107 protein-coding genes and 2 tRNA genes (1 of these 109 only partly in view) are annotated in these 112,911 nt (G+C 63.1%); 48 read left to right on the top strand and 61 right to left on the bottom strand.

Features of this window, described 5'->3' with window-relative positions; translation table 11 throughout:
* From AC1D0N_RS24610 to AC1D0N_RS24570, 9 genes are all read right to left on the bottom strand, one after another.
* Positions 1 to 293: the 5' portion of an MFS transporter gene (locus AC1D0N_RS24610; protein WP_477248561.1), read on the bottom strand. The gene continues 1,144 nt to the left of window position 1, outside the view; only the first 293 of its 1,437 coding nucleotides appear in the window; it begins with the start codon at positions 291 to 293; its stop codon lies off the left edge, out of view.
* A gap of 241 nt (positions 294 to 534) precedes the next feature.
* Positions 535 to 1,017, bottom strand: coding sequence for a DUF992 domain-containing protein (locus AC1D0N_RS24605; protein ID WP_477248559.1), 483 nt, complete (start codon positions 1,015 to 1,017; stop codon positions 535 to 537).
* Between the two features lie 73 nt (positions 1,018 to 1,090).
* Positions 1,091 to 1,564 (bottom strand): DUF992 domain-containing protein, encoded by a 474-nt coding sequence (locus tag AC1D0N_RS24600; RefSeq protein ID WP_477248557.1) that lies wholly within the window; start codon positions 1,562 to 1,564, stop codon positions 1,091 to 1,093.
* Between the two features lie 140 nt (positions 1,565 to 1,704).
* Positions 1,705 to 2,265, bottom strand: coding sequence for a DUF4274 domain-containing protein (locus tag AC1D0N_RS24595; protein WP_477248555.1), 561 nt, complete (start codon positions 2,263 to 2,265; stop codon positions 1,705 to 1,707).
* Between the two features lie 172 nt (positions 2,266 to 2,437).
* Entirely contained in the window at positions 2,438 to 3,292 is an 855-nt protein-coding gene (locus AC1D0N_RS24590) for a tetratricopeptide repeat protein (protein WP_477248553.1), read from the bottom strand.
* Positions 3,293 to 3,433: 141 nt separating this feature from the next.
* Positions 3,434 to 3,712: a 30S ribosomal protein S21 gene (gene rpsU, locus AC1D0N_RS24585; protein WP_023671138.1), complete on the bottom strand. Its 279-nt coding sequence runs from the start codon at positions 3,710 to 3,712 to the stop codon at positions 3,434 to 3,436.
* 175 nt (positions 3,713 to 3,887) lie between these two features.
* Positions 3,888 to 4,274, bottom strand: coding sequence for an SET domain-containing protein (locus AC1D0N_RS24580; RefSeq protein ID WP_477248551.1), 387 nt, complete (start codon positions 4,272 to 4,274; stop codon positions 3,888 to 3,890).
* Between the two features lie 124 nt (positions 4,275 to 4,398).
* On the bottom strand, positions 4,399 to 5,169 hold the full coding sequence (locus tag AC1D0N_RS24575; RefSeq protein WP_477248549.1) for an SDR family oxidoreductase: 771 nt from the start codon (positions 5,167 to 5,169) through the stop codon (positions 4,399 to 4,401).
* A gap of 107 nt (positions 5,170 to 5,276) precedes the next feature.
* Complete coding sequence (locus tag AC1D0N_RS24570; RefSeq protein ID WP_477248547.1) at positions 5,277 to 5,645, bottom strand: YrdB family protein; 369 nt, start codon at positions 5,643 to 5,645, stop codon at positions 5,277 to 5,279.
* A gap of 217 nt (positions 5,646 to 5,862) precedes the next feature.
* Between AC1D0N_RS24570 and AC1D0N_RS24565 the strand changes: the two genes are divergently transcribed.
* The 5 genes from AC1D0N_RS24565 (at position 5,863) to AC1D0N_RS24545 (ending at position 11,346) form a co-directional block, all read left to right on the top strand.
* Positions 5,863 to 7,116, top strand: a complete 1,254-nt coding sequence (locus tag AC1D0N_RS24565) for a sarcosine oxidase subunit beta (protein ID WP_477248545.1) — start codon at positions 5,863 to 5,865, stop codon at positions 7,114 to 7,116.
* A gap of 61 nt (positions 7,117 to 7,177) precedes the next feature.
* Entirely contained in the window at positions 7,178 to 7,474 is a 297-nt protein-coding gene (locus AC1D0N_RS24560; RefSeq protein WP_477248543.1) for a sarcosine oxidase subunit delta, read from the top strand.
* Positions 7,471 to 10,464, top strand: coding sequence for a sarcosine oxidase subunit alpha (locus AC1D0N_RS24555; RefSeq protein ID WP_477248541.1), 2,994 nt, complete (start codon positions 7,471 to 7,473; stop codon positions 10,462 to 10,464). The genes AC1D0N_RS24560 and AC1D0N_RS24555 overlap by 4 nt, the downstream gene beginning before the upstream one ends.
* Positions 10,457 to 11,038, top strand: a complete 582-nt coding sequence (locus AC1D0N_RS24550) for a sarcosine oxidase subunit gamma (protein ID WP_477248539.1) — start codon at positions 10,457 to 10,459, stop codon at positions 11,036 to 11,038. Before AC1D0N_RS24555 ends, AC1D0N_RS24550 begins: the two co-directional genes overlap by 8 nt.
* 77 nt (positions 11,039 to 11,115) lie before the next feature.
* Positions 11,116 to 11,346, top strand: coding sequence for a hypothetical protein (locus AC1D0N_RS24545; RefSeq protein WP_477248537.1), 231 nt, complete (start codon positions 11,116 to 11,118; stop codon positions 11,344 to 11,346).
* Positions 11,347 to 11,455: 109 nt separating this feature from the next.
* On the opposite strand, the gene AC1D0N_RS24540 is transcribed toward AC1D0N_RS24545, so the two are convergent.
* The 6 genes from AC1D0N_RS24540 to AC1D0N_RS24515 all read right to left on the bottom strand — a co-directional run bounded on the left by AC1D0N_RS24540 (position 11,456) and on the right by AC1D0N_RS24515 (position 15,766).
* Complete coding sequence (locus tag AC1D0N_RS24540; RefSeq protein ID WP_477248535.1) at positions 11,456 to 11,692, bottom strand: DUF680 domain-containing protein; 237 nt, start codon at positions 11,690 to 11,692, stop codon at positions 11,456 to 11,458.
* 185 nt (positions 11,693 to 11,877) lie between these two features.
* Positions 11,878 to 12,522, bottom strand: coding sequence for a TetR/AcrR family transcriptional regulator (locus tag AC1D0N_RS24535; RefSeq protein ID WP_477248533.1), 645 nt, complete (start codon positions 12,520 to 12,522; stop codon positions 11,878 to 11,880).
* 91 nt (positions 12,523 to 12,613) lie between these two features.
* Positions 12,614 to 13,390, bottom strand: coding sequence for an SDR family NAD(P)-dependent oxidoreductase (locus tag AC1D0N_RS24530; RefSeq protein ID WP_477248531.1), 777 nt, complete (start codon positions 13,388 to 13,390; stop codon positions 12,614 to 12,616).
* Positions 13,390 to 14,430 carry a phosphotransferase family protein gene (locus AC1D0N_RS24525; protein WP_477248529.1) on the bottom strand — a complete coding sequence of 347 codons (1,041 nt, stop codon included), beginning with the start codon at positions 14,428 to 14,430 and terminating at the stop codon, positions 13,390 to 13,392. The genes AC1D0N_RS24530 and AC1D0N_RS24525 overlap by 1 nt, the downstream gene beginning before the upstream one ends.
* Positions 14,427 to 14,954, bottom strand: a complete 528-nt coding sequence (locus AC1D0N_RS24520; protein ID WP_477248527.1) for a MaoC family dehydratase — start codon at positions 14,952 to 14,954, stop codon at positions 14,427 to 14,429. The genes AC1D0N_RS24525 and AC1D0N_RS24520 overlap by 4 nt, the downstream gene beginning before the upstream one ends.
* Positions 14,951 to 15,766 (bottom strand): SDR family oxidoreductase, encoded by an 816-nt coding sequence (locus AC1D0N_RS24515; protein WP_477248525.1) that lies wholly within the window; start codon positions 15,764 to 15,766, stop codon positions 14,951 to 14,953. Before AC1D0N_RS24515 ends, AC1D0N_RS24520 begins: the two co-directional genes overlap by 4 nt.
* 119 nt (positions 15,767 to 15,885) lie before the next feature.
* Between AC1D0N_RS24515 and AC1D0N_RS24510 the strand changes: the two genes are divergently transcribed.
* A complete protein-coding gene (locus AC1D0N_RS24510) occupies positions 15,886 to 17,127 on the top strand; it encodes an acyl-CoA dehydrogenase family protein (protein ID WP_477248523.1) in 1,242 nt (413 codons plus the stop codon).
* A 56-nt stretch (positions 17,128 to 17,183) separates the two neighbouring features.
* Positions 17,184 to 18,221, top strand: a complete 1,038-nt coding sequence (locus AC1D0N_RS24505; RefSeq protein ID WP_477248521.1) for a zinc-binding dehydrogenase — start codon at positions 17,184 to 17,186, stop codon at positions 18,219 to 18,221.
* Between the two features lie 16 nt (positions 18,222 to 18,237).
* On the opposite strand, the gene AC1D0N_RS24500 is transcribed toward AC1D0N_RS24505, so the two are convergent.
* Positions 18,238 to 19,065, bottom strand: coding sequence for a MurR/RpiR family transcriptional regulator (locus AC1D0N_RS24500; RefSeq protein WP_477248593.1), 828 nt, complete (start codon positions 19,063 to 19,065; stop codon positions 18,238 to 18,240).
* A gap of 146 nt (positions 19,066 to 19,211) precedes the next feature.
* Between AC1D0N_RS24500 and AC1D0N_RS24495 the strand changes: the two genes are divergently transcribed.
* From AC1D0N_RS24495 to AC1D0N_RS24435, 13 genes are all read left to right on the top strand, one after another.
* Entirely contained in the window at positions 19,212 to 20,030 is an 819-nt protein-coding gene (locus AC1D0N_RS24495; protein ID WP_477248519.1) for an N-formylglutamate amidohydrolase, read from the top strand.
* Positions 20,031 to 20,048: 18 nt separating this feature from the next.
* On the top strand, positions 20,049 to 21,590 hold the full coding sequence (locus AC1D0N_RS24490) for an amino acid permease (protein ID WP_477248518.1): 1,542 nt from the start codon (positions 20,049 to 20,051) through the stop codon (positions 21,588 to 21,590).
* Positions 21,591 to 21,655: 65 nt separating this feature from the next.
* Positions 21,656 to 23,212 carry an amino acid permease gene (locus AC1D0N_RS24485; RefSeq protein WP_477248516.1) on the top strand — a complete coding sequence of 519 codons (1,557 nt, stop codon included), beginning with the start codon at positions 21,656 to 21,658 and terminating at the stop codon, positions 23,210 to 23,212.
* A gap of 88 nt (positions 23,213 to 23,300) precedes the next feature.
* The gene (locus AC1D0N_RS24480) at positions 23,301 to 24,671 is read left to right on the top strand and encodes a glutamine synthetase family protein (protein ID WP_477248514.1); all 1,371 of its coding nucleotides are present in this window, start codon (positions 23,301 to 23,303) and stop codon (positions 24,669 to 24,671) included.
* 167 nt (positions 24,672 to 24,838) lie between these two features.
* Positions 24,839 to 26,227, top strand: a complete 1,389-nt coding sequence (locus AC1D0N_RS24475) for an aldehyde dehydrogenase family protein (protein ID WP_477248512.1) — start codon at positions 24,839 to 24,841, stop codon at positions 26,225 to 26,227.
* Between the two features lie 17 nt (positions 26,228 to 26,244).
* On the top strand, positions 26,245 to 27,417 hold the full coding sequence (locus AC1D0N_RS24470) for an iron-containing alcohol dehydrogenase (RefSeq protein ID WP_477248510.1): 1,173 nt from the start codon (positions 26,245 to 26,247) through the stop codon (positions 27,415 to 27,417).
* Between the two features lie 240 nt (positions 27,418 to 27,657).
* The gene (locus AC1D0N_RS24465) at positions 27,658 to 28,764 is read left to right on the top strand and encodes an ABC transporter substrate-binding protein (protein ID WP_477248508.1); all 1,107 of its coding nucleotides are present in this window, start codon (positions 27,658 to 27,660) and stop codon (positions 28,762 to 28,764) included.
* 63 nt (positions 28,765 to 28,827) lie between these two features.
* Entirely contained in the window at positions 28,828 to 29,742 is a 915-nt protein-coding gene (locus tag AC1D0N_RS24460) for an ABC transporter permease (protein ID WP_112559240.1), read from the top strand.
* Complete coding sequence (locus tag AC1D0N_RS24455) at positions 29,739 to 30,530, top strand: ABC transporter permease (protein WP_477248506.1); 792 nt, start codon at positions 29,739 to 29,741, stop codon at positions 30,528 to 30,530. Before AC1D0N_RS24460 ends, AC1D0N_RS24455 begins: the two co-directional genes overlap by 4 nt.
* A 30-nt stretch (positions 30,531 to 30,560) precedes the next feature.
* Entirely contained in the window at positions 30,561 to 31,625 is a 1,065-nt protein-coding gene (locus AC1D0N_RS24450; protein WP_477248504.1) for an ABC transporter ATP-binding protein, read from the top strand.
* A gap of 215 nt (positions 31,626 to 31,840) precedes the next feature.
* A complete protein-coding gene (locus AC1D0N_RS24445) occupies positions 31,841 to 33,394 on the top strand; it encodes a cation:proton antiporter (RefSeq protein WP_477248502.1) in 1,554 nt (517 codons plus the stop codon).
* 87 nt (positions 33,395 to 33,481) lie between these two features.
* Positions 33,482 to 34,393 (top strand): endonuclease/exonuclease/phosphatase family protein, encoded by a 912-nt coding sequence (locus AC1D0N_RS24440; protein ID WP_477248500.1) that lies wholly within the window; start codon positions 33,482 to 33,484, stop codon positions 34,391 to 34,393.
* 7 nt (positions 34,394 to 34,400) lie between these two features.
* Positions 34,401 to 35,246, top strand: coding sequence for an EamA family transporter (locus AC1D0N_RS24435; RefSeq protein WP_477248498.1), 846 nt, complete (start codon positions 34,401 to 34,403; stop codon positions 35,244 to 35,246).
* Here the strand turns inward: AC1D0N_RS24435 and AC1D0N_RS24430 are convergent.
* The 13 genes from AC1D0N_RS24430 to AC1D0N_RS24370 form a co-directional block, all read right to left on the bottom strand.
* Positions 35,233 to 35,550 (bottom strand): Dabb family protein, encoded by a 318-nt coding sequence (locus tag AC1D0N_RS24430; protein ID WP_477248496.1) that lies wholly within the window; start codon positions 35,548 to 35,550, stop codon positions 35,233 to 35,235. The two genes, AC1D0N_RS24435 and AC1D0N_RS24430, sit on opposite strands and share 14 nt — an antisense overlap.
* A gap of 17 nt (positions 35,551 to 35,567) precedes the next feature.
* Positions 35,568 to 37,196: a GMC family oxidoreductase gene (locus AC1D0N_RS24425; protein WP_477248494.1), complete on the bottom strand. Its 1,629-nt coding sequence runs from the start codon at positions 37,194 to 37,196 to the stop codon at positions 35,568 to 35,570.
* A gap of 12 nt (positions 37,197 to 37,208) precedes the next feature.
* Entirely contained in the window at positions 37,209 to 37,970 is a 762-nt protein-coding gene (locus tag AC1D0N_RS24420) for a 3-ketoacyl-ACP reductase (protein WP_477248492.1), read from the bottom strand.
* Positions 37,967 to 39,484, bottom strand: a complete 1,518-nt coding sequence (locus AC1D0N_RS24415; RefSeq protein WP_477248490.1) for an FAD-dependent oxidoreductase — start codon at positions 39,482 to 39,484, stop codon at positions 37,967 to 37,969. Before AC1D0N_RS24415 ends, AC1D0N_RS24420 begins: the two co-directional genes overlap by 4 nt.
* A gap of 5 nt (positions 39,485 to 39,489) precedes the next feature.
* Positions 39,490 to 40,605: an ABC transporter ATP-binding protein gene (locus tag AC1D0N_RS24410; protein WP_477248488.1), complete on the bottom strand. Its 1,116-nt coding sequence runs from the start codon at positions 40,603 to 40,605 to the stop codon at positions 39,490 to 39,492.
* Positions 40,606 to 40,609: 4 nt separating this feature from the next.
* Complete coding sequence (locus AC1D0N_RS24405) at positions 40,610 to 41,554, bottom strand: carbohydrate ABC transporter permease (protein ID WP_477248486.1); 945 nt, start codon at positions 41,552 to 41,554, stop codon at positions 40,610 to 40,612.
* Positions 41,551 to 42,501, bottom strand: a complete 951-nt coding sequence (locus tag AC1D0N_RS24400) for a carbohydrate ABC transporter permease (protein WP_477248484.1) — start codon at positions 42,499 to 42,501, stop codon at positions 41,551 to 41,553. Before AC1D0N_RS24400 ends, AC1D0N_RS24405 begins: the two co-directional genes overlap by 4 nt.
* Before the next feature lie 154 nt (positions 42,502 to 42,655).
* The gene (locus tag AC1D0N_RS24395; RefSeq protein ID WP_477248482.1) at positions 42,656 to 43,909 is read right to left on the bottom strand and encodes an ABC transporter substrate-binding protein; all 1,254 of its coding nucleotides are present in this window, start codon (positions 43,907 to 43,909) and stop codon (positions 42,656 to 42,658) included.
* 59 nt (positions 43,910 to 43,968) lie between these two features.
* The gene (locus AC1D0N_RS24390) at positions 43,969 to 45,480 is read right to left on the bottom strand and encodes an aldehyde dehydrogenase family protein (RefSeq protein ID WP_477248480.1); all 1,512 of its coding nucleotides are present in this window, start codon (positions 45,478 to 45,480) and stop codon (positions 43,969 to 43,971) included.
* A gap of 16 nt (positions 45,481 to 45,496) precedes the next feature.
* Entirely contained in the window at positions 45,497 to 46,273 is a 777-nt protein-coding gene (locus tag AC1D0N_RS24385) for an enoyl-CoA hydratase/isomerase family protein (RefSeq protein WP_477248478.1), read from the bottom strand.
* On the bottom strand, positions 46,266 to 47,867 hold the full coding sequence (locus AC1D0N_RS24380; protein WP_477248476.1) for an acyl CoA:acetate/3-ketoacid CoA transferase: 1,602 nt from the start codon (positions 47,865 to 47,867) through the stop codon (positions 46,266 to 46,268). The genes AC1D0N_RS24385 and AC1D0N_RS24380 overlap by 8 nt, the downstream gene beginning before the upstream one ends.
* Positions 47,864 to 48,880, bottom strand: coding sequence for a Gfo/Idh/MocA family protein (locus tag AC1D0N_RS24375; protein WP_477248474.1), 1,017 nt, complete (start codon positions 48,878 to 48,880; stop codon positions 47,864 to 47,866). The genes AC1D0N_RS24380 and AC1D0N_RS24375 overlap by 4 nt, the downstream gene beginning before the upstream one ends.
* Positions 48,877 to 49,935 (bottom strand): LacI family DNA-binding transcriptional regulator, encoded by a 1,059-nt coding sequence (locus tag AC1D0N_RS24370; RefSeq protein ID WP_477248473.1) that lies wholly within the window; start codon positions 49,933 to 49,935, stop codon positions 48,877 to 48,879. The genes AC1D0N_RS24375 and AC1D0N_RS24370 overlap by 4 nt, the downstream gene beginning before the upstream one ends.
* Before the next feature lie 240 nt (positions 49,936 to 50,175).
* Here AC1D0N_RS24370 and AC1D0N_RS24365 point away from each other — a divergent pair, with 240 nt between their 5' ends.
* Positions 50,176 to 51,330, top strand: a complete 1,155-nt coding sequence (locus AC1D0N_RS24365; protein WP_477248471.1) for a dihydrodipicolinate synthase family protein — start codon at positions 50,176 to 50,178, stop codon at positions 51,328 to 51,330.
* Between the two features lie 186 nt (positions 51,331 to 51,516).
* The gene (locus AC1D0N_RS24360; RefSeq protein ID WP_477248469.1) at positions 51,517 to 51,723 is read left to right on the top strand and encodes a hypothetical protein; all 207 of its coding nucleotides are present in this window, start codon (positions 51,517 to 51,519) and stop codon (positions 51,721 to 51,723) included.
* Positions 51,724 to 51,915: 192 nt separating this feature from the next.
* Here AC1D0N_RS24360 and AC1D0N_RS24355 read toward each other — a convergent pair.
* Both AC1D0N_RS24355 and cpdR read right to left on the bottom strand, forming a co-directional pair.
* Positions 51,916 to 51,990: transfer RNA gene (locus AC1D0N_RS24355), tRNA-Val, on the bottom strand.
* A gap of 103 nt (positions 51,991 to 52,093) precedes the next feature.
* Positions 52,094 to 52,456: a cell cycle two-component system response regulator CpdR gene (cpdR, locus tag AC1D0N_RS24350; RefSeq protein WP_010911372.1), complete on the bottom strand. Its 363-nt coding sequence runs from the start codon at positions 52,454 to 52,456 to the stop codon at positions 52,094 to 52,096.
* A 163-nt stretch (positions 52,457 to 52,619) separates the two neighbouring features.
* Between cpdR and AC1D0N_RS24345 the strand changes: the two genes are divergently transcribed.
* From AC1D0N_RS24345 to AC1D0N_RS24335, 3 genes are all read left to right on the top strand, one after another.
* Positions 52,620 to 53,561, top strand: coding sequence for an N-formylglutamate amidohydrolase (locus AC1D0N_RS24345; RefSeq protein ID WP_477248466.1), 942 nt, complete (start codon positions 52,620 to 52,622; stop codon positions 53,559 to 53,561).
* A gap of 330 nt (positions 53,562 to 53,891) precedes the next feature.
* Positions 53,892 to 54,665, top strand: a complete 774-nt coding sequence (gene hisN, locus AC1D0N_RS24340) for a histidinol-phosphatase (RefSeq protein WP_477248464.1) — start codon at positions 53,892 to 53,894, stop codon at positions 54,663 to 54,665.
* 105 nt (positions 54,666 to 54,770) lie between these two features.
* A complete protein-coding gene (locus tag AC1D0N_RS24335) occupies positions 54,771 to 55,283 on the top strand; it encodes a DUF1579 domain-containing protein (RefSeq protein WP_477248462.1) in 513 nt (170 codons plus the stop codon).
* 21 nt (positions 55,284 to 55,304) lie between these two features.
* On the opposite strand, the gene AC1D0N_RS24330 is transcribed toward AC1D0N_RS24335, so the two are convergent.
* Positions 55,305 to 56,261 (bottom strand): alpha/beta fold hydrolase, encoded by a 957-nt coding sequence (locus tag AC1D0N_RS24330; RefSeq protein WP_477248460.1) that lies wholly within the window; start codon positions 56,259 to 56,261, stop codon positions 55,305 to 55,307.
* A 464-nt stretch (positions 56,262 to 56,725) separates the two neighbouring features.
* Between AC1D0N_RS24330 and AC1D0N_RS24325 the strand changes: the two genes are divergently transcribed.
* Positions 56,726 to 57,193 carry an Hsp20 family protein gene (locus AC1D0N_RS24325; protein WP_477248458.1) on the top strand — a complete coding sequence of 156 codons (468 nt, stop codon included), beginning with the start codon at positions 56,726 to 56,728 and terminating at the stop codon, positions 57,191 to 57,193.
* A gap of 143 nt (positions 57,194 to 57,336) precedes the next feature.
* Entirely contained in the window at positions 57,337 to 58,101 is a 765-nt protein-coding gene (locus AC1D0N_RS24320; RefSeq protein ID WP_477248456.1) for a sulfite exporter TauE/SafE family protein, read from the top strand.
* Positions 58,102 to 58,113: 12 nt separating this feature from the next.
* Here the strand turns inward: AC1D0N_RS24320 and AC1D0N_RS24315 are convergent, their stop codons facing one another.
* On the bottom strand, positions 58,114 to 59,166 hold the full coding sequence (locus tag AC1D0N_RS24315; protein WP_477248454.1) for a threonine aldolase family protein: 1,053 nt from the start codon (positions 59,164 to 59,166) through the stop codon (positions 58,114 to 58,116).
* A gap of 477 nt (positions 59,167 to 59,643) precedes the next feature.
* Here AC1D0N_RS24315 and gltB point away from each other — a divergent pair, with 477 nt between their 5' ends.
* Entirely contained in the window at positions 59,644 to 64,392 is a 4,749-nt protein-coding gene (gene gltB / locus AC1D0N_RS24310) for a glutamate synthase large subunit (protein ID WP_477248452.1), read from the top strand.
* Between the two features lie 145 nt (positions 64,393 to 64,537).
* Positions 64,538 to 65,992, top strand: a complete 1,455-nt coding sequence (locus tag AC1D0N_RS24305) for a glutamate synthase subunit beta (RefSeq protein ID WP_477248451.1) — start codon at positions 64,538 to 64,540, stop codon at positions 65,990 to 65,992.
* Here the strand turns inward: AC1D0N_RS24305 and AC1D0N_RS24300 are convergent.
* On the bottom strand, positions 65,989 to 67,206 hold the full coding sequence (locus AC1D0N_RS24300) for an SGNH/GDSL hydrolase family protein (protein ID WP_477248449.1): 1,218 nt from the start codon (positions 67,204 to 67,206) through the stop codon (positions 65,989 to 65,991). The two genes, AC1D0N_RS24305 and AC1D0N_RS24300, sit on opposite strands and share 4 nt — an antisense overlap.
* Before the next feature lie 53 nt (positions 67,207 to 67,259).
* Positions 67,260 to 68,483, bottom strand: coding sequence for a lytic murein transglycosylase (locus AC1D0N_RS24295; protein ID WP_477248447.1), 1,224 nt, complete (start codon positions 68,481 to 68,483; stop codon positions 67,260 to 67,262).
* Between the two features lie 210 nt (positions 68,484 to 68,693).
* Here AC1D0N_RS24295 and galU point away from each other — a divergent pair, with 210 nt between their 5' ends.
* Positions 68,694 to 69,596, top strand: a complete 903-nt coding sequence (galU, locus tag AC1D0N_RS24290) for a UTP--glucose-1-phosphate uridylyltransferase GalU (RefSeq protein ID WP_477248445.1) — start codon at positions 68,694 to 68,696, stop codon at positions 69,594 to 69,596.
* Between the two features lie 6 nt (positions 69,597 to 69,602).
* Here galU and AC1D0N_RS24285 read toward each other — a convergent pair whose 3' ends face one another.
* The gene (locus tag AC1D0N_RS24285; protein WP_477248443.1) at positions 69,603 to 71,378 is read right to left on the bottom strand and encodes an outer membrane beta-barrel protein; all 1,776 of its coding nucleotides are present in this window, start codon (positions 71,376 to 71,378) and stop codon (positions 69,603 to 69,605) included.
* Between the two features lie 87 nt (positions 71,379 to 71,465).
* Here AC1D0N_RS24285 and AC1D0N_RS24280 point away from each other — a divergent pair, with 87 nt between their 5' ends.
* Both AC1D0N_RS24280 and AC1D0N_RS24275 read left to right on the top strand, forming a co-directional pair.
* Positions 71,466 to 71,603 carry a hypothetical protein gene (locus AC1D0N_RS24280; protein ID WP_477248441.1) on the top strand — a complete coding sequence of 46 codons (138 nt, stop codon included), beginning with the start codon at positions 71,466 to 71,468 and terminating at the stop codon, positions 71,601 to 71,603.
* A gap of 51 nt (positions 71,604 to 71,654) precedes the next feature.
* Entirely contained in the window at positions 71,655 to 72,656 is a 1,002-nt protein-coding gene (locus AC1D0N_RS24275) for a KpsF/GutQ family sugar-phosphate isomerase (RefSeq protein WP_477248439.1), read from the top strand.
* Between the two features lie 3 nt (positions 72,657 to 72,659).
* On the opposite strand, the gene AC1D0N_RS24270 is transcribed toward AC1D0N_RS24275, so the two are convergent.
* The 13 genes from AC1D0N_RS24270 to AC1D0N_RS24210 all read right to left on the bottom strand — a co-directional run bounded on the left by AC1D0N_RS24270 (position 72,660) and on the right by AC1D0N_RS24210 (position 87,198).
* Entirely contained in the window at positions 72,660 to 73,124 is a 465-nt protein-coding gene (locus tag AC1D0N_RS24270; protein WP_477248437.1) for an NfeD family protein, read from the bottom strand.
* A 37-nt stretch (positions 73,125 to 73,161) separates the two neighbouring features.
* On the bottom strand, positions 73,162 to 74,112 hold the full coding sequence (locus AC1D0N_RS24265) for an SPFH domain-containing protein (RefSeq protein WP_477248435.1): 951 nt from the start codon (positions 74,110 to 74,112) through the stop codon (positions 73,162 to 73,164).
* Between the two features lie 138 nt (positions 74,113 to 74,250).
* Positions 74,251 to 75,315: a ferrochelatase gene (hemH, locus tag AC1D0N_RS24260; protein ID WP_477248434.1), complete on the bottom strand. Its 1,065-nt coding sequence runs from the start codon at positions 75,313 to 75,315 to the stop codon at positions 74,251 to 74,253.
* A gap of 158 nt (positions 75,316 to 75,473) precedes the next feature.
* Positions 75,474 to 77,543, bottom strand: coding sequence for a 5'-nucleotidase C-terminal domain-containing protein (locus AC1D0N_RS24255; protein ID WP_477248432.1), 2,070 nt, complete (start codon positions 77,541 to 77,543; stop codon positions 75,474 to 75,476).
* Between the two features lie 204 nt (positions 77,544 to 77,747).
* Positions 77,748 to 78,125, bottom strand: coding sequence for an outer membrane lipoprotein Omp10 (omp10, locus tag AC1D0N_RS24250; protein ID WP_477248430.1), 378 nt, complete (start codon positions 78,123 to 78,125; stop codon positions 77,748 to 77,750).
* Between the two features lie 85 nt (positions 78,126 to 78,210).
* Entirely contained in the window at positions 78,211 to 79,656 is a 1,446-nt protein-coding gene (locus tag AC1D0N_RS24245) for a homospermidine synthase (protein WP_477248428.1), read from the bottom strand.
* A 125-nt stretch (positions 79,657 to 79,781) separates the two neighbouring features.
* A complete protein-coding gene (locus AC1D0N_RS24240; protein ID WP_477248426.1) occupies positions 79,782 to 81,047 on the bottom strand; it encodes a hypothetical protein in 1,266 nt (421 codons plus the stop codon).
* On the bottom strand, positions 81,031 to 81,984 hold the full coding sequence (locus tag AC1D0N_RS24235; protein ID WP_477248425.1) for a heme-dependent oxidative N-demethylase family protein: 954 nt from the start codon (positions 81,982 to 81,984) through the stop codon (positions 81,031 to 81,033). The genes AC1D0N_RS24240 and AC1D0N_RS24235 overlap by 17 nt, the downstream gene beginning before the upstream one ends.
* Positions 81,981 to 82,268: a YciI family protein gene (locus tag AC1D0N_RS24230; protein ID WP_477248423.1), complete on the bottom strand. Its 288-nt coding sequence runs from the start codon at positions 82,266 to 82,268 to the stop codon at positions 81,981 to 81,983. The genes AC1D0N_RS24235 and AC1D0N_RS24230 overlap by 4 nt, the downstream gene beginning before the upstream one ends.
* Before the next feature lie 22 nt (positions 82,269 to 82,290).
* Positions 82,291 to 82,953 carry an aminotransferase class IV family protein gene (locus AC1D0N_RS24225; RefSeq protein WP_477248421.1) on the bottom strand — a complete coding sequence of 221 codons (663 nt, stop codon included), beginning with the start codon at positions 82,951 to 82,953 and terminating at the stop codon, positions 82,291 to 82,293.
* The gene (locus AC1D0N_RS24220) at positions 82,902 to 84,047 is read right to left on the bottom strand and encodes an aminodeoxychorismate synthase component I (protein ID WP_477248419.1); all 1,146 of its coding nucleotides are present in this window, start codon (positions 84,045 to 84,047) and stop codon (positions 82,902 to 82,904) included. The genes AC1D0N_RS24225 and AC1D0N_RS24220 overlap by 52 nt, the downstream gene beginning before the upstream one ends.
* A gap of 167 nt (positions 84,048 to 84,214) precedes the next feature.
* Complete coding sequence (locus AC1D0N_RS24215) at positions 84,215 to 84,982, bottom strand: proton-conducting membrane transporter (protein ID WP_477248417.1); 768 nt, start codon at positions 84,980 to 84,982, stop codon at positions 84,215 to 84,217.
* A gap of 377 nt (positions 84,983 to 85,359) precedes the next feature.
* Positions 85,360 to 87,198: a M3 family oligoendopeptidase gene (locus AC1D0N_RS24210; RefSeq protein ID WP_477248415.1), complete on the bottom strand. Its 1,839-nt coding sequence runs from the start codon at positions 87,196 to 87,198 to the stop codon at positions 85,360 to 85,362.
* Between the two features lie 149 nt (positions 87,199 to 87,347).
* Here AC1D0N_RS24210 and AC1D0N_RS24205 point away from each other — a divergent pair, with 149 nt between their 5' ends.
* The 3 genes from AC1D0N_RS24205 (at position 87,348) to AC1D0N_RS24195 (ending at position 91,253) form a co-directional block, all read left to right on the top strand.
* Positions 87,348 to 88,874, top strand: coding sequence for a sigma-54-dependent transcriptional regulator (locus tag AC1D0N_RS24205; protein ID WP_477248413.1), 1,527 nt, complete (start codon positions 87,348 to 87,350; stop codon positions 88,872 to 88,874).
* 381 nt (positions 88,875 to 89,255) lie between these two features.
* Complete coding sequence (gene mepK, locus AC1D0N_RS24200) at positions 89,256 to 91,043, top strand: peptidoglycan L,D-endopeptidase MepK (protein WP_477248411.1); 1,788 nt, start codon at positions 89,256 to 89,258, stop codon at positions 91,041 to 91,043.
* A gap of 136 nt (positions 91,044 to 91,179) precedes the next feature.
* A tRNA-Gln gene (locus AC1D0N_RS24195) sits at positions 91,180 to 91,253 on the top strand.
* A 358-nt stretch (positions 91,254 to 91,611) separates the two neighbouring features.
* Here AC1D0N_RS24195 and AC1D0N_RS24190 read toward each other — a convergent pair.
* Positions 91,612 to 92,250, bottom strand: a complete 639-nt coding sequence (locus AC1D0N_RS24190) for a 2-dehydro-3-deoxy-phosphogluconate aldolase (RefSeq protein ID WP_477248409.1) — start codon at positions 92,248 to 92,250, stop codon at positions 91,612 to 91,614.
* A gap of 191 nt (positions 92,251 to 92,441) precedes the next feature.
* Here AC1D0N_RS24190 and trhO point away from each other — a divergent pair, with 191 nt between their 5' ends.
* On the top strand, positions 92,442 to 93,365 hold the full coding sequence (trhO, locus tag AC1D0N_RS24185) for an oxygen-dependent tRNA uridine(34) hydroxylase TrhO (RefSeq protein ID WP_477248407.1): 924 nt from the start codon (positions 92,442 to 92,444) through the stop codon (positions 93,363 to 93,365).
* 34 nt (positions 93,366 to 93,399) lie between these two features.
* Here trhO and AC1D0N_RS24180 read toward each other — a convergent pair whose 3' ends face one another.
* Entirely contained in the window at positions 93,400 to 93,762 is a 363-nt protein-coding gene (locus AC1D0N_RS24180) for a YybH family protein (protein WP_477248405.1), read from the bottom strand.
* 183 nt (positions 93,763 to 93,945) lie between these two features.
* On the opposite strand from AC1D0N_RS24180, the gene AC1D0N_RS24175 reads away from it, so the two are divergent.
* Positions 93,946 to 94,695 (top strand): tellurite resistance TerB family protein, encoded by a 750-nt coding sequence (locus tag AC1D0N_RS24175; RefSeq protein ID WP_477248404.1) that lies wholly within the window; start codon positions 93,946 to 93,948, stop codon positions 94,693 to 94,695.
* Positions 94,696 to 94,931: 236 nt separating this feature from the next.
* The gene (locus AC1D0N_RS24170) at positions 94,932 to 95,693 is read left to right on the top strand and encodes an SDR family oxidoreductase (protein ID WP_477248402.1); all 762 of its coding nucleotides are present in this window, start codon (positions 94,932 to 94,934) and stop codon (positions 95,691 to 95,693) included.
* 26 nt (positions 95,694 to 95,719) lie between these two features.
* Here the strand turns inward: AC1D0N_RS24170 and AC1D0N_RS24165 are convergent, their stop codons facing one another.
* The gene (locus AC1D0N_RS24165; RefSeq protein ID WP_477248400.1) at positions 95,720 to 96,616 is read right to left on the bottom strand and encodes a LysR substrate-binding domain-containing protein; all 897 of its coding nucleotides are present in this window, start codon (positions 96,614 to 96,616) and stop codon (positions 95,720 to 95,722) included.
* On the opposite strand from AC1D0N_RS24165, the gene AC1D0N_RS24160 reads away from it, so the two are divergent.
* The 3 genes from AC1D0N_RS24160 to AC1D0N_RS24150 are packed head-to-tail and all read left to right on the top strand — an operon-like array spanning position 96,596 to position 99,016.
* The gene (locus AC1D0N_RS24160) at positions 96,596 to 97,585 is read left to right on the top strand and encodes a transporter substrate-binding domain-containing protein (RefSeq protein ID WP_477248398.1); all 990 of its coding nucleotides are present in this window, start codon (positions 96,596 to 96,598) and stop codon (positions 97,583 to 97,585) included. The two genes, AC1D0N_RS24165 and AC1D0N_RS24160, sit on opposite strands and share 21 nt — an antisense overlap.
* A 13-nt stretch (positions 97,586 to 97,598) precedes the next feature.
* Complete coding sequence (locus AC1D0N_RS24155; RefSeq protein ID WP_477248396.1) at positions 97,599 to 98,276, top strand: amino acid ABC transporter permease; 678 nt, start codon at positions 97,599 to 97,601, stop codon at positions 98,274 to 98,276.
* Positions 98,276 to 99,016 carry an MBL fold metallo-hydrolase gene (locus AC1D0N_RS24150; RefSeq protein ID WP_477248394.1) on the top strand — a complete coding sequence of 247 codons (741 nt, stop codon included), beginning with the start codon at positions 98,276 to 98,278 and terminating at the stop codon, positions 99,014 to 99,016. Before AC1D0N_RS24155 ends, AC1D0N_RS24150 begins: the two co-directional genes overlap by 1 nt.
* A gap of 3 nt (positions 99,017 to 99,019) precedes the next feature.
* On the opposite strand, the gene AC1D0N_RS24145 is transcribed toward AC1D0N_RS24150, so the two are convergent.
* A complete protein-coding gene (locus AC1D0N_RS24145; RefSeq protein WP_477248392.1) occupies positions 99,020 to 100,204 on the bottom strand; it encodes a pyridoxal phosphate-dependent aminotransferase in 1,185 nt (394 codons plus the stop codon).
* 83 nt (positions 100,205 to 100,287) lie between these two features.
* Here AC1D0N_RS24145 and AC1D0N_RS24140 point away from each other — a divergent pair, with 83 nt between their 5' ends.
* From AC1D0N_RS24140 to denD, 4 genes are all read left to right on the top strand, one after another.
* Entirely contained in the window at positions 100,288 to 100,974 is a 687-nt protein-coding gene (locus tag AC1D0N_RS24140; protein ID WP_477248390.1) for a GNAT family N-acetyltransferase, read from the top strand.
* Positions 100,975 to 101,088: 114 nt separating this feature from the next.
* Positions 101,089 to 102,069, top strand: coding sequence for a cation diffusion facilitator family transporter (locus AC1D0N_RS24135; RefSeq protein ID WP_477248389.1), 981 nt, complete (start codon positions 101,089 to 101,091; stop codon positions 102,067 to 102,069).
* Between the two features lie 60 nt (positions 102,070 to 102,129).
* Positions 102,130 to 102,336 (top strand): hypothetical protein, encoded by a 207-nt coding sequence (locus AC1D0N_RS24130; RefSeq protein WP_477248387.1) that lies wholly within the window; start codon positions 102,130 to 102,132, stop codon positions 102,334 to 102,336.
* A gap of 2 nt (positions 102,337 to 102,338) precedes the next feature.
* A complete protein-coding gene (gene denD / locus AC1D0N_RS24125) occupies positions 102,339 to 103,313 on the top strand; it encodes a D-erythronate dehydrogenase (protein ID WP_477248385.1) in 975 nt (324 codons plus the stop codon).
* On the opposite strand, the gene AC1D0N_RS24120 is transcribed toward denD, so the two are convergent.
* From AC1D0N_RS24120 to AC1D0N_RS24105, 4 genes are all read right to left on the bottom strand, one after another.
* Positions 103,310 to 104,446: a nickel/cobalt transporter gene (locus tag AC1D0N_RS24120; protein WP_477248592.1), complete on the bottom strand. Its 1,137-nt coding sequence runs from the start codon at positions 104,444 to 104,446 to the stop codon at positions 103,310 to 103,312. The two genes, denD and AC1D0N_RS24120, sit on opposite strands and share 4 nt — an antisense overlap.
* A 58-nt stretch (positions 104,447 to 104,504) precedes the next feature.
* Positions 104,505 to 105,173 (bottom strand): DUF1007 family protein, encoded by a 669-nt coding sequence (locus tag AC1D0N_RS24115; protein ID WP_477248383.1) that lies wholly within the window; start codon positions 105,171 to 105,173, stop codon positions 104,505 to 104,507.
* An 86-nt stretch (positions 105,174 to 105,259) separates the two neighbouring features.
* Positions 105,260 to 106,159: a LysR family transcriptional regulator gene (locus AC1D0N_RS24110; protein ID WP_477248381.1), complete on the bottom strand. Its 900-nt coding sequence runs from the start codon at positions 106,157 to 106,159 to the stop codon at positions 105,260 to 105,262.
* A gap of 2 nt (positions 106,160 to 106,161) precedes the next feature.
* Positions 106,162 to 107,361 carry an amidase gene (locus AC1D0N_RS24105; RefSeq protein WP_477248379.1) on the bottom strand — a complete coding sequence of 400 codons (1,200 nt, stop codon included), beginning with the start codon at positions 107,359 to 107,361 and terminating at the stop codon, positions 106,162 to 106,164.
* 540 nt (positions 107,362 to 107,901) lie between these two features.
* Between AC1D0N_RS24105 and odc2 the strand changes: the two genes are divergently transcribed.
* Together odc2 and AC1D0N_RS24095 are read left to right on the top strand one after the other, a co-directional pair.
* A complete protein-coding gene (gene odc2 / locus AC1D0N_RS24100) occupies positions 107,902 to 109,035 on the top strand; it encodes an ornithine/lysine decarboxylase (RefSeq protein ID WP_477248377.1) in 1,134 nt (377 codons plus the stop codon).
* A gap of 159 nt (positions 109,036 to 109,194) precedes the next feature.
* Positions 109,195 to 109,863, top strand: coding sequence for a GNAT family N-acetyltransferase (locus AC1D0N_RS24095; RefSeq protein WP_477248375.1), 669 nt, complete (start codon positions 109,195 to 109,197; stop codon positions 109,861 to 109,863).
* Positions 109,864 to 109,934: 71 nt separating this feature from the next.
* Here the strand turns inward: AC1D0N_RS24095 and AC1D0N_RS24090 are convergent, their stop codons facing one another.
* From AC1D0N_RS24090 to AC1D0N_RS24075, 4 genes are all read right to left on the bottom strand, one after another.
* A complete protein-coding gene (locus tag AC1D0N_RS24090) occupies positions 109,935 to 110,219 on the bottom strand; it encodes an SCP2 sterol-binding domain-containing protein (RefSeq protein WP_477248373.1) in 285 nt (94 codons plus the stop codon).
* A gap of 204 nt (positions 110,220 to 110,423) precedes the next feature.
* On the bottom strand, positions 110,424 to 110,945 hold the full coding sequence (locus AC1D0N_RS24085) for a hypothetical protein (protein ID WP_477248371.1): 522 nt from the start codon (positions 110,943 to 110,945) through the stop codon (positions 110,424 to 110,426).
* Positions 110,946 to 110,979: 34 nt separating this feature from the next.
* On the bottom strand, positions 110,980 to 111,399 hold the full coding sequence (locus AC1D0N_RS24080) for a hypothetical protein (protein ID WP_477248370.1): 420 nt from the start codon (positions 111,397 to 111,399) through the stop codon (positions 110,980 to 110,982).
* A 12-nt stretch (positions 111,400 to 111,411) separates the two neighbouring features.
* Positions 111,412 to 112,023, bottom strand: coding sequence for a rod-binding protein (locus tag AC1D0N_RS24075; protein ID WP_477248368.1), 612 nt, complete (start codon positions 112,021 to 112,023; stop codon positions 111,412 to 111,414).
* Between the two features lie 143 nt (positions 112,024 to 112,166).
* Between AC1D0N_RS24075 and AC1D0N_RS24070 the strand changes: the two genes are divergently transcribed.
* The gene (locus AC1D0N_RS24070; protein WP_477248366.1) at positions 112,167 to 112,589 is read left to right on the top strand and encodes a DOPA 4,5-dioxygenase family protein; all 423 of its coding nucleotides are present in this window, start codon (positions 112,167 to 112,169) and stop codon (positions 112,587 to 112,589) included.
* Positions 112,590 to 112,911 lie beyond the last annotated feature (322 nt).

Genomic DNA, 112,911 nt, shown 5'->3' with positions numbered 1-112,911 from the left:
CCGACGGCATAGAGCAAGGCGGCGACGACCATGTTGGTGCGCAGCGGGACATAGCTCACCAGTCGTCCGGCGGCCGCACCGGCGACGATGGCGCCAAGCTCGTAGATAGCCAGCGACCAGCCGACCAGTTGCACGCCGGCGAGGTCGCCAACCATCGCCGGCATGATTGTCGCCACCATCGTCTCGTTGGTGGCGTGCAGCAGGATGCCGAGGCTGATGAAGCAGAAGCGGGCGAGGTCGCCGCTCGCCCACAGCGCGCGCCAGTCCACTCTGTTTTTGCTGATCTCGGTCATCATTCTTACCCTGCCTTGCATATCTCTATGTCGTCGCATGGCACCAGAAGCCAGTGAGGATTTCCGGCGGGGCCATACGCGCTGCTTCAGTCAGGGCAGGCTTCTAAAACCTCAACCGTGGTTGAGTTCAAGCGACTTTTTTTGTGAGACGTTCGCGATTGGTAGAGAGCATCTCAACTTCGTCATCCTCGCGTCTCCGCGACGCCGCTTCGCGGCTGCTTCGCCCGTGGATGACGAGGCGTCAATTCGCCGTACTGCGCAGCTGGAACTGGCTGACGCCGATGGCGATGTTCATGCCGGTCTGCGTCTGCAGGCTGAGCGGCTGCAGCGTGAAGGCCTGCGAGGAGCCGCCGACCAAGAGATTGGCGCCGGCGCCGACCGCTGCCGTCACTTCGGCGCTGGCGCCGACATAGTCGCCGGCCAGCGCGCCCGGTGCATAGATGTTCTTCAGCGGCGTCAGCACCAGCCACTGCATCACCGTCTGCTTGGTCGTGCCGATATCGAGGCCGTATTTGTTGACGACGCCGAAATAGGCTTCCGGCGCGAAGCTCTTGTCGGCAGGGGTGAAGGTGCAGCTCAGATCCTTGGTCGAGCCGAAGATGAAACCGGTGCCGCCGCCGATGGCGCAATCGAGCGTGCCGAGCTCGATGCCCTGATCCTGCGCATGAGCCTGTCCGGCAAGTGCGGCGGCAATGATTGTGGCGGCGATAATAGTCTTGAGCACGGCGGTTCCCCCAAAAGCATGCGGCGCGAAACAGTATCCTGTTCCGCGCCGCGCGTAGAGAGGCGAAATCTGCTTACTTGAACGAGTGGATCAGTTCCAGCGAGGTCACGGCGACCGCCAGGTTGACGCCGGTCTGCGCCTGCACGCTGAGCGGCTCCAGCATGAAGGCACTGTCCAGGCCGCCGACGAGAAGGTTGGCACCGCCGCCGGTCACCACGCTGGCCTCGGCATTGACGCCGTAATAGTGGCCGGCAAGGTCGCCCTCGTCATGGCTGCGGGTGGCGGCCAGAACCGCCCACGCCAGCTGGCCCTGATGTGTCTGGCCGACATCGACGCCGAGCTTGGAGATCATCCCCGTATACTGTTCGGCCGGTCCATGATGATAGGGGCGGAAGGTGCAGGCGACGCCCTTGTTCGACGTGACAATGTAGCCGACGCCGCCATCTATGGTGCAATCGAGCGTGCCCAGCCGGAGCGTGCCGGCGTTGACGGGAGTGGCAAGAGCGGTGGCGGCGAGCGCTGCAGCACAGCAGAGTTTCTTGATCATGGGACAGGTCCTTTCGTAAATTGCTTTCAACAACGGTTGAATGGCCCGGAGCGTTCCGCCGAAAACTTGGCGCGATCAAGGCAAGGGTTAACGCTTTGCCTTCGGTGGTTAAGATGGGGTGACGGTGGTGGTCGGAGCGCTCAGTGGCGCCACAGACGCCCAAGCGCCGACCAGGCCTTGTCCAGGGGGCCTTGGTCCGGCAGGTCGATCAGCACCGTGCCATGGAAATCCTGGGGATAGCGCCGGTAGAAGTCGATATCGTTGACGATCCGCCGCCCACGAATGGCGCGATGCATATCCGAATGCGGCTTCAGCGGCGGATGGGCCAGCTGATTTGCTTGCTCAACCAGCTCGTCAAAGTCCTGGCGCGTGAGATCATCGACGTCGTAGGCGATTTTCGAACGGACATAGCCATTGGCGTTGATGCGACGGGCAATGAACTTCAGCATCTCCCAGATCGGGTCCTGGTTATTGTCCGATCCGCCGTTCTCCACGGTCAGGATGAGGTAAAAGGCTGGCTGCCCCAGCCAGAACATGGTCAGCGCCGTGGCCTTGTCGCATTCCGGCTGGCGCGCGATCCAGAACAGCGGGTCGATGTCCCAGTCCCAGTTGAAGTCCAGCACGGCCCGGTGCCAATCATCGGGCGAGGCATTTTCAAGCCAGGCGATCTGTTGCTTGATGTCGTTCTCATCCATCGCCATGCCACTCGCGTCCCGCAGGTGCTGATGCCGACCTTCGCCGATTTGCCTTCTACCTTGGCACGCAAAGGTTGCGATTTTGCTGCGCGGCGCGCTTTGCGGCGAGCCGGATCAGGAATGGAACACTGTTGAAAAAAGCCGTCGCTGGTGACGGCAGGCATCGCGCCGGCTGGTATCAGCCGGCGGCGGCGCTGGCAGTGCGCGACAGGCCGTCCTTGGCCGGCTGATAGGTCGGGTCGAGATGGACCGCCTCGCGATAGGCCTTCGACGCCTTGACCTTGTCGCCGCGCCGCTCATAGACCAGCGCCTGGTTGGCCCAGGCCTCGGCATTCTTGCCGTCGAGCTTGATGGCCATATTGAAGTCGGCGAAGGCGTTGTCCTCGTCGTTCATGGCGAGGTAGGAAAGGCCGCGGCCGTTGTAGGGTTCGGCGGCGTCCGGCGCCAGCGAGATGGCGGTCGAGAAATCCTCGATGGCGAAGGCATGCTGGCCCTGGCTCTGATAGATCAGGCCGCGATTGTGGTAGGCGCGCGCATCGGTGGTGTCGAGCTGGATCGCCTTCTGGAAATCGTTGAAGGCGTCCTGAGTCTTGCCTGCCTTGCGATAGAGATTGCCGCGGCCGATATAGGCGGCGTCATAATTCGAATTGATCTGGATCGAGCGGTTGTAGTCGGCAAGGGCCGCCGCCTGATTGCCGAGGAAGCGCTGGATGAGGGCGCGGTTCGAATAGGCCTGGTAGAAATTCGGATTGAGCTGAATGGCGGTGTCGAAGTCGTTCAGCGCCGCTTGATACTGGCCGCCGCGGCCATAAGCCGAGCCGCGCACATTGTAGCCTTCCGGATCCTGGGGGCTGCGCTGGATCACGGCCGACAGCGAGGAGATGTTCTCGGTCGAGCCCTGCGCCTTGTCGATGTTGTTGAATTCGCCGGTCGGGGCCGTCTGGCAGCCGGCGAGCGCCAACCCGGAAATCAGGGCTGCCGTCAGGGCGAAACCGCGCAATGCAGTCCTGCGCTCTACGCTGATTGCGTTCATGTCTGCCCTGTCCTCACTTCACTCGCGTCGCTCGGTCCGGGTCCCCCCCTCCGGGCCGGGTCACACGTCAAAACAAAAAGGTGGCGGCGATTCCGCATCGCGCCACCTTGGATATCCTTCAAAAAGGACGAAAAATTGGCGTCAGAACCGCGGCGGACGCGGCGCGCCACCAGGACCGCCGGCAGCACCAGCCGCCACGGGGCGCGGCGTCATCGGCAGCAGACCTTCGCGCTGGGCACGCTTGCGGGCCAGCTTGCGGGCGCGGCGGACGGCCTCGGCCTTTTCACGGGCGCGCTTCTCGGAAGGCTTCTCGTAATGTCCGCGCATCTTCATTTCGCGGAAAATGCCTTCGCGCTGCATCTTTTTCTTGAGCGCGCGAAGCGCCTGATCAACATTGTTGTCGCGGACGAGTACCTGCACGGGCAATCCTGTCTTTCGGGTTTGATATCAACAGGCAAGCGGCCATAGCCACTAGCCTCCGCGGCGGTTTACACCACGAATTGTGGCGGCTGATAGCAGAATCAGGCTGCGCTGTCCACAGTCGAAATGCAGGTCAGCGGCCAAAGCGGCGCTGGTGCCATGATAGGCGGTCAACTTAAGCCGTAGCTAGGTGAAGCTCTTCGAAACCCTCGAAGAATTCGCCGTAGTCGCAGGTAATTTCCTCACCCGCCGCGATGTCGCGGGTCGCGATGGCTCCGCCATACTGCGAAAAATCCGTGTTCGGCCTGTCGGCATGGTTCATGAAGCGCCCATTGTCGACCTCATAGACCATGAAGCCAGGCCGGTCGGGGCTTGGATAGGCATATCTGTCGAGCAATTCCCTGAGATGCGCGGGTGCTGCTTCATATCTTTCCATCGGGATCAGCCGGTCGAAGTCCGGATCGAGCCGCCAGATCGACGCCCCCTTGCTGATCGGGTCGGCGGCGAACACGCCGACGCCTTCGATTGCACTCGCAGCAACATAGGTTCTGATCAGCAGCATGGTTCCCGCCCGTCTTCGAACAGAAGTCTTCGAAGACAGACGGAATCGCCAAATCGCATCGAAAAAGCAAGGCCGGTTTTGAGACATTGTGGCCTGCGCGCGGGTGCGTTGGCCGCAAAACCCTTCACGTCCGGTTGATCGAGACGCCGCCGTCGGCAAACAGTGCCGTTCCGGTGGTGAAGCTCGACGCGTCAGAAGCGAGATAGAGCGCCGAGCGGGCGATCTCTTCGGGCCGCGCAATGCGCTTCAGCGCATGCAGGCCCTCGACGAAAGCCAGCACCTCGGGACCGGCATCCGGAGCGTTGGTGATGCTTGCCGGCGTGTCGGTGCCGCCCGGCATCAGGGCGTTGACCCGCACGCCCTTGGGGCCATATTCGGCGGCGAGCACCTGCGTCAATCCGATCAGTCCGGCCTTGCTGGCGGCATAGCTGGTCATGCCCGGCATGCCGACCGTGTGGCCGACAAAGGTCGAGGTGAAGATCAGCGAGCCGCCGCCACGTTCGACCATTGCCGGCACCTGATACTTCGCGCCGAGGAAGGCGCTGGTCAAATTGGTGTCGAGCGTTTCTTGCCAGCCTTTGAGCGACAATTCCGAAATGGGACCCATCGCGCCGACCGAGCCGACATTGTTGAAGGCGATATCGAGCCCGCCGAACCGGCCGACGGCCAGCTCGACGAGAGCTTTTGCATAGGCTTCGTCGGTGACATCGCCGGCAAGGGCGATTGCGGTGCCGTCGGCATCCTCGATTTCGGCGACGAGGGCGCCAAGCTCCGCCTGGCGGCGGGCAGCGACGATGATCCTGGCGCCTTCCTCGGCAAAGAGCTTTGCCGTGGCGCGGCCGATGCCGGAACTGGCGCCGGTGACGATGGCGACCTTGTTGGCGAGTGCGAGCATTTTTCTGCATCCTTTTGTTCGCGCCAGCTTCGCCGGCGATTGGATGCTTGGTCGCAAATAGGGGCCGCGCGAGCCACCCGTTACCTGCAAAGTCGGTCCCGACACGACTATTGCTTCAGCAGCCAGCCGAGCCGATCGAGCGAAAACGCGTAGCTGATGGCAATCAGCAGAGCCATGATGATGCCCGTGGTCGTGTGGCCGGTCAGATAGAAACTGGCCGCGCCGCCGAACAGGATGACGAGTTCCAGTACCAGCCGCACCGCGCCCGGAACCGGGACGGGAGCCTGGCCGGATCGGCTTGGATCGTTGAGCACGGCAAAGGTTCCCCAGAGCGCGGCCGCGACAAGCGGCACGGCCAAGGCGAGGAACCAGCGCCACCATCCGCCTGAAAGGCTCCAGCCCGCCATGCCGAGGCCGAGCAAAGCGGCAAGCTCCATCAAAAAGCGCAACGTCAGATTCCACCAGGCGTTACCCAACTCGTCCTCCGAATCCTTGAACCGGAGGGATAGTGGCGAAAGGCAGTCACATCGGCCAGCCCTAGATGCGTCATTTTGGTCGCGGCGCAAAACGGCAAGCGCCGTCGCAAACAGCGCAAGGGTGGCAGCGCTGTTTCGCTAGTGATACACCTCGCGCGCCGGAGCCTGAACGAATGCCCGGCGGCAATCCGCGAGACCTTTGGCGCGAGGCTGGAACGTGAAAAAATATTCGGTATTCGCCATCGCCCGCGAGGCCATGCGCGGCCATAAAGGCTGGGAGGAACAGTGGTCCTCGCCGGAGCCGAAGAAGGAATACGACGTCATCATCGTCGGCGCCGGCGGCCATGGGCTGGCGACAGCCTATTATCTCGCCACGGTGCACGGCATCACCAATGTCGCGGTGCTGGAAAAGGGCTGGCTCGGCGGCGGCAACACCGGCCGCAACACCACCATCATCCGCTCCAACTACCTCTATGACGAGAGCGCCGGCATCTACGATCACGCGCTGAAGCTGTGGGACGGGCTCAGCCAGGAGCTCAACTACAACGTCATGTATTCGCCGCGCGGCGTCATGATGTTGGCCCACAACGTCCACGACATCCAGGTGCTGAAGCGCCACGTCCATGCCAACCGGCTGAACGGCATCGACAATGAGTGGTTATCGCCGGAAGCGGCGAAGGAATTCTGCCCGCCGCTCAACATCTCCAAGGACGCGCGCTATCCGGTGGTGGGTGCTGCCCTGCAGCGCCGCGGCGGCACCGCCCGCCACGATGCGGTCGCCTGGGGCTATGCGCGCGGCGCTTCGGCGCGCGGCGTCCACATCATCCAGAATTGCGAGGTCACAGGGGTCAAGCGGGCGCCGAACGGCGCGGTCATGGGCGTCGACACGACGCGCGGCTTCATCGGCGCCAAGAAGGTCGGCGTGGTTGCCGCAGGCCACTCCTCTGTCATCATGAACATGGCCGGCGTGCGCATGCCGCTGGAAAGCTATCCGCTGCAGGCGCTGGTGTCGGAGCCGGTCAAGCCGGTATTCCCGTGCGTGGTGATGTCGAACACGGTGCACGCCTATATCTCGCAGTCCGACAAGGGCGAACTGGTGATCGGCGCCGGCACCGACCAGTATGTCTCCTATTCGCAGACCGGCGGCCTGCACATTCTCCAGCACACGCTCGATGCCATCTGCGAGATGTTCCCGATGTTCACGCGCATGAAGATGCTGCGCTCGTGGGGCGGCATCGTCGACGTGACGCCCGACCGCTCGCCGATCCTGGCCAAGACCCCGGTATCAGGCCTCTACGTCAACTGCGGCTGGGGGACGGGCGGCTTCAAGGCGACGCCGGGCTCGGGCCACGTCTTTGCCCACACCATCGCCAAGGACGATCCGCACCCGATCAACGCGCCCTTCACCATCGAGCGCTTCCGCACCGGCCGTCTCATCGACGAGGCGGCGGCGGCGGCGGTGGCGCACTGAGCACCGCAGGCTTTGCAATCAACCGGCCATCGGCCACGGCGAATTGTAGGAACGAAATAGAATGCTTCTCATCCGCTGCCCCTACTGCGAGGAAGAGCGTCCGGAGCTCGAGTTCCGCAACGCCGGCGAAGCGCATATTGCGCGCTCGGCCAACATGGCCGGCGAGAGCGATGACGATTTCGAGAAGTTCTTCTTCATCCGCTCCAATCCCAAAGGCATCATCTATGAGCGCTGGCGGCACATGCATGGCTGCGCCCGGTTCTTCAACGCCGTGCGCGACACCGTCACCGACAAGTTCCTTTTGACCTACAAGGCCGGCGAACCGAAGCCGTCAAAGCTGCCGGGAGTTGCCAAATGAGCGGCGCGTTCCGCATTCCCGGCGCCGGCCGCTTCCAGCAGGCCAAGACCGCCCGCTTCAGCTTCGACGGCCAGGCCTACACCGGCATCGAAGGCGACACGCTGGCCTCGGCGTTGCTCGCCAATGGCGTCCATCTCGTGGGACGTTCGTTCAAATACCACCGGCCGCGCGGCTTCCTGTCCGCCGGTGCCGAAGAGCCGAACGCGCTGGTCGAGATCAAGCGCGATGCGGCGCGCAAGGCGCCGAACATCCGCGCCACCGTGCAGGAACTGTATGAGGGGCTCGACGCGAGCTCGCAGAACCGCTGGCCGTCGCTGGCCTTTGACGTTGGCGCGGTCAACGACATTGCCTCGCCGCTGTTTTCGGCCGGCTTCTACTACAAGACCTTCATGTGGCCGAAGGCGGCCTGGAAGAACCTCTACGAACCCAAGATCCGGGCCGCGGCCGGTCTCGGCGTCGCGCCCGACAAGCCGGATCCCGACCACTACTCCGCCCGCTTTGCGCATTGCGATGTGCTGGTGGTGGGCGGCGGCGCTGCAGGCATTGCCGCGGCGCTCGCCGCAGCCGAGACCGGCGCGCGCGTCATTCTTGCCGACGAACAGGCGGATTTCGGTGGCAGCCTGCGTTTCGAGTCCGGCGCCAAGATCGACGGCCAGGATGGCTATGCCTGGTCGCAAGCCACGGTGGCCAAACTCAGGGCGATGGACAATGTCCGCGTGCTGTCGCGCACGACCGCCTTTGGCTACTACGCGCAGAATTTCGTCGGTCTGGTCGAGCGCGTCAGCGACCATCTGCAAAACCCTGGCCGCGACCTGCCGCGCGAGCGGCTTTGGCAGGTTCGCGCCAGGCGCGTCGTGCTGGCGACCGGTGCCATCGAGCGCCACATGGTGTTTGCCGACAATGACCGGCCGGGCATCATGCTGGCGTCCGCCGCACGCACCTATCTCAACCACTACGGCGTCGCGGTCGGCAGAAATGTCGGCGTCTACACGGCCAATGACTCGGCTTACGCGGCGGCGATCGACCTGAAGAAGGCCGGCGTCAATGTGGCGGCCATTGTCGACCTGCGTGACAATCCGACAGGACCGGTGATCGACGCAGCAAGGGCGCTCGGCATCGAGGTCAATTTCGGCCGCGCGGTGATCCGTGCCGGCGGCAAATTGCGGGTGTCGTCGATGACCGTGCAGCCGAAGAATGGCGGCGGCGAGCGCACCATTGCGGTCGACGCGATCCTGATGTCGGCCGGCTGGACGCCGTCGGTGCATCTGTTCTCGCAGTCACGCGGCAAGGTCGCCTTCAACGACGAGACCAAGCGCTTCGTGCCTGGAATTTATGCGCAGGATTGCGTCTCGGTCGGCGCCTGCAACGGCACGGACGGGCTGTCGGCGACGATCGACGAGGCTTATGCGGCCGGCGCCAAGGCGGCGAAGGATGCCGGTGCGAAAACCGCAAAGGGTACGAAGCCGAAGGTCGACGCCTCGGAGAGCTGGTCGCGCGGCATGCTGGGCGCTGCACCCGGCGCCGGGCCGGATACGACTGTGAAAGCCTTTGTCGATTTCCAGAACGACGTCACCGCCAAGGACATCCGCCAGGCGGTGCATGAAGGCATGCGCTCGATCGAGCACGTCAAGCGCTTCACCACCAACGGCATGGCGACCGACCAGGGCAAGACCTCCAACATGCACGGGCTGGCGATTGCCGCCGAGACGCTGGGCAAGGCGATCCCTGAGGTCGGCCTGACGACGTTCCGGGCGCCCTACACGCCGGTGACCTTCGGGGCCATCATCGGCCACGCGCGGGGTCCGCTGTTCGATCCAACCCGCAAGACGGCGATCCATCCCTGGGCGGCAGCCCAGGGCGCCGTGTTCGAGGATGTCGGCCAATGGAAGCGCGCCTGGTATTTCCCAAAGGGCGGCGAGGACATGCATGCCGCCGTCGACCGTGAATGCGTCACCGTGCGCAAGACGGCCGGCCTGTTCGATGCCTCGACGCTGGGCAAGATCGAGGTGGTCGGGCCGGATGCGGCCAAATTCATGGAACTGCTCTACACCAATCCGTGGGAGAAGCTCGAGCCCGGCCGCTGCCGCTACGGCATCATGCTGCGCGAGGACGGTTTCATCTATGATGACGGCGTCGTCGGCCGACTGGCGCCGGATCGTTTCCATGTGACGACGACGACTGGCGGGGCGCCGCGCGTGATGAACCACATGGAGGATTATCTCCAGACCGAATTCCCGCATCTCAACGTCTGGCTGACCTCGATCACCGAGCAGTGGGCGGTCATCGCGGTGCAGGGGCCGAAGTCGCGCGACATCATCGCGCCGCTGGTCGAAGGCATCGACATGTCGGACGAGGCGCTGCCGCATATGTCGGTGCGCGAGGGCAAGATCTGCGGCGTGCCGACAAGGCTGTTCCGCATGTCGTTCACCGGCGAGCGCGGTTTTGAGGTCAACGTCCCGGCCGACTACGGCCAGGCGGTCTGGGAAGCGCTGTGGGCCGAAGGCCAGAAGCATGGTGCGGCCGCCTACGGCACCGAATCCATGCACGTGCTGCGCGCCGAAAAGGGCTACATCATCGTCGGCCAGGACACCGACGGCACGGTGACGCCGAACGATGCCGGGCTCGACTGGGCGGTCGGCAAGAAGAAGACCGACTTCGTCGGCATCCGTGGCATGGCGCGGCCGGATCTGGTCGCCAAGGGCCGTAAGCAGCTTGTCGGCCTGAAGACTAAGGATCCGAAAGTGGTGCTGGAAGAGGGCGCCCAGATCGTCGAGGATCCGAAGCAGGCGATCCCGATGAAGATGATCGGCCACGTCACCTCCAGCTACTGGTCGGAAAATTGCGGCCGCTCGATCGCGCTGGCGCTGGTCGCCGGCGGCCGCGACCGGATGGGCGACACGCTCTATGTGCCGATGCCGAACGGCGTCATCGAGGTGGAGGTCACCGGCATGGTGTTCTTCGACGAGACGGGAGGGCGCCTCAATGGCTAAGGCTGCTGCGAAGACCACATCCACTGCCACGGCTTCGGTTGAACGCCGCGCCGCGCTCGCCGGTCAGGAGCTTTCCGCCACCGGCGTCAAGCTGGCTATCCTGCCGCCGGCGGAGCGGATTTCGCTGCGCGCGCCGGAGGCTTCGCTTGCAGCCCTGTCGAAGGCGCTCGGCGTGACCGTGCCACAGAAGCCAAAGACCTCGGCGACAAAGGCCGGGCGTACGGCTTTGTGGCTCGGTCCTGACGAATGGCTGGTCATCGACGAGGCCGGAAAAGACCCGCTCGCCGATTGCGCCAAGGTTGGCGCGCTGCATTCGGCGGTCGGAATCTCGCACCGCAATATCGCCATATCGGTCACCGGCCCGGCCGCCGCTACGACCGTCAATGCCGGCTGTCCGCAGGATCTGTCGCTCGAAGCGTTTCCGGTGGGCGCGTGCTCGCGCACCATTCTGGGCAAGGTCGAGATCGTGCTGTTGCGCACCGCAACCGACGCCTTCCGGGTCGAATGCTGGCGTTCTTTCTCCGATTATGTCTTTACTTTCCTGTCGGAGGCGGCAGTCGACGCGGCGGCGTAGCGCAATCCCTTCGGATTGCTCCGGGAACGTCTGCCGCGCAGGATCGTTCTGCGTCAGCAAGTCGAGGGAGAAGGCCGATGCCGTCGAAATCCGCGCCGAAATCACCGGCCAAGAAGACGCCGGCCGTCCGCTCGCTCGAACATGAGCAGCATCACGAAGTGAGTGCCGAGGAGGAACTCGAGGAAGGTCTCGAGGATACGTTTCCGGCCAGCGATCCGGTGTCGATCACCGCAACGTCCATTTCCGGTGCGCCAGCAAGACCCGGCAAGGCCAAGGTCGTGGCGGGAATGAAGAAACCCAAGAAATAGATCCCAGCGGGCTGCAGCGGAGCGGGCCGAAACGGTTAGGAAAACGGCGGCCAGGATATCCTGCCGCCCTTTGTCGTTGTGCCGTTCGTGGTCGGGCTACCGGGTCGGCTCAGAACGAGCTGGGCACGATCCACGGATTGATCTCGATGCCGAGCCGCGGGCCCTTGCTGTCGGCCTTGGCGTCGGACTTTTCGACCGAGCCGGTCGCGCTGCAATCGAGCTTCACATTGGTCTTGGTGTCGACGCAGACAGCAGCGGGTACGTGCTTGCTTGGCTGGCTCGTGCCGGCGAAAGCGGCGCCCGAGAATGCCAGTACTGCGGCGAGGGTGAGGATTGTCGTTTTCATCGTCAGTCTCCGTTTTCGACCGTTGAATTCTCTTCCGTACATGTACGGTGTGACGTACAGATACGCCTGCAGATCGCGAAGTTCAAGCCGAAATCGTACGCGTACGATAAATTTTTTGTTAACCAAGAAACTCGCCCTTGGTTTGGCTGGGAGGTTGGCGAGGAAATAGGGAGACGAAAGGCCGTTCAGCAGTTGACGGGCGTCTCGGTCAGTGGCGTCACGTTTTGCGTGCTGAGCGTGGCCAGCGTGAAATCGCACATCCGCTTCACGAAAGCCTGCGGATCGCCGAAGGGGTAAAACGGAAAGGTGATCAGCAGCGAGATCGTACCGTGGCCGACTGCCCACAACATGGTGGCGATGGCACGCGGGTCGCCTTGCAATTTGCCGGCGGCGACACAGGCCTCGACCCTTGAGATCAGCACCTTCATCGCCGGGTTGCCTTCTTCCATGTCCTCGTAGCTCCTGCCTTCCGGCAGCTTGGTCTTCTCGGTCATGAACACGGTGCGGTATTCGTTGGGATTGCCGAGCCCAAAGGCGGCATACTCGGTCATCACCGCTTGCAACGCCTCGATCGGATCGTCGGACGGGTGCGCCTCGATGCGTTTGGCGAGGGTCTCGAAAGCATCCTCGGCCAGCGCGAAAAGAATGTCCTGCTTGTCGGCGAAGTAGGAATAGACCGACATCGGTGCATAGCCAACGCGCTTTGCCAGCTTGCGGATGGTCAGGCCTTCATAGCCTTCTTCCTGCACCAGCTTGTGGGCCGCCTCGACAAGCTCCGAGCGCAGTTCGGCCTTTTGTTTCTCGCGGCGTTTCTGGACACTCAGCGGCAATGTCTGTGCCTTTGGTTGGTTGGTGCCTGGCCAAATTATATACGCTGTACGAAAACGGACAAGGGCGCGGGAAGTTCCCATGCGGCATGCGTCAGATCGCGCCGACGCCGCCGTCCACCGCCAGCGCATGGCCGGTCATGAAGGAATTGGCGGGGTCCGCGGCAAACAGGATGGCGGTGACGATCTCGTCGACTTCGCCGACCCGCTTCATCGGCACGCCGCGCGTCAACTCGGCCAGCGCCTCGGCTTCCGGCGCGCCGGACATGCGCACGAAGCCGTCGACCATTGCCGTTCTTGTGTGCGCCGGGCAGATGGCGTTGATGCGCACGCCCTTGGTGGCGTATTCGGCCGCCGCCGATTTGGTCAGGCCGACGACGCCATGCTTGGCGGCGGCATAGACCGAGAGTTTCGGGGCGCCGACCAGCCCGGCGACCGAAGCGATGTTGACGATGGCGCCGCCCTTGCCGGTCGCCCTGAACTGCCGCTCCATTTGCGGGATCTGGTGCTTCATGGCGTAGAAGACGCCAAGCAGGTCGATCTCCAGGACGCGGCGCGCCTCATCCGAGGCCAGTTGCGGCAGGCGCACCAAGCTCTGGACGATGCCGGCATTGTTGACGGCGACATCCAGTCTGCCGAACTTTTCGACCGCCAGTGCCACCAGCGCTTCCGACACCGCTTCGTCGGCGATGTTGCCGGGCAGGATCGCCGTCTCCGTACTGAGCGTGGCAGCGAGGCTTTCCAGCGTAGCGTGATCCACGTCGGAAAGGATCAGCCGCGCGCCTTCAGCAGCAAAACCTTTTGCCGCGCCGCGACCGAGGCCGCCGGCGGCGCCGGTGATCAGCACCGTTGCTCCGTCAAAACGGCCCATCACGTCTCCTTGTCGATCAGTTTCACCGCGAGACCGGCGAGCAGCTTGACCGCCTCGCCATAGGTTTTGGCCTTGTCCGGATTGGAGGCGTTGCCATCCAAAGCGCGCTTGTAGACACCCTGGCAGATGGCAGCCAGCCGGAAGAAGGAGAAGGCGAGGAAGAAGGTCCAGTTGCCGATGCCGGCCAGCCCGCGGCGTTGGCAATAGGCGGCGACGTAGGCTTCCTCGGAGGGCAGGCCGAGGGCGGCACGGTTGATGCCGTCAAGGCCGCGAAAGCCTGACGCATGCGGCAGGCGCCACTGCATGCACTGATAGGCGATGTCGGCGAAGGGGTGGCCCGATGTCGACAGTTCCCAGTCGAGCACCGCCAATACTTTCGGCTCAGTGGGGGCGAACATCATATTGTCCAGCCGGTAGTCACCATGCACCAGCGAGACCAGACCGTCATCTGCCGGCATGTGCGTCTCCAGCCAGGCAATCAGCCGATCCATGTCGGCAACGTCCCCGGTTTCGGCGGCGCGGTACTGGCTGGTCCAGCGCGTCAGCTGGCGTTCGAAATAATTCCCCGGGCGGCCGAAATCGCCGAGCCCGGCTGCTTCGACGTCGACATCGTGCAAGGCGGCAAGCGTCGCGTTCATGGCATCGTAGATGGCGGCGCGTTCATCATTGCCGGAGGCCTCCGGCAGCGCCGGGTCCCAGAAGATGCGGCCATCGACGAAGGCCATGACATAGAACATGCGGCCGATCGGCGAGTCTTCGTTCGAGAGATGCAGCATGTCGGGCACGGGCACCGCTGTGCCGGCAAGCGCCTTCATTACCCGGAATTCGCGATCGACCTGATGGGCGGACTTCAGCAACTGGCCCGGTGGTTTGGCGCGTAGCACATAGCGGCCACTTGCCGCCGTCAGCAGATAGGTCGGGTTCGACTGTCCGGATTTGAACTTTTCGATCGAACGAAGTCCGGCAAAACCGGGGATTTCCGCCTCGAGGTAAGGCGCAAGCGCTGCCTGGTCGAGCGCGTTCGGGTCGCTGCCGCTCATGCGGTCTCAGGCTGGCGCTCGATCAGCGTCAGCGTCAGCCAGCGCGCCGTCAGCGCCGGCTTCTTCGAACCCTCGATCTCGATGGTCACGTCATGCGCTGTCTGCACCCAGCCCGACGGCCGGACCTTGACGTCGGCGAGCACGAAGCGGGTGCGGATGCGCGCGCCGGTCTTTACCGGCGCCAGGAAGCGCAGCGAATCGAAGCCGTGGTTGACGCCCATCTTGCCGTTTTCGAGCGGCGGCATGGTCTCGAAGGTCATCGCCGACAACAGCGACAGCGACAGGAAGCCGTGGGCGATGGTGCCGCCGAACGGCGTCTCCAGCCTGGCGCGCTCGGGATCGCAATGGATGAACTGGTGATCGTCGGTGGCGTCGGCGAACTGGTCGATCATGCGCTGCGAGACCACCCGCCACGGCGACACGCCGACTTCCTTGCCGACACTGGCCAGAAGCACATCGAGACTGATCGGTTCCACTGCGATGTCCTCCACTTCAGCCGCCGGCGTTCCGGTCGGTTGTATCATTCCTTGAACAGCGTCAGCCCATGCTGCACCGACTGCCCGCCATCGATCGGCAGGATGGCGCCGGTGACATAGCTGCCAGCACGGCTGCACAAATAGAGCGTTGCGCCGGCAATGTCATCCGGCGCGCCGATACGGCCGATCGGAACATGGCCGCCGACATGTCTGGCCTGTTCCTCGCTGCCGGTGGCAAAAGCGGTCATCCGGCTCTGGAAAGGCCCCGGGGCGAAAGCGTTGACGGTGATGCGGCGGGCGGCGAACTCGATTGCCAGCGTGCGCGTCAGATGGTGCACCGCCGCCTTGGAGGCGGTGTAGGAATAGGCGTCTTCGGCGAGCGGCTGGGTGCCCATCACCGAACCCAGATTGATCACCCGTGCCGGATCGGCATCGCTGGCGGCGGCGTCGAGCAGCGGCAGCAATTCGCGCGTGAGATGGAAGACGGCGGTGACGTTGACGCCGAACACTTTTGCCCAGGCAGGGTAGGGGAAGGTTTCCAGCGGCGCGCCCCAGGAAACGCCGGCATTGTTGATCAGGATGTGCAGTTTTTCGGTGCGTGCCTTGACCTCGGCGACGAGGGCCGCGATCCCAGCCTCGCTGGAGACGTCGCCGGCAAAGCCTTCCGCCCGGCCGGGGCTGCCAAGCCTATTCAATTCTTCGGCGACCTTGATGCAATCCTCGCCCTTGCGCGAGGCGATCATCACCGTGGCGCCGGCTTTGACCAGCGCAGTTGCCGCCATGCGGCCGATGCCGGTTGCGGCCCCGGTGACCAGCGCGGTCTTGCCGGCAACCGAAAAAAGCTCGTCCAGATAGCTCATCGCAGTTCCTCCGCGCCTCTCCCCTCGGGGCGAAAGGGCTCGCGTTGACAAGGCTACCCGAAGTACGGTCATCCTTGCCACGGGTAAAGTGCCCAGATGCGTGAAAGGGTTAGAGACCGATGGCGGAGATGAATCTCGGCATGACCGAGCGGCTAAAGCCGATCCACGCGCGCGTCACGGCGATGGTTCGCGACGAAATCATGCCGCTGGGCGAGGAATTCCTGGCCGAAATCGGCAAGGATGGCGACCGCTGGGTCTACACTGCGCGCCAGACCGAAATCCTCGAAGGGCTGAAGAAGACCGCGAAAGAGCGCGGCCTGTGGAATTTCTGGCTGACCGGCTCGGAGCGCGGCTACGGCCTCTCCACCGTCGAATACGCCTACCTCGCCGAAGAGATGGGCAAGGCGCATCTTGGCGCCGAGACCTTCAATTGCTCGGCGCCCGACACCGGCAATATGGAGGTGCTGGAACGCTACGGTTCAGTGGACCACAAGAAGGCGTGGCTGGAGCCGCTGCTTGAGGGACAGATCCGCTCGGCCTATCTGATGACCGAGCCGGATGTCGCCTCCTCCGACGCCACCAACATCGCCATGCGCTGCGAGCGGCAGGGCGACGACTATGTGCTGAACGGCGAGAAATGGTGGGCGTCAGGCGCCGGCGATCCGCGCTGCGCCATCTACATCGTCATGGTCCGGACTGGCGGCGACGGCGAGCCGCAGCACCGCCGGCATTCGATGGTCCTGGTGCCTTCCGACGCAAAGGGCGTGACCAAGGTTCGGGCGATGCAGGTCTATGGCGACGACGACGCGCCGCACGGCCATATGCATCTGAGGTTCGACAATGTGCGGGTGCCGGCCGCGAACCTGATCCTCGGCGAGGGCAGGGGTTTCGAGATCGCGCAAGGGCGGCTTGGGCCCGGCCGCATCCACCACTGCATGCGCGCCATCGGCCAGGCCGAGATGGCACTGGAGATGCTGTGCCAGCGCTCCGTTCGCCGCGAAGCGTTCGGCCAGCCTCTGGCCAAGCTCGGCGCCAATTTCGACATCATCGCCGAATGCCGCATGGAGATCGAGATGGCGCGGCTGCTCTGCCTCAAGGCGGCGTGGATGATCGATCAGGGCGATGCGCGGGCTGCCGCGCCGTGGATCAGCCAGATCAAGGTGATCGCGCCGCGCGTCGCGCTGAGGGTTACCGACGAGGCGGTGCAGATGTTCGGCGCGCAAGGCATCAGCCAGGACACGCCACTGGCGCGCTCTTGGACGCATTTGCGCACGCTGCGCCTAGCCGATGGGCCGGACGCCGTGCATCGCCGGCAGGTGGCGCGGACCGAGCTGAAGAAATACACGCAGGAAAAGGTCTGAGCGACGGCTCAGCTGGCCGCGTTGCGGTGTTCTGGCGGTAACCAAGGAGTATCCCGATGGCCATCCCCTCCGAGATGAAAGCGTTGCTGTTGGTCGGCGACGGCTACACCAAGACGCCGAGCGGCAGCGTGCTGGAGGCAATGGAGCCTTATCTCGAACAAGGCACGGTCGCGGTGCCGACGCCGGGGCCTAGCCAGGTGCTGATCAAGGTCAGCCTCGCCGCGATCAATCCGTCCGATGTCGCCTTCATCAAGGGTCAGTACGGTCAGCCGCGCGTCAAGGGCCGGCCAGCCGGTTTCGAGGGTGTTGGAACCGTCGCGGCGACCGGAGACGAGCCTTACTCCAAGAGCCTTGCAGGCAAGCGCATCGCTTTCGCCACCGGCCTGTCGAACTGGGGCGCGTGGGCCGACTACGCGGTTGCGGAAGCCGCAGCCTGCATCCCGCTTCTCGACACGGTGAAAGACGAGGACGGCGCGGCGATGATCGTCAACCCGATCACCGCCATCGCCATGTTCGACATCGTCAAGCAGGAGGGCGAGAAGGCCTTCATCATGACCGCCGGCGCCAGCCAGCTGTGCAAGCTGATCGCAGGCCTTGCCAAGGAGGAGGGATACAGGCCGATCGTCACCGTGCGGCGCGACGAGCAGATCCCGCCGCTGAAGGAGATCGGCGCGGCGCATGTGCTGAACGAGAAGGCGCCGGATTTCGAGGCGACGCTACGCGAGGTGATCAAAGCCGAGCAACCGCGCATCTTCCTCGACGCGGTGACCGGGCCGCTGGCCTCGAACATCTTCAATGCCATGCCGAAGCGCTCGCGCTGGATCATCTATGGCAAGCTCGATGCAGACACGACGGTCATCCGCGAGCCCGGCCAGCTGATTTTCCAGCACAAGCATATTGAGGGCTTCTGGCTGAGCGAATGGATGCGCCAGTTCCGCGACCGCCGCGGTCCGGCGATCCTGGAGGCGCAGAAGCGGTTTTCCGACGGCCGCTGGTCGACCGACGTGACGGCCGTGGTGCCGCTGACTGATGCGATGGCGAAAGTGCCGGCAGAACTGGCCAAGCCCAATGGCAAGGTGTTCATCAAGCCATAGTCAGCGGGTTGCCTCGTTATCGCAGGCTTTCCAGTTCGCGGATGCGTTTGGCGCCATCGGCCTCGAGCTGTCTGGTGACGGCGCCGATCAGCGTTTCGACAACGACGAAAAGCGCTGCTGAGGAGTCCCAGGCTGACGGCACGGCGGTGCGCCCTGCGATGACATGGCGAGCGAAGCGGGCGATCGGCGACAGCCATTGGTCGGTGAACAGCACGATCTGCACACCGCGCTGGTGCGCCGTTTCGGCAAGACGGACCAGGCTGTCCTGGTAGCGCCGGATGTCGAAGATCACCAGCACGTCGCGCTTGCCCATGTCGATCAGCCGGTCGCGCCAGACGCTTTCCTGTCCGGCGAGGTGGAAGACATTGGGCTGGACGATGGCGAGATGAGCGGCCATGTAGCGCGCCAGCGGATCGGTGAAGCGGCCGCCGATCAGGAAGGTCTTGCCGCGCCGGTCGGCAAGCTTGGCGACGATGTCGGCCAGTTGCTTGTCGGACAGGTGCCTGAACGTCTCGCGCATATTGTCGAGTGTTGCTTCCAGCATCGGCGATACCGGGCCGCCGCCCTGCGACTGTGGATTGAGCGTCCGAATAGCCGGCGATTGCAATTGCGCCGCCAGTTCGTCCTGCAGGGCCGACTGGAACTCCGGGTAGTTCTGGAAGCCGAGCCGGGCGACGAAACGCAGGATGGTCGGCGAGGATACGCCGGCCGCAGCCGAGAATTCGGCGACCGTCTTCAGGCCGATCAGCGGATAGTTGGCAATCAGCGTTTGCGCGGCGCGCCGTTCGCTTGCCGGCATCGTGCCGATGCGGTCCGAGATCAGTTCGGCAATGCTGGAAATCATGTTTTCCCCACCCTTGGCCTGGCCGACACTGCTTTCCCGAATTCGCATTTGACAAAGCCGGTCAAACTGTATGAAATCATCCACAGGGACGCAATGAGGCAAAATACGTAACATACGATACAGCGCTCCCCAGGGGACGACAGACAATGGAGACAGCACGGCCCGCCAGCCTTGCATCGTCAAACTCCGTCAGGGTGACGAACCCGGGTGGATCGAGCCCATTCGTGCTGACCTGCGACCATGCCTCCAATTTCCTGCCGCCGGAATTCGGAACGCTCGGCCTTCCTGCTGAAGACCTTACCCGTCACATCGCCTGGGATCCTGGCGCGCTGCCGGTTGCCCACCGCATGGCCGAGGCGCTCGATGCGACGCTGGTCGAAACGCGTATTTCGCGCCTGGTCATCGACTGCAACCGCCCGCTCGACGCGCCCGACCTGGTGCCGCCGGTCAGCGAAACCACCGCAATACCCGGCAATACTGGTCTCTCGGAAAAGCAGCGCGCCCAGCGCATCGCCTTGTCGTGGCAGCCCTTCCATGACGCGGTCGCAAATATCGTCGACGCTAGACTGGCGCGCGGTCGGGAAACCCGGCTGGTTTCGGTCCATTCCTTTACCCCGATCTACAAGGGCAAAAACCGGCCCTGGCACATCGGTATCATCCATGACGAGGATCGCCGATTGGCGTCGCCGCTGATCGCCGCGCTCAAGCGGCTCGCCGGCGTCACCGTCGGCGTCAACGAGCCTTATTCGCCGGCCGACCGGGTCTATTTCACACTGGAGCGCCATGCGCGCTCGCGCGGCCTTGCCTGCGCGATGATCGAAATCCGCAATGACGAAATCTCCGGCGAGACCGGGCAGCGGAAATGGGCGGATCTGCTCACAGGCATTTTTCTGGATCTGGAGCCCGAGGAGGCCAAGGGCTCTCGAACAAGCGCAGTCGGAAAGTCAGTTCAATCGGCCAGCTAGAAACAACAGGGGACGAAAATGGCAGGACCGGATACATCAGACCATGAGAGGTCGGAGGACGTAAAAACCCTCCATAGCATGGGCTATGCCCAGGAGCTGGCTCGCCGCATGAGCGGCTTCTCAAACTTCGCAATTTCCTTTTCGATCATTTGCATTCTGGCGGGCGGCATCACGTCCTTCCCGCTGGCCATGGCGACCGGAAGCGGCTTCGAGGCGACTGTAGGCTGGGTAATCGGTGGCGTCTTTGCACTTATCGTCGCTGCGTCCCTTGGCCAGATCGGCTCGGCCTACCCAACGGCCGGCGGCCTCTACCACTGGTCGTCAATTCTTGGCGGGCGCGGCTGGGGCTGGGCCACGGCCTGGATCAACCTGCTCGGGCTGGTCTTCGTCGTCGCCTCGGTCAATGTCGGTGTCTATGCACTCTTCAAGGACCTTGTCTGGGCCGGCGTGTTCGGTCACGACGTATCCCCCTGGGGGTATCAGGAGCAGGTGATCGGCGTTGTGATCATTACGGTCGCGCAGGCACTGATCAACCACTTCGGCATCAAGCTCACCACCATACTGACGGACTTCTCGGGCTACCTCATTCTGGTCGTCGCCGTCGTGTTGACCGCGATGTTCCTGATCTGGGGCGCAAGCTGGGATTTCTCGCGGCTCACAACCTTCGTCAACAACACCGGTGATGCAGGCGCCGGTTATGTTCCCACCGCACGGACGGCACTCGTCGCCTTCCTGATCGGCCTGCTCTACCCGCTCTATACGATCACCGGCTTCGATGCTTCGGCCCACACGTCCGAAGAGACCCACAATGCCCGCGTGGCGGTGCCTCGCGGCATGATCCATTCGGTTCTGTGGTCGCTGGTTTTCGGCTTGGTCATGGCGGTCTCGTTCGTGCTGGCCAGCCCCGATCTGGCGGCAACGGCCAAGGATGGCGCCAATGCCTGGTTCAACCTCTTCAACAACCTGCCGGCACCATTCTGGCTGAAGAGCATCATTGCCATCGCGATCGTACTGGCGAACTTCATCTGCGCGCTGGCTGGGCTCACGTCGACCTCGCGCATGATCTTTGCCTTTGCACGTGATGGCGGGCTGCCCGGTTCGTCGGTGTGGAAGACTGTCAGCCCGACATGGCGTACGCCGGTGGCGGCGATCTGGCTCGGAGCGGTACTCGCAGTCGCAGCGACATTGTACTCGCCGGCGTTTGCCGCACTGGCTGCCGGCTGTGCATTGTTCCTCTATGTGTCCTACGCCATGCCAGTAGCTGCCGGCCTGCTTGCGGAGGGCAAGAGCTGGACCGAATTCGGTCCATTCCGTCTTGGCATCTGGTCCAAGCCGTTCGCCGTCATCACGGTACTTGGTGTTCTGGTCCTGATGTATGCTGGCATCCAGCCGCCTTTCGACATCCTGATCAACTATGCCGTCGGCCTGATTATTCTGCTTGTGGTTCTGTGGTTCGGCATCGAATCGCGCCGCTTCAAGGGCCCGCCGATCGGCGCCGACATTGCTCGCCGCGCGGTGGAGATCGCGGCCGCAGAAAAGGCCGTCGGCCAGACGGTGTAATGCAAACACAATCGCCCGATCGGCTGAGGTCGATCGGGCGTCTAACAACAATCAGGGGACTTCAAATGGCAGCACCGGGTTATACAGACGTTGACAAGGCGGAGGACGTAAAGCACCTCCACAGCATGGGCTATGCCCAGGAACTGGAGCGGCGGCTTAGCCGCTTTTCGAATTTCGCCGTTTCCTTCTCGATCATCTGCATCCTGTCCGGCGGCATCAATTCGCTGGCCCAGGCAACCTCCGGCGCCGGTGGCATCGGCATCGGCATCGGCTGGCTGGTCGGCTGCTTCGTTTCGCTGACTTTCGCGGTCGCCATGTCGCAGATCAGCTCGGCCTATCCGACGGCCGGCGGCCTCTATCACTGGGGTTCGATCCTCGGCAATCGCGGCACAGGCTGGGTTACGGCCTGGCTGAACCTGCTCGGCCTGATCACCGTGCTCGGCGCCATCAATGTTGGCACCTGGACGTTCTTCGTCGGCGCCTTTGGCCCGGCGCTCGGAATTGAAGGCACGCTGCTCAATCAGATGATCTTCCTGGTCATCATCACCGGCGCCCAGGCACTGATCAACCATCTCGGCATCAAGCTGACGGCAAAGCTGACCGACTTTTCGGGCTACCTGATCTTCTTCGGCTCGATCCTGATCGCTGTCGTCTGCCTGGCCTCTGCCGAGACCTGGGATTTCAGCCGTCTCTTCACATTCCACAACTACTCCGGCGAGGCTGGCGCCAGCGTCTGGCCGTCCGTCTCGAACGCTTGGGTATTCGCGCTCGGCCTGCTGCTGCCGATCTACACCATCACCGGCTACGACGCTTCGGCGCACACCTCCGAGGAAACCATCAAGGCGGCCTCTTCGGTGCCGCGCGCGATGGTGATGTCGGTCGTCTGGTCGGCAATCTTCGGTTACCTGTTCCTAGCTGCCTTCGTGTTGATGATCCCAAACATGGACGATGCAGCCAAGCAGGGCTGGAACGTGTTCTTCTGGGCTTTCGACCAGCGCGTCAGCCCCGGTCTCAAGGAGTTCGTATATCTCGTCGTGTTCATCGCGCAGCTGCTGTGCGGCCTCGCCACCGTAACCTCGGCTTCGCGCATGATCTTCGCGTTCTCGCGTGACGGCGGCCTGCCGGGCTCTTCGGCACTCGCCAAGGTCAGCCCGACCTATCGCACGCCGGTGGCGGCGATCTGGACGGCATCCATCCTGTCAGTGCTGTTCGTCTGGGGTTCGACGCTGGTTTCGGTCGCCGGTACCTCGGCCTACACCATCGTGGTGTCGTGTACGGTCATCTTCCTGTTCCTCTCTTTCACCGTGCCGATCGTGCTTGGCATGCTGGCCTGGGGAACGCCGAAGTGGGACAAGATGGGTCCGTGGAACATGGGTCGCGGCATCTTCATGCTGTTTGCCGTGTTGTCGATCCTGTCGATGATCCTGATCTTCATCATCGGCATCCAGCCGCCGAACGATTGGGCGCTCTACATCACTGTCGGCTTCTTCATCCTGACGGCAATCATCTGGTTCGCTTTCGAGCGCAATCGCTTCCAGGGCCCGCCGCTCGGCGACATCATCGCGGCGCGTCAGGCAGCCATCAAGGCCGCTGAACAGGCGGTCGGCGAAACCGGCCACTGAGATCACTCATCATGGCCATGGCCGGCATCGTGCCGGCCATGGTTTCATTCAACTCGTTCAAAAGACCAAGCGCTGGAGTGCCAAAAGAATGGCCGGAAATTTCTCGTTCGATCAGTTGAAGAAAGCGGTCTCCAGCGGTGAGATCGACACGGTGCTGGCCTGTATAGTCGACCTGCAGGGCCGGCTGGCGGGAAAGCGTTTCCTGGCCCAGTATTTCGTCGATTCCGCCCATGACGAGACGCATGGCTGCAACTATCTGCTGGCAGCCGACATCGATATGGAGCCGGTCCCGGGCTACAAGGCGGCGAGCTGGTCGAAGGGTTATGGCGATTTCGTCATGAAGCCGGACCTGGCGACGCTGCGGCGCATTCCGTGGTTGGAAAAGACCGCGCTGGTGATCTGCGACGTGCTCGACCATCACACCCATGACGACCTGCCACATTCGCCGCGCGCGATCCTCAGGAAGCAGGTCAAGCGGCTGACGGAGCGCGGCTATATCGGCTATTTCGCCTCCGAGCTCGAATTCTATCTGTTTAACGAGACCTACGATTCCGCCCGCAAGAAGCATTGGCAGGGCCTCGACACGGCCTCGCCCTATATTGGCGACTACCAGATCGGCATCACCACCAAGGAAGAAGGCGTCATGCGCCGGCTTCGCAATGAGATGGATGCGGCCGGCATCCCGATCGAGAACTCCAAGGGCGAATGGGGTCCGGGCCAGGAAGAGATCAATGTGCGCTATGCCGAGGCGCTCGAGATGGCCGACCGCCACGTCATCCTGAAGAACGGCGCCAAGGAAATCGCCGAGTCTGAAGGCAAGGCGATCTCCTTCATGTCGAAGTACAATTACGGGTTGGCCGGCAATTCCAGCCACATCCACAATTCGCTGTGGAGCGCCGACGGCAAGACGGCGCTTTTCTTCGACAAGAAGGCGGACTGGACGCTGTCGACGCTTGGCCAGCAATGGGGAGCAGGTCAGCTCAAATACGCCAAGGAGTTCACCTGGTTCCTGGCGCCCTACATCAACTCCTACAAGCGCTTCCAGGCCGGCACATTCGCGCCGACCAAGATCATGTGGAGCGAGGACAACCGCACCGCCGGCTTTCGCCTGTGCGGCGAGGGCACCAAGGGCATCCGCATGGAATGCCGCATCGGCGGCGCCGACCTCAACCCCTATCTCGCTTTCGCAGCATTGATAGCCGCCGGCCTGGCCGGCATCGATGAAAAGCTCGAACTGCAAAAGCCCTTCGTCGGCGATGCCTATCAGGCGTCGCGGCTGCCGGAGATCCCGAAGACGCTGCGCGACGCCACCGAGACGCTGGCGAAATCGAAGATGCTGAAGCAGGCGCTCGGCGAGGACGTGCTCGAACACTATGTCCACACCGCAAAGTGGGAGCAGTTCGAATACGACCGCCGGATTACGGATTGGGAACTGCACCGGGGGTTTGAGCGGTACTAAGCTTGCCCTGAACGCCCTTGCCCTCTCGCCGTGGACAACAGGGGCGCCGATGCCGGAGCTCCATTCTTCCCCCCGTCACCATACGGGGAGAAGGTGCCGGCAGGCGGATGAGGGGCAGCGCCAAGTCATATGATTTTCGATTGTTACAAAGTGCGAGGACTTAAAGAATGACCGAAACGGTCAAGATAAAATCCCCCATCGATGGCTCGATCTATGCCGAACGGCCTGTCGCCACCGACCAGGCCATCAACGCCGCCGTCGAGCGGGCCAAGGCGGCGCAGGAGAAGTGGGCGCTGACACCGGTCGTCGAGCGCGGCAAGTATATGCTGGCTATGCTGGAAGCACTGGTCGCGATGACCGACGAAATCGTGCCGGAGATCGCCTGGCAGATGGGCCGCCCGGTGCGCTATGGCGGCGAGTTCGGCGGGGTCAAGGAACGCACCAACTACATGGTCGAGATCGCGGAAGCCGCTCTCAAGCCGGTTCTGGCCTCGAATCCGAAGGACGGGTTCCGCCGCTATGTGAAGAAGGTGCCGCTCGGCGTGGTCATGGTGATCGCGCCGTGGAACTATCCGTATCTCACCGCCGTCAACACCATCGTGCCGGCATTGATGGCCGGCAGCGCCGTCATCCTCAAGCATGCGGCGCAGACGCTTTTGGTCGGCGAACGTTTTCAGCAGGCTTTCGACAAGGCCGGCCTGCCCAAGGGGCTGTTCCAGAACATCGTCCTGGACCACAGCCAGACCGAGAAGCTGCTCGGTTCGGGCAAGATCGACCATGTCAATTTCACCGGCTCGGTCGGCGGCGGCCGCGCCATCGAAAGGGCGGCGGCCGGCACCTTCATGACGCTCGGCCTCGAGCTTGGCGGCAAGGACCCGGCCTATGTGCTGCCCGATGCCAAGATGGACCATGCCGTTGCCAATCTGGTCGACGGCGCCTTCTTCAATTCCGGCCAGTGCTGCTGCGGCATCGAGCGCGTCTATGTCCACGAGAGGGTCTATGACGAGTTCGTCGAAGGCTTCATCGCCGAGACCAAGAACTATGTCGTCGGCAACCCGCTTGATCAGGCAACCACAATGGGGCCGATGGCGCAGGCACGCTTCGCCGATCTGATCCGCGAGCAGAAAGCCGAGGCGCTGCGCAAGGGCGCCAAGGCGCACATCAACATGAAGGTGGCCAACGACCAGGCAGGCTCGCCCTATCTGGCGCCGGAGGTGCTGACGCAAGTCGACCACCAGATGAGCGTCATGCGCGAAGAAAGCTTCGGACCCATCGTCGGCATCATGAAGGTGCGCAACGACGAGGAGGCGATCGCGCTGATGAACGACAGCCCCTATGGGCTGACGGCCTCGATCTGGACGCGCGACACCGACCATGCCGCGGCGATCGGCGACCGCGTCGAGACCGGCACCGTGTTCATGAACCGTTGCGACTATCTCGATCCGGCGCTGGTGTGGACCGGCGTCAAGGACACCGGCAAGGGCGCGGCCCTGTCGGCCATCGGTTACGACAATCTGACCCGGCCGAAGTCGTTCCACCTGCGTGAAACCATCTGATTTTCTGAAAGACAAAAATGTCCAAGCTCATCTCGAAATGGAATTTTCCCACCACCGTCCGCTTCGGCGCCGGGCGCATCAAGGAACTGCCGGATGTGCTGGCGGCCACCGGCATCAAGCGGCCGCTGTTCGTCACCGATCCGGGATTGGCCAAGCTGCCGGTCGTTGCTTCGACACTGAAGATCCTCGACGATGCCAAGGTGCCCTACGGAGTGTTTTCCGAAGTGAAGCCGAACCCGGTCGATTCCAATCTCACGGCTGGCATCGCCGTGTTCAAGAAGGGTAAGCATGACGGCGTCATCGCTTTTGGCGGCGGCTCGGCGCTCGACCTCGGCAAACTGATCGCCTTCCAGGCCGGGCAGACGCGGCCGGTGTGGGACTTCGAGGATGTCGGCGACTGGTGGACGCGCGCCGATGCCGATGCGATCGCACCGATCATCGCCGTCCCGACCACCGCCGGCACCGGTTCGGAGGTCGGCCGCGCCGGCGTCATCACCAATGAGGCGACGCATACCAAGAAGGTCATCTTCCATCCGAAACTGTTGCCGGCCATCGTGATTGCCGATCCGGAACTGTCGGTCGGCATGCCGGGCTTCATCACCGCCGGCACCGGCATGGACGCACTCGCCCATTGCCTCGAAGCCTATTGTGCACCTGGCTATCACCCGATGGCTGACGGCATTGCCGTCGAAGGCGTCCGCTTGGTGTTCGAGAACCTGCCGAAGGCCTATGCCAACGGCAAGGATCTCGTTGCACGCGCCCACATGATGAGTGCGGCGGCCATGGGCGCGGCTGCTTTCCAGAAGGGGCTGGGTGCCATCCATTCGCTGTCGCATCCGATCGGCGCGCTCTACGACACCCATCACGGCATGACTAATGCCGTGTTCATGCCCTATGTGTTGGCCTTCAACCGCGATGCAATCGACGAGCGCATCGCCCGGCTGGCCGCCTATTGCGGCATCAAGGGCGGGTTCGACGGTTTCTCCAAGGCGGTCATCAAATTGCGCAAGGAACTGAAGGTGCCGCATGCGTTGCCGGGCCTGATCAAGGGGCTCGACATGGACAAGAAGCGCAAGGGCCTGATCGCCGACATGGCGGTGGTCGATCCTACCGCCGGCGGCAACCCGGTCAAGCTGACCAAGAAGGCGGCGCTGACGCTGCTGGAAAATGCTATCGCCGGCACCGTCTGAGGCGGATTTGGTGCCGGAATATGATTTGGAAAACGAGGGGAAAGGAAGGGGAAGGGGCGAAAGGCATGCAGAAACTAGTTAGCCGGAAAAATAATCGCGAGGCGATTGCTACGACCGGTTAAAAAGAGTTTACTTTTTCGTACTGCGGGCGCCGGTTTCACAAAGCTTTCATCTGGCTGTCACATGAAAACGATACCGCATCGCAGGCGTCCAACGGCGTCAGTTCAATGGAGAGAACACATGTTCAAATTCACGGGGAAAGTGCTTTCCCTCTCGGCCGCGACCCTTTTTGCGTCGTCGGCGATTTCGTCCGCAGCGTCGCTGGACGATCTCGTCAAGGCCGCAAAGGCGGAAGGCCAGCTCACCACCATCGCCCTGCCGCATGACTGGTGCGGCTATGGCGCCGTCATCGACGGCTTCAAGGCGAAATATCCTGAAATCACCATCAACGAACTCAACCCCGATGCCGGCTCCGGCGACGAGGTCGAGGCGATCAAGGCCAACAAGGACAACAAGGGCCCGCAGGCGCCTGACGTCATCGACGTCGGCCTGTCCTTCGGTCCAACCGCCAAGGCCGACGGCTTGATCCAGCCCTACAAAGTGTCGACCTGGGACTCGATCCCCGACAGCGCCAAGGATGCCGACGGTTTCTGGACCGGCGACTACTACGGCGTGCTGTCCTTCCTGGTGAACAAGGACCTCGTCAAGGAAGCGCCGGCCGACTGGGCTGACCTGCTGAAGCCGGAATTCGCCAACACCGTGGCGCTTGCCGGCGACCCGCGCGCCTCGAACCAGGCCATCCAGGCTGTCTATGCCGCCGGCCTTTCCGGCGGCGCGGCTGCGGGCGAAGCTGCCGGCACCGCTGGCCTCGACTTCTTCAAGAAGCTCAATGCCGCCGGCAATTTCGTGCCGGTCATCGGTAAGCCGGCGACCCTGGCTCAAGGCCAGACGCCGATCCTGGTGACCTGGGATTACAATGCACTTGCCGGCCGCGACACGCTGAAGGGCAATCCGCCCGTCGACGTCGTCGTGCCGAAGACGGGTGTCGTTGCCGGCGTTTACGTGCAGGCGATCAGCGCTTTCGCACCGCATCCGAACGCTGCCAAGCTCTGGCTGGAGTATCTCTACTCCGACGAAGGCCAGATCGGCTGGCTGAAGGGCTATTGCCACCCGATCCGCTTCAACGATCTTGCCAAGAACGGCAAGCTCCCGGCCGACGTGATGGCCAAACTGCCGCCTGCCGAGGCCTATGCCTCGGCAGTGTTCCCGACGCTCGACGAGCAGGGCAAGGCCAAGGAAGCCGTCACCAAGAACTGGGATGCCGTCGTCGGCGCCAACGTCAAGTAAGGCTTGAAACCAACCGGGCGGCCCAGCGGCCGCCCGGTGTTCCTCGGAGACGGTAGCCGGCGCATGACAGATCTCTCGCTTTCCGATCACGCAGTTGCCGGGAAGACCGCGCCGCCCAGCGAGGCGCGCGCATTGCGACTGCCGACGCAATGGCTCGGCGTTGCGCCATTCTTCATCTTCGCCATCATGTTCCTGATCCTGCCCACGCTCTACCTGATGCTGGGCGCCTTCCAGAACGATGCCGGCGAATTCACGTTCGAAAACATAGCGGCATTGGCGCAGCCATCGATTGTCGCCGCCTACTGGATCTCGCTCAAAGTCAGCCTTTCCTCGGCATTGATCGGCGCCTTCGCAGGTCTTGCCATCGCCATCGCCATCGTGCGCGGCGGCCTGCCGGAGTGGATACGCTCGGCAACGCTAACTTTCTCCGGCGTTGCTTCCAATTTCGCCGGCGTACCGCTGGCCTTCGCCTTCCTCGCGACACTCGGACGGCTCGGTCTCGCGACGGTGCTCCTCAACACCGTATTCGGCCTCAACATCTACGCGCACGGCTTTAACATCCTGTCGTTCTGGGGCCTGACGCTGACCTATGTCTATTTCCAGATCCCGCTGATGGTGGTCATCATCACGCCGGCGATCGACGGCTTGAAGAAGGAATGGGGCGAGGCCGCCGCGACGCTCGGCGCCACCCAGGCGCAATACTGGCGCATGGTGGTGATCCCGGTGATCTGGCCGAGCTTTCTCGGCACTGTTATCCTGCTCTTTGCCAATGCATTCGGCGCCATCGCCACGGCCTATGCCCTGACCGGCTCCTCGCTCAACATCGTGCCGATCCTGCTCTATGCGCAGATCCGCGGCGACGTGCTGCACAACGCTCATCTCGGCTATGCAATCGCCTTCGGCATGATTGTCATCACCGGACTGGCCAATGTGTTCTACATCTGGTTCCGGACGCGTTCGGAGAGGTGGCTGAAATGAAGTCCGGCAAATTCTGGGCCTGGGTCGTCTTCGCGCTGGGCGCGGCCTATTTCTTCATCCCGCTGATCGCGACGGTGGAATTTTCCATGCGCATGCGGCGTGGCGAGTATTCTTTTGACGCCTACAAAATCGTGCTGGGCGACGCCCATTTCCAGGCGACGTTCGGCTATTCCGTGGTTGCCGCCATCTTCACCATCATCCTCGGTGTGCTGATCGTGGTTCCCGCCGCCTACTGGATTCGACTGCGCCTGCCGCAACTGCGGCCGATCGTCGAGTTCATCACGCTGCTGCCGCTGGTCATTCCGGCCATCGTCATCGTCTTCGGCTATATCAGGATGTACGGTTCGAATTCGCCGCTGCCGTTCCTGGCGACCGACATGGGTACCAATGCCTTGCTGGTCATCGGCTATGCGATGCTGGCACTGCCCTACATGTACCGCGCCGTCGATACCGGCCTTCGCACCATTGACGTCAGGACGCTGACGGAAGCGGCCCAGATCCTGGGCGCCGGTTGGGGCACGATCATTGGTCGAGTGATCCTGCCCAATGTGCTGATCGCGGTGTTATCGGGCGCCTTCCTCACCTTCGCCATCGTCATTGGCGAATTCACCATGGCCAGCCTGCTCAACCGGCCCGCCTTCGGCCCCTATCTGCAAAACGTTGGCGCCAACCGCGCTTATGAGCCGGCGGCGCTTGCCATCATCGCCTTCGCCATCACCTGGGGCTGCATGTCGCTGATCCAGATACTGTCCCGCTTTGCGCCGAGATCGGCGAACCGCCCAAACTGATCGACAAAGTACTGATCGAAAGAAAAAGCCATGGCCGACCCATTCCTCTCCATCCAGCATGTGCGAAAATCCTTCGGCGCCACCACAGTGGTCGAGGATTTCAATCTTGATGTCGAGCCGGGCGAGTTCGTTTCCTTCCTCGGGCCGTCCGGGTGCGGCAAGACCACCGTTCTGCGCATGGTCGCCGGTTTCGAAGAGCCGAGCGCCGGCAAGATTGTCGTTGCAGGCAAGGACATCACGAGGCTGAAGCCAAACCAGCGCAATGTCGGCATGGTGTTCCAGGCCTATGCGCTGTTCCCCAACCTGACGGTGGCGCAGAACATCGGTTTCGGCCTGAAGGTCGCCGGCATGCCCAAGGCGGACATCGATAGACGCGTGGCCGAGATGCTGGACATCATCAAGCTGCCGCAGATGGCCGACCGCTATCCCTACCAGCTCTCCGGCGGCCAGCAGCAGCGCATCGCGCTGGCGCGGGCGATTGCGCCGAAGCCGAAACTGTTGCTGCTCGACGAACCGCTGTCGGCACTCGACGCCAAGGTGCGCGTATCACTGCGTGAGGAAATCCGCTCGATCCAGAAGAAGCTCGGCATCACCACCATCTTCGTCACGCATGACCAGGAAGAAGCGCTATCGATCTCCGACCGCATCGCCGTCATGTATGGCGGCAAGGCCGAGCAGGTCGGCACGCCGTTCGAGATTTACAACCGGCCGGCGACCAAGTTCGTCGCCAACTTCGTCGGCACGCTGAACGTGCTGGAAGGCACTGTCACCGACGCAGCGGCGGGCACGGTGCGCGTCAACAGCGAGGAGGTTCTGCTCAAGGGCAAGCTCAACGGGTCCAAGTCAGGCGACACGCTGTCGCTGGCTTTGCGGCCGGAAGCGATTTCGCTTGGCCGCCAGCCCGGCCGCGATTCCAGCCTGTCCGGTGAAATTTCCGAGGTGCATTTCCTCGGCTCGGTCATCCGGGTTCGTGTCGGCATCGGTGGCAGCACGGTGTCACTCGACACCTTCAACAGCCCAGCCGCTCCGCCGCCGGCTGTCGGCGAGAAGGCTGAGATATCGTTCTCGTCCAGCGACATGCTGGTGCTGCACTAGTAAGCATCCTCAGGGAACTGAGACGGTCGATTCCAGCAGGTGCAATGAACGGCTACAATACAGCCTGAAAGACCGGCAGCGCCTCCATGACCGAGGCTCATATCCTGGCAACCGAGGCCGGGCATACTGCCGGCTGGCAGGGGCTTGCTGGACAATCAACAGCATCTTGCCAACTCACCCCTGCCAACAATGCCGCTTCGCGGCTACGATAGGTCATGGCGCTTTTCGAACTGACACTCGTCCTCCTCCTGATCGCTGTCGCGCTGACCGGACTGTCGCGGCGTCTGGAGATTCCCTACCCTTCGCTGCTGGCTCTCGCAGGGGCTGGCCTCGCCTTCGTGCCTGGCGCACCGACGATCGAGATCGACCCGGAGCTGGCACTGGCGCTGTTCATCGCGCCGGTGCTTCTGGATGCCGCCTACGACACGTCGTTGCGCGATCTCAACCGCTACCGGCTGCCGCTCGTGGCTCTGGCGCTCGGCGCCGTCATCTTCACCACTGCCATCGTTGCTTTCGTCGGCTGGAAAATGGCCGGGCTGCCGATCGCGGCGGCCATTGCACTCGGCGCCATCGTCGCGCCGCCCGACGCGGTGGCGGCAAGCGCCGTGCTCGGGCAGTTCAAGGTGCCGCACCGCATCACCGCCATTCTGCAGGGTGAGAGCCTGCTCAACGATGCCACCGCGCTCCTGATCTACCGGTTGGCGGTTTCGGCAGCGCTCGGCGCGATCATGCTGAGCAGCGCCATTCCGACGATCCTGTTGTCAACGATCGGCAGCCTGGTCGCGGGATATCTGCTGGGCCGCTTCTCATTGCTGACGCTCACCCGGATCGAGGATGCGGCGAGCAGCACGGTGATACAGTTCGCCGGGACGTTCGGCGTCTGGATTCTGGCCGACAGGCTGGGACTTTCGGCCATCATCACCATCGTCGTCTATGCCATGACCCTGGCCCGCAGGGCGCCGCGCCGCATGTCGGCAAGGCGGCGCGTCAGCACCTATTCGGTGTGGGAGTCGGCGGTCTTCGTGCTCAATGTGTTGGCCTTCGTGCTGATGGGCCTGCAGGCACGGTCGATCGTCGGCCGGCTTGCCGGGGACGGACAGGGCGAAGCCTTCGTCTTCGCCGCAACGGTGCTGGGCGTCGTCGTCGTGTCACGCCTCGTCTGGGTGTTGGGTTTTGGCGTCATCATGCGATGGTTTGCCCGCTTCGGCAGTGAGGAACAAAGGCGAGATGCGCCAACGGTTCGCGGCGGCGTGCTTGTCGGCTGGTGCGGCATGCGCGGGCTGGTGACGCTGGTGGCCGCCATTGCCTTGCCGGCCAACTTCCCGGGACGCGATCCGATCGTGCTGGCCGCCTTCGCGGTCGTTCTCGGTACGCTGGTGCTGCAAGGCATGACGCTGAAGCCGCTGCTGCGCTGGCTCGCCTTCGATCCGGACACGACGATCGACCGCGAAGTGGCGCAGGCACGTGTCGCCATCATGCAAGCCGCGCTCAACGTGTTGAGCGGCAAGACGTCGAATGCCGCTGCTGCGGTGCGCGAGCAATATACGGCCCAGCGCACGATCGCCGAAAACCCTGAAAACGCGCAGGCGGCGACGGAGTATGACAGGCTGCGCCTCTATGCCATCAACAGCCAGCGCGATGCGCTGGAGGAACTGCGGCGAAACGGGACCATCGGCGACGAAGCCTATCACCGCCTGGAGGAAGAAATCGACTGGACGGAACTGGCGGCCTCGCCGGCAGGACGGTTCCAGCCGCTGACGACGAATTAGGCTGGCCCAAGCTCCGTCCATCCCGCTGCACATTGCAAGCAAATCGGCGAACCGCTACTTCAATCCGAAAATTGAGCCGGATAAGCAATGAAGCTGGTCAGCTACAACATCCAGTACGGGTTCGGCAGCGACGGCCGCTATGACCTTGCGCGCGCGGCACGCATCGTTGACGGCGCCGACATTATCGCGCTGCAGGAAGTGGAGCGGCACTGGCAGCGGAGCAACGAGGACGATCAGCCGGAGCTGCTTTCCCGCCTGCTACCGGACTACCACTGGGTCTATGGCCCGGCCTTCGACATGGACGCCAGCGAGCAGCGCGACGGCCGCCTCTTCAACCGGCGTCGGCAATTCGGCACCATGGTGCTGTCGAAGCTGCCGATCGTCTGGTCACGCCTGCACACGCTGCCGCTGCGCCGCACGCTGCGTCCGCTCAACACCCGCAACGCGGCGCTCGAATGCATGATCCGCACGCCGGCCGGTCCGGTGCGTTTTCTGTCCCTGCATCTCGCGCATATCGCCGCCGAGGAGCGGCTGGAGCAGATCGACTATCTGCTCGCCGAGCATCGCCGGGCGCCGTCCGACGGCGGCCCATGGAGCGGCGTCGACGACGAACCGGCGCGCAACTGGAGTAATGGCGAAGCGGAGCCGGAAAACCCACTGGCGGCGATCTGGATGGGCGATTTCAACATGGAGCCGGACAGCGCCGAGTATAGGCGCATCGTCGGCAGCACGCCCTATCATCGCGGTGCCGCCTATCTCGACGGGTTCGTCGATGCCGCGGCGGTTGCCAGCGAAGCTCCGGCGGATTTCCACACTCATGTGAAGACCATTGACGGCAGGCTGACAAAGCGCCGGCTCGATCATTGCTTTGTCGGCGGCATGCTTGCCGGGCGCGTGCGCTCGGTCGGCGCCGACATCGGCGAAATCGCCTCGGACCATTTTCCGCTGCGCGTCGACATCGACCTGGAAACGCCACTCGCCATGCAGGGCGGCGGATGAGCCGCCAATGAGCTTGTTCGTCTTCTTCGCCGTGCTTGCCGCCGCCGCCATGCATGCGACCTGGAACGCGCTGGTCAAGGTGCATCTCGACCGCTTCCTGTCGATTACGCTGATGACACTAGGCATGGGATTTGCCGCGCTTTTCGTGCTGCCTTTTGTCGAGTTCCCGAAGGCCGAGGTCTGGCCATTCATTCTCGCTTCGGTGGTGTTCCATATGGGCTACCGGACCTTCCTGATCGGCGCCTACAAGGCCGGCGATTTCGCCCAGACCTATCCGCTGGCGCGCGGCACCGCGCCGCTGCTGGCAGCCTTTGGCGGCATGTTCGTCGTTGCCGAGATTCCCGGCCCATTCGCCATAGCCGGCATCGTTCTGCTGTCGGCCGGCACGCTGGTGATGTCGTTTCGCGGCGGCGTGCATCTGGAAAAGTTCAACCTGCGCGCAGTCGGCTTTGCGCTCGGCACCTCGATCTTCATTGCCAGCTATACGCTGTCTGACGGCAGCGGCGCGCGGCTGGCCGCCACGGCGCAGAGCTATGCCGCCTGGCTGTTCATCTGCGACGCCACATGGGCGCTTGTTCTGTGCGTCGTCTTCCGCGGACCGCAGTCGCTGCCGGTGCTGGCGCGCGACTGGAAGGCGGGGCTTTTCACCGGCGTGCTCAGCGGTGCCGCCTACTGGATCGTGATGTGGGCGATGACCAAGGCGCCGATCGCCTCGGTGGCGTCGCTGCGCGAAACCTCGATCCTGTTCGCCATGATGATCTCGGTGTTCGCGCTCGGCGAGAAGATGACGAGATGGCGCGCTGCCGCCGCGCTCAGCATCGTCGCCGGCGTCGTCGCGCTCAGGATGGGTTGATTTCGAGGTCGAACACCATCAGCCCGTCGGTGCCGCCTTCGAGCGCCGCCACCAGTCTTGCGCCGGCGCGCTGATGCGCTTCATGCACCAGATAGGCGTCGCGCGCGGCGGCATCGCGAAAGTCGATGGTGAAGCCATGGGTGAAGCCGCGCGCGAAAGGCTCGGGGCTGGCATTGGCGCTGAACTCAACCTTGTCCATGCCGTCGATCGCCCAGCGCAATGCCTCGAGATCGGCGTGGATCGCAGTGCGCTCGGCGGCGTCGACATCGTTGCGGAATCGAGCGAAGACACAGTGCCTGATCATTTTTCTGCCCCTCAGGTTTACGCAGCACGATTGCCGGAAAACACCGCCGGCGGCAACGGCTCGCGGCCAAGGATGAGATCGGCGCCCTTTTCACCGACCATGATGGTCGGTGCATTGGTGTTGGAAGACGGCACGCGCGGCATCACCGAGGCATCGCAGACACGCAAGCCCGCGATGCCGCGCAGCCTGAGATCCGGCGTCACCACCGCCATATCGTCATGGCCCATGCGGCAGGTGCCGACGGGATGGTGGTCGGTCTTCGAGCTGCGGCAGGCATAGTCGAACAATTCGTCGTCGCTCAGCAAGGCAGGCCCCGGCAGCACTTCGCGCAGCACGTAGGGCTGAAGTGCCTTCTGGCGCATGATCTCGCGCGCCAGTCTGAGACCCTTGATCGACATGGCGCGGTCGTAGGGGTCGGACCAATAGTTCGGATCGATCAGCGGGTGATCGGCCGGATCGCCGCTCTTCAGCCGCACCGTGCCGCGCGAGCGCGGGCGCAGGAAGGCCGAGTTGAGGGTCACGCCGGGGTTTTTCAACTTCTCGACGCCGGCCTCGATGCCGGAACCGAGACCGAGATGGAACTGAATATCGGGCGAGGCGGCGGTCGGGTCGGCATACCAGAAGCCGCCGGTCTCGAACAGGCTGGAGGCCACCGGCCCTTTCTTCAGCAGCAGATATTGCAGGCCGGCCCAGGCCGTGCGGTGCAGCTTTGCGTAGTTGTCGTAGGTGTGGTCGCCGGTGCATTCGGCGATGACGAACAGGTCGAGATGGTCCTGCATGTTGGAGCCGACGCCGGGCAAATCGTGGACCGGCGTGACGCCGACCGATTTCAGATGATCGGCGGGGCCGATGCCCGACTGCATCAACAGTTTCGGCGAGCCGATGGCGCCGGAGGAGACGATTACCTCGCGTTCGGCGCGCAGAATCGTCTTCTCGCCGCCTGGCCTGTCGACGATCTCGACGCCGATGGCGCGGCCCTTTTCGACAACGATGCGGGTGACCAGCACATCGGTCCTGACGGTGAGGTTCTTGCGGGCGCGGATCGGCTTCAGATAGGCCACCGAAGCGGAGGAGCGCCGGGCGTCCTTCTGGGTGAGCTGGTAGTAGCCTACGCCTTCCTGGGTGGCGCCGTTGAAGTCCGGGTTGAAGGGAATGCCCATCTCCTGGCCGGCGCGGAAATAGGCCTCGCAGATCGGCAGCGGCGAGATCGGGTTCGACACGCCGAGCGGGCCTTGATCGCCGTGGAAATCGTTGGCATAGCGCTGGTTGTTCTCGGCGCGTTTGAAATAGGGCAGCACATCGCGATAGCCCCAGCCGGCGAGGCCCTCTTCCTTCTCCCAGGAATCGTAGTCGCGGGCATTGCCGCGCGTGTAGATCTGGGCGTTGATGGAGGAGCCGCCGCCGACGACCTTGGCCTGCGTGTACCAGAAGATGCGGTCCTTCATGTGCTTCTGCGGCACGGTCGACCAGCCCCAGGAGGCGATGCCCTTGGTCATCTTGGCAAAGCCCGCCGGCATGTGGATGTACGGATGCCAGTCCTTGCCGCCGGCCTCAAGCAGCAGCACCGAATTGGACGGATCTTCGCTCAGCCGGTTGGCCAGAACGCAGCCGGCCGGGCCGGCGCCCACGATGATATAGTCGGTCATGACACCATCCACTTACAGTCTCGGCACAGAGAGCGCGCCGTCGACATTGATGATTGAACCGGTTGAGAAGCCAAGCTTGCCGCTGGCGAGCGTCGCCACCACGGCGCCAATGTCTGATGCTTCGCCCCAGCGTTTTGCCGGCACCAGCCCGCTGTCGATGAGCGCATCGTATTTGGCGGTGACGCCCGCCGTCATGTCGGTGCGGATGATGCCCGGCCTCAGCTCGAACACACCGATGTTTTCAGGGGCGAGCCGCAGGGCGAGGTTTTTCACCCACATCGAAAGCCCGGCTTTGGAGATGCAGTAGTCGGATCGTTCCGGCGACGCCATTTCGGCGCTGACCGAGGTGATGGTGATGATCGATTTCGGATGATCGCCCGGTGTGGCCAGCATCGCCTTGGCGACGGCCTGGCTGAGGAACACGGTGCCACGCAGATTGATGCCGAGGGCGAGGTCGAAATTCTCCGGCTTCAGTTCCAGCAGGTCGCCGCGCACGACGGCGCCGACGCCGGCATTGTTGACCAGGCAGTCGACGTGGCCGAAGGCGTTCAACGCGGCGTCGACCAACGCGGCGTGGCCGTCGAGATCGGCGATGTCGCAACGATGGTAGGCGAATTTTGCGCCGCGTTTGGTGATATTGGCGGCGAGCCCGTGATCAGCGCTCTCGGCAAGGTCGGCCACAAGAATATCGAAGCCAGCATCGGCCAGCGCCTCGGCGCAGGCAAGGCCGATGCCGCGCGCGCCGCCGGTGACGATGGCCGCCGGGCGGGTCATGCCGCAAGCTCCGTCTTGCGGATGTGGTCGGCGACGCGCAGCGCTTGTGCTGCAATCGACAGTGCCGGATTAACCGCCGCCGAATTCGGCAAAAAGCTCCCATCGACGACAAACAGGTTCTCGTGGTCGAAGGCGCGGCAGAACGGATCGAGCGGCGAGGTCGCCGGATCATCGCCCATCTTGACCGTACCGCACTGGTGCGAGGGCGTGCGCTTGTCGAAGGGGCGCGACAGCACTAGGGGATAACCGCAGGCGCGGAAGTTTTCGCGCATCACCTTGGTCAGGCCGTCCAGTGACTGCATGTTCGAGCGCCGCCACTGCATGACGATGTCCTTGCCGTCGATCATGATGCGGCTTTCCGGATCGGGCAGGTCCTCGCACATCAAATACCAGTCGACGGCATGGCCGGCCATGTAATCCAGCGCGAATTTCGGCGCGTATTTCACATTGGCCGTCAGCATGTTGCCGTCGATCTTGCCGAGCAGCTGGACGTTGCCGAGCGGTTTGCCGCCCTTGCCGTCTGTGAGATAGTAGTCGTTCAGCATCAGCGTCTTTTGATAGACGGCATCGTTCCTTCGACGCGGATCGATCGCCAGCATGGCGCTCGAATTGTGGTTCATGAAATTACGGCCGACCTGGTCGGAACGGTTGGCGAGACCTTTGCCGCCCCCCTTGCCATTGATGGGCGAGGGTGAGCGCAGCAGGATGACGGCGGAATTGACCGCGCCAGCGGAGAGGATCACCAATTTTGGCGACACCTTCTTCAACGTGCCATTCTGCCGGTAGTGGATAGCGGCAATCGTCTTGCCGTCGGCCGAGGCTTCGAGAGATTCGACGTAGGCGCCGGTCTCGAGCTTGATGTTCTGGTCGGTAAGGGCCGCCGTCAGCGGTCCAGTTTGCGCGTCGACCTTACCCTGGCCGGTGTTCGGGAACGCGTCCCAGCCGGTCTTGCCTTCCTTCAGCCAGGTGTCGATGTCGACGCCAAGCGGCAGCGAGGCCGGATGCAGGCCGAGGCCTTTGAGTTCGGCGCGGGCGCGCGCAATGGGCGCCTCGTCGGGCACCGGCTTGAAGGCATAGGGGACCGAGTGGAACGGCTCGGTCGGGTCTTCGCCCAGAGTGCCGCGCACGCGGAACAATTGCTCGGCCTTCGAATACCAGGGCTCGAATTCCTCGTAGGAAAACGGCCAGGCCGGTGAGACCCCGCCAAAGTGCTCCATGGCGGCGAAATCTTCCTTGCGGTAGCGGATCAGCACCGCGCCGTAGAATTTCGAGTTGCCGCCGACATAGTAGTAGTTGCCTGGGTTGAAGGCGCCACCGCCGGCCTCGCGCCACATCTCCTTGGGCCGGTAATGGCCGTCGACGAAGATCGAGCGCGTGTCGCGCGCATGCGCCGTTGCCGGCAATGGCTCGCCGCGCTCCAGGATCAGGATCGACGCGCCGCTGCCGGCAAGGCCGGAGGCGATCGTGGCGCCGCCAATGCCGGAGCCGATGATGACGATGTCCGGATTTGCCATCGTCGTCAGCGAATGCGGTTCTCGGTCGCCGGATCGAAGAACACTGCCTTGGTCAGGTTGAAGGCGAGCGGCGTGCTGGTGCCGGGCTGGATGTTGGCGTCGGCGCGCAGCCGCGCTACAACGGGCTTGCCGCCGAGATTGGTGACCGCGAAAGTGTCGGAGCCTGCCGGCTCGACCACTTCGATGTGCAGGTCGGCGGTGGCGATGTTGGAGGCGTTGCGTTCAGCGCCCTCCGGATCGGTCAGCGCTTCCGGGCGGACGCCGAAAATGATCGGCTTGCCCTGGAATGCCGAGAGACCCGCCGGCGCATTGGCCATCGGCAGCGAGATTGGCTCGCGCGCCTCGCGCTGCAACACGACGGACAGCGCATTGCCCGAGGTGGCGATGGTCGCCGGGATCAGGTTCATCGCCGGTGAGCCCATGAAGTCGGCGACGAACAGATTGCTGGGGTTGTTGTAGATCTCGGCCGGCGTGCCGAATTGCTGCACCTCGCCGTCGCGCATGACAGCGATCTTGGTCGCCAGCGTCATCGCCTCGATCTGGTCGTGGGTGACGTAGACGATGGTGGTGCCGGTGGTGGCATGCAGGCGCTTGATCTCGATGCGCATGTCGACGCGCAATTTGGCGTCGAGGTTGGACAAAGGCTCGTCGAACAGGAACAGTTTGGGGTCGCGCACCAGCGCCCGGCCCATGGCGACGCGCTGGCGCTGGCCGCCGGAAAGCTGGCTTGGCTTGCGCTGCAACAGGTGGCCGATCTGCAGCACCTTGGCCACCTTGTCGATCGCCTTCTGGCGTTCGTCCGCCGGCACGCCACGCATCTCCATGCCGAAGGAGATGTTCCCGGCCACCGTCATGTTCGGGTAGAGCGCGTAGCTCTGGAACACCATGGCGATGTCGCGCTTCGAAGGATGCAGATCGTTGATCTGGCGGCCGTCGACACGGATTTCGCCCGACGTGATCGTCTCCAGCCCCGCAATGGTGTTGAGCAGCGTGGACTTGCCGCAGCCGGACGGGCCGACCAGCACCAGGAAGCCGCCTTTTTCCAGTTCGACGTCGATCCCTTTCAGGATCTCGACCTGGCCGAAGCGCTTCCTCAAACCATCAATTTCCAGAAAAGCCATCGGATTATCCTTTGACGGCGCCAGCCATGAGACCGCGTACGAAGTAGCGGCCGGCGAGCACATAGACGAGAAGGGTGGGCAGTGCCGCGATCATCGCGGCCGCCATGTTGACGTTGTATTCGACGACGCCGGTCGAGGTGTTGACGACGTTGTTGAGCGCCACCGTCATCGGCATCGCGTCGCCGGTGCCGGCATAGGCCGAGGCGAACAGGAAGTCGTTCCAGATGTTGGTGAACTGGTAGATCACGGTGACGACGAAGATCGGCATCGAGTTTGGCAGCATGATGCGACGGAATATCTGGAAGAAGGAGGCGCCGTCGACCTGGGCGGCCTTGATCAACTCTGTCGGGAAGGCCTCGTAATAGTTGCGGAAGAACAAAGTGGTGAAGCCGATGCCGTAGACGACATGGACGAAGATGAGATTGACCGTCGAGTTGCCGAGACCGAAGCTTGTTCCGACCGAGTTCTGCAGCGTCACGCCGAAGCGGCCGACGCTGCCGAGGATCGTCGCCATCGGCAACAGCACCGACTGGAACGGGATGAAGCAGGCAAACAGCATCAGCCCGAACACCAGCGTTGCGCCGCGAAAACGCCATTTGGTCAGCACGTAGCCGTTGAGCGCGCCGAGCATGGTCGAGATCAGCACCGCGGGAACCACCATCTTGATGGAGTTCCAGAAATAGCCCTTGATGCCGGCGCAGGTGAGGCCGACGCAGGTCTCGCCCCAGGCCTTCAGCCAGGGATCGAAGGTTGGTGCCTTGGGCAGGGCCAGCATGTTGCCGTTCTGGATCTCGTCCATGGTCTTGAACGAGGTCACCAGCATCACGAACAGCGGCATCAGGTAGAACAGCGCAAACAGCGCCAGCAGCCCGTAAATGACGACGCGGTTGAGAGTCTTGGTGCTCATGCCGCCAGAGGCCTGGCGGGCAGGGGTGGCGACAGCGCTCATCGCGGTTTCTCCCTGAGTTCGGAATAGAGATAGGGCACGATGATGGCGACGATGGTCATCAGCATGATCACAGCACTGGCCGAGCCGACGGCCATCTCGTTGCGCTTGAACGTGTACTCATACATGAAGTTGGACGGCAGCCATGCCGAGCCGCCCGGCCCGCCGCTGGTCAGCGCGACGACCAAGTCATAAGACTTGATGGCGAGGTGGGCGAGCACGATGAAGGCCGACAGGAAGATCGGCCGCAGCATCGGAATGACGATGCGGCGATAAAGCTGGAAGGTGGTGGCGCCATCGATCTGCGCCGCCTTCATGATCTCGCCGTCGATGCCGCGCAGGCCGGCCAGGAACATCGCCATGATGAAGCCGGAGGCCTGCCAGACACCGGCGATGACCACGGTGTAGATGACGAAATCCTTGTTCTTGATCCAGTCGAAATGGAAGCTTGTCCAACCCCACTGATGCAGCGTCTGCTCAAGGCCGAGACCGGGATCGAGGAACCATTTCCAGGCGACGCCGGTGACGATGAAGGACAGCGCCATCGGGTAGAGATAGATGGGGCGCAGCACACCTTCGCCGCGGATCTTCTGGTCAAGCAGGATGGCCAGGAACAGGCCGAGCGCCAGGCAGATGAAGATGTAGAGAAAGCCGAAAACGCCCATATTGGTGATCGACGTGTACCAACTCGATGGCGGGTCGGTGTCGAAGGTCCAGCCCCACAGCCGCTGATAGGCGCGCGAGCCGGTGATGACGTAGGACGGGAAGGTCTTGGAGTTGGTGAAGGACAGATAGACCGTCCACAGGATGAAGCCGTAGACGAAGACGATGGTGATGGCGAAGCTCGGCGCCAGCACGATCTTGGGCAGGGCGTCCTGCAGGCGCGAACGCACCGAGGCGCGCGACCGCTCCGGCGTCAGCTTGATCTGGCTTGTTGCTACCGTGCTCATGAGCTCCTCCCGTTTCGGGCCATCCGTCTTCGACCGCATGGCGGCAAGGCGGCCCCGTGCATACGGGTTTCCGGTCGGCACATTGTCGAGGCCGGCCAATTGCGAGATGGAACCTCCCCCGCCGAAGCGGGGAAGGTGTTTTCAGGCGTAGCGCTTACTTGGCGTCGTCGATCGCCTTGACCAGTTCGGTCACGGCTTCGTCCGAGGTCTTGATCTGACCGTGGACGAACTTCGACACGACGTCCTTGTAGGCATTGGCGACCGCCGGAGGCGCGCCATAGCCCTGGGCCAACGAGCCGAACAGCGTGCCGCCATCATTGGCAGCCTTCAGGTCGGCGATGCCCTTCTTGCCGCAAGCGTCGAAGTCGGTGTCCGGAACGTCGGTACGGGCCGGAACCGAACCCTTGACGACGTTGAAGGCCGACTGGAAGCTCTTCGACAGGGTGGCGGTGGCCAACGCGACCTGGGCGGCCTTGCGGTCGTCCGGAACGTTGAACATGCCGAACATGTCGGAGTTATAAACCACCGAGCCGTCGGTGCCCGGGAAGCGATAGCACAGGAAGTCCGTGCCCGGGGTCTTGTTGGCGGCGTGGAACTCGCCCTTGGCCCAGTCGCCCATGACCTGCACCAGGGCATCGCCCTTGATGACCATGGCGGTGGCCAGGTTCCAGTCGCGGCCCGAGAAGTTCGGGTCGACATAGGTGACGAGCTTGGCGAGGTTGTCGAACGACTTCTTCATCGTGTCGGACTTGAGCGACGCGTCGTCGAGGTCGTTGAAGGCCTTCTTGTAGAACTCAGGTCCGCCGGTCGACAGCACGACCGAGTCGAACATGGTGGCTTCCTGCCAGTTCTGACCGCCGAGCGCGAGCGGGATCACGCCTGCCGCCTTGGCCTTGTCGAGCAGGGCAACGAAGTCATCGAAGGTCTTCGGCTCGGTGCCGCCGATCTTGTCCATCACCGCCTTGTTGATCCACACCCAGTTGACCGAATGGACGTTGACCGGAGCCGCGACCCACTTGCCGTCATAGACCGAGAACTTCTGCAGGGCTGCCGGAACAGACTTATCCCAGCCTTCCTTCTTCGCCGTCTCGGTCAGGTCACCCATGACGCCGGCAGCGGCATAGTCGAGCACGGTGTAGCCGAGCATCTGCGACGCGGTCGGGTAGTTGCCCGCCGCGACCATCGCCTTCAGCGCGGTCATGGCAGCGTCGCCGCCACCGCCGGCCACCGGCACGTCTTTCCAGGCATAGCCTTCCTTGGCCAGATCTCCCTTGAGGACGTTGAGAGCAGCCGCTTCGCCGCCCGACGTCCACCAATGCAGCATCTGCACTTCCTTGACGTCCTCGGCATGGGCCGCGAAAGCTAGGCCCGATGCGAGAGCCGTTCCGATAAGCAGTTTGCGCAACATGTACTACCTCCCTTGTTGCAGTCACACGACCGGTGGAAGCCCACCGGTTTCTTCCAAACTCAGCCGACCCACCAACCGGTGCGCTGGCCGCGATGAAACTGGATAGTCTTTTCTTCGGTAAAGTCCTCGACAGCGCGTTTGCCGAGTTCGCGTCCGAGACCGGATTGCTTGTAGCCTCCGAAAGGCAACTCGGGATAACCTTCCATGAACGTATTCACCCAGACGGTCCCCGAACGCACTCCACGCGCCACCGACATACAAGTGTCGATGCTGGCGCTCCACACACCCGCCGACAAACCATAGGGCGTGTTGTTGGCGATGTGCAACGCCTTTTCAATCGATCCAAAAGTCAGCACGGAGAGCACCGGCCCGAACACCTCTTCGCGCGCGATGGCCATGTCCTCGGTGACGCAACGGATGATGGTCGGATCGAGATACTGGCCGGCATTCGAGGCCAGCTGCTTGCCGCCGCTGTAGACGCTGCTGCCGTTGCTTGCTGCTGCCGCAACGTAACCGGCGACCTTGGTCAGATGGTCCGACGAGATCATCGCACCAACCTTGGTTCGGTCGTCCAGCGGGTCGCCAACAATCACCTTGGCGGTGAGTGCCTTAACGGCTGCGAGGAAGTCGTCGGCGATCGCCTCGTGCACGATCAGCCGGCTGCCGGCATTGCAGCATTCGCCGGCGTTGAAGAAGCCGCCGAACACCGCCGCATCGGCAGCGGCCTCGAGATCGGCATCCGGGAAGACGATCTGGCCGTTCTTGCCGCCGAGTTCCATCGAGACTTTCTTCAGCGACTGCGCGGCGGAAGCCATGGTCATCTTGCCGACGCGGGTGGAGCCGGTGAACGACACCATTTCGACCAGGGGGTGACTGACCATCGGCGCGCCGACATCGGCGCCGAGACCGGCAAGGATGTTGACGACGCCGGCGGGCACGCCGGCCTGCATCAGGATATCGCCGAGCACGAAGGTCGAGGCTGAGGTCATCTCGCTCGGCTTGACCACTGCCGTGCAGCCTGCGGCCAACGCGAAAGGCAGTTTCTGGCTGACGATGAGGAAGGGGAAATTCCATGGCGTGATGATCGAAACGACGCCGATCGGCTCGCGCAGCACGACGCCCAGCATGGCGTCGCCGAGATTGGCGTAGGTCTCGCCATGTAGTGTGCGGGCAAGTGCTGCCGCATAGCGCCAGATGTCGACGGCGCCACCGATCTCGCCGCGCGCCTGGGCGATCGGCTTGCCGGATTCCAACGCATCCAGCCGGGCGATCTCCTCCAGCCGCGCCTCGATCAGGTCGGCTGCCCTGAGCAGGATCGCGGCGCGCTCGCCCGCCTTCATGCGCGGCCACGGGCCGGTCTCGAAGGCTTTGTGCGCGGCGAGCACAGCCTGCTCGACTTCCGCCTCGCCAGCTTGCGCATAATGCGAAACGGTGAAGCCATGGCCGGGGCTCTTGCGTTCCAGCGTGCGGCCGTCGCGGGCATCGACATGCTTGCCGTCGATCAGCAGCCGGTAGGTTCTTGGCGCTGCGGATGCCTCGGCGGGCATGGCGATCTTGAGGGGTGCGTTCATCACGTTTTGTTCTTCTCTAGGATCTTGAAAATGCGGGCTTCTGCTTGGTCTTGAAAGCGTCGACGCCGGCCTTGAGATCGCCGGTCAGGGCGATGAAGCCACTGGCCAATGCCTCGACTGCGGCAGCGTTTTCTTCGCCTTCGGCCACAGCGATCATCAGCTTGGCGGCTTCCGTCGCCAGGGGGCCGCGCTCGGCGATTTTTTCGGCCCAGGCCTTGGCTTCCGCATGGCCTTTGCCGGTTTCAACCACCCGGTCGACGATGCCCAGCGCCAGCGCTTCAGCCGCCAGAAAAACCTCGCCGCCGAGCGCCATGCGGCGCACGGTCTGGGCGCCGAAGCGGCGCACGGCGCGCTGCGTGCCGGACCAGCCGGGGACGACGCCGATCGATGTCTCAGGGAAACCCAATTTCACCTGCGCCTCGGCGACACGAAAATCGCAGGCGACGGCCAGTTCCAGCCCGCCGCCCAGAGCGTGGCCGGACAGCACGGCGATGGTCGGCTGCCTGAGCCGCGCCAGCCGGTCGAAGACGCGGTGGCCGTAGCGCACCCACTGCATCTGGAAATCGGCGGCGCTCATCTGCGCCCAGGCCTCGACATCGCCGCCGGCGCAAAAGCCCTTGCCTTCGCCGCAGAGCAGCACGACGCGGACGCCATCGGCGGCCTCCGCCTCGTCGAGCGCCGCTTCCAGCGCCCGCAGCATCGGGATGTCCAGCGCATTGAATTTTTCCGGCCGCCGCAGCGTGACGATGCCGATGGCGCCGTCGATTTCAAAGGTGACGAGACGCTCAGCCATGTGCGCCTCCAAGCGAGGCGCCGCCATTCAGCGACAGGCCGATAGGCTGGTCCCGATAGAGGGCGGCCGGAGTCACTTTCAGGTCCTTGGCGACACCGAGCGGAATCTCTGCCTGCGCAAGTACGTCGCGCTGCAGGTCGATGCCGGGCGCGAGCTCGGTCACCATCAGACCGTCGGGCGTCAGCTTCATCACGCAGCGTTCGGTGACGTAGGTGATGTCCTGTCCCTGCGCGACCGCGCGTTTGCCCGAGAACGAAATGTGCTCGACCTCGTTGACCACCTTCTTGACCTTGCCTTCCGCGTCGATGCGGATGCCGCCATCGGCCAGCGAGAGTTTGGCGCCGGCGTTGAAGAAACCCGAGAAAACGATCTTTTTCGCCCGAGCGGTGATGTCGACAAAGCCGCCGGCGCCGGCGGTGACATGCGGCCGTGCCGAGAGCTTCGAGACGTTGACCGAGCCATGGCGGTCGATCTGCAGGAAGGACAAAAGCGAGGCGTCGAAGCCGCCGGCCTGGAAGTAGATGAACTGGTGCGGCGACGGCATGAAGGCATCGGCATTGGACGAGCAGCCGAACTTGAAGTCGAGCAGCGGCACGCCGCCGACGGCGCCCTGCTCGATCACCCAGGTGACCTTGCCGTGCTGACCTTCCTCGAGAAGGATGCGCGGCACGTTGGCGGAGATGCCGAAGCCGATGTTGACGGCCATGCCGTCGCGCAACTCCAGGGCGACGCGGCGCGCAATCATCTTCTGGACGTTCATTTCCGCGTTGCGGAAGCTCGACAGCGGCCGGAAGATTTCCCCTGATATGGCCGGGTCGTAGGGCGTCAGCGTCGTCTGCAACTGGTCGGGCGCGACGACGATATGGTCGACCAGCACGCCGGGCACGCGCACGTCATGCGGCTTCAGCGTGCCGTTCTCGACGACGCGCTTGACCTGCGCGATGACGACGCCGCCATTGTTGCGGGCGGCCAGCGCCTGCTCAAGGCCACCGAGATAGGCGCCCTCGTGCTCGTAGGTGAGGTTGCCGCGCTCGTCGGCGGTGGTGGCGCGGATGATCGAGACATGCGGCACGATCGAACGGAAATAGAGCCATTCCTCGCCGTCGAACTGCTGCACCGAAACGATCGGCTCGCTGGCGGCTGCATTCATGGCGCAGCCCTGGTGGCGTGGGTCGGCAAAAGTATCGAGGCCAACCTTGGTCAGCACGCCGGGCCGCTTGGCTGCGGCCTCGCGGTGCATGTCGAACAAGATGCCGGACGGCACATTGTAGGCGGCGACCGAATTGTCGCCGATCATCTTCCAGATCTGCGGCGGCTCGGACGAGGAGGGGCCGGACGGATAGGAGCCGCACAAAGTACGCTTCAACAGGCCGGGCTTGGCCAGATGGTCGATGCCTTTGATGCCGTACATGTCGCCGGCGGCGATCGGGTGCAGCGTGGTGATGTTCTTCGGATGGCCTTCCGCGTCGAAGCGCTCGCCAATGGCGGCAAGCACGGCGTCTGGGCAGCCAAGGCCGCTCGACGACGACACGGAAACGACCATGCCGTCCTTGATCAGGCTGGCTGCCTGCGCTGCTGAGACGAGCTTGCTCAAGCGGCACTCCCGAGTTTCGGATCGATCGCGACCGCCTTGCCGGATTTGGCCGACTGCAATGCCGCTTCGGCCGATGTCAGTGACCAGACGCCGTCTTCACCGGTGGCGGATGGCTGGCCTTCGCCACGGATCGCGGCATGGAACTGGCGCAGCGAACGGGCATAAAGATCTTCGCGGTCGAAGCTCAATTCTTCCTCGCCCTTTGCGGTGCGCAGCAGCACCGAGCCGATCGGCTTCTGCGTCATCACATTGCTGGCGATCAACGAGCCTTCAGAGCCATGCACCTCAAAACCGGTGCCGGCGAACTTGGTGGTGAAGCCTTCGTGAGACTGGGCAATGACGCCCGACTTGAAACGCCAGATGCACATGGCGCCGTCTTCGAGCCCGCCGCCGGCCATGCCCGCGGTCTGCGTGAAGGCCGAAATCTCCGAGGGGTCGTCGCCGAGCACGAAGCGCAGCGTGTCGGCATCGTGCACGGTGATGTCGAGCACCACGCCGCCGCCGGCCTCCGGCCGGGTGATGCGCCAACCCTGCAGGTTTTCCGGCAGGTAGACGGAATGGAACACGCGCGCGGCGATCGGCTTGCCGATGCGGCCGGCTGCAATCGCTTCGCGCATCGCACGGTGCGAGCCGGCATTGCGCAGGTGGTGGTTGGTGCCGAGCACGATGCCGGCGGTTTTGGCGGCGGCGAGCATCTTGCGCGCATCGGCGCTGGTCAGCGCCAGCGGCTTTTCGCACAGCACATGTTTTCCCGCCTTGATGGCGGCCAGCGCCTGCTCGAGATGCAATTCATTGGTGGTCGAGATGTAAACGGCGTCCACATCGGATCTGAGCAAGGCATCCAGCGTCGAGACGCCGAGCGGAATGCTGTTTTCGCTGGCATAGGAATTGGCGCGCTCCGGGCTGGAGCTCATCACCGCGGTGATTTCGCCGTCGGCCTGCGCGCGGATGGCGCCGATCATGAATTGCTTCGCGATCGTGCTGGCGCCGATCAGTCCCCATCTGACGCTCATGCCGCGTCTCCCAATCCCGCACGATGATGTCCTGCATTGCGATCGGGGCCGCAGCTGTCCCTGACCACGAGGTTGACGGCGCCGATATGGTCCTCGGCGCGCGTGGTGCGCGACTGGATCATCTTCAGCATGACATGGGCGGCGCGCTCGCCGAGGCCCGCGGAGTCCACGGCGACGCTGGTCAGCGCCGGCATGTAATGCTCGGCCTCGGCCACGTCGTCAAAGCCAACGACGGCAAAATCCGCGCCGGGCTCCAGCCCGCGCTTGCGCAGCGCCAGCATGGCGCCGAAGGCAACGGCGTCGTTGAAGCACAGCGCAGCAGTCGGCGGCTCGGCCATTGCGAAGGCCGTCTCGAGGCAAGCAATGCCGCCCCTGCGGTTGGTCTCGCCTTCGACGACCAGCGTGTCTGCAGCGGCGATGCCAAGCGTCGCGCAGGCCTCGCGAAATCCGCCCCGCCGCTCGTGATAGACAACCAGGTCGGACGAGCCGCCGAAGAAGGCCAGCCGGCGATGCCCCTTGCCGATCAGATGGGCGGTGGCGAGATAGGCACCGCGATGATTGTCCGGCGCGATCACTGGGATCCGGCTTTCAGGCAAGCGGCGCATAGCGAAGACCACCGGAAGGCCCGCCGCCTCGATGCGCCGGAACGCTCCCGGCGTCGTGCCACGGGCCGGCGACACGATCAGACCGGCGACACCTTGCTCCATCAGCGACTTCAGAACTTCTTCCTGGCGCACGGGATTTTCAGCCGTGTTGGCGATGAACGGCACGATGCCGGCCGACTGGAAGACGCGCTCCATGCCGACCGCCAGTTCGGCGAAAAAGGGGTTGGTGAGATCGTTGATGACCATGCCGATAACGTTGGAATGAGACTTGCGCAGATTGGCGGCGCCGCGATTGTAGACATAGCCGACATCCTCGATCGCCTTGCGGACCTTGCTGGCCGTTTCAGGCCGGATCAGCCCGCTGCCCTGCAACACGAGCGACACCGTCGACTTGGACACGCCCGCCTCGCGAGCGATGTCGAGTATCGTCGACTTGGCCCGGCTGGCCATCCAGATGCATCCTCCCGACTTTTGATCGAATTTATTGGAACGTTCTAATACCGGTCATGGATTTGAGTCAATCGGGAATTTTCAAAATCTGAAAATTTGATCAGAGAACGCCTGAACATGGCCGCGATCAAGGGTTTTCGTGTTGCGTTGCAGCATTTGCGGCGCATCGAACCACGAGCCACAAAGGCTCTTGATTTATTGGAACGTTCCATTTATAGGGCGCAACCAAGGGAGAGATCGATGGACATTTCCTTGCCTGGAGAGGACGGCCGCAGCAGCCGCTATCGCCTTGTCGGCCAGCCGGTGCAGCCGGCGGTCGGCGCGCGGTTCTCGCGCATCGCCTATGCCGCCGCTCATGTTGTTGCCGATCCGTTCGCCATGGCAGATCCGTGGTCCAAGCCGGCGGTCGACTGGGAGCGCACGATGGCGTTTCGCCATCATCTGTGGCGGCTCGGCTTCCGCATCGCCGAGGCGATGGACACCTCGCAGCGCGGCATGGGTTTCGACTGGTCGAATGCACAAGAGTTGATCCGCCGCTCGATCGCCGAGGCGCGAACCGTCGAGGGCGCCGATCTCGCCTCGGGCGCCGGCACCGACCACCTGGCGCCGGGCGCTGTGAGGACGCTCGACGATGTCATCGTGGCCTATGAAGAACAGTTCGGTTTCATCGAAGGCCTGGGCGGCAAGGCGATCATGATGGCCAGCCGCGCGCTCGCGGCCGTTGCCAGGAGCCCGGACGACTATGTGCGTGTGTACGATCGAATCTTGAGCCAGGCCTCCGGCAAGGTCATCCTGCACTGGCTGGGCGACATGTTCGACCCGGCACTGAAAGGTTACTGGGGCAGCCATGATTTCGATGCCGCGCTCGATACGGTCGTCGCCATCATCGAACGCCATGCCGACAAGGTGGAGGGGATAAAAATCTCGCTGCTCGATGCCGGCAAGGAGATCGCGCTGCGCAATCGGCTGCCTGACGGCGTCATCATGTTCACTGGCGACGACTTCAACTACCCCGAACTGATTGCCGGCGACGGCGAAAGACACTCGCACGCGCTGCTCGGCATTTTCGACGCCATTGCGCCGGTCGCCAATGCGGCCTTGGCGAAACTGGCTGCCGGCGACCACGCCGGCTACGACGCGCTGATGGCGCCGACCGTGCCGCTGTCGCGGAAAATCTTCGAGGCGCCGACCGAATACTACAAGGCCGGCATCGTCTTCATGGCGTGGCTGAATGGCCATCAGCAGCATTTTTCAATGGTCGGCGGCATGCAGTCGGCGCGCGGCATATGCCACTATGCCGACGTGTTCCGGCTTGCCGATCAGGCTGGGTTGCTGGCCGATCCGGAGCTTGCGGTCGCCCGGATGAGAAGCTTCTGCACCGTGGCAGGTATCTGATCGCCGCAGCCCCATAAGTCCGTGCGTTACGGCTGTGAAGTTTCAGCGGCGGTGGCATTGCTGTGCCCGCCTGCCTACGCCCCGGGGAAAGACTCCGCCGACAAATTTGGGGTTCCTTTGAACCAATCCGTTTCGGGACGCGACATAGCGCTGCGAAGAAACGCAATCCCTCAAGGAGAACGTCCCATGTTTATGGTTTCAAGAAACGTCTTTCTTGCCGCCATCGCTGTTTCGGTGCTGGCAGGCTGCAAGACGACCACCCCACCGGAATGCGACAACCTGAAGCCGAAAGTCACCTACAACGGCAAATGCTGCGGCCTTGGCGATGCGACCTGCAAGGAAGGCAAGAATAGCCCGCCGCAGAGTCACACGCCCAACCCTACACCGCAGTGATCTGATCGCTGCGGACCGTCCCGGCCTTGGCTGGGACGGTCTGCATCCAAATGGCGGGTTCACGGGCGCCGGCCAGCGTTGCCAACCAGAGTTGGCACTGGACCGGAGCCCGAAAAGTCGAGGCCGCGATCGACGTCTCCGAGGTCGATCAACCTACGGCCACATGCGGTAGAGACAAAAGCTGGTTTTGGATGGTGGGCGTGACAGGGATTGAACCTGTGACCCCTGCAATGTCAATGCAGTGCTCTCCCGCTGAGCTACACGCCCATCCGAAGCCGCGCATACACCATTTTTGATCCAGCGCGTCAATAGCAGGAAAAGGGAAAGAGAGGCTCGCTTTGTCGCGCCGGCAAAGGCCGCGAAAAACGCTTCAGGCTGCGTGCAGCATCTTTTCGACCTCGTTGACGAGGTCGCGCAGATGGAACGGCTTCGACAGCACCTTGGCGTCTTTCGGCGCCTTGGAATCCGGATTCAGCGCAACGGCGGCGAAGCCGGTGATGAACATGACCTTGAGGTCGGGGTCGATCTCGGTGGCGCGGCGGGCCAGTTCGATGCCGTCCATCTCGGGCATGACGATGTCGGTCAGCAGCAAGGAGAAAGGCTCCTCGCGCAGCCGCTCATAGGCGCTGGCGCCATTGTCGAAATCGCTGACCTGGTAGCCGGCGCGCTCCAGTGCCTTGACGAGGAACCGGCGCATATCGTCATCGTCTTCCGCCAGAAGAATGCGTGCCATCTTATCCCGTCCGAATCACCCGCCAGACATTGCCGTTGGGCAAGCCTGTTAACCATCCTGTATATGAGGAGGTGACGGTAAAGATCAAGTGAACGAGGAGAAGCCAAATCCGCATTCTACAAAGTGTTTTGGCCGCCGAAATGCTGGACATAGGGCGAGCGAGATGGCACTTTCCCATCATGATGCACTGGTGTTTCCGGGTTCGATCAAATTGAAGACGGCAGCCGAGGATTTTTCGGTCGTTCCACCCTTCGAAATCCGATCGGGCGCCGAGCAGCGCGTTCCCTTCCTCTTCAATTCGCCGCATAGCGGCCGCTATTACCCCGACCGCTTCCTGGCCATGGCACGGCTGGATCGAAACGCCATCCGCCGATCCGAGGATTGCTATGTCGATGAATTGTTCGGCGGCGCCGTCGCGCTTGGCGCGCCGATGCTGGCGGCGAATTTTCCGCGCGCCTATCTCGACGTCAACCGCGAGCCGTGGGAACTCGATCCGCGCATGTTCGCCGAACCGGTGCCGTCCTTCTGCAACATCCGCTCGGCGCGGGTGGCCGGCGGGCTTGGCACCGTGCCCAAGCTGGTGGGGGAGGGGCTCGACATCTATTCCGGCCGCTTGCCGCTGGCGGAGGCGGTGGCGCGCATCGAAACCGTCTACAAACCCTATCACGAGACGCTGAAGCGGCTGTTGACCAGAACCCATGCGCGGTTCGGCTATGCCGTGCTGATCGACTGCCACTCGATGCCTGCCAGCATAAGGGTTGGCGACAACGGGGTGCGACCGGATTTCATCGTCGGCGACCGGTTCGGCATTTCCGCCTCGCCGGCGCTGACCGAGATGGCGATCGGCCTGCTCGTCGGCATGGGCTATACCGTTGCCCACAACAAACCCTATGCCGGAGGTTTCATCACCGAGCATTATGGCCGGCCGGCGCGCCATCTCCACGCGCTGCAGATCGAGGTCAATCGCGGTCTTTACATGAACGAGCGGACGTTCCAGAAAACCGCCGGCTTCGATGCGCTTGCCGACGATCTGGCGCGGTTCTCGGCTGACCTGATGGCGATGCCCGATCACCACTTTATCGACCTGCCGCTTGCCGCCGAATAGCGCTGCGAGCCCGCTGCGGTCCGCCAGCCATGCCGGGGCGCAAAAAAAGACCGCATCGTTTGCACGACACGGTCGAAGTCTAGGGAGGAAACGCCCAAGGAGGGCATGGACAGGAAAACCTGTCCGAGGTCGAGGGTATTGTGCGCTGCACAAATGTCAAGCGACCTTCAGGCTTTTTTAATTCAGAGTGATGTGGAAATTGCGTTTCGATGACGATGATGTGACATTCTGGCAACAGTTGTCGCGACGGATAAATCGATAAATGGGCTTGTTTTGTCAGGAAAGTGCCGGCAGAGCCCGCTCGGGCGTGCCGCAAAGCGGGAGAATCAGTTGGACATCAGCATCGACTTCATGCGGCGCATTGCTCATGCCGCCGCCGCCGAGACGTTGCCGCGCTTTCGCCGGCAAGGCGCGGTCGCCAACAAGGAGGCGGGGAGCTTCGACCCGGTCACCGAGGCTGACCGTGAAGCCGAGCGCGTCATCCGGGCGCTGATATCAGCGGAGTATCCCGACCATGGCATTCTTGGCGAAGAGCATGGCAGCGAGAACATCTCCAGCAGGCATGTCTGGGTGATCGATCCGATCGACGGCACGCGCGCTTTCATCTCCGGCCTGCCGGTGTGGGGAACTTTGGTCGGACTGACGGTCGACGGCGATGCCGTCGCCGGCATGATGTCGCAGCCCTTCACCGGTGAGCTTTTCTACGCCAACGCTTCCGGTTCCTACTATGAGGGTCCCGGAGGACCGCGAAAGCTGGCGACACGCAAGACGACGGATATTTCCCAAGCGACGCTGTTCACAACCACGCCGGCGCTGTTCAAGGGCGAGGCGCGCAAGCGCTTTGACGCATTCGAAAAGCAGGTCCAACTCGTCCGCTACGGCGCCGATTGCTATGCCTTTTCGATGATCGCGTCCGGCAGCGTCGATATCGTCGCCGATCCCGGCTTGAAGCCCTATGACATCGTGGCGCTGATCCCGATCATCGAGAAGGCAGGCGGCGTCGTCACCACTTTGGAGGGCGGACCGGCGGAAAAGGGTGGCGACATCCTGGCTGCGGCGACACCGGAGCTTCACACTGCTGCGATGGCGGCGCTGCGCGGATAGCGCGCCGCCACAGTGGCTAAATCCTCAGGCGATTAGCCAACCCTCCTGACAGGAAGGTGTCAGGAGGGTTCCGCTATGGAGGTATCGCCAGAGGGAGGACTACACATGCCGACGCCGTCAACAGCCAGCCGCTCCGACAATGCTCCGGCCGACGGCCGGGCCGATTTCGATTTTTTCTTCGGTCGCTGGGCTGTCAGTCATCGACGGTTGCGCAAGCGGCTTGCCGGCGACACCAACTGGGATGCATTTGGCGGGACGTGCGACACGCGGCCGATCCTCGGCGGCCTCGGCAATTTCGACGACAACGTCATCGACTTGCTCGGTGGCAGCTATCGCGCCGCCACGCTCCGGACCTTCGATCCGGAGACGAGGCAATGGTCGATCTGGTGGATCGACGGCCGCAACCCGTTGACCATCGATGTGCCGATGCGCGGCACCTTTGCCGACGGCGTCGGCACGTTTCTGTGCGAGGACGTCTTCGAAGGCCGTCCGATCCAGGTTCGCTTTCTCTGGTCGCGGATCACGGGAGACTCGCCCCGCTGGGAGCAGGCCTTTTCACCGGATGGCGGCAAGACGTGGGAAACCAACTGGATCATGGACTTCGCCGGCCAGACATGAACGCCGGGGCGCTTCTTGCGGTCACGCGTTGTCGTCGGTTCCGGGGATGAACGCATCGAACGCGGCGAGCAGCGGCTCGCGGTAGATATCCCGTTCCTGCAGGATTTCATGGCGGGCGCCGTCGATCATCAGCAGGGAGCCGAGACGCAAATGTCTGGCGTAGGCTTCCACCGCCTTGGTCGAGACGACCTGATCGCCGCCGGCGGCGATCATCAGCAGGGGCACCTGGATCCTGGCCATGAAATCCGGGTCGCTGACGATTTCGGTCGCCTCGGCGGCGGCTTTCAGCCAACGGATCGTCGGGCCGCCAAGCGCGAGTTGAGGATAGGTCTCGTAGATCCCAGTGTTGCGTCGATACCGCTCCGGGTCCGATGTCACCTTGTTGGTGGCGAACGGTGCTGTTTCCCTTGGCCGCGGACCCCATGCCGCGTAAAGCCGGCCGAGGCCGAGAAGACACAAAACGGAGCAGACGCGGCGCACCGTTTTTATCGATACCGGCAGGTCTGGCACGGTGAAGAAGGGCGCGATCATCACCATGCGCCGCACGCGGTTCACCATCGAGGGCGCGGCGAGCAGCGCGATCACCGCCCCGGTCGAATGGGCCAGGATGTAGTACGGCCCACGGCAATCGGGCAGCACGATCTCCTCGAAGAACTGCTCCAGATCGCCGGTGTAGTCATAGAAGCTGCGGACATAGCCGCGCTGGCGGTCGCGGATCAGCCGGTCGGAATCGCCCTGGCCGCGCCAGTCGAGGGTGGCAATGCCGAAGCCCCGGTCGGCGAGGTTGCGGATGGTCTCGAAATATTTCTCGATGCACTCGTTGCGGCCGGTGAGCAGGACCACGGTGCCTTTCAACGGGCGGGCAACGGCCGGAAAGAGGCCGTAGCGGATCCTCTTGCGGTCGCGGGTGGTGAAAAAGCCGCCGGCCGCGTTTTCCGGTGACGGATTGTCTGGAGTCTGGTGGAAGAGGTCCGTCATTCGGCGCTTTGTCTTTTGGTGTCTCGCCTGGCCAAGCGAGGCGTCGCATGGTGATAGACGGCCATGCGGCAAAAGCAAAGGATTTCCGGGAGATGGGGAGAGCCGGGCCCGGCAACGAGCAAGGCCGGAAGCCGCCTGCGGCATGCTTCCGGCCTCTGTCGATCCGGGAGGAAGGGACGTTACACCCGGTTCGGCCCCGTTGCGGCGCCTTGTCGGGCGCCGCTTGTTCCTAGTCTTGAACACACTCTAGCGCCGGGTAGCTGAACGCGTGCCGAAGCCGCGGTTCATCTGCCGTTCATCGAGGGGCAAAACCCATCAGCAGGCGAAATCTTGAAATGCTTTCGACCGCTCCCCAAATGTTGGATGCGGTCGCCAATGTCGGGGCCGCTGGTCCAGCCGAAACGCCGCTCAAGGGTTTCGCACCGGCCATACGCAAACCATGTTGCTCAACAGGAGAACACCTCATGCGTCACGTTGATTTTTCCCCGCTCTATCGCTCGACCGTCGGTTTCGACCGCCTCTTCACCATGCTCGATTCGCTAGCGCAGCCCGAAAGCGCACAGACCTATCCGCCCTACAATATCGAGCGCACCGGCGAGGATTCCTATCGCATCTCGATGGCGGTTGCCGGCTTCTCGGACGAGGAAATCTCGATCGAAGCCCATCGCAACGTGCTGACCGTCAAGGGTGAGCGCAAGGAAGAGGGCACCGGCGAAGGCTCCGAACTGCTCTATCGAGGCATTGCCTCGCGGGCCTTCGAGCGCCGTTTCCAGCTTGCCGACCACGTCGAAGTCGTCGGCGCTTCGCTGAAGAACGGCCTGCTCTTCGTCGACCTCAAGCGCAACATTCCCGAAGAGCTGAAGCCGCGCAAGATCGCGATCACGGCGTCTTCGGCGAAGGCCAAGCAGATCGAGGCCAAGACCGCCGCCTAACGCAACCTGGAATAAAAAGCGTCTCCTCCCGAGACGAAAGCGGCGCCGAAAGGCGCCGCTTTTTTGTTGCGCCGAAATCTCTGTCACCCAGAACCACGAGTTCTGGCTCTTTTGCAGTGCGCGTCGTCTTCCCATGAAGGGCGATGACTGATTTTTCGCCTGATTTCTCCTTGGCGCTGACGGCCACCATTGCCATCACCTTCCTGCTTGCCGGCCTCGTCAAGGGCGTCACCGGCATGGGCCTGCCGACGCTGGCGATGGGGCTGCTCGGCACGATTATGCCGCCGGTCGCGGCGGCCTCGCTGTTGATCGTGCCGTCCTTCGTCACCAATGTCTGGCAGCTGTTCGCCGGCCCGAGCTTCGCGTCGATCCTGCGCCGGCTGTGGCTGATGATGACCGGCATCGTCATCGGCACCATGGCCGGCTCGAGGCTGCTGGCCAGCGACAACGTCAAATGGACGACCGCAGGCCTAGGTGCAGCGCTGATTGTCTATGCCGCCTACACATTGCTGGCGCGGCAGCTGACGGTTCCGGCATCCGCCGAGCGCTTTATGTCGCCGGCGGTCGGTTTCATCACCGGCATTGTCACGGGCGGCACAGGCGTGTTCGTGGTTCCCGCCGTTCCCTACATCCAGGCGCTGGGATTGAGCCGCGACGATCTGATCCAGGCGCTCGGCCTGTCCTTCACCGTGTCGACCATCGCGCTTGCGGTTGGCCTTGCCTCGCATGGCGCGTTCCAGGTCGAGCATATCGTCACGTCGTCGCTGGCCGTCGCGCCGGCCTTGCTCGGCATGTGGCTGGGGCAGATCCTCAGGCAAAAGATCAGCCCGGAGACGTTCCGTCGCTGGTTTTTGATATTTCTGATCCTGCTTGGCCTTGAGCTTCTGCTCAGGCCTGTCCTCGCCTAGATCCCCCGGCGATTATGCGCCTATCAGCGCCTCGAACTGCGCGACGTCCTCGCTGGTCGTGGCGAAGCTGGTGACAAAGCGATATAGCGCTTCGTCCTCGCCGATATGGCCGTCGAAACCGTGGGGCATGTGCCAATCGTAGAAAGCGGCACCCGCCGCCTGAACTCTCTCGGCCTCAGCCTTTTTCATGACCGCGAAGACCTCGTTGGCCTGCGGCAACCAGGCCAGCCGCGCCGAGGGCGAATCCTCGAGTGCAGCGGCAAGGCGCGCCGCCATCGCATTGGCGTGGCGGGCCGTGTCGAGCCACAGACCGCCGCGGAAATAGGCGTCGAACTGCGTGGCGATGAAACGCGACTTCGAGAACAATTGTGCGGCGCGCTTGCGCAGGAAGGCCAATTCCTTGGCGCGGTCGAGATCGAACAGCACGATCGCCTCGGCGCACCAGCAGCCATTCTTGGTGCCGCCGAAAGAGAGGATGTCGACGCCGCGTTTCCAGGTCATTTCGGCCGGCGTGGTGTCGAGCCCGACCAGCGCATTGGCAAAGCGGGCGCCATCCATATGCAGCGGCAGCTTGTGGTGTTTGGCAATCGCCGAAATCCGCGCGATTTCATCAAGGGAATAGAGGGTGCCGACCTCGGTCGACTGAGTGATAGACACCGCCATCGGCCGTCCCCAATGGACGATTTCCGAGGCGAAGCGGCCAACGGTCTTTTCCAGATTGTGGGGATCGATCTTGCCCAGCGCGCCGTCGACGGCACTAAGCCGCGAACCACCGGAAAAGTATTCCGGTGCGCCGCATTCGTCTTCGACGATATGCGATTCGCGGTGGCAGAAGGAAAGGCCGCCAGGCTTGTTGTACACGGTCAGCGACAGCGAATTGGCGGCGGTGCCGGTGGCGACGAAAAACACCGCGACCTCGCGCTCGAAGATTTCGTTGAAGCGCTGGTACACGGCCTGGTCGAGGGTGCTGTCGCCATAGGCGGTGGAAAATCCGCCGGCATGGGCCGACAGGCCGGCGGCGATGCTGGGATGGGCGCCTGCCCAATTGTCGGAAGCGAAAATCATGTATCTGCCTGTGCTGGGAAAATCGAGCCGACCTTGGCTGCTTTCGCATGCCGCTCGCAAGAGCCAGGCGCTGGAAAATCGGTAAAGCCAACGGAGCCGTCCGGATAGAGACGGCGATTGAAGGTTACGTTTTCACCATGCTTCACGTAATTTTCTGTCGCGGAATGTCCAAGATTTTTGTGAATCGGTCTTGTGCGCTCTCAGGATTTCTGTCATAAAAATTTAGGACAGTAGTGCTGTCTTATTTTGTCGCACAAAACAGGCTGGATTGGCGTATCGTTGGGCCTCTCCGGCCGTTGCCGCGAGCGACAGGTAGACAGACTGGCTCTGGCCTGTACGAATACCAGATACGAACCATGTGGAAAGCCGCATGGTTCAGCCCAAGATTTCGCAAGACGTGCCGCAAGGATCAAGGGGGAGCCAAGCGCTTCCCGAGGCAAACCAGCGCCCGAACGGCTGGGAACGGAGGACAGGACGATGACGGACATGACGCTCTCTGCGACGAACGGCCAGGCCGCGCAGACGAAAGCGGCAGCCGTCAAAAATGCGTCTATCACCACTGGCCTGACCACTATTGGCCGAACCGCCAACGGCTTTGCCGCGCAGGGCCTTTATGATCCGCGCAACGAGCATGATGCCTGCGGCGTCGGCTTCATCGTCAACATGAAGGGCGTGAAGTCGCACCAGATCGTCAAGGACGGCCTCGCCGTGCTCGAAAACCTGACGCATCGCGGCGCCGTCGGCGCCGATCCGCTGGTCGGCGATGGCGCCGGCGTGCTGGTGCAGCTTCCGGACCGTTTCTTCCGCGAAGAGATGGCAGCCCAGGGCATCGAACTGCCGCCGGCCGGTCAATACGGCGTCGGGCACTGGTTCATGCCGCAGGATGCAGCACTGCGCGCCCACATCGAGGACATCATCGCCGAATCGGCGCAGTCCGAGGGGCTTCCGCTCATCGGTTTTCGTGACGTGCCCGTCGACAATTCGTCTCTGTCGAAGGCGCCTGATATCGTCGCGTCCGAGCCGTTCCATCGTCAGATCTTCATCGGCCGCACGGCCGACATCACCGACGACGAGGAATACGAGGCTCGGCTCTATCTGCTGCGCAAGGTCATATCGGGCCGCATCTACGCCGAGAACGACAACAAGGACATCGGTTCCTACTGCGTGTCGCTGTCGGCGCGCACCATCGTCTACAAGGGCATGTTCCTGGCCTACCAGGTCGGCGCTTATTACAAGGATCTCAAGGACCCGCGCTTCGAGACGGCGCTGATCCTCGTCCACCAGCGCTTCTCGACCAACACCTTCCCGTCGTGGAAGCTGGCGCATCCCTACCGGATGGTCGCCCACAATGGCGAGATCAACACCGTGCGCGGCAACAACAACTGGATGGCGGCGCGCCAGGCGTCCGTTGATTCCGAACTGTTCGGCAACAACATCTCGAAGCTGTGGCCGATCTCGTATGAGGGCCAGTCCGACACCGCCTGTTTCGACAACGCGCTCGAGTTCCTGTTCCAGGGCGGCTACAGCCTCAGTCACGCCATGATGATGCTGATCCCCGAAGCCTGGGCCGGCAACAAGCTCATGGATGCCGACCGCAAGGCTTTCTACGAATATCATGCAGCGCTGATGGAGCCGTGGGACGGACCGGCGGCGGTCGTCTTTACCGACGGCCGTCAGATCGGCGCCACGCTCGACCGCAACGGACTGCGTCCGGCGCGCTACATCGTCACCGACGATGACCGCGTCATCATGGCTTCGGAAGCCGGCGTGCTGCCGGTGCCGGAAGAGAGGATCGTCAAGAAGTGGCGGCTGCAGCCCGGCCGTATGCTGCTGATCGACCTCGAGAAGGGTCGTATCGTCTCCGACGAGGAGCTCAAGTCGGAGATCGCCACCAAGCATCCCTACAAGACCTGGCTGACCAACACGCAGCTCATCCTCGAAGATTTGAAGCCGGTCGAGCCGCGCGAACTGCGCAGGGACGTCAGCCTGCTCGACCGCCAGCAGGCGTTCGGCTACAGCCAGGAAGACACCAAGCTATTGATGTCGCCGATGGCGACCACCGGCCAGGAAGCCGTAGGTTCGATGGGGACCGACACGCCGATCTCGGCGATGTCGGACAAGTCGAAGCTGCTCTACACCTATTTCAAGCAGAACTTTGCCCAGGTCACCAACCCCCCGATCGATCCGATCCGCGAGGAGCTGGTGATGAGCCTGGTGTCCTTCATCGGGCCGCGGCCCAACATCTTCGACCTGGTCGGCAATTCGCGCCGCAAGCGGCTTGAGGTGCGCCAGCCTATCCTGACCAATGGCGATCTCGAAAAGATCCGCTCCATCGGTCACACCGAGGACCGCTTCGACACCAAGACGATCGATATCACCTATGGCTCGAACGAAGGCGCTGGCGGCATGCAGGGCGCCATCGACCGGCTGTGCGAGCGCTCGGAAGCTGCGGTCGCCGGCGGCTACAACATCATCATCCTGTCCGACCGCCAGGTCGGGCCAGACCGCATCGCCATCCCGGCACTGCTGGCGACAGCGGCGGTTCACCACCATCTGATCCGCAAGGGCTTGCGCACTTCGGTCGGGCTGGTCGTGGAATCCGGCGAGCCGCGCGAAGTGCATCATTTCTGCTGCCTTGCCGGCTATGGCGCCGAGGCGATCAATCCTTACCTTGCCTTCGACACGCTCACCGACATGCACAAGCGTGGCGAACTGCCGAAGGAAGTCGACGCCTACGAAGTGGTCTCGCGCTACATCAAGTCGATCGGCAAGGGCATCCTCAAGGTGATGTCCAAGATGGGCATCTCTACCTACCAGTCCTATTGCGGCGCGCAGATTTTCGACGCCATCGGGTTGAAGACCGATTTCGTGGAAAAATATTTCACCGGCACCGCGACACTGATCGAAGGCGTCGGACTGGACGAGATCGCGGCCGAGACACTTAGCCGCCACACCGACGGTTTCGGTAATGACCCCGTGCTGCGCAACAGCCTCGAAGTGGGTGGCGAATACGTGTTCCGCATGCGCGGCGAAGCGCACATCTGGTCGCCCGACGCAGTCGCCACCCTGCAGCACGCCGTGCGTCAGGGCTCGTGGGAAACCTTCAAGGACTATTCCGCCCAGATCGACAGCGAGACGGCGCGGGCCCAGACCATTCGCGGCCTGTTCAGGATCAAGCTGGCGGAAGAGAGCGGCCGCAAGAAGGTCGCGCTCGATGAGGTCATGCCGGCGGCCGACATCGTCAAGCGGTTCTCGACCGGGGCGATGTCCTTCGGCTCGATCTCACGCGAGGCGCACACCACGCTGGCGCGCGCCATGAACCAGATCGGCGGCAAGTCGAACACCGGCGAGGGCGGCGAAGAGGCCGATCGCTATCTGCCGCTGCCTGGCGGCGGCAAGAATCCCGAACGCTCGGCGATCAAGCAGGTCGCCTCCGGGCGGTTCGGCGTGACGGCGGAGTATCTGGTCAACTCGGACATGATGCAGATCAAGGTCGCGCAGGGCGCCAAGCCCGGCGAGGGTGGTCAGCTGCCAGGTCACAAGGTCGATGCGACGATCGCCAAGGTCCGGCATTCGACGCCGGGCGTCGGCCTGATCTCGCCGCCGCCGCATCACGACATCTATTCGATCGAGGATCTGGCGCAGCTGATCTACGATCTGAAGAACGTCAATCCGGCGGCCGACGTGTCGGTCAAGCTGGTCTCGGAAGTTGGCGTCGGCACGGTTGCGGCCGGCGTCGCCAAGGCGCGCGCCGACCACATCACCATCTCCGGCTATGATGGCGGCACCGGCGCGTCGCCGCTGACCTCGCTCAAGCATGCCGGCAGCCCGTGGGAAATGGGTCTCGCCGAGACCCACCAGACGCTGGTGCTGAACGGTCTGCGAGCGCGCGTGGCGCTGCAGGTCGATGGAGGGTTGCGTACCGGTCGCGATGTCATCATCGGCGCGCTGCTTGGCGCCGACGAGTTCGGCTTCTCGACCGCACCGCTGATCGCGGCCGGCTGCATCATGATGCGCAAGTGCCACCTCAACACCTGCCCGGTCGGCGTCGCGACGCAGGACCCGGTCTTGCGCAAGCGCTTCAAGGGCACGCCGGAACACGTGATCAACTTCTTCTTCTATGTGGCGGAAGAGGTGCGCGGGCTGTTGGCCGAGATGGGCTACACCCATATCGACCAGATCATCGGCGACACCGACCTTCTGGAAAAGCGCGACCTGATCGTGCACTGGAAGGCGCGGGGCCTCGATTTCTCGAAGATGTTCTTCAAGCCCGATGCGCCGCATGCTTCCGTGCACTGGACCGAACGGCAGAAGCATCCGATCGACGACGTGCTCGACCGCAAGCTGATCGAACTGGCCAAGCCGGCGCTCGAGAGCAAGCTGCCGGTCAAGATCGAGGTCGACATCCGCAATGTCGACCGTTCGACGGGCGCCATGCTGTCAGGCGAGGTGGCCAAGCGCTTCAAGCACAAGGGCCTGCGCGAAGACACGATCTCGGTGAAGCTGACCGGTACCGCCGGCCAGTCGTTCGGCGCCTTCCTGGCGCGCGGCATTTCGTTCGAGCTTGTCGGTGCGGCCAACGACTATGTCGGCAAGGGCCTGTCTGGTGGGCGCATCGTCATCCGGCCGCCGGAAGAGGCCAAGATCGTCGCGGCGGACTCCATCATCGTCGGCAATACGGTGCTCTATGGCGCAACCGAGGGCGAGGCCTATTTCGCGGGTGTCGCTGGCGAGCGTTTCGCGGTGCGCAATTCGGGCGTTGCGGCCGTCGTCGAAGGCGTCGGTGACCATGGCTGCGAGTACATGACCGGCGGCATCGTCGTCGTCATCGGCCAGACCGGCCGCAACTTCGCCGCCGGCATGTCGGGTGGCGTCGCCTATGTGCTGGACGAGGCAGGCGATTTCGCCGAGCGCTGCAACATGGCGATGGTCGAACTGGAGCCGGTGCCGGAAGAAGACGATCTGATGGAAAAGCTGCTCCATCACGGCGGCGACCTCGACCACAAGGGCCGCGTCGACGTCTCCGGCGACATGACCAGCCATGACGAGGAGCGACTCTACCAGCTGATCTCGAACCATGTGCATTACACGGGCTCGGTCAGGGGTCGCGAGATCCTCGACGACTGGACGACTTTCCGGCCGAAATTCCGGAAAATCATGCCGGTCGAGTACCGCCGTGCGCTGATCGAGATGGAACGCATGCGCATGGGCGTGGCGGCGGAATAGACTGATGCATCGCCGGGAGGCCCCAGGGTTTCCCGGCCCACACCTTCATCGACAGTTTGACCTCGGGCGCAAGGTTGCCATGGCTGCCTCAAGAGGTTAACGGGTGCGGCGAAAACCGCACCATCTGGACAGCAGGAACTGGACTATGGGCAAGGTAACAGGCTTTCTCGAAATCGACCGGCAGGTGCACAAGTACCAGCCGGCCTCCGACCGCATCCGGCATTTCCGCGAGTTCACGCTGCCGATGTCGGACAAGGAGGTCGAGAAACAGGCCGCGCGCTGCATGGATTGCGGCATTCCGTTCTGCCACGGGCCGACCGGCTGCCCTATCCACAACCAGATCCCGGACTGGAACGACCTCGTCTACAACGGCGACTGGGACAATGCGATCCGCAACCTGCACTCGACCAACAATTTCCCTGAGTTCACCGGCCGTATCTGCCCGGCGCCTTGCGAGGAAGCCTGCACGCTGAACCTCGAGGACATTCCGGTCGCCATCAAGACCGTCGAGCAGGCGATCGCCGACAAGGCTTATGAGACCGGTCATATCCGGCCCTATCCGCCGGAAAAGAAGACGGGAAAACGCGTCGCCATCATCGGTTCGGGACCGGCCGGCATGGCAGCTGCCCAACAGCTGGGCCGCGCCGGCCATGACGTCCATGTCTATGAGCGCGAGAGCCGGCCGGGCGGGCTGATGCGCTACGGCATTCCCGACTTCAAGATCGAGAAGCACTATATCGACCGGCGCATCGAGCAGATGCAGGGCGAGGGCGTGACGTTCTATTGCGGCGTCAATGTCGGCGTCGACAAGAAGGTCAGCGAACTGCTCGCCGAATATGATGCGGTGCTCTATTGCGGCGGTTCGGAAACACCGCGCGCGGCCGGCATTCCCGGTGACGATCTCGACGGCGTGCATGATGCGATGCCGTATCTGGTGCAGCAGAACAAGCGCGTCGGCGGCGAGCCGATCCAGTCGGTGGCTTGGCACTCGGGGCCGATCGTCGCCGGCGGCCAGCATGTCGTCGTCGTCGGTGGCGGCGATACCGCCTCCGATTGCGTCGGCACCGCCTTTCGCCAGGGCGCCGTGCGCGTCACCCAGCTCGACATCCGCCCGCAGCCGCCGGAAAAGGAAGACAAGCTCTCGGTCTGGCCTTACTGGGCAACCAAGATGCGCACGTCGTCGTCGCAGGCCGAAGGCGCCGAGCGCGAATTCCAGGTGGCGACGCTCGAATTCATCGGCGAAGAGGGCCAGCTGACCGGCGTCAAATGCTGTGAGGTCGACGACAAGCGCAAGCCGATCGCCGGCACCGAATTCGTCATCCGTGCCGATCTCGCCTTCATCGCCATCGGCTTTGCCGGACCGACCACTGCCGGACTGGTGTCGGAGCTGGATGGTCAGATGAAGATCGTCACCGACAGCCGCCGTTCGAAAAACGTCGAGGCCAACGATCGCGACTACAAGACCAGCGTCGACAGGCTCTATGCGGCGGGCGACGTACGGCGCGGCCAGTCGCTGGTCGTCTGGGCGATCCGTGAGGGTCGCCAGGCGGCGCGCTCGATCGACGAGGCACTGATGGGATCGACTGTTCTGCCCCGCTAAGGGTTGATCGCCGTCGTCGTGTCGCCGGCGGCCGCTGTCGCGGGCTGGGTCTTGGGCGGCCAGGAAAAATCGTCGGCGCGGCCGGGCGAGGCAGCGGGCGCCTTGCCCTCGACGACCAGTTTTTCGCCGGGCAGGTTCACATCGGCCTTTACCGGTGGCGCTGCACCGAGAAGTTCCGAACCGCCGTCGAGCGCCGGATCGCTGAGCAGCATCGGCACGGTGCGGTCGACCACGATGGGGGCAGCTATCGGCGACGGCACTTCGACCGGGGCGCCAGCCGGTGCGGACGCCGTCACCACACCACCGGGTGCCGTCAGCCCAAGGATCTTCATCAGCGGCTTTTCGGTATAGAAGGCGAGCTTGCGCTTGCCGGCCTTCGACACGTTGATGCCGTCATCGGAGCGCAGGCGCACCGCCTGGCCGTTAATGTCAGGTCCGGTGGTGACGAAGGCGCCGTTCTCGTCGACGAATCCATCCCAGATGTCGACGAACTCACCGCCACCGCTTTCGGCCGCCGAATGATAGATGTCGTTGAAGGCCAGCATGTCGGAAGTCATTCTCGGCACCCGGAAAGCCGGCATGCCAACCCACAGGAAGGGCACCTTGGTCGACGCTATGGCCTTGCCCAGCGCATCGGCCCGGCGTTCATATTCCTTGGTCCAGTTCTCGGATCGCGGCTGTTCGCGCACATCGTTGACGCGCATCTGCTGGCGGTCGTTGGAGCCGAGCATGACGACCACGACCGCGGGCTTCTCGGTCTCAATCAACGACTTGATCTGTTCGGGCCAGTTGTAGAAATCATCCCGCACGAAACCGGACGAACCGTTGGCGCGAACGACGATCCTGACGCCGGGATTTTCGGCAAAGGCAGTATCGAGGCCTTCCGCAAGGCCGCTTGCCATGAAATCGCCGACCACCAGAACCACACGGGCATCCGGTGTTTTCTCGACAATCGGTATTGCCGGTTCGGCCGGTGGGCGAGGCGCCTTCTTTCTTGGCTTGGGCCGCGGCTTCTGGATGTCGAGCGGCGGCTCGACCCGCTCACTTCTGCGCGGGAACAACAGGTCGCGCAGCGACCAACCCCGGTTTTGTTGTTCCTGCGCCATGGCCGGCGTGTGAAAGGTGCTGGCGGTGGCGACCGCCAAAACGGCAATGGCCAGAATCAGGATCGGCATGCGACGGACGATGACCCGGATACACGCGACCGAAACCAATCACCCTCTCCATCCCTGGCGCATGACCCCGAAATCGGGATCGCGCGGCGGCTCTATTTTTGTCGGAGCCATTTGAGCACTTCCATGCTCGGATACCCGTCCTGGGTCAAGCCGACCTTTGCTTGATAGGTCATGATGGCGGTTTTGGTGCCATCACCGATCTTGCCGTCGAACTTGCCGTCGTAAAGCCCGTGCTGCGAAAGCCGCTTCTGCAGCTCCTGCCTTTCCTCGAAGCTGAGCTTGGTAAAGGGCCGTTTCCAGTCCTGCACGAGACCACTGGAGCCGGCGATTTCGTCGGCAAGAAGACCGACGGCCAGCGCATACTTATCGGCGTTGTTGTAGGCCTTGATGACCGAGAAATTCTTGATCATCAGGAAGGCTGGGCCACCGCGGCCGTCCGGCACCTTCAGCGTCGCCTTGTCGGCAACGTTCTTGAACGGCATGCCATTGGCCCTGACGACGCCGAGCGCCTGCCATTGCGCCAGCGTCTTCGAGCCGCCGGGAAGCTTGCCCGCCGGCAGCGTGACCTCGTAGCCCCAGGTCTTGCCGGCCTGCCAGCCATTCTTCTTCAGCAGATTGGCGGCGGTCGCCAGCGCATCGGGGATCGAATTCCAGATGTCGCGCTTGCCATTGCCGTCCATGTCGACGGCATAGTGCTGATAGCTGGTCGGAATGAACTGGGTGTGGCCCATGGCGCCGGCCCAGGATCCGCTCAGATGGCTTTCGTCGATGTCGCCCGTCTGCAGGATCTTCAGCGCCGCGATTAGCTGGGTGCGGGCGAATTTCCCCCTTTTCGGGTCGGCATAGGCCAAGGTCGCCAGCGAGCGCACGACATTGCGCATGATGTCGTCGCGCTTGAGGATTTCGCCATAGTTCGATTCCATCGACCAGATGGCGAGCAGGATGTCGCGGTCGACGCCGAACCTTGCCTCGATGCGGTCGAGCCAGGGCTTCCATTTCTTCGCCATCTGCTGGCCGACGGCGACCGACTGGTCATGGACGCGGTTGTCAAAATAATCCCAGGCCGGCGCGGTGAATTCAGGCTGCGTGCGCGCCTTTTCCAGCACCACCGGGTCGATATCCCTGATATCCTTGAACGCCTGGTCATAGACGGCGCCGGAAACGCCGCCTTGCACGGCTGTGGCGCGGAAGCCGGCGACCCATTGCCGGAAGCCGGCATCGGCAAAAGCCGGTCCGGCCGGCATCAGCAAGGCAAGCGAGAGGCTGGCGGCCGTCATGACGCTGGTGAAAAGTTTTGCGGCATTGCGAACGGACATCTTTTCCTCCTTCATTATCTCAGGAAGATCATTCATCGCCGAACCCGGTTAGGAATTAGTTTACCATAGGAGCCGTTGGGAACGAAAAGACGCGTCGTTGCTTTTACGCACTGCCAGTTTCTCACCAGTCCTTCCGTAATCCTCGATTCCGGCGTGAAAATGTCTCGGAGCGGGATTGCGGAGCAGGCCCTCAAACGGATAATTGACAGCATGAAGAGAGTTCGCAAGGCAGTTTTCCCGGTCGCCGGTCTCGGCACGCGGTTTCTCCCGGCCACCAAGGCCATCCCCAAGGAAATGCTGACCGTCGTCGACAGACCGGTCATCCAGTATGTTGTCGATGAGGCGCGCGAGGCTGGCATCGAGCATTTCATCTTCGTCACCGGCCGCAACAAGGCGGTCATCGAAGACCATTTCGACGTCCAATTCGAGCTCTACGACACGCTCGCGCAGCGCGGCAAGGACGACCAGCTCGCCCGCCTGCAGCGGCTGCAGCCGGCACCGGGACAGACCAGCTTTACCCGCCAGCAGGTGCCGATGGGGCTCGGCCACGCCGTCTGGTGCGCGCGCGAACTGGTCGGCGACGAGCCCTTCGCGCTGTTATTGCCCGACATGATCATGCAGTCAGAAAAGAGCTGCATGAAGGAAATGGTGGAGCTCTACGAGGAAACCGGCAACAACATCATCGCCGTGCAGGAATGCGACCCGGCCGAGGCGCACAAATACGGCATTGTCGGCCGCGGCGAGGATACGCATCACGGTTTCCGCATCACCGGGATGGTGGAGAAGCCGAAGACCGGCACCGCACCGTCCAATCTCTACATCAACGGCCGCTATATCCTGCAGCCGGAGATCTTTGGCATTCTCGAAGGTCAGGAAAAGGGCGCCGGCAACGAGATCCAGCTCACCGACGCGATGCTGAAACTGGAAAAGCAGCAGCCCTTCTATGGCTACCACTACCAGGGCCGCACCTTCGATTGTGGTTCGCCCGAAGGTTTCGTCGAGGCCAATGTGGCCTTCGCGCTGTGGCGCAGCGACATGAACGAGAACATGTCGGGCGTCATCCGTACGCTGCTCGATGAGATAAAACCGTCGGAACGGCGCGGCGCCGCTTAAGACTTCCTACCGCTGCAGCTTCAGGCCGAGGTAGATGCTGTTGGCGGTGTAGTTGCGCCCGGGCAGGTTGCTGGTCAGCTTTTCGGTGCGGGCGCGGCTGGTGAGGCCGACATAGCGGTTCAGCCACCATGTCAGGCCGGCCTCGGCGCTCAGCGTCAGGTCGTGCCCGTCGGAGCCGGTGTAATCGCGCCAGTCGAGGCCCAGAGCCGCGTTTCCAGTCAAGTTGGCGCGAATCTGCCGCTCACCGGTGAGGCATCCGGAATAGAGGATATCGCCGCTTTCGTTGGCGGCCGTGGTGCCTTCGGCGGTGGTCTTCCCGGTGAGGCCGATAATGGTGCCGCGCTCGGGCGACCATTTGAGGTCGGCATTCACGGTTGCGCCAGAGATCGCCGCCAGACGGTCGTCGTCGATCGCTTCCCTGAGCCAGCCGGCGGAGAATTCGCCGGTCAGCTTCTCGCCCATATCGAGTTCGACCCCGGCACGCGCGCCGAGGCGGGTGGACGACCGTTCGAAGCCGCCCGAATCGACGCGCAGATCATAGGCACGGCGGCCGACTTCGACCTCGGCGAAAGGCGTGATCGCGGGCGAGATCTCGTAGCCGGTGCGCAAGGTGGCGGTATACAGCGTCGAGTTGCGGTCTTTCTGCGACAGCACAGTGCCGTCTGTCAGCTCGGCGTCGCCATAGATGTCGTGAGAGACCGCGCCGGTCAGCGCGAAGCGCAGCTTGCCGACGTCCTTCTCGACGCCCAGGCTGCCGTCGATGGTCTGGCGGATCGGCTGCGATTTGACACCGGCAATGGCGTCGGGCGAGGAGGCTGATTCCGGCGCAATTTCGTAGCCGAGCTTGGCGATGGCGCGCAGTTCATTGTCGAGATCGACGTTTAGGGTGCCTTCGATGCGGCCGCGCCCTTCATTGATCTTCTTGCCCGAAATGGTGTTGCGGAAGTTGCCGTATCCGTCGATGACCGCCGAATTCTCGCGCCAGTCAGAGGCGGCGGAAAAACGCAGCGCTGTTTCGGACAGCACTGCCGACGTCCCGCCACTGCTGGAATCGGCATTCGACGTTGCGGTCACGCCTTGCTCAAGCGTCGGCCGGAGCAGGAAGGAGCCAACCTTGATGCCGGGTGCGGCGTAGGGATCTTCTTCGGGCTTCTTCTTCAGGCCCTCGATGGAGCCGGTGCGCTCGGCGCCGGGATCGAGCTTCTGCCGGTCGGCGCTGTCGACGGTGAGGGCACGGCGATTGGCTGTGTCCTGGTCGGTGTCGTCTGCCGCTGCGTCGGTCGAAGTGGTTCCGGTCGTGGTAGGGTCCGTTGCCTTGCCGAGCTTCTTCTTGTCGGCGGCCTTGTCTTTAGCCTTGTCCGCATCGGCGGCGCGCTGTTTTGCGGTCGACGGCCGGCGCGGCTTAGCTGGGGGTGGATTGTCGCCAAAACTGCCATCGCTGGCCGCCAGCGGATCGAAGATGCTGCCGGTCGCGGGCGTGGCGCCGGTGTCATCCGGCACGGCGCCGGCACTTGCCGGCAGATAGGTCGTCGGGGTTGGCGGGTTGGCCTGAGCGGCTGCATCGGCTGCTGCCTGATCTTGAGATCCGGCCGCGTTCAGCTGTCTCACCTTGCGCTGCTGGTCAAACAGGATCGCCGATTCCGAAACCTCGCCGCGAAGCTCGGTCTCCTGGGCGCAAAGCGATGTTGGCCGCAGCAAAGCGAAAACGCTGGCGGCCAGCAGCAGTGCGCTGATGGCTTTGCCGTTTCGACCTCTTTTGCTTTCAGGCTGGGCCCGCGACATCGTCACCACTGCTTGCGCGGCGCAAGCGCGCCATACTTACCGAACCGTAAATGGGGATGGTTAACGGAGGGTTGAGGCGGCGGGCCAATGACCCTTAAAGCGCTGATGTCCGAAGGGATTCATGCGGCGCGCTTCAAGCTTCCTGTTTTCGTTCAGCTCGCCGTCCCAAAACCGCTGCATGGCCTTGGTGCAGGCCTGGGGCAGGCCTTTGGGCGACAGGCGTGAGGTGGCATTTCTGTTGGACAGGCGAGCGCCAAAGCGCTAATCGCATCAGCCATGCATGCGGGATCCCCAGAAAAGAAGCGGCTGAACAAGCAAGCTTCGATAGAATCGGCGCTCAGGACGGTGGCAACCGAGCAGGCCGGTGTGGCGGCTCTGGCCGCGGCGCTCGAAAATGGGCTGTCCGAACCGTTCGCGCGCGCCGTCGATATCGTGTCGCAGGCCAGAGGCCGCGTCATCGTCACCGGCGTCGGCAAGAGTGGCCATATCGGCTCCAAGATCGCCGCGACGCTCGCCTCGACCGGCACGCCGGCCTTCTTTGTCCATCCGTCCGAGGCCAATCACGGCGACCTCGGCATGATCGCCAGGGACGACGCCATCATCGCCATGTCGTGGTCGGGCGAGAGCAAGGAGCTCAACGGCATCATCGCCTATTCCAGGCGTTTCTCGATCCCGCTGGTCGCGATCACCGCCGGCGAGACATCGGCGCTGGCGCGCGAGGCGGACGTGGTGCTGTTGCTGCCGCGCGCGCCCGAAGCCTGCCCGCACGGCCTTGCGCCGACCACGTCGACGCTGCTGCAACTGGTGATCGGCGATGCGTTGGCCATTGCGCTGCTCGAAGCACGCGGCTTCACCCCGGACCATTTCCGCACCTTCCATCCCGGCGGCCAGCTCGGCGCCAATCTGACCATGGTCTCCGAGATCATGCGGGTCGGCGACCAGATTCCGCTGGCCGTGCTCGGCACCAAGATGCCGGAAGCGGTCATGACGCTGTCGAAGAAGAAGGTCGGCTGCGTCTTGATCGTCGATACGAATGGTGAATTGGCCGGTATCATCACCGACGGTGACGTGGCGCGCAATCTGCACCGTAACCTGGCCAACGTCATCGTCGATGAGGTCATGACCCGCACGCCCAAGACGATCGATCCGCAGACGCTAGCCGGTACGGCGATCGCGCTCCTCAACGACTACAATATCGGCGCGCTGGTGGTGACCAAAAACAACATGCCGCTGGGCGTGGTTCATTTCCACGACCTGTTGCGCATCGGCGCGGCCTGAAATTCAGACCCGCTCGACCGTCAACTCCAGATCTGTGTCGGCGGAACTGACTACACGCACCTGCGTGCCGGCCGGCAGGTCGGGACCGGAGACGCGCCACAGCGTGTCGCCGAGCTTTATGCGGCCGCGACCATCCTTGATCGGCTCGGCAAGGGTAGCCATCTTGCCGACCATCTGGGCGCCGCGGCGGTTGAGCAGCGGCTGGTCGGTCGTGTCATTGCGCCCGCCGACCAGCTTCTTGCCGACGAAGGCAGAGACCAGCGACAGCGCCAGGAAGGCGAGAACCTGGATTTCCCAGGTCCAGAAGCCGGTATCCCAGATCAGCAGTGAGACCACGCCGATCAGCAGCGCGGCAATACCGATCCACAGCATGAAGATGCCTGGCGCGATGACTTCCATCACCAGCAGGACGAAGCCCAGAACCATCCAATTCCACGGACCAAGTTCGGAAATGATGCGGTCGAACATGGGAGTGCGCTCCTATGATCTCAATTGTCGCCTGATCTCAGTTATCGCTTGGGCGAACCACCGGTGGGCGGGCGGCCTGCCGCGCGGCGCCGGCCGTGCCTTCGCTGCGGAACACCTCCTTGGCGATCTCGCTTATGCCGCCGAGCGTGCCGATCAGCGCCGAGGCTTCCATCGGCATCAGCACGACCTTGCTGTTGTTGGCGGTGCCGATCTTGCCCATCGCTTCGGTGTATTTCAGAGCGACGAAGTAGTTGAGCGCCTGCACGTCGCCCTTGGAGATGGCTTCCGACACGACCTGCGTGGCGCGGGCTTCGGCCTCGGCGGAACGCTCGCGCGCCTCGGCGTCGCGGAAGGCGGCTTCCTTGCGGCCCTCGGCCTCAAGAATCTGCGATTGCTTGAGACCTTCGGCGGCGAGGATCTGCGCGCGCTTGTTGCGTTCGGCGGTCATCTGGCGGCCCATCGATTCGATGAGGTTGGCCGGCGGGTTGATGTCCTTGATTTCGACGCGGGTGATCTTGATGCCCCACGGGTGCGCCGCCTCGTCAACGACGCGCAGCAGGCGCTCGTTGATGGCGTCGCGGTTGGACAGCAGTTCGTCGAGGTCCATCGAGCCCATGACGGTACGGATGTTGGTCATCGTCAGGTTGAGGATGGCGTTCTGCAGGCCTGAGACCTGATAGGCTGCCTGCGCCGCGTTGAGGATCTGGTAGAAGGCGATGCCGTCGACACCCACTATGGCGTTGTCGCGGGTGATGATTTCCTGGCTCGGAACGTCGAGCACCTGCTCCATCATGTTCATCTTGGCGCCGATACGGTCGACGAACGGCGTAATGAAATTGAGACCGGGGCTCAGTGTCTTGGTGTAGCGACCAAAGCGCTCCACCGTATAATTGTAGCCTTGCGGGATTGTCCTGATGCCTTTGATAAGCAGCACCAACACCAGAAAGGCAAGCGCACCAATCGCAATGCCGAAACCACTGAAATCCATTTGGCTCTCCCTCAGACGCCGGCCACGGAGACGTTTCCGTGCTACCGACTTCACCAAACACTTAAGTGTGTTTCAACAATGTTACAATCTGGTGATCGCGAAATGTCTATGCACAGCTGATTGCGGGAGGCGTCGGCTTCAGATCCAACCCGACAGTTCGCGCCGCACCATCGCTTCGATCACCGCCATGCCTTCCACACTGTCGTTGAGGCAAGGGATATGGGCGAATTTCTCGCCGCCGGCGTGATGGAAGGTTTCGGCCGCCTCGCGGCCGATTTCGTCCAGTGTCTCGATGCAGTCGACGGAAAAGCCCGGATTCACGATGGCGATCGACTTCACGCCGTCATGGCCGAGTTTCTCGACCGTCTTGTCGGTGTAGGGCTGCAGCCACTCCTGCGCGCCGAAACGCGACTGGAAGGTGGTGATCAGCTTCTTGTCGCTCCAGCCGAGCCTTTCGCGCAGCAGGCGCGTCGTCTTCACGCAGTGGCAGTGGTAGGGATCGCCCTTTTCGAAATAGGGTTTTGGGATGCCGTGATAGGAGGCGATGACCACCTCCGGTTCGAAGTCGAGCGACGCCAGATGCCGTTCGATCGAACGGGCGAGCGCCTCGATATAGACCGGCTCGTCATAGTAGGGCGGCACGCTGCGGATGGCTGGGGCTGCCCGCATCTTCATCAGCGCGCGAAACAGCTGGTCGTTGGCGGTCGCCGTCGTCGTCGCCGAATATTGCGGATAGAGCGGGAAGCAAAGGATGCGGTCGCAGCCTTGCTCGATCAGCTTTTTGGCGACGCTCTCGGTCGAAGGATTGCCGTAGCGCATCGCCCAGTCGACGACGACATTGGGCAGGTCGTGCAACGCCTGACCAAGCTTTTCGCCCTGGGCGCGGGTGAAGGTGCGCAGCGGCGACTCGTTGCGCTCCCGGTTCCAGATCCTGGCGTAGTTGGCGCCGGACTTCTTCGGCCTTGTGGTCAGAACCAGGCCGTAGAGGATCGGATACCAGATCGCCCTGTTGAGCTCGATGACGCGCGGGTCGGACAGGAATTCCCTGAGATAGCGCCACATCGGCTTGAAATCGGTGCCGTCAGGCGTGCCGAGATTGACCAGCATGACGCCGATCTTGCCGGTTCTGACCGGCGGATGCCCTGCCGGCAGCGGGCCGAGCGCCTTCGCGGCTTTGGGATCGACAGGCGTGGTAAGCGTCATAAAGATCTCCCGACACCGCGCGAAACCGGCGATGTCGCGGCGAAACTAGCGATGCGGCGCGAGTTTTCAATGCTGCGTCTGGCCGCACCTTAGCCTGAAAGCAGAAAACCCGCCCGGTTTCCCGGACGGGTTTTGCCAGTCGCAAGGCGCGAGCGCTGTTACTTCGGCGGAATGGTCAAGGTCGCGCCGACGGGAAGCCGGCGTGGCTCGTAGCCCTTGTTGGCCTCGGAGATCACCTTCCATTTGGTGCCATCGCCATAGGCCTGCTTGGCCAGGTCCCAATAGGTATCGCCGGCAACGATGACATGGCTGGCTTCAGCGGGAGCGGCCTCGGCCGGCTTTGCCGGCTCGGCCGGAGGCGGTGCTGGTGTCGCCGGCGCAGGGGCAGCCTCGGCTGGCTTGGCCGGTTCGGCGGGCGCCGGTGTCGCCGGCGCGGTTTCCGCCGGGACCGTTGGCGGTGTTGCAGCGATGTCGCTTGAACCAGCCGGCGGCGCAGGCAAGGCCGGCTCGGCGGGTGCCGCTTCAGCCGGTTTTGCCGGTTCTGCAGCCGGAGCTGGCGCAGCCTCCGCGGGCTTGGCCGGTTCGGCGGCGGGAGCCGCAGGCGCCGCGGCAACCGTGGCGGCGATCTCGGTGATGCGGCCGTCGAGCTTTGGCGTGTAGGGCTTGTGCGCGCCAAGATAGTCGGCAACCACCTGTTCGAGGCCCGGACCGAAGTCATAGGCGTTCTTGGCCTTCTCGGCGAAGATCTTGTAGCCGTCGCCGCCCTGGCGGACATAATTGTTGGTGGCGACCAGATAGTCCTTGTCCGGATTGATCGGCGTCCAGGCGCCACCTTCCATGACCTCGACCGACTTGACGCGGCCGGCATTGGGCGCGACCGACTTGTCGAACGAATATTTCAGGCCGGCGACCTGCGGGAAGCGCCCGGCACCGTCCTCGAGCTGGCTGAGGCCGCTTTCCAGCCCGGCGACCAGATCCTTGCCGGAAATCTGGAAGGTCGCCAGCGTGTTCTGGAACGGCAGCACGGTCAGCACCTCGCCCATGGTGATGGTGCCCTGGTCGATCGAGGCGCGCAGGCCGCCGCCATTCGAGATGACGATCTCGACGCCCTGGCCCTTGACGCGGTCGAGGATCGCATCGGAGACGAGGTTGCCCATCTCGCATTCGCGGGCGCGGCAATTTTCGCGGCTGCCGTCGATCGCCTTGGTGGTCTCGGCGACCTCCTTGTTCTTCAATGCCTCGATCGGCGCGCCAAGCTCCTTGATGCGGGCAAGCACGGCAGGATCGGGCGTGATCGACTTGTCGAGGAAGATCGGGTCACCGCTGGCTTCCTTGACGTTGCCATTGTCGTCGAACACGACCTTGAACTCGCCGAGATATTTCGAATAGGACGCCGCCTGGACGACCGGAACCTTGTAGCCGTCCGGATTGTCGACCATCGTGGGGTAGGGGCCTTCGGCCTTCGGGTCGGTGTTAGACAAAAGCGAATGGCTGTGGCCGCCGACGACAATGTCGATGCCCGGGATCTTGGCGATGACGTCGCGTTCATGCTTGTAGCCGATATGGGTCACCGCGATGATCTTGTTGACGCCTTCTCCCTTCAGCTTCTCGACCTCGGCCGTGATCGACTTGACGTCATCAGCGATGGTGATGTTGGGGCCGGGCGAGGCGAGCTCCGGGGTGTCGTTGGTCACGGCGCCGATGATGCCGATCTTCTGGCCGCCGACCTCAAGTACGATCGACGGCTTGATCTTGCCCGCCGCGCCAGACTTGTCGTTGGCCACGACATTGGCGCTGACGATCGGGAACTTCGCCTTGTCAAGGTAAGGCACCAGCGCACTCTCGCCGTCGTCGAACTCGTGGTTGCCGAGCGTTACTGCGTCTGGCTTGATCTGGTTGAGGAATTCCTCCTCCGCGGTGCCCTTGTAGGTGATGTAGAACAGCGATCCCTGGAAGCTGTCGCCTGCATTGAGCAGCAGCACGTTCTGGCCTTCGAGCTTCTTGCGCTCCTGGGCGATGGCGGTGACCAGCCGGCCGGCGCCGCCAATGCACTCGCCCTTGGTCTCCTCGTCCGCCGAGCAGGTCGACTCGTATTTGTTGTTGCCTTCGATGCGGCTGTGCCAATCGTTGAAATGCAGGATGTTCAACGTGTAGTCGGCAAAGGATGCCCCGGCCGACAGGCCGAGCGTGGATGCCGACAGAGCGGCAATGGCAGCAAACTTCTTCATCTTTGTCTCCCGGATGGCCTGACCAGACGCGTTTAACGCTCTTGCTTGACTGGAGCATAACAGCCAGCTTTTCAGTCATGTTCACATCGCGTTTCTGGCGATGCAAGAAGAATCAGGGCGAGCGGAATCGGGATCGATTTGCCGGCACAAAAAAGACGGCGGCCTACGCCGCCGTCGTTTCGCAGAAGCTGTTCGAGGTCGGGCTCAGCCGCGCCTGGTCAGCACAAAGTTCTGCCCGGCGGCGCTGGTGCAATTGAGCTGATTGATGGATACCAGCAGACAGTTGAAGGCTATGGTCTGCTGCCGGATCAACGAGGTGCCGTTGATCTCGACCGAGGTGGGCCCGGTCTTGGAGTAGCTGCCATCGGCAAATTTCTCGCCGGTCTCGGCGGAAACCGTGGTGAAATTTCCGCCATTCAATGTCGACACCGCGTTGCCTTCGGCGTTCAGCCAGGAGCCTTCGACCCCCTTCGATGCAGAGGCGATCGGTGGCTCGTCAGGGCCGCCGGTCACGCAGGCGGCAAGCATCGTCGCCAAGGCGCCGGCCACGCCCATCGAAAGAACTTTGCGCGCAATCGTCATGTGAGAATCCTCTCCTCAGTCCGCATCCCTTCAATCGCCCGATTTCCGGGCGATTGCAAGGCAGTGAGGCATGCCTAGGGAAACGCTATCGAACGAGGATGTTGCGGAATTGCCACGGGTCGTTTTTGTCGAGGTCTTCGGGAAACAGGCCGGGGCGGTTATCGAGCGGCGTCCAGTCGGTATAGTAGCCCTTGACCGGTCCAAGATAGGGGCTCTGCACTTCGAGGCAGCGTCTGTAGTCCATCTCATCGGCCTCGACGATGCCGGCCTGCGGATTTTCCAGCGCCCAGACCATGCCGGCGAGAACCGCCGAGCTGACCTGCATGCCGGTGGCGTTCTGATACGGCGCCAGCTTGCGGGCGTCGGCCAGCGACAGCTGCGAGCCATACCAGTAGGCATTCTTGTCGTGGCCGTAGAGCAGCACGCCGAGCTCGTCGACACCGTCGACCAGTTCGTTTTCGTCGAGCACGTGATGCACGGGTTGCGCCTTGCCGGCGGCGCCGAACATCTCGTGCAGCGACAGCACGGCGTCATTGCACGGATGGTAGGCGTAGTGGCAGGTCGGGCGGTAGTGAACCTTGCCCTTCTTGCCACGCACGGTGAAGAAATCGGCGATCGAAATCGACTCATTATGCGTTACCAGGAAACCGTATTGCGGGCCGGGCGTCGGGCACCAGCTGCGTACGCGCGTATTGGCGCCCGGCTGCTCCAGATAGATCGCCGCCTGCGAACCGTGCTTGTGCTTCTTGCCGTTCTTCGGCATCCATTTCTCATGCGTGCCCCAGCCGAGTTCGGCCGGCTGCAGCCCTTCCGAGATGAAGCCTTCGACCGACCAGGTGTTCCAGAACACATCCATCGGCTTTGGCTTCTTGGTGCGCTGAGTGTCGCGCTCGGCGATGTGGATGCCCTTGACGCCGGCCTTCTTCATCAGTTTGGCCCAGCCTTCGCTATCCTGCTGCGCCGGTTCGGAAAACTCCAGCCCGAGATCGGTGGCGAGATTGACCAGCGCCTGCTTGACGAACCACGAGACCATGCCCGGATTGGCGCCGCAGGTGGAGATGGCGGTAGCGCCGCCCGGGTTTTCGCGCTTTTCCTCGATCATCGACTCGCGTAGCGCATAGTTGGTGCGGCTTGCATTGTCGGCCTTGGCGTCGAAATAGAAGCCGAGCCACGGCTCGACCACGGTGTCGATGTAAAGCACGCCGAGCTTGCGGCAGAGCCGCATCAGGTCGACCGAGCCGGTGTCGACCGACAGGTTGACGCAAAAGCCCTGGCCGCCGCCATTGGTCAAAAGCGGCGTCAAAAGCTTCTTGTAGTTCTTCCGGGTCACCGAATCCTGCATGAAGGTGATGCCGCGCTCGTCGAGCAATTTGCGGTCGGTGTCGCGCGGGTCGACGACCGTCATGCGCGACTTGTCGAACTTGAAATGGCGCTCGATCAGCGGCAGCGTTCCCCGTCCGATCGAGCCGAAGCCGATCATCACGACAGGGCCGGTGATCTCACCGTAAACGGGCCAATTTTCAGTCGCCATCTATCGAACACTCCTCAAAAGAACGCTTCACACCGGCCGCCTGGCCGCGGCGCGACAAACCATAGATCATTGTCACAATAAAGGAAAAAGCGGGAAATGGCCGGCTTTGCCGGGCGCCATCGGGCCTATAGGCCGAGCAATTTTGCGAATTCCGGCTTGAAAAGATCACGGGCCTCGGAGACCGGCAGGTCCAGCACACCGTCGCCGCAGGCCTGGATGGCATACGGCAGGCCCTGGAGCCCGAAGAGCAGGACCTCCTTGTCGCCGTCGCGCCAGAGGCTTGCCGCGAGATATTCGGTGATCAGATCGTCGGTGCCGCATTCGGTTTCGAAATCGATTTGGGTCTGATCGGTCGGCTTCTTGCGCCGTTCTGCGATGAAGGTGATGAGCGAGGGACCGGGCTTGCCGTCGACCGTATCGGAAAACATATCCTGAAGGCCGAGCAACACGCCGCGGCGCACGTCCATCACATAGGTATCCGAATAGATGGTCGGGTGCGCACCGCCGCAAAACAGGGTCCCGGACTCCCGCCAGCTCATCAGTTGCGGCGTCAGCGAGCTGACCTCTGACGTCGAGTCCTCATAGCCGCCGAGCGAACCGTCATCCATGCTGTCGATCGGGCTGTCCTCGTGAAAGCCGGCGTAGCGCAACGCCGCACAGCTCAACGCGCCGAGGCTGGCATGCCGGTGCCGATTCTCAAGCAAGGCATTCGCCGCCTCGACCGGCGCGCCGCCCGACAGTTTGACGATGCGCGGCACGGTGAATCTGGTGCGGGGATCGACGACATAGCTATAGGCCGCATCCGGCCAGCCGTTTGTTTCGCCGGTTTGTGGGTCGCCGGTCTTTGGGTCGTCAGTCCTGAGGGCAAAATCCAGCCGTAGATAATCGTAGGGCGACGCTTCCATGGTGATCGGCGCATCGTTGAAGAATATGCTGTCAGTGAAACTATAGAGATCGAGCGGGCTCGAGGCCGGCGGCTCGGTCTGCTCACGCTCTGCAATCCGGGTCAGCTTCAACGGCCGCGTCTTTTTCCCGATCCAGGTGCCTTCCAATGTCTTGCCCTTGTCGGCGGAGGCGAGGCGCCAGATCGCGGCCACTTTCGCGGCCCGGCCTTCTCCGCATTTCTCGGGGCCGCACGCTTCCTCCTCCGCCAATTCGAACCGGCGCCCCTTCAGCGGCCTGGCCTGCAGCGGGATGTCGACACCTTTCGAGCGGTAGAAATAGCGGCCGGCGAGTGGTCCGTCCGGCGCCGACGGATCGCTGGTGAATTCGACGACGATGTCGGTCTGTCCGATCTCGCCGGCATAGGTTACCGGCTCGGCCAGAGCCGCCGTCACCAGGCCGAACAGCACGCAGGCAAGCGCGACCGGCTTGCTAAGATGATGGATCATTGTTCCCCCGAGCCATGATATCAAGGCTTTGCGCCAGCCTGTCACGGTCGGCGGTCAGGCCCTTATAGTCAAGCTGCGCCTGGTCCAGCGCCTGGAGCTGGGCGGCAAAGGACGCCGCCAGCGTGGCCCTGTCGGGATGCCGCGCCAGCACCTTGAGCGGGTCGAGATGGATGCGGATGGTGAACAGGATGTCGCGCGAAACAGGCAGTTTGCGCAGCGTCTGCCGCTCGACGCGGATGAAGGCATGAGCGTTGACGTCGCCATCGGGAAATCGGGTCGGGCGGTTGCTGGCGCGATCGATGCGCTCGACGTTGGACAGCGGATGATAGAGCGCGTCGTCGGCCTGGATCGACCAATTGTAGCGCTCGACCGCCTGGCCCTGCAGGCCGTTGAACATGCGGTTGATGAGGTCGGCCGAACGCGTGCCCGGCCCGAAACCCGGCACCGGCGCGTGGATCTGCTGCAGCGGCCTGCCGAATTTTTCGATCAGCGACCATGACGAGGGAAAGCACAGCGAGCCGGCGGCCAGTCGCCAGCCGCTGTCGTCGCGCCGCATCAGGATCAGGTCTTCCTGGACAAGCAAGGAGGCCGCGACAAGCGGAGCGTTGCTGAAACTGGCGGTGGTGCTGCCGGCTAGATTGCCTGCGGCGTCGACCACTTCGATCCCCGCCGCCGTGCGCCTGTAGGTCTCGGGAAATTTTGCCGTGAGATGTTGGCCGAGCATTTCGAGCACTTCGCGCTGGGCGTCGCGCGTGCCTGCCTCCTCGACAAAGACCTTGTCAGGAATGTCAGCATAAAGCCGGCGCTTCTCGGCGAGATAAGGCTGCAGGTGTTCGTCGACCTCGATCCAGCTGTCGAGGTCGAGCGGCTTCAGCCCGATGGTGAACAGCTTCGAGGAGCCGTCATAGGGCGTGTGGGTGGGCTGGCGGACGCTCATGCCTCTTTGTAGGCGTCCAATGCGGCGGCGGTCATTTTTGCCGTGAATTCGGTGACATCGTAGTCAGCGGCGCCTGCCTTGGCGAAAGGATCGGCGGCCAGCCTGGCGTCGAGTGCGTCACGAGGGCCGCGTGCGATGATGATGCCGCCGGTTCGTGGTTTCTTCGGTCCGGAAGCGACAAAGACGCCTTCGGCATAGCAGGCCTTCAGCCACTCGACATGCGCGGGCGCCAAGCGGTCGATCTCGGTCAGCGGCACCTTGTAGTTCAGCGAAACCACGAACATTCTTTTCTCCCGATGGCTTCGGTCAGCCTAGCCGTGCGGGGATCAAACCGCGCAAGGAATTGCCGACAAAAAGCGCCTTGGCCGACTTCAGATCATCCAAGGTGTAGATCGCTTCCCGGGCTCGGCCTTCATCCAGCAACGCGCCGCGCAATACGCCAGGCAGCAGGCCGCAATCGAGCCGGGGCGTCGCCAGCACGCCATCGCCGAAATCGGCGAAGACATTTGATATCGTGCCCTCGCAGATTTCGCCGCGCTCATTGGCCAGAAGCACTTCGTCGGCCTGGCTGATCAGGTATTCGGCACGCGCCCGCTGATAGGTATGCCGCCGGCTGGTCTTGTGGCGCAGCAGCGTGTCGTTCGAGTCCAGCCGCACCCGCGCCAGCTGCAGCCGCCAGACCTTGTTGGCGGCGAGTGGTTCAAAAGGCTGGGCAGCAGCCGTCGCCTTGCCGTTGCGCGAGAGAACGAGCCGAGTACGCAGGGCGATGCCTTGTCGGCCGACCGTATCCATCAACACCTCGCCGACCTTCTGCGGATCGCAGGCGAAGCCGAGTTCAGCTGCCGAGCCATAGAGGCGTGCAAGGTGGCGGTCGAAACGGAGGAAGCCTGTTCCAGGCTCCCAGCGCATGGTTTCGATCAGTTCGAAGTCGGCGGCGTTCCCGTCGCGAAGCGCGCTTTCAGCAGACACTCCTGGTACTCCTCCTCGGCCGTCGAATCGAAGACGACGCCGCCGCCGACATTGTAGACGGCTTCGCCGCTGGAGAAGAGCGAGATGGTGCGGATCGCCACCGAAAAGCGCATCATGCCCTCAGGCGCGATCCAGCCGATGGCGCCGCAATAGACATCGCGCGGCACGCCTTCCAGCTCGTGCAGGATTTCCATGGCGCGGATTTTCGGCGCGCCGGTGATCGAGCCGCAGGGAAACAGCGCCGCAAAGATCTGGCGGATGGTGAGATCCGGCAGAAGCTTTGCCCGCACGCGGCTGACCATCTGGTGGACGGTCGGATAGCTTTCGATGCGAAACAGCTCCGGCACCTCCAGCGTGCCGACCTCGCTGATCAGCGAGATGTCGTTGCGCAAGAGGTCGACGATCATCCGGTTCTCGGCCTGGTTCTTCTCGTCGTTGCGCAAAAACGCTTTCAGCCGCGCGTCTTCCGCCTTGGTCGCGCCGCGCGGTGCGGTGCCCTTCATCGGATGGGTTTCGATGTTGCCCTCAGTGCCGATCTCGAAGAACAGCTCCGGTGAGCGCGACAGAACGATCGGGTCGCCGAGCGCGACCAGCGCGCCATATTTCACCGGCTGGCGTTCGGTCAGCGCGTCGAAGGCGGCGAGCGGATCACCCGACCACTGCGCATGGATCGGAAAGGTCAGATTGCCCTGATAGCAGTCGCCCTTGCGGATGTGGTCGTGCAGCCGCGCAAAGCGTTCCGCGTAGTCCTTTGAAGACCAGTCGGCTTTGGCGTCGAAGATCGGACCGTTGGTGGCCGGCGCGCCACGAAGCGGCAGCGCCTGTTCGACCGGAGCATCGAAGACACCCAGACAAACGAGTGGAGCGCGTCGACCTGCCGGCAGCAGCGGAACAAGTTTTGGCTCGAGCAGATAGCCGGCCTCGTAGGAGAAATAGCCAGCCAGCCATTTGCCGGCATCGGTTGCTGCCTGCGCAGCCTGCAACGCCGGCAGGAAATCCTCAGCCGTGTTTGCGACGATGATTTCAGCCGGACGGTCGAAAACGAGCTGACGGCCGCTTTCATCATTGCGGAAAATTGCAGAGGGCAGGGACATGAGGCTCGGATGCTGCAGTCGATGGCGCCAGTGATGGCTCTATATGGGGGGGTGACCGCGCGCAATCGAGGGAACGGCGTCTGAAGACGCAAAGGTGGTTACGGCCAAAAGACAAAGGCGGCGTCCGGGGACGCCGCCTTGTTCCAAATGCAGTCTTGTTGCCGGGCTCAGGTGTTGTTGGCGGTTCCGGCGGTCGGGAACTGCTTGGCGAATTCCGTCTCGTCGCCGGCGGCCAGAAGCTTCGCCTGCTCGATCCAGTGCTCACGCGCGATGCGGCCGTCGAAGTTCAGAACGTCCTCGATCCGTTTGACGTCGTCGGCGGTCCAGCCGGCGATCTGGGCGTAGGTTGTGACGCCAAGGCCCTTGAGCAGTTTCTCGTTGACCGGGCCGATGCCGATCAGGCGGCGCAGATTGTCGGCCTTGCCGGCGGCCGGCGCTGCTGTCGTTGCCGCTGGCGCGGCCTGTGCGGCATTTGCCTTTGACGCGGCCGCCTTGGGGGCGGCGGCCTTTGGCGCGGCTGCCGTCTTGGCTGCGGCTGGTTTTGCGGCCGCAGGCTTGGCAGCCGCCGGCTTTGCTGGCGCGGGCTTGGCCGCCGCAGATTTGGCCGCCGCAGGTTTGGCCGGTGCGGACTTGGCCGCCGCCGGCGTTGACATCAGGGCTGCCGGCGCCTGGCCAGCTGCCTTTGCCGGGCCGGGCTTGGCGGGTGCCGCTTGCGTTTCGCGCAGCCGGCGCTCGAGATCGGCGCGGGTCTTGCCGCATGCATTCAGCTCGCCGGTCAGGCGGTCGGAATCGGCACGCAATCTGTCACGCTCGCTGCGCGTGCGGTCCATGTCGCCGCGCAGGCTGTCAAGCTCGCCGCGCAGACGCCCCCAGAGAAACCAGCCAACCAACACGCCTACAAGGAACGCCAGGAGGATGTAGATAAAAGTGCCCATTGTCTCTCTCCGGTCAGATCCGCCCGCCGTGGCCTAAAAGTCATGACCTTGGCGAAGGATCAATCAATGGTGGTTCGGCGGTTCGCAGAACAGCCGGCTTCTTGATCGACTGTCGGGGATCGGCTTCCCGCCCATGGCCAACGGTCGTTGTCGCATTCGCCGAGCCGCCACGACCGGCCGAAATCTTGCCGGCCGGAGCCGCGAGCCCGGCTGAGCTTCAAGCGCGACGCTACCATACAGCCTACGGAAAGCTAACGGAAAATTTCCACGCAGAGTTGTTCAAGAACAAATATTTAGAGCAAGAATAGAGCGTCTCAACATGCATTCCCGGTAAACTGTTCTGGTCGACCCGCCAGCTGACGCCATGCCGGTGCGGGTCAGTTGTCCAGCGCTTCCAGTTCGTCGATCAGTCCGCCGATCACGCCAAGTCCGATCTGCCAGAAGGCGGGGTCGGTGGCGTCGAGGCCGAAGGGCGCCAGAAGCTCCGAATGGTGCTTGGTGCCACCGGCGCGCAGCATCTCGAAATACTTGTCCTGAAAACCGCGTTCGGCATTCTGGTAGACGGCATAGAGCGAGTTCACCAGGCAATCGCCGAAGGCATAGGCATAGACGTAGAAGGGCGAGTGGATGAAGTGCGGGATGTAGGTCCAGAAGACCTCGTAGCCCTCGCGCAATTTGATCGCCGGCCCGAGGCTCTCCGCCTGCACTTCCAGCCAGAACTGGCCGAGCTTGTCGGAGGTCAGTTCGCCGTTCTTGCGCTCGGCATGCACCTTGCGCTCGAACTCGTAGAAGGCGATCTGGCGCACGACCGTGTTGATCATGTCCTCGACCTTCTGCGCGAGCATGGCCTTGCGCTCGCGCTTGTCGGTGGTCTGGTCGAGCAGCGAGCGGAAGGTCAGCATCTCGCCGAAGACGGATGCCGTCTCGGCCAGCGTCAGCGGCGTCGAGGCCATCAGCGCGCCCTGGCCGCCGGCCAGCACCTGGTGCACGCCGTGGCCGAGTTCGTGCGCCAGCGTCATCACATCGCGCGGCTTGCCCATATAGTTGAGCAGCACATAGGGATGCGCCGACGGCACCGTCGGATGTGCAAACGCGCCCGGCGACTTGCCCGGCCTGACCGGTGCGTCGATCCAGTTGCGGTCGAAGAAGACCCTGGCGATTTCCGCCATGTCGGGTGAAAAGCGCTGGTAGGCGGACAGCACCGTGTTCTTCGCCTCGTCCCAGCCAATCACCGCCTGCGGCGTCTCCGGCAATGGCGCGTTGCGGTCCCAATGGTTCATCACGTCCATGCCGAGCCAGCGCGCCTTCATCGCGTAATAGCGATGCGACAGGCGCGGATAGGCGTCGCGAACGGCCGACGCCAGCGCATCGACCACGCTGCGCTCGACGCGGTTGGCGAGATGGCGTGAATCGGCGATGTCCTCGAAGCCGCGCCAACGGTCTGAAATCTCCTTGTCCTTGGCCAGCGTGTTGGTGATCAGCGTGAAGGTGCGCAAATTCTTGCGGAAGGTTGCGGCCAGCGCCTCGGAAGCCCGGCGGCGCACCTCACTGTCGGCGTCCTGCAGGCGGTTCAGCGCCGGCTCGAGCGCCAGTTCCTCGCCGTCGATGTCGAAGCGCAGATCGGTCATCGTCTCGTCGAACAGCCGGTTCCAGGCACCGCGCCCGGTAATCGACTTTTCGTGGAAGAGCTGCTCGACGCGATCCTCGAGCTGGTAAGGCTTGTCCATGCGCAGATCGAGCACCCAAGGCCGGTAGTGGGCGAAGCCCGGGTCGGATGCAAGCGCGTCCTCGATCGCGGCATCGTCGATCAGGTTCAGTTCGAGCGCGAAAAACAGGAGATGCGCGCTGGCGTCGGTCATCTTCTCCTGGATGTCGCCATAGAGTTTGGCGCGCTGCGGGTCGGCCGTGTTGCCGGCATAGACCAGACCGGCATAGGAGACGATGCGGCCGATCAGTTCCTCGAGCGCCTCATAGGCGGCAAGCGCCTCGCCCAACTTGCCGGCGCTGCCACGTCCGGCCTCGGCGGCCAGCGTGCCTTTCCAGCGATTCTCGAAGGCGGTGGCATCGCTTGCTGCCTTGGCGATGTCGCGCTTCAGCTCGGGCGCTTCCATGCCGGGATAGAGATCGGCGAGGTTCCACTCCGGCAGATCGCCAAGCTCCGCTGCGCCCTGACCGGACGCCGCCGCAGCAAGCTGCCCACCTGGAACCATGCGCATCAACAATAACCTTCCGGAATCAAGGGGAAAGGACAAGCCGGTCAAATCCTAAGGAATTCATTCACCGGGTTTTTTGAAACCTTATTTAGAACCCTGTGCCAAGATGATCCATAGGGCGGATACAATCGGGCGGGTAATTCAGAGCAGTCATGACAGGTTCCATACTCATAGTCGATGACGATCCCGTGCAGCGCAGGCTGCTCGAGGCGGCAGTGACGCGGTTCGGCCACACCGCGATCGTTGCCGATGGCGGCGAAGCCGGGCTCGCGGTCCTCGACGGGCCCAATGCAGGCGATGTGTCGGCGATCATCCTCGATCTTGTCATGCCGGGCCTCGACGGCATCGGCGTGCTGAAGGCCATGCGCGAGCGCGGCATCCATATCCCTGTTATCGTGCAGACCGCCCAGGGCGGCATCGAAACCGTCGTTTCGGCGATGCGGCACGGTGCTTTCGATTTTGTCGTCAAACCGGCTTCTCCCGACCGACTGCAGACGTCGATCGGCAACGCGCTCAAGGTCGAGGCGGTCGAGGACGAGGTCAAGCGCACGTCGCGACGGCGCGGCGGCCATCTGACCTTCAAGGACATGATCACGCACAGCCCGGCGATGGACCGGGTGATCCGTCTCGGCCAGAAGGCGGCGGCCTCCAACATCCCGATCCTGATCGAGGGCGAGTCGGGCGTCGGCAAGGAACTGGTGGCGCGTGCCATCCAGGGCAGCGGCGACCGCCGCTCAAGACCCTTCGTCACCGTCAATTGCGGCGCCATCCCCGATAATCTGGTCGAATCGATCCTGTTCGGCCACGAAAAAGGGTCGTTCACCGGTGCCACCGAAAAACACACGGGCAAGTTCGTCGAGGCGCATTCGGGCACGCTGTTCCTCGACGAGATCGGCGACCTGCCGCTCGACGTGCAGGTCAAGCTTCTGCGCGCCGTTCAGGATGGCGAGGTCGATCCGGTCGGCGGCCGTTCGACCGTCAGGGTCGACATCAGGCTGATCTCGGCAACGCACCGGAACCTTTTGCAGCAGGTCAAGGACGGCAAGTTCCGCGAGGACCTGTTCTACCGGCTGAATGTCTATCCGATCTTCGTACCGCCGCTGCGCGACCGTCGCGACGATATTCCCTATCTGGTCACGCACTTCATGGAGAAGGTTGCGCCCGTCGATTCGCGCCACCGACTGCTCGGCATTTCGGATGCAGCACTTGCCATGCTGCAGGCCTATGATTGGCCGGGAAACATCCGGCAGCTGGAAAACGCAGTGTTCAGGGCCTCAGTGCTTGCCGAAGGCGATGTGTTGACCACGGAGGAGTTTCCGCAGATCCGGGCGCAGGTGGACGGCACCGTCAATCTCGATGCGTATGCCGCATTGCCCCAACCCGGCTCGATCCCGGGCAGCGAGCCGCAAGACGATGGCGGTGCCGTTGCGACCGAACTCGATCCTCCGGCCAGGCTGCAGCCGCGTTTCGGCACGCTGCGGGCGCTGGACGAGCGCGGCAATGTGCGCGCGCTGGCCGATGTCGAGTTGGAAATGATCAAGCTGGCGATCGACCACTATAGCGGCCAGATGAGCGAGGTCGCCCGCCGCCTCGGCATTGGCCGCTCGACGCTCTACCGGAAGCTCAAGGAATACGGTATCGACCCGGAAACCGGCCGCGTCGACCGGCTAGCATCCTGACGGCGCAAGGCCGGGACCAGTTTCCCCAATCATAATGCGGCCTTGATTCAGGCGTCAAAGCCGGAATGTGGCAGGCTGGGACGACGTATGTGTGCTGCTGTTCACGCATTAAGGCCAACGGTAACAGATCGTGTTGCTGCAAAAGGCTGAAACCTGATCTAAACCAGCAGTTTACCAAGAAACCCTGTGCAATATTTTTGACGGGATATCGCCACGGTGTTACCGCATTTCGGCTTCAATAAGCGATGATTAACCATTAGGATCGATATTCGGATGTGAAAACGACGCATCCGTTTGGGCAAATCCGGGGACAAACGGCAGCCTGCAGGGCCTTTTGATTTGAACAGAGTCGAACGACACACAAACGGGCGGCACTATCACATGAGCGTCTGGCCGAGATGGCTGGCAGCGGTGATTCTTGCTGTTTGTTTCCTTTCCGCGGCTGCAACCGGCGCCAGCGCGGAAACACGTTCGCTCAAGCTGTATCATCTCCACACGCACGAAAAGGCCGAGATCGTTTACAAGCGCAATGGCCGCTATGTCCCCGAGGGGCTCCGGAAGATCAACATCATCCTGCGCGACTGGCGTCGCAACGAGCCGACCAAGATGGATCCGCGCTTGCTGGACCTGGTCTGGGAAGCCTACCGGGAAAGCGGTGCCACCGACTACATCCAGGTCGTCTGCGGCTATCGCTCGCCGGCCACCAACTCGATGCTGCGCAGCCGCAGCCGGGGCGTTGCCGAGAAAAGCCAGCATATGCTGGGCAGGGCAATGGACTTCTACATTCCCGGCGTGCCGCTGAAGAAGCTGCGTAACATCGGTCTCAAGATGCAAGGTGGCGGCGTCGGCTATTATCCGACCTCCGGCTCGCCCTTCGTCCACATGGATGTCGGCAATGTGCGCCATTGGCCCGGCATCAGCCGTCAGGAACTGGTGAGTGTATTTCCCAACGGCAAGACGCTGCATGTGCCGAGCGACGGCAAGCCGCTGCCGGGCTATGCGCAGGCGCTCGCCTCCTACAAGGCGCGCAAGGGTTCTGGCGCCCCCGCCATCGAACTGGCAAGTGCTGGCGGCAGCACCAAGAAGTCCGGTGGCTTCCTTGCTGCTTTCTTTGGCGGCGGCGACGACGAGGCCGATGACAGCGCCGATGTCGAGACGGCTTCGGCCGCCCCCGCTCCCAAGTTGAAGAGCGTGAAGCCGACCGCCAAGAGCAGCAACCTTCCCGGCATAACCATTGTGGCGCCGCAGGATGCGCAGCGTGCCGAGATTCCGCAGCTTGCCGATGACGCCGCCGATTCGGAGCCGCAGCAGGACACGCCGGCGACGATCATCGCGGCGCTGCCGGCCAAAGAGATTCCGTTGCCTGATTTCGCACCGCGTCCGAAGGCCGATGTCGGCGCACAGACACCTGAAAATGTTCCGTTCGGCACCGCCGATGCCACCGCCACAACCGAGCAGACGGTGGCGACGGCGCAAGCGCCGACGAGCGTTCCTTTCGGCATGGCGGATCCCTCCACAATCGCCGACCCGGCGCAGGTCGCGGTCAACAACATTCCGCTGCCGACCTGGCGTCCCGACCGTTCGCTGCCGGCCGATCTCGCGCCGCAGGACAAGGACGTGCTGTTGGCGCTGGCGGATACGGCATCACACAACCAGACCGCTACCGACGCCTTCTCGGTGCTGCCGTCGCAGCGTCCGGATGAGGTCAAGGCTGTTCTCGAGCAGGCCGGCGTCACCGACGGCTATCAGGTCGCCTCGCTTCAGCCGCGCTCGGCGTTCAACGACCCGTCCGGTGTCGATGCCGCTTCGCCGCGCGATGCCATCGCCGCCCGCCCGGCCGGTTCCGATCCGGCTGCAGCAATCGGCGCCGGTGTGAAGACCACGCGCAAGGAAGCCAGGGCCACCGCCCGCGACCTGAAGCCGGGACCGAAAGCGGTGGTGGTTGCCGCCGCGCCGCAGGCGGCGCGCTGGGCGCTGCACAGCGGCGAGTATGTCGCCACCGTTTCAGACTCCACGACGGCGCCGCGCTTTGCCTACAACCTGGTGCGTACGGCGCCGAGCGAGGTCTACACGGCCGGCTTCCAGCAGGACAACCAGATGGCCGACGCCAACCGGTTCACCGGCAACGCAATCAAGTTCCTTTCTGTCGCCCGCTTCCAGACCAAGTAACGTCTGGCCGAATGCCACCAAAGCCGCGCCGGGCAACCCGCGCGGTTTTTTGTTTTAAGGAAATTCTACTGGTCGGTCTTTTCCACACGGCGCTGGCCTTCATCGCGCTGGGATGCTAACCACCAAGCCACCTTTCTCCCGCTTCGTCTAATGGTAGGACAGCGCCCTTTGAAGGCGTGAATCGTGGTTCGAGCCCATGAGCGGGAACCAGCTTCCTCAAATGATGCTTTTCGCGCCCCTTGGGCCTGCAAGATCACGCAGGACTGAACGTCCCGTGATGGTGGAACACCCCAGCCTTTTCCGGGTTGGGGCTAGGTTTGTTCCAACCTGGGGATTTCAATGAAAAACTTTCTATTGGCGTCAGTTCTGGCGCTGGCGGCAGTTTCGGCCGCGATCGCTCCAACGCAGGCTGAAACCGGGATCATCAAGACCGGAAAGCATCACTGCAGGACCAAGTGGGTTACGCATTGGGTCCACCACCACAGGGTCGTCGAGAAGGTCAAAGTCTGCAACTGAGGCATTCGAAGCAGCGAGCCGGTCGGCGAAAGCCGGCCGGGCTTTTTTGGGCTTACTTCCCGAGTTTGCTCGCGGCCCGCGCCAGCGCTTCGATCTCATCCCACTTGCCGGCCTTGACCAATTCGTCCGGAGCCACCCAGGAGCCGCCGACGCAGACGACGTTGGGCAGGCTCAGATATTCAGCGGCGTTCTTGCCAGTGATGCCGCCTGTTGGGCAGAATTTCACGTCGGCGAGCGGCGAGGCGAATGCCTTCAGCGAGGCGATGCCGCCCGACTGTTCGGCCGGGAAGAATTTCAGGAAACGCAGTCCAGCTTCCCGCGCCGCCATGATCTCGCCCGGCGTGATGGCGCCGGGCAGCAACGGCACGTCGCTGTCTTTCGCCGCCGCCAGAAGCTCGCGGGTGATGCCGGGGCTGACGATGAATTTCGAGCCTGCAGCCGCCGCCTCGTCGAACTGCTTTGCATCGAGAATGGTGCCGGAGCCGACGATGGCGCCCTCGACTTCGCCTGCGACGCGGCGGATCGCCTCCAGGGCATCGGCTGTCCTGAGCGTGATCTCGATCGCCGGCAGGCCGCCGGCGGCAAGCGCCCGCGCGAGCGGCACGGCGTCGGCGACATTGGCGATCTTCAACACCGGGATGACCGGCTGGCCATTGAGGAGCGACAGGAGCTTTTCGGTCTTGCTGGGCATTTGTCGTCTCTCCGGCTTCGAACAATTCAACCGATTAGCAGAAGGCCGTTTTTCTGTCCACGAAGGCAGGCGTGTCGCGATGTCACGCATGGCCGGCAATGCCCTGAATCGAGTCGCTGCGCCAATCATGGAAAGACTGGTGTGCTGGCCTTGCCTTGAATCGGCTTTCGCAAGCGTTTAGTGGCTTGGCAATGACACTGTCCAATCAACCTTTGCGCGTTGCGGCGCTCTACCGGTTTGTGCGACTCGATGCCTTCGAGGCGTTGCCTGCGCCGCTCGCCGCCTTCTGCTGCGGACGCGGCATCAAGGGCACGCTGCTTCTGGCGCATGAGGGCATCAACGGCACGGTTGCCGGCAGCGAGGCGGCAATCGCTGAACTGATCGATCACCTGGAAACCATCGAGGGTCTCGCCGGTCTCGAAGTCAAATACAGTAGCGCCGAGACGATGCCGTTTCACCGCATGAAGGTGCGGCTCAAGCGCGAGATCGTCACCATGGGTGTCGAGGATATCGATCCGGCAAGAAGTGCTGGCACCTATGTCGCGCCGGCGGACTGGAACGCGCTGATCGCGGACCCGTACACGATCGTCATCGACACCCGCAACGCCTACGAAGTGTCGATCGGCACTTTCAAGGGCGCGGTCGATCCGGCAACGGCGAGCTTTCGTGAATTCCCGGCCTGGGTCGAAAAACATCGGGACGAATTCGACGGCAGGAAGGTCGCCATGTTCTGTACCGGCGGCATACGCTGCGAGAAGGCGACAGCCTATGTGAAGTCGCTGGGCGTCGAGGATGTGTTTCACCTCAAGGGCGGCATTCTGAAATATCTCGAAGAGGTGCCGGCCGAGGAAAGCCTGTGGCAAGGCGAGTGCTTCGTCTTCGACGAGCGCGTTTCGGTGTCGCACGGCCTTACCGAGGGTGATGCCGAACTCTGCCGCGCCTGCCGCCATCCGTTGACGCTAGAGGATCGCCTGTCGCCGAACTATGCCGCCGGCGTCTCATGCCCGCATTGCTTCGAGGCTCGCTCGGACGAGGATCGCGCCCGCTATGCCGAGCGGCAGCGCCAGGTCGAGCTGGCGCAGGCCCAGGGCAGGGGGCCGCATATCGGCAGCTAGCGTTGGCGGAGCGCCGGCGCGGACTCTGATTGCGTCACCAGGCGACGGAATAGCGGTCGATCACCCACAGCCACGTGCCGTCGCTTTGCCGACGGGCGACCTCGGAGGTCACCGTGCCGTCGGGAAGCCGGGTCGACGTCAGCGCCAGGTCACCGCTGATCGCCGCCGGGCGCTGCTCTCCGCGCTGGAATTTTCGCCCGGTCGCGGCAAACGCGGCATACAGCGCGCGGATCGCTTCGCGGCCGCGCGTCAATTCAGCCTCGCCGCTATCGATGACGGCATCGGGTTCGAACAACGCAACCATGCCGTCAATGTCTCCCACCCACTGCCGATCAATCAACAGGCGCTCGAGATCCTGCGGATCAAGCGCCGGCTCACGGCTTGTTTCATCAGTCATGCGACGCTCCAGACAATCCAGTTGGGGAGCGTGACACTAGCCGAAGCCGAAGTCTGTTTCGACACGTCGATTTCCGCCGCTGCTGGCAAAGCGCTCGCCCGTCATTGTAATGTCCATATGCGGGGCCTACCTCTCTGACGTTCGAAACCTGCCCGTTTGGCTGGGCAAATTCTGGAGGCATTGATGTTCGATCCCAAGAAGCTCCTCGACGATCTGCTCGGCTCGCAAATTCCCGGCACCAGCGGCACCGTCCGCGACAAGGCCGGGCAGGCGGTGCAGATGGCCAAGGACAATCCGCTGGCGGCCGGCGCGCTGGCCGCGGTGCTGCTTGGGACCGGCACCGGACGCCAGGTAACGGGCACCGCCATCAAGCTCGGCGGACTGGCCGCGATCGGCGGCCTCGCCTACAAGGCCTACCAGAACTACAAGGCCGGCAATGCGCCCGAGCAGGCGCCGGCCGCCGGCGAGCCGGAACTGCTGCCGCCGCCCGCCGACACCCCCTTCCATCCCTCGCAAGCGCCGCAGGGCGAGGATGAGTTCACGCTGACGCTGGTGCGGGCGATGATCTCGGCGGCCAAGGCCGACGGCCATGTCGACGATGACGAACGCCAGAAGATCGCCGGCAAGCTCAGCCTAGCGGGCATCGGCACGGAAGCGGAGAAGTTCCTGATGTCGGAGCTGGAGAGCCCGCTCGACCTCGATACGCTGGTCGCCGGCGCCAAGACCGACGCGCAGAAGCTTGAGCTCTACACCGCGTCGCGCCTCACCATCGATCCCGACACGCGTGCCGAACGCGGCTATCTCGACCTGCTGGCCGGCCGGCTCGGCCTGCCTGACGCGCTGGTCGACCATGTCGAAGCGACCGTGTCGGCGGCACAGGTGCCGGCTTCAGGCAAGGCCAAGGCCGGGACGGCGCCGAACCCACGCTGGTAGGCTTCAAACGAGAGTGCGGAGTCGGACACCGTTTCGCGCTAACGTCTCGTTAACCTAGCAAGCGCATGATTCTAGCCAGTCGGATCGGCTTTTCCTCCTCCCAAGCCCGATTCAGATCAGGGGCGGTCGCCAATGACCGCCCTTTTTGTCGGGCACGCTCCCTTCGAGCAGCTTGCCATAGCTGTCATCATTTGCGATGCCACATGTTCTTCCAGCCATGATCAGGGGGGACGGCGATGACAGCCATCACTAAGAAAACCGCCATCGTCACCGGCGCCGGCACGGGCATCGGCAAGAGCGTCGCTACGGCACTGCTCAAGGCCGGCTGGAACACGGTGTTTTGCGGCCGCCGCAAGCCGGTTCTGGAAGCCGCGATCGCGGAAGCCGGGCCGACGCAGGCCAAGGCATTGGCGGTTGCCTGCGACATCAGCAAGGCCGATCAGGTCGATGACTTGTTCGAGACGGTGCTTGCGGCTTTCGGGCGCGTCGACCTGCTCTTCAACAATGCCGGCATGAGCTACAAGTCGACACCGATCGACGAGATCCCGGTCGAGGTGTGGAACGACATCGTCGGCGTCAATCTCACTGGCTCGTTCCTGTGCGCGCGTGCTGCCTTCGGCGCCATGCGCAAGCAAAAGCCGATGGGCGGCCGCATCATCAACAATGGCTCGGTGTCGGCCTATGCGCCACGGCCGGGCTCGGTGCCCTATACGGCGACCAAGCATGCCATGACGGGCCTCACCAAGACGCTGGCGCTGGACGGCAGGCCCTTTGACATCGCCTGTGGCCAGATCGACATCGGCAATGCGCTGACCGACATGGCGCAAGCCATGACGGTTGGCGTACCGCAGGCCAATGGCAGCATCGCCGCCGAAGCGGTGATGGATGTTCAGCGCGTCGCCGACGCCGTCGTCCACATGGCCAGCCTGCCGCTCGATGCCAATGTGCTGTTCATGACCGTGATGGCGACCAAGATGCCGTTCGTCGGGCGCGGGTGATTTGACCCTGGCGCCGTGATCGCACGTCAGCCTGACCGTCGTGACGCCTGATCGACCAGCCAGTCGACAAACCGGCCGATCGCCGGATTTGCCAGACCCTCCTCATGGCAGATGCAGTGATAGTTTCGTGCGGAGGGAACGCCGAGCGTCAAGGGTTGCACAAGTCGGCCCTCATCAAGGTCTCTGAAGGAAATGATGTCGTTTGTCAGAGCGACACCATGACCGTCGCGCGCGGCCTGTAGCACCATGGCAAAGTTGTCGAAATAGATATCGGACTCCACGGAATGTGGCACGCGCGCTTCCGCTAGCCAACGCCTCCACTGATCGCCGTCGTCTTCGTGGAGCAGGCGGTGTTTCAGAACGTCGCGGGGTTCTCGAATGGCGTTTAGGCCCCGCAGCAATTGCGGACTGCACACTGGTGCCGCGTAGATGCTGTGCAGCATCCGCCACCAAAATCCAGCCCAGGGTGGATTCCCATAGACGATGGCGACATCGACTTTTCGCCAGTCGATCTCCTCGAAGGCCACCGCCGTATGCATCCGCATGCGAATATCCGGGTTCGCATCGAGAAACCGAAAGATCCGGGCCGCCAGCCATGTGGTTCCGAAGACCGAAGGCACCGACACGCTGAGAGTCGCCTTGGCGGCCGTGCTGTAGGCATCGGCCGATATTTCACGGATCGATTCCGATATTTGCTGCATGGCGATGCCCACGCTCTTCTGCAACGCAGCCCCGCGCTCGGTCAGCACGAGGCGGCGACCGCGCTTCTCGAGCAGGTCGAGGCCGAGCGACAACTGCAGCGCCCGCAATTGCTGGCTGATGGCCCCCGGCGTCACATGCAGTTCGGCGGCTGCGGCAGCGATGTTGCCCAACCGCGAAACGCTCTCGAAAGCACGAAGCGAATGAAGGGATGGCAGGCTCATTTCGACCTTAATAGTTTAGAAAAACTGCTCATATTTTACTCTAAAGATTTAGCTTGTTTGAAAAAAACTAGCAACATAACGTCCCCGCGCTGCCATCCGGCCGTCACAAGAACAAAAGGGGACCTCGAAATGTTTCATGCGCCGATCTCTGCCGCAGCCAAATTTGCGCTTGGCGGAACGATCCTCATTGCTCTTTCAATCACCATGCCAGCGGCACGGGCCACGGATTCTAATCTGGTCCGGAACGGCGTGCTGAATGTCTGCACCGGTGGTGATTTCCCGCCCATGCAATATTACCAGAATCCGGGTGACGAGAAGCTTGTCGGTTTCGAAGTCGATGTCGTCGATGCGATCGCCAAGCAGTGGAACGCCACCACCAAATATGTCGTTGGCGATTTCAAGGGGCTGTTGCCGTCGCTCGGCGCCGAGCGCTGCGATCTGGTCGCTTCCGGCATCCTGGTCACCGCCGAGCGCCTCAAGGCCTATGATGCGGTTCCCTACTTCATCTCCAATGTCGTTATGGTGACGGCTGTCGCCGATGAGGCAACCAAGACCCCGCAGGATTTGAGCGGCAAGGTGCTGGCGATCGAGGCCGGTACTAATTACGAAAAGACAGCCGCCGATCTGAACGCCGAATTGACGAAGGCCGGCAAGGCGCCAGCCGAAATACAGACCTACCCCTCTGCTTCTGGCGTCATCCAGCAGATCCTGGTCGGGCGAGCCGCTGCAACAATCACCCAGGACACGACGGCAGCATTTCGCATGCAGCAGATGCCGGGCCAGCTGCAAATTCCGTACAACTATGGCGGCGGTGAAACCTACGGAATCTACCTGAGAAAAAGCAGCGATGATCGCCAGCAACTGGTCAAGGCGATCGAGGCGATGCAGGCGAGCGGCGAGATGACGACGCTGCTGAAGAAGTGGAACCTCCCCGCGACTGCCACCGACGTCAAGCACGCGACCAATTGAGGGAAGGGCTGCCGTGTTCGACAACAAGCTCTTCCTGACGGCATTGTTCGGCTGGCCCCTCGCCAAGGGGGCCTTGCTGACCTTGATGCTTTCGGTTCTCGTGATGTCCGTTGCCCTGGCGATATCGCTGGCAACGGCGGCGTTGGCGACGTCGAAGCGGCGCTGGGTGCGTTTCTTGATTGCCGCCTTTGTCTGGCTTTTTCGCGGGGCGCCGGCGCTGCTCGTCCTACTGTTCGTGTGGAACGGGCTGCCGCAAATCTCGACGGTCTTCCGATCGAGCTGGTTCACGCCGTTCCTCGCGGCGTTTCTTGCCTTGACGCTGATCCAGATTGCCTACCTGACCGAGATCCTTCGCAGTTCATACGCATCCATAGGCAAGGGACAATCGGAAGGGGCGGCGGCTCTTGGACTGCACCGAGGCCAGATATTCTTCCTGATCGTCTTGCCTCAGGCGCTTCGCGTCGCGCTGCCGTCCCTGGTCAACGAGTTCATTTCGTTGCTGAAGGCGACCTCGCTGGCGACGGTGATCTCCTTGAAGGAACTCATGACCGTCACCCAGTTCGCCATCGCTACCAGCTTTCGCTTCCTGGAATGGTATGGCGCTGCACTGATCTACTACATGTCGATGGTTTCGGTTCTGACCGTCTTCCAGATGAAGATCGAGCGGATGCTTGCGCGGGGACATCGTTGATGTCGTTCACTGCCGCCGGCGAGATGCAGCGTGCTTCCGACTGGTTTTCACGCGAAGCTCTGGGGCAAGGCATTACGCGGATATGGGAGCCGCACGTCCATCCCTATTTCAGAAGCAATGTCTTTCATGTTCGCGGGCGCGATGTCGATCTCGTCATCGACGGCGGGATGGGTCTCGTGCCCCTCAGGCCGGTTCTGGACCTCATGCCTGGCAAGCCGGTTGTAGCCGTTGCAACGCACATCCATGTCGATCACGTCGGGGCATTGAGCGAGTTCGAGGCGAGAGTCGGCCATCGCGACGAGTCAGCGCTTTTCGAAGCCATGGCGGATGAGCACACATTGGCTCATCTCTTCCGCGAGCAGCCGGATGCGGTAAGCAGGTCGCCGTATCGGGCATGGTCGCCCAAGTGTTTCCAGATCAGACCAGCGCCATTGTCCCGAATTGTGGATGAAGGCAGCATCATAGAGACAGGCGACAGGTCGTTTCTGGTCCTTCACCTCCCGGGTCATTCGCCGGGGTCGCTCGGGCTTCTTGATGAACGCAACGGCGACTTCCTGGCCGGCGATGCGATCTATCGCGGGCGATTGGTCGACGATCTTCCGGGTTCGGACGTGCAGGCCTATCGGAAAACCATGCAACGGCTTCTGGAAATAGAATTCAGCCGGGCATATTGCGGGCACGGCGAGATGATCGATCAGAACGAACTGCGAGCGATTGCAACAACCTATCTGGACAGCTGAGCGTCACCTCGCCAGGAACACTTCGATCCGCTCCAGCGCGCGCAAAATGTTCTCTTCGGAGTTGGCGTAGGACAGCCTGATGTAGCCTTCGCCAAGAATGCCGAAATCGGGGCCGCCGATCAGCGCCACGCCGGCATCTTCGAGTAGCGCCGAGGCAAGTTTTTTTGCTTTCCAGCCAGTCTTCGAGACATTGGGGAAGGCATAGAAGGCGCCCTTCGGCGTGATGCAGGAAACGCCGGGCAGCGCATTCAGCCCCTCGACCACGACCTTCCTGCGGTTGTCGAAGGCGCGCATCATCTTGTCGACGTCGTCCTGCGGGCCGTCGATGGCCGTGATGCCGGCATACTGGCTCGGCGCGTTGACGCAGGACCAGCAATTGACCGCCAGCTTGCGCACCTTGTCGTAGAGATGGGCGCCCTTGTCGCCGTTCGGCCAGATCGACCAGCCCATGCGCCAGCCGGTCATCGCCCAGGTCTTCGACCAGCCGTTGAGCACGATCAGCCGGTCGCGGATTTCCGGGAAGGTGAGCAACGAGCAATGCGTCTCGCCATCATAGGTCATGACGTCATAGATCTCGTCGGAGAGGATGGCGACATGCGGGTGCGCCTCGAGCCCCTTGACCAGCTTCTCGATCTCGACCCGCGGCGTGACGCCGCCGGTCGGGTTGGCCGGCGAGTTGAGGATCAGGAGTCTGGTCCTGGGCGTGACCAGCGCCAGCGTTTCCTCGGCTGAAAAGGCAAAGCCGTTCTCCTCGCGGATCGGCACCGGAATGGGCGCCGCACCGGTGAATTCGATCATTGAGCGATAGATCGGAAAGCCGGGATCGGGATAAAGGATCTCAGTGCCCGGTTCGCCAAACATCAGGATCGCGGCGAACATGGTCGGCTTGCCGCCGGGCAGGATCATCACATTCTCCGGGGAGACCTCGATGCCGGTGGTGGTCAGCGTGCGCCGCACCACCGCCTCGCGCGTCGCCAGCAGGCCGTTGGCCGGCGTGTAGCCATGATGGCCGTCGCGCAGCGCCTTGATCGCCGCTTCGACAATGTGCTGCGGCGTCTTGAAGTCGGGCTGGCCGATGCCGAGATTGACGATATCGCGGCCTTGGTGCGCCAATGCTGTCGCCCGCGCCAGCACCGCAAAAGCATTTTCCTCGCCGAGACGGTCGAAGGCCGAAATCGTGTGGAGCATTTTTCCCGTCCGTGTGGTTCTTTCCCTAGGCGTGCGTTTTTGTGAGCGTCCGCTCGCAAATGTCAAACGGATTGGAGTCTTGCGTGTCGGAAAATCTCAAGAATTGGCAGCCTCGCCCGCGTCCCGAACGCAAGGTCATCGACGGCCGCTATGCCAGGCTCGAGCCGTTGAGCGCCGCAAAGCATGGCGACGGCCTGTACGAGGCGTCGTCGGTGGCCGATATAGGCGGCCGCTTCGCGTGGCTGCCCGACTATCCGCCGCAGACCCGCGCCGACTTCCAGCCATGGCTGGACAGAGTGGAAGCGAGCGAGGACCCGCTGTTCTTCACCGTCATCGACAAGGCCAGCGGCAAGGTCGCCGGGCGCCAGACGCTGATGCGCATCGATGCCGCCTGTGGCGTCATCGAGATCGGCAACATCTATTGGGGCCCGCTGATTTCGCGCAAGCCGGCGGCGACCGAAGCGCAATTCCTGTTCATGAAATACATCTTCGACGACCTCGGCTATCGCCGCTACGAATGGAAATGCAACAACCGCAACGAGCCGTCGAAGCGCGCTGCCGAGCGTTTCGGCTTCAAGTTCGAGGGCATTTTCCGCCAGCATCTTGTGGTCAAGGGTGAAAACCGCGATACGGCGTGGTATTCGATCATCGACAAGGAATGGCCAGCGTTGCGCATTGCCTATGAGGCATGGCTCGATCCGGCCAATTTCGATGGTGACGGTGGGCAGAAGCGACGGCTCGAGGATTTCCGCGCCGAGTTTGGCGCCTAACCATGATCCTGAAAAGTGGAAACCGGTTTTCGGACAAGATCATGGTCAAACAAGAAGATAGAGCCTCCATCCCGATCTTATCGGGATGGATCAGGCTCTAGCGGGAGTTGGATGATGGCGCATAGCCACGACCATGGTGCGCAAGGGCATGACCACAGCCATGGCGCCGGTCATGTGCACGGCTCGACCGACAAGAAACGCGCGCTGATTGCGGCGTGCCTGACCGCCGGCTTCATGGTCGCGGAAGCGCTTGGCGGCCTGCTCACGGGCTCGCTGGCACTGCTGGCGGATGCCGGCCACATGCTCGCCGATGCGATCGCGCTCGGCCTCGCCTGGTATGCGTTTCATCTGGCGGGACGGCCGGCGACAGTCCGTCTCACCTACGGTTTCGGCCGGGTCAAAACCCTGGTGGCCTACACCAACGGCATCGCCATCTTCGCCATTGCGCTGTGGATCGTCTACGAGGCCTGGGGGCGCCTGCTGACGCCGGCGCCGGTGCTCGGCGGGCCGATGCTGGTGGTTGCGATCCTCGGCTTGCTGGTCAACATCGGCTCGTTCTTCGTGCTGCATGGCGGCGACCGCGACAGCCTGAACATGCGCGGCGCCATCCTGCATGTGCTCGGCGATCTGCTCGGCTCGGCGGCAGCCATTGTCGCGGCGCTGGTCATCCTGGCAACCGGCTGGACGCCGATCGATCCGATCCTGTCGGTGCTGGTCTCGCTGCTGATCCTGTCCACGGCCTGGTCGCTGATGCGCGAGGCCGCCCATGTCCTGCTCGAAGGCGTGCCGGCCAGCCTCGATCGCGACCTGATCGCCAAGGATATCGAGGCGAAGGTCAAGGGCGTGCGCGAGGTGCATCACATGCATGTCTGGTCGCTCGACGGTTCCAGCAACATGGCGACATTGCATGCCTGTCTCAACGACGGCGTCGATGCGCACATGGCGGTCAGCGCCATCAAGAAACGGCTTGCCGCCGAGCATGGCATCAGTCATGCCACCGTCGAACCGGAATTCGGCCACTGCGCCGACGACCAGCATGACAACGACCATGATCATGCGCATGGTACGGTGCCGCATCATGGCCATTATCACTGACGCAGGGAATCCCATGACATTGGCAACGAGACTGAATTCCCGCCGCATCGGGCGCGCGTAGTGGATCGCGACACGCGCAATGCGCTTATCGCTGCGGCGTGGATCATGCTGCTGTTTGGCCTCGCCGCCTATTGGCTGCCAACGGTGATGCTGGCCGTTGGCAGCGTCTCCACCGTCCTGGCCGGCATCGTCGCGGCCATCTTCCTGGTGGCGTTCTTCGCCGTGTTCTGGCTGCGCGCCCGCAGCCAACGCAAAAAGGGTCTTTGACAATGCGCATTCTGATCACCGGCGCGGCAGGCATGGTCGGCCGCAAACTCATCACCCGGCTGGCAAAGGACGGTACGCTCAACGGCCGCAAGATCACCGCGCTCGACCTGCACGATATCGTGCCGCCGCAGGCGCCGGCGATGGACGGCGTGGCCGTTTCCATCCATACCGGCGATCTCGCGGCACCCGGTGCTACGGCAAGCCTGGTCGCGTCGCGTCCCGATATCGTCTTCCATCTCGCCGGCATCGTGTCGGGCGAAGCGGAAACCAATTTCGATCTCGGCTACCGCGTCAATCTCGACGGCACGAGGGCGCTGTTCGACGCGATCCGGCTGGCGCAATTTGCGCCGCGTGTCGTCTTCACCTCATCCATCGCGGTGTTCGGCGCGCCGTTCCCTGATGTAATCCCGGACGAGTTCCATCCGACGCCGTTGACCTCCTATGGCACGCAAAAGCAGATGAGCGAAGCGCTGCTGGCAGATTACTCCAGGCGCGGCTTCTTCGACGGCATCGGCATCAGGCTGCCGACCATCTGTGTGCGGCCAGGCAAGTCCAACAAGGCGGCTTCCAGCTTCTTCTCCGGCATCATCCGCGAGCCGTTGAGCGGCCAGGAGGCGATCCTGCCGGTGCCGCGCTCGGTGGTCCACACCCATGCCAGCCCGCGCTCGGCGGTGGGTTTTCTGATCCATGCCGCGGGGATCGACGGCAATGCCGTCGGGCCACGCCGCAACCTAACGATGCCCGGCGTAGCCGTCTCCGTCGGCGAGCAGATCGAGGCTCTGGAGCGCATTGCCGGCGCCGCGGTGGTGAAGCTGATCCGCGAGGAGCCCGACGCGACGATCTGGGCGATCGTCAAGGGCTGGCCGACGCGCTTCGAGGCGCGGCGCTCAAGGGACCTTGGCTTCAGCGCCGAGAGGAACTTCGATGACATCATCCGCGCCCATATCGAGGACGAGCTGGGCGGCAAGATAAGTTAAAGCACTGTACCGGTCGCCAGACTCGCCGACAAAAGCAGCAGTCCGAACAGGAAGACGAAGGCGGCGCCGCCAATCTCGACGATCGAGTGGATGCGGTTGCCCATTCGGCCGTCGCCGGCGAAATACACCGCCCAGTTCTTGGCCGTCACCGCAATCGTCGCCAGAGCCGAAACGGTGATCGCGGTGCCGAGCGACATCGCCAGCACTGACAGTATGCCGCCGAACCACAGTCCGTTGAGCAGAGCAAAGCTCAGCACGATCAGCGCGCCGGAGCAGGGGCGGATGCCGACGGCGGCCACCGCCGACCAGGCGGTGCGCCAGTCGAAGCGGTCGCCGGAAAGCAGCGCCGGGTCGGGCGCGTGCGAATGCCCACAGGTGTCGCAGACCTCACCCGCCGCATGGGCGTGGCCATGATCGTGATGATCGTGCCCGCCATGATCGTGATCATGCGCGCCGTGATCGTGCGCGTGAGAATGATCGTGTGACGCATGGTCGTGATCGTCATGTGCGTGAAGTGCGTGGGAATGCGTCGAGTGCGCATGTGCGGAATGCGCGTGGCCGGTATGCGAATGACCGGCGGAATGGCCGGCATGGGCGGCCGAGAGGCTGTAGGCGGGACTGGCGCCGAACAGGCGCAGGATGGCGGGGCCGGCCTTGCGCCACAAAAGCCAGGCGCCGAACAGGGTGACGAAAACATAGCTCATGATTTCGAGGAACCATGCCGCGTCGGTCATCGACACGGTGGTGCCGCGCAGGATGAAGTAGGCGAGCAGCATGACCGCGATCGCGGTCAGTCCCTGCAAAAGTGCGGAGACGAAGGACAGCATGATGCCGCGCCGCAGCGCCACTTCGTTGGCCACCATATAGGACGAGATCACAGCCTTGCCGTGACCGGGGCCGGCGGCGTGAAAAATGCCATAGGCGAAAGACAGCCCGATGAGCAGCCACAGCTTGCTGCCGTCCTGGCGCATCGCCTTCATCGCGGTTGCCAGCGCACGGTAGAATTCTTGCTGGCGCAGATTGATCCACATCAGGATGTGAGCGAACGGTCCGGTGGCGGTGGGGGCCATGCCGTCATTGGTGCCGATGCCGAGCGAGCTCTGGGCATGGGCGGAGCCGAGGAAGTGCGTCATCACGACGGTGACGGCCAAAAGGGCGAGTGCCAAACGCAGGGACGGTTTCGTCACCGGATTATCCTTCTGGCTGACAGTTCAGCTCGAGCTTGGTGGCAAAGATCTTGCTCATGTCGGTGCCTGTCGGATCGTTGAAGAAGGCTTCCGTCAGGGTCTTCTGGTTTTCCTTGATCGCCTCGTCCGGGTCGGGCCGGATGACGCTCTTGGTGCAATTCGAGGGCAGGCCTTCGACCGTGATGTTGCTGTCTTCGGTGAAATCGATCGCGGTGTAGAAGGTCGGGTCGTAGACGCCGAAATCGATCTTGCCGGCGAGCTTGATCGGCTCTTTCGGTTCGGATTCGAACAGGATGATCAGCTGGTCGTTGTCGAAATTAGCCATCAGATGGGGCGGTGGCGTCATCGCCACGTCCTTGCCGTCGACGGTGACGAGCTGGAAATAGTTGAACTCGGCCAGCGAGGCATGGACGGTGTCGGCGACATCCTTCAGCTCCTTGTCGTCAAGCTTCAGGTCGGAATTCTTGTCGAACTCCATCATCACTGTACTGGAAAACAGATCGTCGAAGCGCCAGAGATGGCGCAGCGCTTTCACACTTTGGTGATCCTCGCTCAAAATGACGTCGAGACGCGCCTCGGCGAAGACGTGCGGATGCACCTCGGCCGGTTCGACCGCGGCAAAGGTCGCCGCCATGGCCGAAGCCATCATGATAGCTTGCCGTTTGAGGTGCATTCCCGGTCGCGATTCCATCGACTTCAGAGGGTTTGGAGAGTTACCAGAAACGGGGCGAAATTGGGACCGCATCGCGGTCGGACAGGTCATGCCGCTTCGCGCGTCTTGAACCATTGCACCAGGAAATCGACAAAAACGCGCACCTTCGCCGGCAGATAGCGGCGGTGCGGATAGACGGCGAAAATGCCGGCCCCCGACAGGATGCGATCATCCAGCGCCGTCACCAGTCGGCCGCTCTCGAGGTCGGGCGCGGCGATGAAATCCGGCAATATGGTGAAGCCCAGCCCCGACACGGCGGCGGCTCTTGCCGCCATCGGACTGTTGACCTCGATCGGACCTGACACCGAAACGCTCACCGCATCGCCATTGTCGCCCTTGAACGGCCAGTTGGTCAGCGAGCGGCCATTGGTGTCGACGATGCAAGGCACACGGGCAAGATCCTGCGGCCGCAACGGCATGCCGTGCTTGGCAATCAGTTCGGGAGATGCGCACAGGCGCACCGAAAACGGCGCCAGGCGCCTGGCGATCAGCGAGGAGTTTTCCAGCCGCGAGATGCGCACTGCGAGATCGAAACCCTCCTCGACCAGATCGACGAAGCGGTCGTCGAGATGGATGTCGAGCACAATGTCGGGATGCTGCTTGGCGAAGTCGATCAGCGACTGGCCGATCGGCGCGTCGGCAAAAGTGCGCGGCGCCGAGAGCTTGATTCGGCCGCGCACGTCGCCGGAGGATTCGCGCACCGCATCGGCGAGGCTGTCGACCTCGCGCACAATCTCGGAGGCGCGGCGAAAATAGGTGTGGCCGGCTTCGGTCATCGAGAACTGTCTTGTGGTGCGGTTGAGCAGAAGCGCGCCGAGCTCATCCTCCAGTTCGCGCACATATTTCGACAGCAGCGCCTTGGAGCGACCGATCTTGCGTGCGGCGGCCGAAAAGCCTTCGGCCTCGACCACGTCGATGAAGGCGCGCATGCGGGTCAGTGTGTCCATTGTCAGGCCTTTCGTGCGGCGTCGAGAATCCTACGGCCGAGCCGTATCAGGGCGACGTCGCTGCCGGAAGGGCCGAGCAGCGAAAGGCCGAAGGGTGCGCCATCGACCTGGCCGAGCGGCAGCGTGATCTGCGGGAAGCCCGACAGGCCGGAAAGACACAAGAGATGCAGAGCCTTTTCGCGGTACGCTTGCAGTTGTTCCGGTGTGCTCCTGACGAGTGGCGCCGGGCCTGGAACCGTCGGCATGACCAGAAACCCGTAGCTGCCAAGCAAGCGGTCGAGCTCGGCGCGGAAGGTCAGCCGGCGCGCCGCCTCGGCCTGCGCCGTCTTGATGTCGACCGCCCGGCCGAAGCCGAAGCGTTCCTCGACGCCGGGCCCGAGCTGGCGGTTGCCGCCGGCGATCCAGTCGCCATGCTCGCGCCAGGCCTCGAAGGCCTGCAGCCGGCGGAAGCACCAGTAGAGCTCGTCAGGGAAGGACGCGAACGAGTATTCCACCGGCGTCGGCTCGCCGATGACGGTGGCGGCCAATGCCTTCATCCTGGCATATTCGGCCGCCTCGGAGGGGCCGGCCACGAAAGCGTCCAGCCAGCCAATCGAGAGCGGACGGTTGAGCGGCTGCTGGTGCGGATCGCGGCCGAGCAGCAGCTTGCCGACCGTCTCGTAGGTCTCGATGTCGTCCGCGAACCAGCCGAATGTGTCGAAGCTCGGCGCCAGCTTCATGGCGCCCTCGAGCGAAATGCGGCCATGCGTGGTGCGCAGGCCGATCAGCCCGCAGAAGCTCGCCGGCGCGCGGATAGAGCCGCCTGTGTCGGAGCCGACGGCGATATCGGCAAGCCCGCCAGCGACTGCTGCCGCCGATCCCGACGAGGAGCCGCCGGTAACGCGATCAGGCGCCGCCGGGTTCACCGGAAAAGGAAAATGCGCGTTCTGGCCCATCAGCGAGAAGGCAAGCTCGTCGGTCTGCGTCTTGCCGACGAATCGTGCGCCGGCGTCGAGGATCATCTGCACGGCCGCGGCGGTACCGGAGGCGGCGTGGCCTTCGACGGACTTGCTCGGATTGCCGCAGCCGGTGCGGTAGCCGGCAACGTCATAGATGTCCTTGACGGCGAGCCTCAGCCCCGCAAGCGGGCCCAGTTCCGCATTCGCCACCGGCATCCGGCGCAGGTCGAGAAAGGCGTTGAGCGGGCCGTGCGTTCCTGTCATCGTTCGCTATCCGGATACGGTTGCCGCAGCATTGTTCGATGCCAGAAATTTTACAACCTGGGATACGATTTTTATTGATTGTGAAATCTTTCGACCCTATATCGCGCTTGCCCAAAGTCGCACGTGCCTGTGGGTGTCCGCCGATCCTCAAATGGTGAGGGATATCGGTAAGGTAACTGGAGCCAACCCCTCCAGTCGGTTTAGCGGCCAACCGCAAGACCGAGGACACCTTGAAGCAACGACGGTGCGGGCCTTTCTGGTGTTCTGCCGGTCGTCCAAAGACCGGGGTTACTGAAGAGGCACACCTTCATTGCCGGCAGTGCGGACGGGTCTCCCATCCAAGCCAAGGCAGACAAAGCGAACCGAGGCCGGGCAAGGCCAAGGTTCACCGCCGCGAGACGGCGCTTCATGGTTCCGGGGTCTCCACCGGCTGGTTCCATGGATTTCCGTCCCGCCTTTGTCCACCGCGTGTTCGCGAGGCTGACAGCCCGCGTCCCGCAGCCTTATTGCGCGCCGCAAGGCGCTGATGGAGAGACCCCGATGGCTACCCAGCGCATCCTTGACTTCCTCGCCACCCGACGTCCGTCCGGCCCCTGCCTCGTCGTCGACCTCGATGTCGTGCGCGACAATTTCCGCGCCTTCGAGAAGGCGCTTCCCGATTCCAGGATCTACTATGCGGTGAAAGCAAACCCGGCGCCGGAAATCCTGCGCCTGCTTGCTGCGATGGGCTCGTCCTTCGACACCGCTTCCGTTGCCGAAGTCGAGATGGCGATGGACGCTGGTGCGCCGGCGGACCGCATCTCCTTCGGCAACACCATCAAGAAGGAGCGCGACATCGCACGCGCCTACCAGCTCGGCATTCGGCTGTTTGCGGTCGACTGCGTCGAGGAGGTCGACAAGATCGCCCGCGTCGCTCCAGGTGCCCGCGTGTTCTGCCGCGTTTTGACCGACGGCGAGGGCGCTGAATGGCCGCTGTCGCGCAAGTTCGGCTGCGTGCCTGACATGGCCGTCGACGTGCTGCGCCATGCCAAGGGGCTCGGCCTCGACGCCTATGGCGTGTCGTTCCATGTCGGCTCGCAGCAGACCGACCTGACGGCCTGGGACCGTGCGCTGGGCGACGCCAAGAAGGTGTTCGCGACGCTCGCCGACGAAGGCATCGTCTTGAAGATGGTCAATATGGGCGGCGGTTTCCCGACCCGTTACCTGAAGGACGTGCCGGTGGCACAGGCCTATGGCCAGGCGATCTTCTCGGCGCTGCGCAAGCATTTCGGCAATGCGCTTCCCGAGACCATTATCGAGCCGGGCCGCGGCATGGTCGGCAATGCCGGCGTCATCAAGTCGGAAGTCGTGCTGATCTCGAAGAAGGCCGCCAACGACAATGTGCGCTGGGTGTTCCTCGACATCGGCAAGTTCGGCGGTCTCGCCGAGACGATGGACGAGGCGATCCGCTACCCGCTCGTCACCGCGCATGACGGCACCGAGACCGCACCCTGCGTGCTCGCCGGCCCGACCTGCGATTCGGCCGACGTGATGTACGAGAAGACGCCGTACCCGCTGCCCCTGTCGCTGACCATCGGCGACGAGGTGCTGATCGAGGGCACCGGCGCCTACACGACGACCTACGCCTCGGTCGCCTTCAACGGCTTCGAGCCTCTCCGATCCTACGTGATCTGACGGCTCGATAGAGCCGGTCAGATCATCCCAGGTGGGCGACTGTCGCCCATCCGGGCTCGCCTGTGGAACAGTCTCCGCTCGTGAAGGATCGCGGAAATGGACATTGCAAATTCTATCGTTGACGGCGCGGCGCGCGGAATCTCCCCCCTCGAGGGGGAGATGGCCGCGAAGCGGCCAGAGGGGGTCGCCGCGCGTGAAGCGCCGGCCCTACACGGCCCAAGTGAGGTCGCGGCAGTCGAACCGACCCCCTCTGTCGCCTTTGGCGACATCTCCCCCTCGAGGGGGGAGATTGCCTGCGCCCTCATCACCGCCGAAACCCCTGCCGATGTCGCGGCGCGCGAGGCGCTGCTCGATCGTGCCATGGGTCCGAAGCGTCGCAAGAAATCGTCGGAGAAGCTGCGGCGCGGCCGCCGGCCGTCCGAAGGTCTGGCCTTTGTCGCGCGCGATGCGGCGGGCGCGGTTATCGGCACCGTGCGGCTGTGGGATGTGCGGCTGGGCGACGGCGGTCCGGCAGCGCTTCTGCTTGGCCCGCTCGCCGTCGATCCGGCGCTGAAGGACGCAGGCATCGGCTCGGCGCTGATGCGTCATGCGGTGACTGAAGCCGCGCGCCTCGGCCACGCGGCGATCCTGCTTGTCGGCGATGCGCCGTATTATGGGCGGTTCGGCTTCTCGGCGGCAAAGACCGGCTCGCTCGCCATGCCCGGACCTTACGAACGGCACCGCCTGCTGGCGCTGGAACTGGCGGACGGCGCGCTCGACGGCGCGCGGGGCACGCTGAAAGCGGCGGGGCGCAGGCTGAAGGCGCAGAGACTGTCGCTGGCCGCCTGATCGCCCGAAAACAAAACGCCGCCGGTCCTTTGCATTTCAGGGCGGGCGGCGTCTTATTCTATCCGTACGGGTCAGCCGAGCAGCTGGCTCAGCGCCATGGCGACCGTCATGTCGCCTTCGACCTTTATCTTGCCGGACATGAACGCCATGGTCGGGTTGAGGTCGCCGGCGATCAGCGAATCCAGATCGTCGAGTGAAAGCTTCACGGTGCAGTCGGTCGGTGCATCGGTGTTCGAAACGGTCGCACCGTCGATGACGATGACGCCGTCGCTGCCGGTGTCGAACTTCACCGAATGCTCGAACCCGGCGCTCGCCACGCGCGACCTCATCCTGTCGGCAATCTCCTGAACGCTCATGGCTGTTCTCCTCGTCTCGTTGCTTTTGATGCGCATTGGCACTTTGCGATCATGATCGCTGGCGCATATAGCTTCGGGTTGACGTTTACGTCAACGCAGTTTGCCTGCGTCATTTTTCCGATGACGGACGGAGCAAGCCATCGGCTTTGTCACGTTGATGATTTGCAGAGCCCCTCGGGCAGGGCCAATCCGCCTGTTGGCAGATCAATGTTCCGCGGCAGGCTTGGGCGTTTCCGCCTCCGGCGTGGCCGGGTCCTTGCGGCGGCGCATGGCGTTGTCGCGGATCTCGTCCTTGGTCAGGAAGTTGACCTGGTCGATCAGCACTTCATGCACCAGTTCGGCACCGACTCTGGCGTTGATGGTGTCGCGGATGGCGGCGCGGAAGGCGTCGAGGTCGATCGTCTCCTTCTTGGTGAAGTCGATCTGCGGGTTGGAATAGAGATAGGAATACACCTGATCGGTCATCAGCGCTTCGGCCGGTATCGACAGCTTCTTTATCTCGGCGGGTTCGACCGTGTAGACGAGCTTGGTCAGGAAATAGCCGTCGATCTTGGAATCGCGGATCAGCGGCACCGAGATCATGTCGGTCTTGACGTAGTCGAGACCGCCCAGCATCGGCTTGGGTGTCTGGCCGACGCCGGCCTCGCCGGCCGCCTGGAACGAATAGAACACGGCGCCGAGCGTGGCGGCGCAGATCCAGATCGCGGCGGCGATGAATTTGATCACCGGGGAGTCCCCGTTCTGCCCGGGCCGGTTCTTTTCATGCTCGTGCCCAGCCGAATTCGCCGGCCGAATAGGTGCCGTCGGCTTCGGCGCGCTGGATGGCGTTCTTCAACAGATTGGCGACCTCGTTGACGGCGTTGAGGTGCGCCAGGATCGCCGCCTCGTTCTTCGCTAGCTTCTGGCGCAGCCGCGTCAGGCCCTCGCGGTGCTGTTCGAGGAATTCGGCTTCGCTGCCGCCCTTCATGGCCCGCGTCAGCTCATAGAGATAGCGACTTTTGCGGGCGTTCGATGCCTTCAGGTCATAACTGGTGTCGCTGCGGATACCTGCCGTCTCTTCCTCGACCGCTTCCTCGATGCGGCCGATGATGGCGGCCAAATTGCCCGGCCGTGCGAACGGGATCGGCGCTTCGGTCGTGCGCGCCGGCAGGTTGGAAGAGAATTCCGAATAATCGGCCATGATAATCCTGGTCTAGATTTTGATGTCGGTTTTGATGGTCGTCTCGTCGCCGGTCATCGACCGCGCGACCTTGCGCTGCAGTTCCTGGACCAGCGAGGTGGACAGCCGGGCCTGCTGGTCGATCTCGGTCTTCTCAGGCCCGCCCGAAACCGGCCCGACCGGCACGGTGCGCTTGCCGTCCTTGTAGTGGTCGGCCAGGATCGACTTGGCGATGCCGATGCCACCGCGATCGGCCATGACGTCGGCCAGCCTCTCGGCAAGCTGCGATTTCCACATGTCGCCGGCCAGGCCCTTGCCATAGACGCCTTCGGTGTCCTTGGGCAGCATGTTCTGGATGAAGGTCTGCAGCACCATCGCCTCGAACTTCTTGAACTTCTTGGCCGGGTCGGCGTTCGCCGCGGCCTTGTCAGCCGTGGCGCGTGACAGGATCGAGCCGGCATCGATCGAAGCGGTGGTGTCGACCGAAAAGGTCCCGGCCACGCCGCCGGCACGCTTGGTCAGCGCGGCGCGAGCCGCCTCGATGTCGGCGGGGTCGACGGCTCGGGCTACATCCATAACGATGTCGCTGGGTGGAGAAATCGCCAAGAAAGTCCGCCTTTTGCCGGTTTTCCGTGGCTGGACCATGCCTCAACAAGCTTGTGGCAGGCTTGCGGGGGAGGGGGGAGGCGGGTGCAGGCGGATGCTCGAGCCGCTTCTCGAGTCCAAGTGACAGGCATTTGTCGCGCGTATAGGCTGCCCGCACGACAATCATCGAGGGAGCCATCGAGGTGAACGCAGACAGCCCAAGCTCGCCAAGGCCGCTCGCGGAGATCGCCAGCTATCACGCCCATATCTACTATGGCGGAGCGGCCGAGCGACAGCACGCCGAATGGCTGCGCCTGCGCATCGGCGAACGTTTTCGCGTGCGCCTCGGCAATTGGCGCGACGAGCCGGTCGGCCCGCATGAGCAGGCCATGTACCAGGTCTCGTTCGCGAACGACATTTTCGCATCGCTGGTTCCGTGGCTGATGCTGAACCACGGTGGCTTGAGCATCCTCATCCACCCCAACACCACCAACCCCAAACGCGACCATCTGGTGGACCCGATCTGGATAGGCCGCCCGCTGGGCGTGCACGGCGAGGTGCTTGGCGAGGAGGATGAGGCGGAGGGCGCGCTGGAGGTGAATACGGAACCGACGCTGGGGGCGTGAGGGGCGGCGGCGAGATCGGGTCTCGGCCTCGGAAATCGCATTCGCCTGCAGTTTAGCTCAAAGCGGGCATGACTGGCCGCTTTGCGCCTCATGCACGAACCCGCTTCGCGGGAGTGTCGCCTGTTCTGAGATGGCGCGGTATTCATAGGCCTTGAGCGGGTAGAGACCGCGATCCGACCATGGAGTTCCCTTCAACGAGAGGAACTTGCCATGGCTACCCTGTCGACCGATGCTCCGATCACGCCGCTTCGCCAGCGCATGCAGCAGGACATGCTGATGCGGGGCCTGGGACCGCATACGCAGCAGGACTACGTTCGTCATG

It is taken from the genome of Mesorhizobium sp. P2_E10, assembly GCF_056404235.1.
The sequence above is the reverse complement of the archived record's forward strand: the minus strand, read 5'-3'. Positions and strand labels throughout refer to the sequence as shown.

Bases quoted from the DNA above. Each gene is read 5' to 3' on its own strand.
- AC1D0N_RS24210 (WP_477248415.1), bottom strand. From the start codon at position 87,198: ATGCGCATGGTTCCAGGTGGGCAGCTTGCTGCGGCGGCGTCCGGTCAG.
- AC1D0N_RS24080 (WP_477248370.1), bottom strand. From the start codon at position 111,399: ATGGCCGATTATTCGGAATTCTCTTCCAACCTGCCGGCGCGCACGACC.
- AC1D0N_RS24135 (WP_477248389.1), top strand. From the start codon at position 101,089: ATGGCGCATAGCCACGACCATGGTGCGCAAGGGCATGACCACAGCCAT.
- AC1D0N_RS24530 (WP_477248531.1), bottom strand. From the start codon at position 13,390: ATGGGCCGTTTTGACGGAGCAACGGTGCTGATCACCGGCGCCGCCGGC.
- AC1D0N_RS24390 (WP_477248480.1), bottom strand. From the start codon at position 45,480: ATGAACGCACCCCTCAAGATCGCCATGCCCGCCGAGGCATCCGCAGCG.
- AC1D0N_RS24400 (WP_477248484.1), bottom strand. From the start codon at position 42,501: ATGAGCACGGTAGCAACAAGCCAGATCAAGCTGACGCCGGAGCGGTCG.
- AC1D0N_RS24305 (WP_477248451.1), top strand. From the start codon at position 64,538: ATGGGCAAGGTAACAGGCTTTCTCGAAATCGACCGGCAGGTGCACAAG.
- AC1D0N_RS24440 (WP_477248500.1), top strand. From the start codon at position 33,482: ATGAAGCTGGTCAGCTACAACATCCAGTACGGGTTCGGCAGCGACGGC.
- AC1D0N_RS24230 (WP_477248423.1), bottom strand. From the start codon at position 82,268: ATGTTCGTGGTTTCGCTGAACTACAAGGTGCCGCTGACCGAGATCGAC.
- AC1D0N_RS24370 (WP_477248473.1), bottom strand. From the start codon at position 49,935: ATGGCCAGCCGGGCCAAGTCGACGATACTCGACATCGCTCGCGAGGCG.
- AC1D0N_RS24265 (WP_477248435.1), bottom strand. From the start codon at position 74,112: ATGGATTTCAGTGGTTTCGGCATTGCGATTGGTGCGCTTGCCTTTCTG.
- AC1D0N_RS24480 (WP_477248514.1), top strand. From the start codon at position 23,301: ATGGCCGGAAATTTCTCGTTCGATCAGTTGAAGAAAGCGGTCTCCAGC.
- AC1D0N_RS24470 (WP_477248510.1), top strand. From the start codon at position 26,245: ATGTCCAAGCTCATCTCGAAATGGAATTTTCCCACCACCGTCCGCTTC.
- AC1D0N_RS24545 (WP_477248537.1), top strand. From the start codon at position 11,116: ATGCCGTCGAAATCCGCGCCGAAATCACCGGCCAAGAAGACGCCGGCC.
- AC1D0N_RS24505 (WP_477248521.1), top strand. From the start codon at position 17,184: ATGGCCATCCCCTCCGAGATGAAAGCGTTGCTGTTGGTCGGCGACGGC.
- AC1D0N_RS24360 (WP_477248469.1), top strand. From the start codon at position 51,517: ATGTTTATGGTTTCAAGAAACGTCTTTCTTGCCGCCATCGCTGTTTCG.
- AC1D0N_RS24345 (WP_477248466.1), top strand. From the start codon at position 52,620: ATGGCACTTTCCCATCATGATGCACTGGTGTTTCCGGGTTCGATCAAA.
- AC1D0N_RS24285 (WP_477248443.1), bottom strand. From the start codon at position 71,378: ATGTCGCGGGCCCAGCCTGAAAGCAAAAGAGGTCGAAACGGCAAAGCC.
- AC1D0N_RS24550 (WP_477248539.1), top strand. From the start codon at position 10,457: ATGGCTAAGGCTGCTGCGAAGACCACATCCACTGCCACGGCTTCGGTT.
- AC1D0N_RS24255 (WP_477248432.1), bottom strand. From the start codon at position 77,543: ATGAAGAAGTTTGCTGCCATTGCCGCTCTGTCGGCATCCACGCTCGGC.
- AC1D0N_RS24395 (WP_477248482.1), bottom strand. From the start codon at position 43,909: ATGTTGCGCAAACTGCTTATCGGAACGGCTCTCGCATCGGGCCTAGCT.
- AC1D0N_RS24175 (WP_477248404.1), top strand. From the start codon at position 93,946: ATGTTCGATCCCAAGAAGCTCCTCGACGATCTGCTCGGCTCGCAAATT.
- AC1D0N_RS24335 (WP_477248462.1), top strand. From the start codon at position 54,771: ATGCCGACGCCGTCAACAGCCAGCCGCTCCGACAATGCTCCGGCCGAC.
- AC1D0N_RS24415 (WP_477248490.1), bottom strand. From the start codon at position 39,484: ATGGCAAATCCGGACATCGTCATCATCGGCTCCGGCATTGGCGGCGCC.
- AC1D0N_RS24245 (WP_477248428.1), bottom strand. From the start codon at position 79,656: ATGGCGACTGAAAATTGGCCCGTTTACGGTGAGATCACCGGCCCTGTC.
- AC1D0N_RS24510 (WP_477248523.1), top strand. From the start codon at position 15,886: ATGGCGGAGATGAATCTCGGCATGACCGAGCGGCTAAAGCCGATCCAC.
- AC1D0N_RS24435 (WP_477248498.1), top strand. From the start codon at position 34,401: ATGAGCTTGTTCGTCTTCTTCGCCGTGCTTGCCGCCGCCGCCATGCAT.
- AC1D0N_RS24295 (WP_477248447.1), bottom strand. From the start codon at position 68,483: ATGTCCGTTCGCAATGCCGCAAAACTTTTCACCAGCGTCATGACGGCC.
- AC1D0N_RS24590 (WP_477248553.1), bottom strand. From the start codon at position 3,292: ATGAACGCAATCAGCGTAGAGCGCAGGACTGCATTGCGCGGTTTCGCC.
- AC1D0N_RS24540 (WP_477248535.1), bottom strand. From the start codon at position 11,692: ATGAAAACGACAATCCTCACCCTCGCCGCAGTACTGGCATTCTCGGGC.
- AC1D0N_RS24235 (WP_477248425.1), bottom strand. From the start codon at position 81,984: ATGAGCGTCCGCCAGCCCACCCACACGCCCTATGACGGCTCCTCGAAG.
- AC1D0N_RS24410 (WP_477248488.1), bottom strand. From the start codon at position 40,605: ATGGCTTTTCTGGAAATTGATGGTTTGAGGAAGCGCTTCGGCCAGGTC.
- AC1D0N_RS24105 (WP_477248379.1), bottom strand. From the start codon at position 107,361: ATGACAGGAACGCACGGCCCGCTCAACGCCTTTCTCGACCTGCGCCGG.
- AC1D0N_RS24375 (WP_477248474.1), bottom strand. From the start codon at position 48,880: ATGAGCGTCAGATGGGGACTGATCGGCGCCAGCACGATCGCGAAGCAA.
- AC1D0N_RS24450 (WP_477248504.1), top strand. From the start codon at position 30,561: ATGGCCGACCCATTCCTCTCCATCCAGCATGTGCGAAAATCCTTCGGC.
- AC1D0N_RS24240 (WP_477248426.1), bottom strand. From the start codon at position 81,047: ATGATCCATCATCTTAGCAAGCCGGTCGCGCTTGCCTGCGTGCTGTTC.
- AC1D0N_RS24475 (WP_477248512.1), top strand. From the start codon at position 24,839: ATGACCGAAACGGTCAAGATAAAATCCCCCATCGATGGCTCGATCTAT.
- AC1D0N_RS24420 (WP_477248492.1), bottom strand. From the start codon at position 37,970: ATGACCCGCCCGGCGGCCATCGTCACCGGCGGCGCGCGCGGCATCGGC.
- omp10 (WP_477248430.1), bottom strand. From the start codon at position 78,125: ATGACGATTGCGCGCAAAGTTCTTTCGATGGGCGTGGCCGGCGCCTTG.
- AC1D0N_RS24190 (WP_477248409.1), bottom strand. From the start codon at position 92,250: ATGCCCAGCAAGACCGAAAAGCTCCTGTCGCTCCTCAATGGCCAGCCG.
- AC1D0N_RS24515 (WP_477248525.1), bottom strand. From the start codon at position 15,766: ATGAGCTATCTGGACGAGCTTTTTTCGGTTGCCGGCAAGACCGCGCTG.
- AC1D0N_RS24325 (WP_477248458.1), top strand. From the start codon at position 56,726: ATGCGTCACGTTGATTTTTCCCCGCTCTATCGCTCGACCGTCGGTTTC.
- AC1D0N_RS24465 (WP_477248508.1), top strand. From the start codon at position 27,658: ATGTTCAAATTCACGGGGAAAGTGCTTTCCCTCTCGGCCGCGACCCTT.
- AC1D0N_RS24115 (WP_477248383.1), bottom strand. From the start codon at position 105,173: ATGCACCTCAAACGGCAAGCTATCATGATGGCTTCGGCCATGGCGGCG.
- AC1D0N_RS24270 (WP_477248437.1), bottom strand. From the start codon at position 73,124: ATGTTCGACCGCATCATTTCCGAACTTGGTCCGTGGAATTGGATGGTT.
- AC1D0N_RS24560 (WP_477248543.1), top strand. From the start codon at position 7,178: ATGCTTCTCATCCGCTGCCCCTACTGCGAGGAAGAGCGTCCGGAGCTC.
- AC1D0N_RS24460 (WP_112559240.1), top strand. From the start codon at position 28,828: ATGACAGATCTCTCGCTTTCCGATCACGCAGTTGCCGGGAAGACCGCG.
- AC1D0N_RS24120 (WP_477248592.1), bottom strand. From the start codon at position 104,446: ATGACGCACTTCCTCGGCTCCGCCCATGCCCAGAGCTCGCTCGGCATC.
- AC1D0N_RS24385 (WP_477248478.1), bottom strand. From the start codon at position 46,273: ATGGCTGAGCGTCTCGTCACCTTTGAAATCGACGGCGCCATCGGCATC.
- AC1D0N_RS24495 (WP_477248519.1), top strand. From the start codon at position 19,212: ATGGAGACAGCACGGCCCGCCAGCCTTGCATCGTCAAACTCCGTCAGG.
- mepK (WP_477248411.1), top strand. From the start codon at position 89,256: ATGAGCGTCTGGCCGAGATGGCTGGCAGCGGTGATTCTTGCTGTTTGT.
- AC1D0N_RS24555 (WP_477248541.1), top strand. From the start codon at position 7,471: ATGAGCGGCGCGTTCCGCATTCCCGGCGCCGGCCGCTTCCAGCAGGCC.
- AC1D0N_RS24160 (WP_477248398.1), top strand. From the start codon at position 96,596: ATGAAGGGATGGCAGGCTCATTTCGACCTTAATAGTTTAGAAAAACTG.
- cpdR (WP_010911372.1), bottom strand. From the start codon at position 52,456: ATGGCACGCATTCTTCTGGCGGAAGACGATGACGATATGCGCCGGTTC.
- AC1D0N_RS24280 (WP_477248441.1), top strand. From the start codon at position 71,466: ATGACCCTTAAAGCGCTGATGTCCGAAGGGATTCATGCGGCGCGCTTC.
- AC1D0N_RS24145 (WP_477248392.1), bottom strand. From the start codon at position 100,204: ATGCTCCACACGATTTCGGCCTTCGACCGTCTCGGCGAGGAAAATGCT.
- AC1D0N_RS24090 (WP_477248373.1), bottom strand. From the start codon at position 110,219: ATGAGCGTTCAGGAGATTGCCGACAGGATGAGGTCGCGCGTGGCGAGC.
- AC1D0N_RS24095 (WP_477248375.1), top strand. From the start codon at position 109,195: ATGGCCGCGAAGCGGCCAGAGGGGGTCGCCGCGCGTGAAGCGCCGGCC.
- trhO (WP_477248407.1), top strand. From the start codon at position 92,442: ATGACACTGTCCAATCAACCTTTGCGCGTTGCGGCGCTCTACCGGTTT.
- AC1D0N_RS24595 (WP_477248555.1), bottom strand. From the start codon at position 2,265: ATGGCGATGGATGAGAACGACATCAAGCAACAGATCGCCTGGCTTGAA.
- odc2 (WP_477248377.1), top strand. From the start codon at position 107,902: ATGGCTACCCAGCGCATCCTTGACTTCCTCGCCACCCGACGTCCGTCC.
- AC1D0N_RS24075 (WP_477248368.1), bottom strand. From the start codon at position 112,023: ATGGTCCAGCCACGGAAAACCGGCAAAAGGCGGACTTTCTTGGCGATT.
- gltB (WP_477248452.1), top strand. From the start codon at position 59,644: ATGACGGACATGACGCTCTCTGCGACGAACGGCCAGGCCGCGCAGACG.
- AC1D0N_RS24330 (WP_477248460.1), bottom strand. From the start codon at position 56,261: ATGACGGACCTCTTCCACCAGACTCCAGACAATCCGTCACCGGAAAAC.
- denD (WP_477248385.1), top strand. From the start codon at position 102,339: ATGCGCATTCTGATCACCGGCGCGGCAGGCATGGTCGGCCGCAAACTC.
- AC1D0N_RS24405 (WP_477248486.1), bottom strand. From the start codon at position 41,554: ATGAGCGCTGTCGCCACCCCTGCCCGCCAGGCCTCTGGCGGCATGAGC.
- AC1D0N_RS24430 (WP_477248496.1), bottom strand. From the start codon at position 35,550: ATGATCAGGCACTGTGTCTTCGCTCGATTCCGCAACGATGTCGACGCC.
- AC1D0N_RS24520 (WP_477248527.1), bottom strand. From the start codon at position 14,954: ATGATACAACCGACCGGAACGCCGGCGGCTGAAGTGGAGGACATCGCA.
- AC1D0N_RS24575 (WP_477248549.1), bottom strand. From the start codon at position 5,169: ATGCTCGCACTCGCCAACAAGGTCGCCATCGTCACCGGCGCCAGTTCC.
- AC1D0N_RS24455 (WP_477248506.1), top strand. From the start codon at position 29,739: ATGAAGTCCGGCAAATTCTGGGCCTGGGTCGTCTTCGCGCTGGGCGCG.
- AC1D0N_RS24500 (WP_477248593.1), bottom strand. From the start codon at position 19,065: ATGATTTCCAGCATTGCCGAACTGATCTCGGACCGCATCGGCACGATG.
- AC1D0N_RS24275 (WP_477248439.1), top strand. From the start codon at position 71,655: ATGCATGCGGGATCCCCAGAAAAGAAGCGGCTGAACAAGCAAGCTTCG.
- AC1D0N_RS24485 (WP_477248516.1), top strand. From the start codon at position 21,656: ATGGCAGCACCGGGTTATACAGACGTTGACAAGGCGGAGGACGTAAAG.
- AC1D0N_RS24600 (WP_477248557.1), bottom strand. From the start codon at position 1,564: ATGATCAAGAAACTCTGCTGTGCTGCAGCGCTCGCCGCCACCGCTCTT.
- AC1D0N_RS24110 (WP_477248381.1), bottom strand. From the start codon at position 106,159: ATGGACACACTGACCCGCATGCGCGCCTTCATCGACGTGGTCGAGGCC.
- AC1D0N_RS24315 (WP_477248454.1), bottom strand. From the start codon at position 59,166: ATGATTTTCGCTTCCGACAATTGGGCAGGCGCCCATCCCAGCATCGCC.
- AC1D0N_RS24205 (WP_477248413.1), top strand. From the start codon at position 87,348: ATGACAGGTTCCATACTCATAGTCGATGACGATCCCGTGCAGCGCAGG.
- AC1D0N_RS24180 (WP_477248405.1), bottom strand. From the start codon at position 93,762: ATGACTGATGAAACAAGCCGTGAGCCGGCGCTTGATCCGCAGGATCTC.
- AC1D0N_RS24215 (WP_477248417.1), bottom strand. From the start codon at position 84,982: ATGGGCACTTTTATCTACATCCTCCTGGCGTTCCTTGTAGGCGTGTTG.
- AC1D0N_RS24425 (WP_477248494.1), bottom strand. From the start codon at position 37,196: ATGACCGACTATATCATCGTGGGCGCCGGCCCGGCCGGCTGCGTTCTG.
- AC1D0N_RS24365 (WP_477248471.1), top strand. From the start codon at position 50,176: ATGGACATTTCCTTGCCTGGAGAGGACGGCCGCAGCAGCCGCTATCGC.
- AC1D0N_RS24525 (WP_477248529.1), bottom strand. From the start codon at position 14,430: ATGAGCGGCAGCGACCCGAACGCGCTCGACCAGGCAGCGCTTGCGCCT.
- AC1D0N_RS24170 (WP_477248402.1), top strand. From the start codon at position 94,932: ATGACAGCCATCACTAAGAAAACCGCCATCGTCACCGGCGCCGGCACG.
- AC1D0N_RS24165 (WP_477248400.1), bottom strand. From the start codon at position 96,616: ATGAGCCTGCCATCCCTTCATTCGCTTCGTGCTTTCGAGAGCGTTTCG.
- AC1D0N_RS24150 (WP_477248394.1), top strand. From the start codon at position 98,276: ATGTCGTTCACTGCCGCCGGCGAGATGCAGCGTGCTTCCGACTGGTTT.
- AC1D0N_RS24220 (WP_477248419.1), bottom strand. From the start codon at position 84,047: ATGTCCCTGCCCTCTGCAATTTTCCGCAATGATGAAAGCGGCCGTCAG.
- AC1D0N_RS24445 (WP_477248502.1), top strand. From the start codon at position 31,841: ATGGCGCTTTTCGAACTGACACTCGTCCTCCTCCTGATCGCTGTCGCG.
- AC1D0N_RS24580 (WP_477248551.1), bottom strand. From the start codon at position 4,274: ATGCTGCTGATCAGAACCTATGTTGCTGCGAGTGCAATCGAAGGCGTC.
- AC1D0N_RS24490 (WP_477248518.1), top strand. From the start codon at position 20,049: ATGGCAGGACCGGATACATCAGACCATGAGAGGTCGGAGGACGTAAAA.
- galU (WP_477248445.1), top strand. From the start codon at position 68,694: ATGAAGAGAGTTCGCAAGGCAGTTTTCCCGGTCGCCGGTCTCGGCACG.
- hemH (WP_477248434.1), bottom strand. From the start codon at position 75,315: ATGACGCTTACCACGCCTGTCGATCCCAAAGCCGCGAAGGCGCTCGGC.
- AC1D0N_RS24320 (WP_477248456.1), top strand. From the start codon at position 57,337: ATGACTGATTTTTCGCCTGATTTCTCCTTGGCGCTGACGGCCACCATT.